Origin of the sequence: Polaromonas glacialis, from assembly GCF_000709345.1 — a bacterium.
Taxonomy (GTDB): Bacteria; Pseudomonadota; Gammaproteobacteria; order Burkholderiales; family Burkholderiaceae_C; genus Polaromonas; species Polaromonas glacialis.
This window is the reverse complement of sequence record NZ_KL448323.1, coordinates 2,362,346-2,471,087: the sequence shown is the minus strand read 5'-3', so window position 1 is coordinate 2,471,087 and position 108,742 is coordinate 2,362,346. Positions and strand designations below refer to the sequence as shown.

Below are 108,742 nucleotides of genomic sequence, written 5' to 3'. Positions count from 1 at the left end.
CCGCAGCAATCTGTTCTACTTTAATTTTTTCTCCAGCAGCAACTTTGTATTGTTTGCCGCCGGTTTTTATGACCGCGTACATGTAAACCCTCGTAAATTGAGTTCTGCGGACGGATTTCCACAGAGCCCAAGATTCTAGCATCATGCCTAAAAAATGTACAGCCAGGCATGTTTCGCCATGGTTTGGGCACTTATGACGACAGTCGGCCTTTCTATAATCTGCCCACACTTAACGTCGGGACTTCCCTTTGTCTGCCAATTCTTCCAGTACCGCTGCTGCCCTTGCCCTGATCGCCGACGACATGCGGGCCATGGATGCCATCATTGCCCGCCGGCTTGAATCCGACGTGCCCCTGGTCGGCCAGGTGTCGCAATACATCATTGCCGCCGGTGGCAAGCGCTTGCGGCCCGCCCTGGTGCTGCTGATGTCGGGTGCCCTGGGCTACCGCGGCCCCCAGCGCCTGAACCTGGCCGCCGTGGTGGAATTCATTCACACCGCCACCTTGCTGCATGACGATGTCGTCGATGAATCCACGCTGCGCCGGGGCCGCTCGACCGCGAACGAGGTGTTTGGCAACCCGGCCAGCGTTCTGGTGGGGGATTTCCTGTATTCGCGGGCTTTCCAGATGATGGTGGAAGTCGGAGAGATGCGCATCATGGAGACGCTGGCGGAAGCCACCAATGTGATTGCCGAGGGCGAGGTGCTGCAGCTCATGAACATGCATGATGCCGGCTTGACCGAAGAAGGCTATCTGCGCGTCATCCGCTCCAAGACCGCCAAGCTGTTCGAAGCCAGTGCCCGGCTGGCGGCCTTGTTGGCCGGGTCTTCGGCCGATGTTGAGCAGCATTGCGCCGAGTACGGACAGGCGTTGGGTACGGCTTTCCAGGTGATCGACGATGTGCTCGACTATGACGGCGACGTGCTGGAAATGGGCAAGAACCTGGGCGATGACTTGCGCGAAGGCAAGGTCACGCTGCCGCTGATCATCGCCATGCAGCGAGGCACTGAAGCCGAGCGCTTGACCATCCGGCAGGCGATTGAAACCGGAGGCACCGGGCAGATGGCGGAGATCATTGCCATTGTTCAACAGACCGGCGCCCTGCAGGCCACCCGGGATACTGCTGCGGCAGAAGCGCTGCGTGCGCTGAATGCCTTGCAAACCCTGCCCCAAAACCCTTACAGTCATGCTCTGGAGCAGCTTGCCTCGCAACTGCTGGTGCGGCGCTCCTGAGGATCAACGCCGCTCGGGGTGTAGCTTAGTCTGGTAAAGCGCTACGTTCGGGACGTAGAGACCGGAGGTTCGAATCCTCTCACCCCGACCAGATTTCTTCAATGGAATCAACGGTTAAATGTGATCGAATGGTGTCACCAACAGGAATCGAACCTGTATCTAGCGCTTAGGAGGCACTCGTTCTATCCGTTGAACTATGGCGACACGTCTTGGCAAGTTGCGAAGAAACGGAATTGTATTCGCTGAACAGGCAATGATGAAAAGTCGGCTCGTACGAATTCAGTCGTATGGAATGGTGAAAATCAGGTCCACCGCGCTTTGCTGGCCTGCCTGAGCGCGAATCGTGAAACGCTGAGACAGATCGTAGAAAACAAACAGCGTTCCGAGTGCGCCCGAAATGCTGCGTTCGTACGCTGCGTAAAAATTGCGTGAAAAGCGTTTGCCCAGTGTGACGGCGCCGCCGGAAGTCGTGCCGTCCGCATTGCTCGACGCGCCCCGGAACGACAATTCGTCCAGACCCAGCGACGCGGCCAGGCCGCCAGACATGCCGCCACTTTTGCTGCCCAGCAGCGCCAGCGCGGCTTGCTGCAGCAACGCCGCTTCGGCCCCGCCCGAGGCCGAGGCCCGGCCCACGACCAGCCACGACAGCTTTTCAGCGTCCGGTAGTTCGGGTTGTGCATACAGCCGAACGCTGGGCAGCAGGGCCGTTCCGGTGATTTGCACGCCGACACGCTGTGTCAGGTTGGGGCGCACGGCCAGGATGTCGAGCGTCGGATTGTCAATCGCCCCGGTGAAGCGAATCAGGCCCTGTTCGACATCCAGCCGCTGGCCATAGGCGCGGTATTGCCCGCCAGCGGTCCTGACGGTGCCCAGCAGGCGCGGACCGCTCAGCGAGTCGCCGCTGAGCGCGAGCGTGCCTCGAACACGCGTATCGATGCCCTTGCCCTGAATCTGGAAATCGCGTCCCAGGTCGATCTCCACGGCCAGCTTGAGCGGCCGTGCCGCCTTGTCGGCCGTCTGAGTACTGGTCTTCTCGGGTGCCTTCTGGCCTGCAGCCGCACCGCTGGCGGTACGCACCACCACGTCATCGCCCAATTGCGGCGTGCCTTCTTCGGGCAGGAGGATGCGTGCCTGGTCAATGAGCAACTTGCCCGTGAGTTCGGCCGCGTCGCCCTTGAGGCTGGCCTGAACATCGCCCGAAACCGTCAGTTGACGGTCGGTGCGGATGCTGGCGCGCAGCCGCTGCAACCTGGCGTCAAGCTGAACCTGCGGCTTTCCGTCGATCCAGCCTGCTTCACCCTGGGCGGTCAGGGTGCCGCCGGCGCCTTTTTCGCCTGCGCCCTGAAGGGTGAACTCGTCGATGCGCATGCGGTTGCCGTCAAGTCGGGCGCGCAAGCGGCCATTGCCGAATTCGATGCCATCGACGACCGAACGCAGCGCCAGGTCATTGGCCTGCAAATCGCCTGCCAGGCTGGGTGCCGCACGCGTTCCACTGATGGCTATATCAGCCCCTAGCGAACCGCGCAAGCGCCAGCCGGGCGGCGCCAGCAAGGACCAGACGCCGATGCGTGGCAGTTGCGCCCGAAACTGGCCGCTCAGGGACGCATCTTCCGGCCAGAGCCATCCGCCGACCCCTCCTTGCCCGTCGGCGGCGCGCACCAGCCGCGTCTTGAGTTGGCCGCTGGCCGAGCCGGCGCGTTCGCTGTCCCAGACTAGCGCAAGGCCCAAGGCATCGCCAGCGGTTTCCAGCGAAATGCGGGCTTGCTTGATGCCGGCGGCGACGCGCGCCGAATTGCCTTGCACGCCTTCGGCCTGCACGGTGATGTCGCCGCTGCTGCGCGCCAGGCTGGCCTTGAGTTGCAGGGTGTTGCCGAGCACGGCGTCCCATTGGCCGTCGAAAACCAGACTGCCACCCAGGCCAGCGCCCTTCATTTGCGGACCGGCGAGCAATTCAACCCAGGCAATCGGCAGGCCGGTGATTTTTCCAGCGGTCACGAGTTCGCCGGATCGCCAGCGCACGGGTTGCCAGGACAGCGTGGCCTGGGATGGCGCAGCGCTTGAGACGGTGGTGGAGGGCGCGGTCAACAGCGCTTCGCCAGCGCCGCTTTCAAAGGCGCCGCCATTGCGCGTTGGCGTCCACCTGAGCGGCAGCGGACCGCGCGTTGCCAGCCGCCAGGCACCGGCGCCCAGGGACGGGTCTTCAACGCTCAGGTTCAGTTGCCTGAGCACGGCTTGCCAGGGCAACTCGTTCATTCCGGCATTGGCGTTGCCCGCCGGTTGCATGCGTCCGCCATCGCCTGCCAGTTGCAGCGCGTAGCGGCGCTGGTCGATTTCAACACGGCCCTGCGCCTCCAGTTGCGCCTGGCTCAGTCGGCCTGACAGTGTGGCCCGCAGTTCACGGATTTTCAGCAGGCTTGCGCCGGTTGCCGCAGTCGCAACAGGCGCAGGCGTTGCTGGCGTGACTTTTTTCGCTGTCACCGCCTTGGATGGGGCCGCGATCCAGTCCAGCGAAGGCACTTCCAGCGTCGCCTGCACGGCCGGGTTCTGCCAGCCGCCTTGCCATCGCGACCGAAGCCCGGCGTTGCCGCTGGCCGAAGCGTTCAGCACCGTAGCCGGCATGCCGGGCAGTTTTTGCAGCCAGCGCAGCGCCTGCGCTGCATCGCCAGCCCGCAATTGCAATTCGCCGTCGCCGCTGGCGGGCCGCAAGGCGCCCTTGAAGCGGGCGTTCAGGCCAGGCGCCGTCAGGTCGAGCGCCCCCTGGCCGCCTTTTTCGGCGGGCTGGACTTCAAACTGGCCCTTCAATTCGGCATCGTCGGTGCGCACCCGCAGCGCCGACAGCGCCAGCGTGCCGCCCGCTTGTTGCGAGTTCCAGGTTCCGGTGGCTGCGGCGTCACGCAGGCGCAACTGCTGCAGAAAATTGTTCTGGCCGGAATGGGTTCTGGGGGCTGGTCTGTTGCCGGCCGCATTCGTGCCGGACACGGCCTGAACGCTGGCATCAAACTGCACATTGGCGCCCTGGCCGCTGGCTTCGGCCTTGCCGTCCAGTGGCAGGGGAGCCAGTTGGGTGTGCAACTGGGCCGGGTTGATACGCCTGAGCGTGGCATCGAGTTTCCACGACTGCGCGGGCATTGCCGGAGCTGCTGCTGCGGTTTCGCCTGCGGGCGGTGGCTGTGTCCATTCACCGCTGGCCAGCAGTTCGCCGCCAGCCAGTTGCACCTTGAGGTTGCGCACCATGGCCACGCCATTTCGCCATTCGCCCTGGGTATCCAGTTGCTCCAGCGGCAGGCGCTGCTGGTCCCAGGGGCCGGGCAGCGCGTTGGCGAGTTTCAGCTGCAGCGACCAGGCCTGCGCGGGGGAAGATGGCGCGGCAGGGGCGCCGGCTTCGAGCGGCCTGACGCTGGCACTGCCGGTCAGCAGGGTTTGCGGCATGTCCGGCAACAACGCTGCGATGTCGAGATCGCGGAAGGTCGCATCGGCTTGCGGCAGGGGCTGCGCCGCCCAGGGCATGACGCGTGCGGTCGCGTTGGCCTGGGGCTGCGGGGCTGGTTTTTTTTCACCGGCAGCAGGCGCGGCCGTCATTTGTAGTTCGGCCTTGACCAGCAACTCGGTCAGGGGTCCCCTGGCGGTCACTTGGAATGCCAGCGGCACCAGTGCTGCACTGTTGGGGATGGCCGCATCGAGCGTGCCTGACAGGCTGGCATCGAGCGTCAGCGGGCTGCTGGCCGTCAGTGCCGCCTGTGCGCTGTAGCGACCCTTGGCCACGTTGACGCTTTTCAAGTCAAGTTGATGCTGCAGCCCGGTGTAGAGATAGCTCCCGGCAATCCCGGAAGCGGTGACTGCGGTCTTGCCCGCAAACTGGAACTGGCCCACCGAGAATTCGTCCAGCGCAATCCGCAAGGGAAGACCGAGCGCGTTGGGCGGTGTCGTCGGCATGGGGGTGGGGGGGCGCACGTCAGTGACTTCAACGCTGGCAGCGGCAATGCGGTCGAGCTTGAGCGTTCCCTGGAGCAGGGACCAGGCCTGCCAGGCAAGGCTGACGTCGCGGGCATCGACGGTGATGCCGTCCTGCTGCCAGTGCAATTGGTCCACATGCCCGCCAGCCCGCAAGGAGCCTGTCGCGCCTTCAAAGGTGAGCGGCTGCGACTGGCCGGCCCAGCGCAACGCCTTGGCCAGAGAGCCTTCGGTGCCTGCCCACCACCACAGCGCGCCCGTGCTCCCAACGGTCAGCGCTACAAGGCCTGCGGCTGTCCATGCGGCGGTTTTCAGCCATCGCCTCGCAGGCTTGGCGGCGGCCGTTGTTGACTGGTCTTCCGGATTGCCCGATGCCGCCATCAAAAGACAAAGCCCACACTGATGTGCAGGCGCGCCTGCTTTACCTTCAGGCCATAAGCCAGGTCGATCTGCAGTGGTCCGATCGGGCTTCTCCAGCGCACGCCGGTACCGATGCCGAAGGAAGGACGCAAGTCCTGCGCCTTGTCGGCCACCGCGCCGGCGTCAACGAATAGCGTGTGCTCGAATTCGCTGGACCGGCCCCTGAGCGTGATGGGGCGCTGCCATTCGACGCTGCCGACGGCCAGGTAACGGCCGGGACCGATCACGCCATTGGCAAGCGCAATGCCGATGTCGCGGTAGCCATAGCCCCGCACCGTGTTGTCGCCGCCGGTTCGGAACAGCTGGGTGGCCGGAATATTCGCAGTGTCCTTGGCCAGTACCGCACCGGCTTCCGCCCGCATCGCAATCCGGCCGCTTTCCAGGGGCTTGATTCCCAGCCAGCGGCCCACCGTGCGGGTGAACGGCTGGCGGTCCTGGCCCAGGGTGGTGCCGGCACCCAGTTCAATGCCGAGTGCGTAACCCCGGCTGGGAAAAGGCAGGGTGTCAAAGTAGCGGCCGGTCCAGACGTAATTGGCCGTCAGCGCCGAGCCATCGCCGGTAGCGGACGCTGAATTGTCCGCAAGCCCCGCACCCTTCACGCTGGCCCGGTCGTATTGCAGGTAGATGTTGCGGTCGATCCGGTCGCCAATTTGCGAACGGCCAAACCGCAGGCGCTGCGCCTGGGTGATCAACTCCTCGTCATTGATGCGTTCGACGCGGCCCAGCACGCCCCAGCGCCAGTTCGCTTCGTCGGGGATGGACGTCCATTCGGTCTGGGCGAAGGGCGATTTTTTTTCCAGCTGGAGCTTGGTCGTGGCGCGCCAGCCAATGCCGGGCACCCGGAGATGCGTGTGCTCCACCGATGCGCGCGGCCCGCTGTCAGTGGTCACGCCGACGCCCAGAATGATTTTTTGCAGCCTGGCTTCGCGCACCTGCACCTGTACGGGAACTGCCAGTGGGTCGTTCTCGGGGTTGATGAAGACATAGGCCGAATCAAAGTAGCCGCTGGACGCCAGCCGCAACTGCGCCTCGACCAGCCGGTTCAGGTCGTACACCTCGCCCTGGTTCAGCCGCGCCAGACGCGGCACCAGCACCGGGTCGTAGCGCTCCACGCCGCTGACCTGCATCGGGCCGAGCCGGTACAGCGGACCGGAATCCAGATCCACCCGCAGGCTGGCGGTGTGGTTCGGTGCGTCCACGTCGGCCAGGCTTCCGGCCAGCCGGCCGGCCGGGTAACGCCGGGCCACCAGCTGGCGCAGGGCTTGCGTCTTGGCGCTGCTCCAGCCATCCTGGGTGAATGGCTGGCCGGTTGGAAGGCGCCAGTCGCGTTCGATGTTCCCGCGCTGCGCGGTGGCGTCGCTGTCGGCGGAGTCGGCAATGTCGCCGGCAAAGGACAGGGCCACCGGGCCGATAACCGTGGCTTGCCCCGGCTCGACCGCGACCACGATGACAGGCCGTTCGTTGACGCCGCCTTCACGGGTGATGCGGATGTCGGGGCTGAAAAACCCGAGCGTGCCGACCAGGTTGCGCACATTTCGCTCGGCGAGCACGATCAGTCGTTCGATTTCGGCTTCATCCAGATCGGTCACGGCGCGGTAGCGCTGCAGTTCCAGGTGCTTTTCCAGCATGTCGCGCACGGCCGTCGGCGCCCGGACCGTGATGTCAAACGCCGTGACTTCGGGCTCGGCGCTGGTCGGACCGACGGAGCCTTGCGGCGTGTCCACGGGCGCGATATTTTCCGGAGGCGGCGCAGGCGGCGGAGCGGTTTGCTGAACATTCGACGGCGGGGTTGAACCGGAAGACATGGACGCGTCGCCAGACCCTGAGGGCCTTGCTGTTTGCGCCCGTACGGAGGTCCCTGAAACCAGGGCCGCGAGGGCAAGCGAAACAATGACAAGACGGGAGGGTCCTGGCATCGCCCCGGCGGCCTTGCGCGCGCAGTGGGTGCTGAAATGGGTCACGGGCGCGAGTTTACTTCGACATTATTTCGATAGCAGCCGGATGGCTTCCTCAAGCCCTTTAAGGGTCAGGGGATACATGCGCTGGCCCATCAGTTGCTGGACCACGCTGATGCTCTGGCGGTATTGCCAGACACCCTGCGGCTCGGGGTTGATCCAGGCGAACTTCGGGAACGCGCTGGTCAGTCGCTGCAGCCATTCGGCGCCGGCTTCCTCGTTGTTGTATTCGACACTGCCGCCGGGCTGCAATATCTCGTAGGGGCTCATGGTCGCGTCGCCGACAAAGATCAGTTTGTAGTCCTTGTTGTACTTGCGGATGATGTCCCAGGTCGGGAATTTCTCGGCGAAGCGGCGGCGGTTGTTCTTCCACATGAAGTCATAGACGCAGTTGTGGAAGTAATAGAACTCCAGGTGCTTGAACTCGGCCTTGACGGCGGAGAACATTTCCTCGACCCGGTGAATGTGGTCGTCCATGGTGCCGCCCACGTCCATCAGCAGCAGCACCTTCACGTTGTTGTGGCGCTCAGGCACCATTTTGATGTCAAGCCAGCCAGCGTTGGCGGCGGTGGAGCGGATGGTGTCGTCCAGGTCGAGTTCTTCCTGGTTGCCCTGGCGCGCAAACTTGCGCAGGCGGCGCAGCGCGACCTTGATGTTGCGCGTGCCGAGTTCCTGCGTGTCGTCATAGTCCTTGTAGGCGCGCTGGTCCCAGACTTTCACCGCGCTGCGGTTGCGGCTTTTTTCCTGGCCGATGCGAATGCCCTGCGGATTGAAGCCGTTGGCGCCGAAAGGCGAGGTGCCGCCGGTGCCAATCCATTTGCTGCCGCCTTCGTGGCGCTCTTTCTGTTCTTCAAAACGTTTCTTGAGCGTTTCCATCAGCTCGTCCCAGCCCATTTTCTCGATCTTGGCCTTGTCCTCGGGGCTGAGTTCGAGTTCCAGGTTCTTGCGCAGCCACTCAAGGGGAATGTCCTTGGTGAAATCGGCCACCATTTCCACGCCCTTGAAGTAGCTTGCAAAGGCGCGGTCAAACTTGTCGTAGTGCTTTTCGTCCTTCACCAGCACGGTGCGGCTCAGGTAATAAAAGTCGTCAATCTTGTAGGCGCCCTCGCTGGTCTCGCCATCGGGACCAAGCTCCTTGCCGCTGTTGGGTCCGACGACGCCAGCCTGCAGCGCTTCAAGCAGCATCAGGAATTCCTTGACTGACACCGGCAGTCTGGCCGAGCGTAGCGTGTAGAAAAAATCAATCAGCATGGTGGGTGGGCTAGTTGCGGGGTTTGCTGAGTTCGTGTTTCAAGTGCGCCTTGACCGTCGGCCACTCGCTGGCAATGATGCTGAACACCACCGTGTCGCGCAGGGTGCCGTTGGGCGCCATCTGGTGGTTGCGAAGCACGCCATCCTGCTTGGCGCCCAGGCGGGCAATGGCGGCGCGGCTGTCGAAATTGAACCAGTGGGTGCGAAATTCCACCGCGATGCAGTCGAGCTTCTCGAAGGCGTGTTTTAGCAGCAGCAGCTTGGCTTCGGTGTTCAGGCCGGTTCTTTGCACGCTTTTGCTGTACCAGGTATGGCCTATTTCCAGCCGGCGATTTTTGGCATCGACATTGAAGTAGCGCGTCGAGCCGACGATTTTTCCGTCCGACTTGCGGCGCACGACAAAAGGCATGGCGCCCAATTCGTCGCGCATTTTCAAGGCTGCCTCCATGTAGCCCATCACGCCGTCCGGACCGGCAATGGCCGTGTACCAGAGGTTCCACAACTCGCCGTCTTTAGCCGCTTCCAGCAGTTCGGCCTCATGTTTTTGTTCCAGCGGCTCCAGGATGGCCCAGTCGCGGCCGGCCAAGGTCGGGGGTTCGATAAATCGCATGGGTTTTATCGCGTCAGCGGTTGTTGCGCTGCATGAACACCAGCTTTTCAAACAGCGTCACATCCTGCTCGTTCTTCAGCAGCGCGCCGATCAGCGGCGGCACCGATACTTTCTGGTCGCCGCTTTGCAGCGCTTCAAGGGGGATGTCCTCTGCGACCAGCAGCTTGAGCCAGTCGAGCAGTTCGCTGGTGGACGGTTTCTTTTTCAGGCCGGGCAGGTTGCGCACGTCGTAAAACGTTTTCATCGCGGCGGCCAGCAGTTCTTTTTTGAGCGTCGGGAAATGCACGTCCACGATACTTTTCATCGTGTCGGCGTCAGGAAACTTGATGTAGTGGAAAAAGCAGCGGCGCAAAAAAGCGTCGGGCAATTCTTTTTCATTGTTGGAGGTGATGAACACCAGGGGCCGGTGTTTTGCCTTGATCAGCTCGCGCGTCTCGTAGACGTAGAACTCCATGCGGTCGATTTCGCGCAGCAGGTCGTTCGGGAATTCGATGTCGGCCTTGTCGATTTCATCGATCAGCAGGGCCACCGGCTGGTCCGCCGTGAAAGCCTGCCACAGCACGCCCTTGACGATGTAGTTGTGGATGTCCTTGACCTTTTCATCGCCGAGCTGCGAGTCGCGCAGGCGCGAAACGGCATCGTATTCATACAGCCCCTGCTGTGCCTTGGTGGTGGACTTGATGTGCCATTGCAGCAGCGGAAGATTCAGGGCCTGGGCCACTTCCTCAGCCAGCATGGTCTTGCCGGTACCCGGCTCGCCCTTGACCAGCAGCGGGCGGGTCAGGGTCGATGCGGCATTCACCGCCAGCATCAGGTCCGGCGTGGCAACGTAGTTTTTGGAACCGTGAAATTTCATGATTTTTGGAGTCGGCGTATTGATGTGGATGGGGTATTTGGCCGGATTATCGGCAATGGTCCGCGTTTGGGCGGGCGCAGATATAATCCGACGTTGTTTAAACGATGATTTTTCACCGGATTGTGCGCGCAAAATGAATAAGCTGTTCACCTCGATATTCGCCCTGGCTGTCTCTTCCGTGACGATGGCAAGCCTTGCCCAGGACATCAAGGGCGATGCCAACGCCGGCCAGACCAAGAATGCGATGTGCATTGGCTGCCACGGTATCAAGGGCTACCAGTCCTCGTTTCCCGAGGTATACAAGGTGCCCATGATCTCGGGCCAGAGCGCGAACTACATTGCCGCTTCGCTGCATGCCTACAAAAAAGGCGACCGCAAGCATCCGACCATGCGCAGCATTGCCGCCACCCTGACGGACCAGGACATTGCCGACCTGTCGGCCTACTACAGCGCGCACGGCCTGGTAGCCGGCGCCCAGTTGCCTGACAAGCCCGCCAAAGAGCCTGGCACCGACGTTCAGGCGCTGCTGAACAAGGCCAATTGCGCATCCTGCCACGGCGCCAATTTCAGCAAGCCCATCGATCCTTCCTACCCCAAGATTGCCGGCCAGCATGCCGACTACCTGTTCGTGGCGCTTAAGGCCTACAAGAACGACAACGCCGGCAATGCCAACGCCAAGGTCGGCCGCGCGCACCCCATCATGGGCGGCATGGCCAAGCAGTACACCAATGCCGAACTCAAGGCGATGGCCAACTACCTGTCTTCCGTGCCGGGTGAGCTCAAGGTGGTTCCGGAAAGCCGCTTCCGCTGATCCTGCGAACACTGGCGCGAATGCAAGGAAAAAGCCGCTGGACCAGCGGCTTTTTTGTGCGTGACTATCGTCTTGTCAGGCCCAATGCCTGCTCCATCTCAGTCTTTGGTGGCCTGGCGCTGCACGCATTCGATGTATGCCGCGCCATCGGGCGGCCGGCCTGAGCGCTGGCTTTCCCAGACCATCCGGCCCAGGCACTCCATCGCTTCATGGTGCGCATCGTGCAGCGAACGGCGCCGCGCGGTCAGCAATTCAACGGCCTGGCGGATGCCGCGCGGCTGGTCAATCGAGCACTGCTCGCTGATGGACAGGTGCATCGACAGGTGCAGGAAAGGATTGGTATGGCCGCCTTCCACGCCATAAACCTTTTCAAGCGCCGTATCCATGTTCATGAAGTCGGCCTGGTATTCGGGATGTTCGTCGATCCACTGGCTTGCTATGGTTTCAATAGCTTCCAGCGGTTGACTGGTGCGGGACTTGGCATAAACAGAGCAAAAAAACCGGCGAACGTCGGCTTGTGAGGGCGTAAACATGGGCCAGAGCCTATCACGCAGGCTTTTTCCATTGCGTGCGTGATGATTTGACTGCGGTTTCCCGTCCAGCCTGACGGCCCGGGTGAAGGACAAGCCATGCAAAGGCCGTACATTACCCGCAGGGCGGTGCAATTCCGGTCAGTGCCGCCCATCGACCCACCCGCCCGGCAAGGAAATTTCGATGAACGCAGCGCGCATTGCAGGCATTATTTTGATCGTGGCCGGCCTGGCTGGATTTTTCACTGGCGGATTCAGTTTCACCCAGGACACGACCGCCGCCAAAATCGGCCCCATGGAACTGACCGTCACCGAAAAGAAGGCGGTGAACATTCCCCAGTGGCTGAGCCTGGGCGCCATTGTCCTGGGTGCCATCGTGCTGGTGATGGGATCGCGCAAGTCCTGAAGCCGATGGTGCCAGGCTGGTCGACTTGAATTGGATTCCCTCACACCCGCCAGGCCGGCAGTTCCCAGTTGCGCCACAGCGCCACGAGGCGCAATCCGGCCGTGGTGACCACGCAGGCCACCAGCGCCATCCAGCCCGGCGCGTCCAGCAGCCAGAGCCCTGCGTAAACCCAGCCGCCGGCAAAGGCGCAGACGGCATAGGGCCGGTGGTCACGGAAGGCCGTGGGCACTTCGTTGCAGACCATGTCGCGCAGCACGCCGCCGAACACGCCGGTGATCACGCCCAGCAGCACGGCCACCAGCAGCGGCATCCCGTCAACCAGCGCCAGGTGAACGCCGGTGGCCGCGAACAGCCCCAGCCCCAGCGCATCGGGCCACTGAATGGCCTTTTCGGTCACCTCGAAATGCTGCTGGCGCAAGAACAGCATGGCCAGCACGCACAGCGCCATCACGCCCCAGAGTAGTTCCACATGCTGGACCCAGAAAAAAGGCCGCCGGTCCAGCAGCAGGTCGCGCAGCGTGCCGCCGCCAAACGCCGTCAGGAAGGCGACCACGCAGACGCCGACGGCATCGAGCCGCTTGCGCGCCGCTTCCAGCAGGCCTGATACGGCAAAGGCGGTGGTGCCCGCCAGTTCGACCACCAGGCGCAGCGTTTCTCCCCAGGATTGAATGTCAACAAGCATGCGGCCATTGTCCCCGTGCCGGGCGCCGGCCATGGCCCAGGCCTTCATGGCGGTTAACATGGCGCAGTTTTTTTCTTCTTCTTCTACTTCCGCCTTGCCACACGGTTCGGACCAGAAAGACGTGCCGCCGTGGACTTTCCGCTGATCACCGACCCTTACTTCTACGCCGTCGCCGTGCCTGCGGTGCTGCTGCTGGGCATCAGCAAGAGCGGTTTTGGCGCCGGCTTTGGCTCGCTGGCCGTGCCGATGATGGCACTCGCCGTCACGGTGCCCGAGGCCGCCGCCATCCTGATGCCCTTGCTGCTGCTGATGGACCTGCTGGGCATCGCTGCGTTTCGCAAGGATTTCGACTTTGCGTTCCTGAAGTTCCTTGTGCCCTTCGGCCTGATGGGAACGGTGGCGGGCGCGCTGCTGTTCCGGGTGCTCGATGCGCACACGGTCGCGGCCATCGTCGGCGGTTTCACGCTGCTGTTCCTGGCGCAGCGCCTGCTGTTTCCGCCCCGGCCTGAGAGCCCGCCGCCGCCGAAATGGCTGGGCGCGCTGCTGACCGTGACCTCGGGCTTCACCAGCTTCGTCGCCCATGCCGGCGGTCCGCCGATCAGCGCGTATGTGATTCCGCTGCGCCTGAGCCCGGTCAGGTTCACCGCCACCATGGCGTTTTTCTTCTTTGTCATCAACCTGTCGAAATGGATTCCCTACGCCTGGCTTGGCTTGCTGGACTGGCGCAACATGGCGACCTCGCTGGTGCTGCTGCCGCTGGCACCCATCGGCGTGTGGGTGGGCGTTCGCATGGCCCGGACCATCAGCCCGCTCTGGTTTTACCGCATCCTGTACGGCGGCATGTTCCTGACGGGCGTCAAGCTGCTGTCGGACGGCTTGCTTTGATGCTATAAAATAAATAGCTGCTAATGCCCGTACTTACTGCGCAAGAGGGTTGTTTTATTCACATTTTCGGAGCAAATCGTCTTGCGCAGCCCGTCATCGTCCGCATTGTCCGGTTTGATAGATTCATGGGGCCAAGCGGGTCATGCATCGCGCAGCAGCCAGGTCCCAGCCTCCCCAGCCGCAGCTTTTGAAAAAGACCGGCCCGCTGGCACGGCGTGCGGCCTGGCCGGTCCAGGCAGCGGTGCCGCCGACCACATCGGCCAGCGTCGGCAGGGCTGCTACGTCGATGCCCGCTTGCAGCAGGTCGCCGGCTTCATGGTCGGCGTCGCGGGTATCGACCACGAGCGTGCCTTCTGCCGCCAGCCGGCGGCAAATCGCGGCATCCCACTCCACCATGGCCGGCGTGAAGGCGCCCACGGCAGCGACAAATGCGTCAAGCGCAGGCATGGCGCGCAAGGCCACCTGCTGCGCTGGCGTGGTGCTGACGACCAGCGGACAGTCGGCCAGCGCGGCGTCGGCGTCATCGACCCGGCGGGCGCGCAGGCCCAGTGCCTGGGCATGCCGCACCAAGGCATCGGCACTGGCCGGGTTGCGTGAAGCGACCCACACTTCCCGCAGGCCCAGCCCGGCGTGAAAGGCTTCCAGATGGGCGCGGCCCTGCACGCCCGCCCCGACGATCAGCAAGGGGCCGTCGGTACGCCTGGCCAGCTTTTGCGCAGCGAGCAGCGACACGGCCGCCGTGCGGCGCGCGGTCACCGTCGGCCCGTCCAGAATCGCCACCCGGCGGCCGGTGGCCACGTCGAACACCACGATGTCGCCCTGGATGCTGGGCAGGCCGCGCCCGGCGTTGTCCGGCGTGAAGGTGATGAGCTTGGTGATGGCGACGCGGGCATCGACCGCCGGCATGACAAACAGGCTGCCGCCGCCCGGCAGCGCCTGCACGATGCGCGCCGGAACGACCACCGCCGGGTCGCGCAACAAGGCTTCAATCTCCCGCGCCAGCGCCGGGTAGGGCAAGGCGCGTGCGGTGTCGGCGGCGCTCAGGACGCTAGGGGCAGGGTGGGTCATGGGCGAATCCTTCAGGTTTTGCATGACCGGCAGCGGCTGGCCGGAATGGTGTGAATGCTATATAAATAATAGCTGATTGCGCTGGCGTGTATTGCGCAAAACCCCTATTTGATCAATATTTCAGCCCTGCGCGTCTCTGGCCTGCTGCGCCAGCTGCTCGCGCTCCTGCTTCATCTGCGCTTCCAGCTGCATCCGTCCCTGTTTGGCAACGGCAATGAATTTTTCGCGGTTGTTGCGGTGCGGGTACATCTGCTCGAACAGCGCCAGGTTGTGCTGGCGGAACCGTTCGGCGGCCTGTTGCGCGGCCATCTGCGGCTGGCCCAGCAGTTCGAGCACGGTGCGGGCGCTGCGCAGGCTGGACTCGAACAGCTCGCGCTCGACGCGCATCACGCCCCGGTCGCGCAGCGCGTTCCAGTGCGGCACATCCCGCGCACGGGCAACGATTTGGAGCTGTGGAAAATTCTCCTTGACCATGTCGACGATCTTCAGCGACTGCTCCACGTCATCGACCGACAGCACCAGAATCTTTGCCTGCGCCGCGCCCGCCGTGCGCAGCAAATCGAGCCGGGTGGCGTCGCCGTAGAACACGCGGTAGCCGAAGGTGCGGATGGTCTCGATCATATCGGCGTCATGGTCAAGCACCGTGGCCGAAATGCCCTGCGCCAGCAGCATGCGGCCGACGATCTGGCCATAGCGGCCAAAGCCGGCAATGATGACCGGCGCCTCCTGCGGCTCCGAGATTTCCTCCAGCGTGGTTTTTTTTCCGTTGGCATAGCGCGGCAGCAGCAGCTTGTCGATGGCCACCAGCAGCAGCGGGCTGATGAGCATCGACAGCGCCACGGCGCCGATCAGCAGCGAGGCGGTTTCGGCTGAAAACACCCGGGCGCCGGCAGCGGCCTGGAACACCACGAAGGCAAATTCGCCGCCCTGCGCCAGCAGCAGCGCAAACACCGGCCGCTCCTGGTAGGGCAGTTTCATCGCATAAGCAAGTCCGTAGATGGCCAGCAGCTTCAGCCCCAGGAAGCCGGCCAGGATGGCGAGCATCTGCCCGGGGAATTTCCACAGCACGCCAAAGTCGATGCTCATGCCCACCGCAATGAAAAAAAGGCCGAGCAGCAAGGCCTTGAACGGCTCGATGTCGGTTTCCAGTTCGCGGCGGTATTCGCTTTCGGCCAGCAGCACGCCGGCCAGAAATGCGCCCAGCGCCATCGACAGGCCGACCAGTTGCATCAAGGCGGCAATGCCGACCACCAGCAGCAGCGACGCGGCGGTGAATATCTCGGGCGTGCCGCTGTTGGCGATCCAGCGCAGCACCGGGCGCAGCAGCAGCCGGCCGCCCAGAATGATGCCGCCGATGCTTGCTATGATTTTCAGAGCTTCAAATGCACGGCTGGTGTGCGTGATGGTTTCATTTCCTTCTCCAAGCGTGCCCAGGAGCGGCATCAGCGCCAGGATAGGGATGGCCGCCACGTCCTGGAACAGCAGGATCGAAAAGCCGGCCTGGCCGCTGGAGGTGCGCATCAGGTTGCGCTCGTTGATCGACTGCAGCGCAATCGCGGTCGAGGACAGCGCCAGCCCCAGGCCGGCGACCAGCGCGACCGGCCAGCCGATGCCAAATGCCATGGCGGTGCCGGTCAGCAGCGCGGCGCAGCTCAGCAACTGGGCGCTGCCCCAGCCAAAGATGGGCCGGCGCAGGTTCCACAGCCGCTGGGGCTCCAGCTCCAGGCCGATCAGGAAAAGCATCAGCACCACGCCGAACTCGGCGAAATGCAGGATGTCCTGCACATTGGTGACCAGCCCGAGCCCCCACGGGCCGATGGCGATGCCGGCGGCCAGGTAGCCGATGATCGAGCCCAGGCCGAGCTTTTTCGCCAGCGGCACGGCGACCACGGCGGCGGCGAGGTAGATAAAGCTGTTGATCAGCCAGTCGGGTGCGTGGTTCATTCAGGACTCGCGGGCGATGCCGTGCGGGCAAGCCGCCGGGGCTGGAGAAACGTCTCATGGGGTGCATGCATCCGGCAACGATAGCGGAAAAGCCGGGCGCCGCCCGCATCGGACGAGATTTTTACCGGCCGTGTTTTGGCGCCAGGGCTGTCGCCCAATCGACACCCGGCCTGTTTCCAATGCCGGCCATCCCGCTACAGTGCCATGATGAAAACCTTTCAAACCCTGCCAGATCTGGCGGCCTGCGTGGGCCAGGAAGTCGCCGTCAGCGACTGGATCACGATCACGCAGCAGCAGGTCAACCTGTTTGCCGAGGCCACAGGCGACCACCAGTGGATTCATGTCGATCCTGAAAAAGCCGCCGCCGGGCCGTTTGGCGCAACGATTGCCCACGGCTATCTGACGCTGTCGCTGCTGCCCCGGTTTTTCGAGTCGTCGATGGAAATTATCGAGTCCCGCATGGGCGTGAACTATGGCCTGAACAAGGTGCGTTTCATGGCGCCCGTGGTGGTTGGCAGCCGTCTGCGCGCACGCATGAAGCTGCTGAGCGCCCAGCCCATCGAGGCGGGCGGCCTGCAGATGGCGTGGGACGTGACGGTCGAGCGCGAAGGCGCGGCCAAGCCAGTGTGCGTGGCCGAAGCGCTGGTGCGGCGCTATCCGTGAAACCCGTGGGCTGAATCAGCCGGGCAGGGTGGTGCCGGCAAAGCCGTTTTGCCGCCAGGCCTCGAACACGGTGACGGCCACGGTGTTGGACAGGTTCAGGCTGCGCTGGCCGGGCAGCATCGGCACCTTCAGGCGCTGGCCCAGGCCAAACGACGCGCGCACTTCAGGCGCCAGCCCTTTGGTTTCAGAGCCGAACACCAGCCAGTCGCCCGGCAAGAAACGGGCGTTGTACATGTTGCCGGCGCCCTGCGTGGTCAGGGCGAACAGCCGCTCAAAGGGCGGCTGCTGGCTGGCCAGGAAAGCCGGCCAGCTGGCGTGGCGCAGCACCTGGGCGTACTCGTGGTAGTCAAGCCCGGCGCGGCGCATGTGCTTGTCGTCCATCGAAAAGCCCAGCGGCTCGACCAGGTGCAGCCGGCAGCCGGTGTTGGCCGCCAGGCGAATCACGTTGCCGGTGTTGGGCGGAATCTCGGGCTCGACCAGGACGATATTGAACATGAGGTGAAAAGGGGAATGGCCGCGCCTTGATGGCGAACCCATGGCGGTGCGGGACGCGGCGGTGAATGAAGCGGCGATTCTAGGCGGGCGCCGTGCGCGCCAGGACCAGCGCGGTGATGTGCGCCGCGCCGGCATCGCGCAGCGCCTGCGCCGCAGCAAAGAGCGATGCGCCGCTGGTCATCACATCGTCTACCAGCACCACGCGCCGGCCGGCCAGTTCGCCGGCGCGCAGCGGATCGACCTGGAAAGCGCCCCTGACGTTGGACAGCCGCGCTTCCCGCCCGAGCTGGCTTTGCGGACGCGTGTGCTTCAGCCGCAGCAGCAGCCGCGTATCGGCCCGGCCCCGGGTGCTGGACTGGCGGGCCAGGGCGCTGGCCAGTTCCCAGGCCTGGTTGAAGCCGCGCGTCTGCAGCCGCTCGGCCGACAGCGGCAGGGGAAGGAGCCAGTCCTGCGTGTCCAGCTCGCCCAGTGCCTGGGCCACGCCTGGCGTCTGCAGCAGCAGGCCGGCAAAAAAACCGGCCCAGCCGGGCTGCTCGCCAAACTTGTAGCGTGAAATCAGCGCCGACCAGGGATAGGCATAAGGCACGGCGGCCAGCGTGGTGTCCACGGGCGGGCGCTGGCGCATGCAGCTGGCGCAAAGACGCGGGGCCGCTGGCAGCTCGACCGGCAAGAGCGCGGGCAGGGGAAGTGCGCACACCGCGCAGCAGGGCTGGCCCGTCATGAATCGCGCCAGACAGGGCCGGCAGACCTGCGCTGCCGGCCAGCCGTGGCAGACGGCGCACTGGCTGACAAGACCCGGCAAGCGGGGCATGAATCGGCGAAGGGCGGACAGGGGTTGGCGCACCGTGTCAATATACTCGCCCGACCCCTTGTGCCACCATCGCCCCTCATGACCACCACCTCGCGCCCGCCCACGCTCGATCCCAACGCCGTCAGCCGCTGGCAGCGAACGGCACCCCTGACTTCTCCCTGGCTGCATGAGGAAGTCGCCAGCCGCATGCAGGGCCGGCTGGAGTGGATCAAGCTCAGGCCGCAGGCCTGGGCGCATTGGGGCGCCTTGCGCGGCGGACTGCAGGCGCATGCCGAACTGGCGAAAATCTATCCGGATTCAGCATGTTTTGTTGCTGAAGCGCAAGAAGGACGGGCGCAAGTAGCTATTAAAAATATAGCGAAACCCTGGTGGAGCCCGAGCCAGTGGCGCGCCGCGCCGGTGCATTTCGAGATGCCGCCGCCGGACAGCGTGGAGATGCTGTGGGCGAACATGGCGCTGCACGAATCGGCCGATCCGCAGGCGCTGCTCGCCCAGTGGCACCGCGCCTTGAAGGTCGATGGATTCCTGATGTTTTCATGCCTCGGACCCGATACCGCCAGGGAGTTGCGTTCGCTGTACGCCCGCCTGGGCTGGCCACCGGCCGGCCATGAACTGACCGACATGCACGACTGGGGCGACATGCTGGTGCAAACCGGCTTTGCCGAGCCGGTGATGGACATGGAGCGCATCACGCTGACGTATGAAACGCCCGAGCGATTGCTGCAGGAGCTTGGCGAGCTTGGCCGCAATTTCCATCCGGCCCGCTTTCCCGGCTTGCGGGGCAGGGCGTGGAAGGCAAAACTGGCGCAAGAACTGGCGACGCAGCTGACCGGCAGCGACGGCCGGCTGTCGCTGACGTTCGAGGTCATTTATGGGCATGCGCTGAAGGCCAGGCCAAAATTCAAGGTGAGCGCGCTCAGTTCCGTGTCGGTCGAGGACATGCGCAGGATGCTGCAGAGCGGTTCGGGCGCACCGGGTTGAGCGGCCTGTCCCCAGCGGGGCAACCCTCCTGTTGCATTATGTTTAAGGTCTTTGCGGTTTTCCCTAGGAAGGATTGCGAGAGTTTCTGTTTAAATTCGTGAACTTGCGGCCAGCCTGAACTGCTTTTGGCCATGTTTGGGTTTGTTTGCTTCCCCTGTTTTTTCCACGCTGCATGCTGTTTTCGTGAGGGTTGTCACATGTTGCAATCACCCCCGGCTTTTCAATTTGCCACCTTATCTGCCAACCATGTTCCTTCCCAAGGCTCGGTCGTGCTGTGGCGTCTGAAGCGGCACAGCCTGATCTCGCCGGCGCAGCTCGGATGGTTTTACCTGTCGCTTTGCCTTGCCTGCCTTGGCGTGGCGGCTTTTTTGTCGTCGCAGAATGCGTCGGTCGTCATGACGTTTGCCTTGCTGGCCATTGGCACTGCATTTGTTGTTTATTCGCGTCACGCGGGCGACACTGAAAAAATTGTTTTGCAGGACGGGCAACTGGTGATTGAACTTGAAACCGCTGGCCGGACCGAGCGCGCCGCGTTCAATCGGGAATGGGTTCGCATCGAGCCCAAGAATGAAGACGGTTCACTGATCGAGGTGTCGGGCCAGGGCCGGTCGGTGCGGGTAGGCCGCCATGTGCGGCCCGAGTTGCGGCCCCTGCTGGCCCGCGAAATACGCTTTGCCTTGCGTACCTGCTGACCCGCAGCCAGGATGTTCCTGCCTGATTTTCGATTTTGGAGTTTTGACCTGTCGCAAACTTTATAATGACCGGTTAATTCAATCAGTAATTGAAGCAGAAAAAAAGTGATCACGATGAACCTGAGCAACACCATGAGCAAATTGACACGGCTTGGCTTTGAGCATGCAGGCTCGGCAGGCGTCTTTGCAGCAGCCTGGCTGAGCACTGCTGCCCATGCCGTCAACGATCTGCCTGGCGGCCCGGCGGTCAATCAGCTCAATCTTCATCCTGCGGTCACCCGCATTGCTGCGGAGCAGCACTGGCTCCACTGGTTCATGATGATCATCTGCGTGCTGATCTTCGTGGCTGTTTTCGGGGTGATGTTCTATTCCATCCTGAAGCACCGCAAATCGGTCGGCCACAAGGCGGCCAATTTCCATGAGTCGACCGTTGTCGAGATTGCCTGGACCATCGTTCCTTTCGTCATCGTCATCGGCATGGCGCTGCCTGCCACCAAGGTGCTGGTTGCCCAGAAAGACACCACCAGCGCCGACCTGACCATCAAGGCGACCGGTATCCAGTGGAAATGGGGCTACGACTACATCAAGGGCGAGGGCGAAGGCATCGGCTTTGTCTCGACGCTCGATACCGCCCAGCGCCAGATGTCCAACAACGGCGGACCCAAGGCCGGTGAAACAGCGCCCGACAACTACCTGCTCAAGGTGGACAACCCGCTGGTCGTTCCCGTCAACAAGAAAATCCGCATCATCACCACGGCCAACGACGTGATTCATGCGTTTGCCGTGCCGGCCTTCGGCATCAAGCAGGATGCGATTCCTGGCTTTGTGCGCGACACCTGGTTCCGCGCCGAAAAGATTGGCGACTTCTATGGCCAATGCCAGGAACTCTGCGGCAAGGAACATGCCTACATGCCCATCCATGTCAAGGTGGTGTCCGCCCAGGATTACTCCGCATGGGTTGCCGTCAAGGCGAAAGAGGCTGCCGCCCTGGCCGATGACCCGTCCAAAGTCTGGACGCTGGTGGACCTCAAGGCCCGTGGTGAAAAGGTTTACGCCGCCAACTGCGCTGCATGCCACCAGGCCAACGGCAAGGGTGCCGGCCCCATCAAGCCGCTGGACGGATCGGCCATCGTGCTGGATGCCGACCACAACAAGCAAATCCAGATCCTTTTGAACGGTGCTGCCGGTGGCGCCATGCCTTCCTGGAAAGCGCTGAGCGATACCGACCTGGCTGCCGTGGCAAGCTACACCAAGAACAACTGGTCCAACCAGACCGGGCATATCGTCCAGCCCGCCGAGGTGCTGGCCGCACGCAAGTAAATCATCCGATTCTGATAAATGACGGGCTGCCGAGCGATTCGCTTTCAGCCTTAAAAGACAAAGCTACAGGCACAAGCCACCAAAGGAAGCCAAGATGAGTGCAGTTCTAGACCACCCCGATCACGCGCATGATGCCCACGATCACCATGCCCCGACGGGCTGGCGCCGCTGGGTGTTCGCCACCAACCACAAGGACATTGGCACGCTCTACCTGCTGTTCAGCTTCACGATGCTGATGCTCGGCGGCGTTCTGGCGCTCCTGATCCGCGCCGAACTGTTCCAGCCGGGCCTGCAACTGGTCAACCCCGAACTGTTCAACCAGCTCACGACCATGCACGGCCTGATCATGGTGTTTGGCGCCATCATGCCGGCGTTCGTCGGCTTTGCGAACTGGATGATCCCGCTGCAGATTGGCGCCTCGGACATGGCGTTTGCGCGCATGAACAACTTCAGCTTCTGGCTGATGATTCCGGCGGCATTGATGCTCAGCACGTCCTTCCTCCTTCCGGGCGGCGCGATGGCCGGCGGCTGGACGATGTATGCCCCGCTGTCGCTGCAGATGGGGCCAGCGATGGATGCCGGCATCTTCGCGATTCACCTGCTGGGCGCTTCGTCCATCATGGGTTCGATCAACATCATCGTGACCATCCTGAACATGCGCGCGCCCGGCATGACCCTGATGAAAATGCCGATGTTCTGCTGGACCTGGCTGATCACGGCTTACCTGCTCATCGCCGTGATGCCGGTCCTTGCTGGCGCCATCACCATGACGCTGACCGACCGCCACTTCGGCACCAGTTTCTTCAATCCGGGCGGCGGCGGCGACCCGGTGATGTTCCAGCACATCTTCTGGTTCTTCGGCCACCCCGAGGTCTACATCATGATCTTGCCGGCCTTTGGCATCATCAGCCAGATCATTCCGGCGTTTTCACGCAAGCGCCTGTTCGGCTACGCATCGATGGTGTATGCCACCGGCTCGATCGCCATCCTGAGCTTCGTCGTCTGGGCGCACCACATGTTCACCACCGGCATGCCGGTCACCGGCCAGCTGTTCTTCATGTACTCGACGATGCTGATCGCGGTGCCAACCGGCGTGAAGGTGTTCAACTGGATCGCCACGATGTGGAAGGGTTCAATGACGTTCGAGACGCCGATGCTGTTTGCGGTCGGCTTCATCTTCGTGTTCACCATTGGCGGCCTGACCGGCGTGATCCTGGCGGTGGCGCCGATTGACACCCAGCTGCAGGATACCTATTACGTGGTGGCCCACTTCCACTATGTGCTGGTGGCAGGATCGCTTTATGCCATGTTTGCCGGCTACTACTACTGGAGCCCGAAGTGGACCGGCGTGATGTACAGCGAAACCCGTGGCCAGATCCATTTCTGGTGGTCGCTGATCTCGTTCAACGTCACATTTTTCCCGATGCACTTCCTGGGCCTGGCCGGCATGCCGCGCCGTTATGCCGACTACCCGATGCAGTTCGCCGACTTCAACGCGATTGCCAGCGTCGGCGCCTTCTTCTTTGGTTTCGCACAGGTGTATTTCTTCTTTTTCGTCGTGCTGCCGGCCATGCGCGGCAAGGGCGTGCCAGCCAAGCAGAATCCCTGGCTGGACGAAGGCGGCAAGGGTGCCGAGGGCCTGGAATGGGAAGTTCCGTCGCCTGCGCCTTTCCATACCTTTGAAACACCGCCCAAGCTCGATGCCACCGCAACCCGCGTGATTGCCTGAACTTGATGACCCATCCTATGAAGCCTGACCAGAAAAAAAGCAACCTTCGCCTTGCCCTGATCCTGGCATCGGTCGTTGTCGTGTTCTTTTTTGGTTTCATGGCCAAGATGATTTTTCTGGGCCGTTGAGCCGGACAAGTTCCCCGTTCTGACAATTCCCGATGCTCAAGCGCGAAAACTTCAACATGTTAGGCAAGCTGGGCGTGATCGTGCTTGGCATGTTCTGCTTCGGCTATGCGCTGGTGCCGATCTACAAGGCCATTTGCGAGATGACCGGCATCAACGTGCTGGCCTTGGGCGATCGGCAGATTCCCGGTGCAACGGCCACGCTGCCGGCCAATACGCAGGTTGACCGAAGCCGGACCATCACGGTCGAGTTCGATGCCAACTCGCGCGGCCCCTGGCATTTCAAGCCAGCCCAAAGTTCGGTGCAGGTCCATCCCGGGGAATTGACGACTGTCATGTATGAGTTCCAGAACGTGCAGAACCGCACCATGTCGGCCCAGGCCATTCCCAGCTATGCGCCAGCGCAGGCGGGCTCGCACTTCAACAAGTTGGAATGCTTTTGCTTTAGCCAGTACACCTTGGCCCCTGGCGAGAAAAAGCAGTGGCCGGTTGCCTTTGTGATTGATCCGAAGCTGTCCAGGGATGTGAAAACCATCACGCTCTCCTACACCTTCTTCGAGGTAGGCGGCAAGACACCGGCCGTTCCGGATGACTCCAAAGCGGCAGGTGCCTGAAGGTGGCACAAAAGCCTCCGCGCAAGCCCTCGCTTTGGCGAACCGTCAAGGCCGTTGCCTGGTCGTTCGTTGGCTTGCGGGCCAGAGGCGACTATGAAGAAGATGTCAAAAACCTGAGCCCGCTTCACATCATTGCTGTCGGGCTGGTTGGTATTTTTGTATTTGTGGCAGTTTTGGTGCTGCTGGTGAACTGGGCGGTTGCGCGCTAGACACCACGGTTAGTTAAAAGATCAGTGAAAATTCGAGAGAAAAAACAGGAGTCGAGCGATGTCAGCAGCAACCCATGGGGCAACCCCTTACTATTTTGTGCCCGGACCTTCGCGGCACCCGGTCATGTCCGCCATCGGCCTGTTTTTTGTGATCCTCGGCGCCAGCCAGTGGATCAACGGCGCCGGCTGGGGGGCGTGGTGCCTAGCTTTTGGCATGCTGTTCTGGCTGGGTACCCTGTTCCAGTGGTTTCGTGACTCGATCGCCGAAAGCGAAGGCGGCCTTTACGGCCACAGGATCGATTTGTCTTACCGCTGGAGCATGAGCTGGTTCATTTTTTCCGAGGTAATGTTTTTTGGTGCTTTTTTCACCGCACTCTGGTGGGCCCGCGCGCATTCGGTTCCCGCCCTCGGAAGCCTGGACAACGCCTTGCTCTGGCCTGACTTCAAGGCGGTCTGGCCCAGCCTGGCTGCCGTTGGGGCCACCGCATCGCCTGCCGGCATCATCGAGCCCTTTTCCACCGTTGGGCCGTTCTGGCTGCCGACGATCAACACGGCATTGCTGCTGAGTTCCGGCGTGACCCTGACGATCGCCCACCACGCACTGCGTGAAAACCACCGGGGCCGCACGATTGCCTTCATGTGGCTGACGGTGCTGCTCGGAATCATCTTCCTGTGCGTTCAGGGCTACGAATACTTCCATGCCTATTCGGATCTCAACCTGAAGCTTACTTCCGGCATCTATGGCTCAACCTTTTACATGCTGACCGGCTTTCACGGCTTTCATGTGCTGGTCGGCATGCTGATGCTGCTGTTCATCACGCTGCGTTTGCAAAAAGGGCATTTCACCGCCGACAAGCACTTTGGCTTTGAAGGCGCTGCCTGGTACTGGCACTTTGTGGACGTGGTGTGGCTGGGTCTTTATATACTGGTGTACTGGCTGTAACGTGCCTGGCGGTTTAACCGGCCGCCATGTTTCCCTGAGTCCCATCAAAAAGGCCGCTTGACGCGGCCTTTTTTATTGACCTGTCTTATTATTTCCCCGCCGGGATGCCGGTTGGCTGGATATAGCCCATCTTCCATGAAATCAGAATGCAGACAAAGAGCAATATCGAAAAGCCGACGCGAAACGCCAGCGCCCGTGCCATGTTGCTGGTCTTGCGTTTGCCATCCGTGCCGTCTTTCATCATGAAGAAAAGGGCGGCGCCCAGGCTGGCGAGAATGGCGATGAATGCCAGTGCAACAAGATAATTCATGAACCCAATTATCAGCCCATGACTTCTGCCTTGCATTCCCGCCATTTCTGGATTCTCACGCTGGCGGCACTGCTGGTCGCGGGGGGCACCTTTTCGCTGGGACAGTGGCAATTGCGCCGTGCCGCCCAAAAGGAGGCCGTCCAGGCCGCGATTGTTGACAAAAATAGCCTTTCTACGCTTGATGCGCGGTCATTGTCTGCTACTAAAAACATAGCTGATGAAGTTTACCGGCAGGCTGTGTTCCAGGGTACCTGGCAAGCGACGCATACGGTGTACCTTGACAACCGCCCGATGAGCGGGCGCAGCGGCTTTTGGGTAGTGACGCCCTTGACGCTGCAAGGCACCGGCCAGGTGATTCTGGTGCAGCGCGGCTGGGCTCCGCGGGATTTTTCTGACCGTTCCCGCCTGCCACCCGTGCTCACACCCGCAGGCGTGGTCACGGTCCAGGGCCGGATTGCCCCGCCACCTTCCAAGCTTTATGAGTTCAAGGGCGTCGATGCGGGGCCGATACGGCAAAATCTTGACTTGGCCGCTTTCCGGCTTGAGACCGGTTTGCCGCTGATCGAACAGGTTTCCCTGCTGCAGACCGGTGCGCCCAGCGAGGGCCTGCTGCGTGAATGGGCAGCGCCCAACCTGGGGGTCGACAAGCACTATGGCTATGCCTTCCAATGGTTTGGCCTGTGCCTGCTGGTGGTCATCCTGTATGTCTGGTATCAGATCATTCTTCCTTTTCGTGCTTCCCTGCGCGCCCAGCGCTGCGATTAACTGGCCCCAAGTACCGTGACAAAAGATTCCTCTGACGCTTCCGCCCTGCAATCCGCTTTCACCGCCCAGGATCAGCCGCTGGGCCTGACCGTTCATGCCATGCCGGCGATCAACTCGTCCGGCGTGCGTTCGGCCGATACCCGCTCGGGCCGCTGGAAAATGATTCTTGTCCTGCTGGTCTGCGCCAGCCCGGTCGTGGCGTCCTATTTCATGTACTACGTGGTCAGGCCCGAGGGTCGCCGCAACTTTGGCGAGTTGATCAACCCGCAGCGTCCCTTGCCGGCCCTGGCCACGCGGACGCTGGACGGCAATGCCGGCACGCTGACGGCGCTGAAAGACCAGTGGCTGCTGCTGAGCGTTGCCGGCGGTGCCTGCGACACGCGATGCGAGCAGAACCTGTATTTCCAGCGTCAGCTGCGCGAATCGCTGGGCCGGGAAAAGGATCGGCTGGACCGCGTCTGGCTGGTGGATGACGACATCCCGGTACGTCCGGCTCTGCTGCCAGCCCTGGCGGCTGCCACCGTGCTGCGCGTGCAGCCCGGCGATCTGGCGCAGTGGCTGGCAGCAGAGCCGGGCAAACGCGTGCAGGACCATCTTTACCTGGTCGATCCGCTGGGCAACCTGATGATGCGTTTTCCCGCCGACATGGATGCCGAGGCCGCTGCCAAGGCCAAGCGCGACCTGGACCGCCTGCTGCGCGCATCCAGCAGTTGGGACAAGGAAGGCCGGTAGATGGCCCCCACGCTTGTCGCTTCGCGTACTGCGCTGCCCCCCGAGGGGGCTGCTGCGCCTGCGGCCCGGCTGAGCCGGTTCCGCGGCCCCTGCTGGTGTGGAACCCCATCACGCTTGGCGATGTGCGACGCTGGGGGTGCTGCTGCGTCCGTGGCTTGGCGAAGACAGTGGTACGGACCCTGCACTTCCAACACTTCATTAAGCGCGGCAACGTCCGCCTCTTTTTAGACATGGACACGCAAGACCTTTACAACCTCAGCCCGGCCCTGCGACTGATGATCATGGGCCTGGTGGTGGCGCTTGGGCCGCTGGCCTGGGTCTGGGCGCGCAACAAGCATGCGCCGGTGGCCCAGCGGCTGCGCGTGCTGACGCTGGTCACGCTGTTCCTGACCTTTGACCTGGTGATCTTTGGTGCCTTTACCCGGTTGACCGATTCCGGCTTGGGCTGCCCGGACTGGCCTGGCTGCTATGGCAGCGCCAGCCCGGTTGGCGCGCAACTGCATATTGAAGCCGCCCAGAGCGCGATGCCCACCGGCCCGGTCACGCATTCCAAGGCCTGGATCGAAATGATCCACCGCTACCTGGCCACCGGCGTCGGCGTGCTGATCCTGACGCTGACGCTGGTCACCTGGATGGCGCGCCGCGAGCAGCAGCGCAGCGCAGGAATTTCAAACCCGGCATCCATCCTTTCACCGTGGTGGCCCACCGCCACGCTGGTCTGGGTCTGCCTGCAAGGCGCTTTTGGCGCGCTCACGGTGACAATGAAGCTGTTTCCGGCCATCGTGACGATGCACCTGCTGGGCGGACTGGTGCTGCTGGCCTTGCTGCGCGCGCAGTCGGTGCGTTATGCCCAGGTGCATGAACAAGCCAAGCCAAGCCTTCTGAGCCCTGCCAACCGGCGCTTCGTGCTGGCCGCCTTTGCCCTGCTGTGGCTGCAGATCGCGCTGGGCGGCTGGGTCAGCACCAATTACGCCGTGCTGGCCTGCACCGATTTTCCGGCCTGCCAGGGGTCATTCTGGCCATCGATGGATTTCCGCCAGGGGTTCACGCTGTGGCGCGAACTGGGCGCAGGGCATGAGGGCGGCTACATCAGCTTTCAGGCGCTGACGGCCATCCACTATGTCCATCGACTGGCGGCCTACGCGGTGTTTGCCGTGCTGATGCTCCTCGCGCTGCACCTGCACAGGCTGCCGGCGTTTCGCCTTCAGGCGCGCTGGCTGGCCGGCCTGACCCTGTTGCAGGTGGCCACCGGATTGAGCAATGTAGTGCTAGGCTGGCCGCTGCTGGCGGCCGTCGGCCACACAGGTGGTGCCGCGGCGCTGGTGGTGGTCCTGACCGGCATTGTTTTTTCCAGCCAGAAATCGCCTGTGCCGGTGCGTGTCCCTTCCTTGAATGCTTCGAGAATGTCTGCATGAATTCCCCTCATCCTTCCGCCGCCACGTCGTCCGCCGTCCGTGCCCCATCCCGTTTCAGTCAGTTCTACGCGCTGACCAAGCCGCGCGTGGTGCAACTCATCGTGTTTTGCGCGCTGATCGGCATGGTGCTGGCGGTGCCTGGGCTTCCGACTTGGCCCGATGTCCAGCTGGCGCTGGTTGCCTGCGCCGGCATCTGGCTGGTCGCCGGCGCGGCAGCAGCTTTCAACTGCCTGGTAGAGCAGCAGATCGATGCCAAGATGCGGCGCACCGCCTGGCGTCCGACCGCCCGGGGCCAGCTGAGCAACCCGCTGACGCTGGCGTTTTCCGCCGGTCTGTGCGCGCTCGGCTCGTGGATTTTGTTTGTATGGGTCAATCCGCTCACCATGTGGCTGACCTTTGCGACCTTTGTCGGCTATGCCGTGGTGTACACCGTCATCCTCAAGCCGCTGACGCCGCAGAACATCGTCATTGGCGGCGCCTCGGGCGCCATGCCGCCGGTGCTGGGCTGGGCCGCCATGACCGGGTCAGTCGGCCCCGAAGCGTTGATCCTGTTCCTGATCATTTTCCTGTGGACGCCGCCGCATTTCTGGGCGCTGGCCCTTTACCGCGTCGAAGACTACCGCAAGGCCGGCCTGCCGATGCTGCCAGTCACGCATGGCAACGAATTCACCCGGCTGCAGATTTTTCTCTACACGCTGGTGCTGTTCGCCGCCTGCCTGATGCCTTTCATCTTCAAGATGAGCAGCTGGCTCTACCTGGTGGCCGCCGTGGTGCTGAGCATTGGCTTTAGCGGCTATGCCTGGATGCTCTGGCGCAACTATTCCGATGCGCTGGCACGCAGGACCTTCCGTTTTTCGCTGATCCACCTGTCCGCCCTGTTTGCAGCCTTGCTGCTGGACCACTACCTGTTATGAAAACCACCTTGCCCATGTCCTCTGGAAGAAGGCGGACGCTGACAACCCTCTCAAGCCTTGCGGCGCTGACGCTGACTTCCGCCTGGCTGACGGGTTGCACACCCGACAAGCCCCAGTTCAAGAGCATCGACCTGACCGGCGCCGACTATGCGCAGGATTTTTCCCTGCCGGACCACAACGGCCAGTTGCGCACCGTCAAGGATTTCGCCGGCAAGGTCGTGGTGGTGTTTTTCGGCTTTACCCAGTGTCCCGACGTGTGTCCGACCTCGATGGCCGAACTGGCCGAGGTCAAGCGGCTGCTGGGGCTTGACGGCGACAAGCTCCAGGCGATTTTCATCACGGTGGACCCGGAACGCGACACGCCCGAGCTGCTCAAGGCCTACATGGGCAATTTCGACCCCGGTTTCCTGGCGCTTCGGCCGACGCCCGAGCAACTTCCCCAAGTCGCCAAGGACTTCAAGATCTATTACAAGAAAGTCGGCGGCAAGACCAAGGGCAGCTACACCATGGACCATTCGGCAGGCAGCTATATTTATGACCCGAAAGGCCGCGTCCGGCTGTACAACCGCTACGGCTCGGGTGCCGAAGTCCTTGCATCCGATATCCGCCTGCTGATAAAGACCAGTTGAAAAAAAGCCTGCCACTTTTCAGTGCAGGCTTTCAATCAGTCAGACGCAAGGCCGGAATCCGCCGGCCTGCGCGCTCAGGCGTAGGTTGCGAGGACTTTTTTCATTTTCTTCATCGCCGCCACCTCGATCTGGCGGATGCGCTCGGCGCTGACCTTGTATTCTGCGGCCAGGTCGTGCAGCGTCATGCCGCCTGAACCGTCGTCGTTCACATTGAGCCAGCGCTCCTCGACAATGCGGCGAGCGCGCGGGTCGAGTTCTTCCAGCGCGGTGCTCAGGCCGCCGGTCATCAGGTCATCACGCTCGCGCGATTCGATGAGGGCCGTGGGCTCCTGCGCGCTGTCGGCCAGGTAGGCGATAGGACCGAAGGCGTCGTCGCCATCGTCGCTCGGACCCGGGTCCAGCAGGACATCGCCGCCCGACATGCGCTGCTCCATCTCGATGACTTCCTCGCGCTTGACATTGAGCGTCTGCGCCATGGAATCGATCTGGCCCTCGGTCAGCGTGTCGCGGTGCGTGGCGACATCGGCGTCGTCCTTGAAGCCCTGCTTCATCGAGCGCAGGTTGAAGAACAGCTTGCGCTGTGCCTTGGTGGTGGCCACCTTGACCATGCGCCAGTTCTTCAGGATGTACTCGTGGATCTCGGCCTTGATCCAGTGCATGGCGTAGCTCACCAGGCGCACGTTCTGCTCGGGGTCAAAGCGCTTGACCGCCTTCATCAGGCCAATATTGCCTTCCTGGATCAGGTCGCCGTGGGGCAGGCCATAGCCCAGGTACTTGCGCGAGATCGACACCACCAGCCGCAGGTGCGAAAGCACCAGCTTCCCGGCCGAATCCAGATCATTGTTTTCCTTGAGCTTTTTCGAAAACTCCTGCTCCTGCTCCAGCGTGAGCATGGGCAGGCGGTTCACCGCCGAAATATAGGCATCAAGATTGCCCAACGGAGGCACCATCGACCAAGGATTCAGCGCGGCCACGGCGTTGGCCGACTGGGCAGGCGCGGCCGCGGAAGACATCATCGACTTGGGGGAAAGGGCATAAGACATTGCAAACTCCTTTTCACTAACGCTAAATATTAGCACTCCACTACAGAGAGTGCTAGATAACCTGTTCAATGGGATCAATAGCCAAAGGCTAATCAGTGTTAACCCTGCCTATAAGACAAAGCTTGCATCAATAGGTTCAGAAGATTTGGTTTCGGGCTTGTAAAGGCGCGGGGCCTGCCATGACCCTGGTGGAAGGAATCCAGCCAATGACTTGTAGATTATTTTCGCAAAATTACAATGAAAAATACACTTTGCGCAATGGCCATATGCGTTTTCAGCTATCTAAACCATAGCGAGTATATGAACTTGGCGCCGCGAATGAGGCCGGTTTTCAGGGCTCGCGCCGCTCGTCCCGGAGTTCGCGCGCTTCGACATCGATCACCTGGCCGGATGCTGCCCTGGGTGAAGGCTGGCGGGAGGGACTGCCTGTCCACATGCCCTGCTGCGAGAATTTCCGGAAGCGGGCAAAAGCCATGAGCGGTGCGGATTTGCGGCCGGTGATCAGGGATTTGAGCAGGCTCAGGGCAAACACCGTCAGCGCGACCAAGAGCAGTCCGACGGCCAGCACGGCTGCCGACAAGGCGAAAACCAGTTTCAAAATAAAACGAAAAATCTGACTCAGAGGGCTGTTCACGCGGGCAATCCTTTAAAAACCGCAGATGGCGACGATTTTCCGGTTTTCAATGCCCGCACGGGGCGGTGGCCGGCATGACCCCGACACATCAGCCTAGCAGGGCCTGGGCAAATTCGCGGGCATTGAAGGTTTCGAGGTCTTCGAGCTTTTCTCCGACGCCAATGAAATATACCGCCACCGGCCGCAGGCCCGGCGACGCCTTGGCGCGTTCGCGCGCCCACAGCGCGATGGCCGCCAGCACGCCGCCCTTGGCTGTTCCGTCGAGCTTGGTCACGACCAGGCCGGTCAGCTGCAGCGTGTCGTCAAAAGCCTTGACCTGCGCCAGCGCATTCTGGCCGGTGTTGCCGTCGATCACCAGCAGCACTTCATGCGGCGCGGTGGCGTCGGCCTTTTGCACCACGCGCTTGATCTTGCGCAGCTCTTCCATCAGGTGCAGCTGCGTCGGCAGCCGGCCGGCGGTGTCGACCAGCACCACGTCCTTGCCGCGCGCCTTGCCGGCAGTGACTGCGTCAAAGCTGACGGCTGCCGGGTCGCCGTTTTCCTGGCTGACAATCTCGACCGTGTTGCGGTCGGCCCAGACGCTGAGCTGCTCGCGCGCCGCCGCGCGGAAGGTGTCGGCCGCCGCCAGCAGCACCGACGCGCCTTCATTGGCCAGGTGGCGCGTGAGCTTGCCGATCGAGGTGGTCTTGCCCGCGCCGTTGACGCCAGTCACCATGATCACGGTGGGCATGAATTCGCCAATCACCAGCGGCCGCTCCAGCGGCTTGAGCAGCACGGTGATGGATTCGATCAGCGCATTCCGGACCGCCACCGGATGCGTCATGCCGCCTTCCTTGACGCGGCGCCTGACATCGGCCAGCAGGTGTTCCGTCGCGCTGACGCCGGTGTCGGCCATCAGCAGCGCGGTTTCCAGGTCTTCGTAGAGCTGCTCGTCGATCTGGCTGCCGGTGAAGACGGTCGAGATGCTGGAGCCGGTCTTGCGCAGGCCTTGCTGCAGCTTGCTGAACCAGCGCTGGCGCTCGGGTGCCACGGCCAGCGCGAGCGCCTCTGGAATGTCGATCGGCGTGACCAGTGCGCTGCCGATCATCGAGCCGCCGTTGCCGGCAGGCCACTTCACCTGGGCTGGCGCGGATGCCGGTGCTGAGCGGGCAGTGGGCGTGCCTGGGGCGGCGGACGCGTCACCGGATTCGGGCTGGGTTACCTGCGCGGGCACCTCGGCAGGCGGGGGCGGCGGGGCGGGGCGTAATTTTTTTTTGAAGAAACTGAACATTGCTTGATCTTGTAGAGTCCACCATTCTATGAAACACCTCAAGCAGATGGGCGTCAAGCCCCCACTATTGTTTTTCCGGCGTCCGACGGGCGGTTTTTCAAGGCTGCTGCTGTCGGCCGCGCTGATCGCCGGCCCCGGCCAGGTGGCCCTTGCCCAGGCGCCCGCGCCGGTCGAGCAGTTCCAGCTGGCCAACGGCTTGACGGTCATCGTCAAGCCCGACCACCGGGCGCCGACGGTGGCGCACATGCTCTGGGTGCGGGTCGGCGCCATGGACGAGGTCGATGGCACGTCGGGCGTCGCCCATGTGCTCGAACACATGATGTTCAAGGGCACGCCGACCGTCAAGGCGGGCGAGTTCTCCCGGCGCGTGGCGGCGCTGGGCGGCCAGGAGAATGCCTTCACCAGCAGCGACAGCACCGGCTATTACCAGCAGATTCCGGCCGGTAAGCTCGAAGACGTGATGCGCCTGGAGGCTGACCGTTTTGGCCACAGCCAGTGGCTAGATGATGAGTTCAGGCGCGAGATCGAGGTGGTCAAGGAGGAGCGCCGGATGCGCACCGAGGAGTCGCCCCGCGCGATGCTGCATGAGCAGGCCAGCGCCATCACCTTTCTGGCGTCGCCGTACCGGCGCCCAATCGTCGGCTGGATGAGCGACCTGGACGCCATGACGCCGGGCGACGTGCGCAGCTTCTACCTACGCTGGTACGTTCCGGCCAACGCCGCCCTGGTGGTGGCCGGCGATGTCAACGTGGCGCAGGTCCGGAAGCTGGCCGAGAAATACTATGGCGCCATTGCCAAGCGCCCCGTGCCCGAGCGCAAGCCGCGCACCGAGCCCGAGCAGGCGGGCCTGCGCCGCATCGACCTCAAGGCGCCCGCCAGCCAGGCGTATGTGAGCATGGCGTTCAAGGTGCCCAAGGTGCAGCCGGCCGACCTGGCAGCGCTAGGTGCCGCATCGCCCACCGCCGCCGCCAGCCGCGAGGCGCTGGCGCTGACGGTGCTGTCGGCCGTGCTCGACGGCTACAGCGGCGCAAGGCTGGAGCGCGCGCTGGTGCAGGGGCAGGGCGAGAAGGGCGGACGCGTGGCCGACAGCGCCGGCGCTTCCAGCGGCCTGATGGGCCGGGGGCCGCAGCTGTTCACGCTCGACGGCGTGCCCGCCGATGGCAAAACCACGCAGCAGGTGGCCGACGCCTTGCGCCAGCAGGTCGCCGTGGTGGCGCGTGACGGCGTCAGCGAAGCCGAACTCCAGCGCGTCAAGACGCAGTGGGTGGCCAGCGAGACCTACAAGCTCGACTCGGTGTTCAGCCAGGCGCGCGAACTCGGCTCCAACTGGGTGCAGGGCCTGCCGCTCGATGCCAGCACGCGCCTGATTGCCCAGCTGCGCACGGTGACGGCGCCAGAGGTGCAGGCCGTGGCCGGCAAATACTTCGGCGACGACCAGATGACCGTGTCCACCCTGCTGCCGCAGCCCCTGGACCCGAACCGCAAGCCGCGCCCCGCCAGCACACCGGCCAGCGGTGGCCGGCATTGAGCGGCTTCCCGAACCGAAAGAATGTTTTCATCATGATTGCTACTAAAAAAATAGCTGCTCGCGCCATAGCAGTGTGCGTAACAGGCCTTTTTGTTCATATTTCGGCGCAGGCGGTGATTCCCGTCCAGCACTGGACGCAGGCCAGTGGCGCGAAGGTCTATCTGGTCGAAAGCCCGGCCATTGCCATGGTTGATGTGCAAATAGATTTTGACGCCGGCAGCCGGCGCGACCCGCCCGCACAGGCCGGGCTGGCAAGCATGACGGCAAACATGCTCGAAAAAGGAGTAAGGGCTTCCCCTATGCACCAGCAGGGGCCGCAGGACCGGCTCAGCCAGATTGCAGGCGCAGCGGCCCCCTCGGGGGGCAGCGCAGTACGCGAAGCGACAAGCGTGGGGGCACCAGCCTTGGACGAAAACGCGCTCGGCGAAGCCTGGGCCGACCTGGGCGGCCAGTTCGGGGCCAGCGCGTCATCCGACCGCATGAGCTTTTCGCTGCGCTCGCTGACCGACCCGGCGCTGCTCGACCAGGCCGTGGCGCTGGCGGCGCGCCAGATCGCCGAACCGTCCTATCCCGACGCGGTCTGGCAGCGCGAACGCCAGCGCCTGCAGGCCGCGCTCAAGGAGTCCTACACACGCCCGGCCAGCGTGGTGGGCAGGGCCTATTCAAAGGCCGTTTATGGCCAGCATCCTTATGGCTTTGAAATGACCGAAGCGACGCTGGCGGCCATCAGCGTCGCGGACCTGCAGGCCGCGCATGCCGCAGGCGTCGTCGCCTGCCGCGCGCGCATCAGCATGGTCGGTGCCGTCACGCGTGTACAGGCCGATGCGATGGCCGCGCGGCTGCTGTCGCGCCTGCCTTCGGTGCCCTGCGCCAGCCTGCCGCCGCTGCCGGCCGTGCCCGATGTGGCGCCGCTCGCGCAGGCGGAGGAAAAAGCCATTCCCTTTGATTCGGCGCAGGCGCATGTGCTGATCGGCCAGCCCGGCTTCAGGCGCGCCGACCCCGACTACTTCCCGCTGACGGTCGGCAACTACATCCTGGGCGGCGGCGGTTTTGTCTCGCGCCTGACGAATGAAGTGCGCGAAAAGCGCGGACTGACCTACGGCATTTCCAGCTCGTTCTCGCCGGGCCTGCATGCCGGCAGCTTCACCGTCGGCCTGCAGACCCGGCCCGACCAGGCGGCGCAGGCGTTGCAGATCGCGCGCCAGGTGGTGGGTGATTTTGTCGCCAGCGGCCCGAGCGAAGCGGAACTGAAGGCCGCCAAGGACAACCTGGTCGGCGGCTTTGCGCTGCGCATCGACAGCAACCGCAAGCTGCTGGGCAACCTGGCCGGCATCGCCTGGAACGATCTGCCGCTCGACTACCTCGACACCTGGACGCAGCAGGTGAATAAAGTCACCGTGGCCGACATCAAGGCGGCTTTTGCGCGCAAGCTGCAGCCCGACAAAATGGTGACTGTTATTCTCGGAGCCGCAAAATGAAATACACACCCAAACCCATCGCCCCCGAGACTGCGCCCAAGCCTTCGGCCAAGGCCAACACCGTCAAGCCCAAGGGCACCGCCCACCTCAAGCCGTCCGGCGAAATCCGCATCATCGGCGGACAGTACCGGCGCAGCAAGCTGACCGTGCCAAACCATTCCGGCCTGCGCCCCACGCCCGACCGCGTGCGCGAAACCCTGTTCAACTGGCTCGGCCAGGACCTGACCGGCTGGCGCTGCGCCGACGTGTTCGCCGGCACCGGCGTGCTCGGCTTCGAGGCCGCCTCGCGCGGCGCCGCCGATGTGCTGCTGTGCGAGCAGGACCCTGGGCTGGTCGTGCAGCTCAAGGCCGTGCAGGCCAGGCTCAAGGCCGACGCGGTGCGCATTGAGCGCGGCGACGGCCTGAGCGCGCTCAAGCGGCTGGACGCCGGCAGCATGCAGCTGGTGCTGATCGATCCGCCTTTCGACTCGAACGTGTTCGAGCCGGCGCTCAAGGCGGCTGCCCAGGCCATCAGCCCGACCGGCCTGGTGTACCTGGAAGCGCCACGCGCCTGGCAGGACGACGAATTGCAGGCGCTGGGGCTCAAGGTCCACCGCAGCGCCAAGGCCGGCGCGGTGCATTTTCATTTGCTGGCCAAAAACGATCTGCCGGCAGAGCCCCTGCCGGCCTGAGCCGGGTCGGGTGCAAGCGCCTCAAGCGGCCGCACGGCCCGCAGGGTTGCACCCGGTGCCGGGGAGGCCCAGGCGGGGGGCAAGGGCATAATTCGGCCCATGTCTACCCCCCGCATTGCTGTTTATTCCGGCACTTTTGATCCGTTCACCCTCGGCCATGGCGACGTGGTGCGCCGCGCCGCCGGGCTGTTTGACCAACTGGTCATCGCGGTGGCCGTTGCCCATCACAAAAAGACACTATTTTCACTGGATGCGCGCGTCCAGCAAGTGCGAGACGCTACTGAAAGCATAGCGGGCATCCGGGTGCTGCCGTTTGACGGCCTGATCATGGATTTCTGCGCCGCGCAAGACGCCTGCGCTGTGGTGCGCGGCATCCGCAACCTTACCGACTTCGACTACGAAGCCCAGATGGCCGCGATGAACCGCAAGCTGCGGCCGCAGGTCGAAACCGTGTTTCTGCTGCCCGAGGCAAAGCTGGCCTGCATCAGCAGCACGCTGGTGCGCGAGATCAGCAAGCTCGGCGGCGATGTCGGCCTGATGGTGAGTCCGTCCGTTGCGGCTGCGCTGGCATCTGTTCACGCGAAACAGGGAGATTGATTCCATGGCCCTCTTGATCACCGACGAATGCATCAACTGCGACGTGTGCGAGCCCGAATGCCCGAACGAGGCGATTTTCCTGGGCGCCGAGATCTACGAGATCGACCCGAACAAATGCACCGAATGCGTCGGCCACTTCGACGAGCCGCAGTGCGTGCAGGTCTGCCCGGTAGCCTGCATCCCGGTCGATCCGCAGCGCCGCGAAAGCCAGGAAACGCTGTGGGAGAAATACCACCGTCTGCAAGCCGTCATTCCGGTCGTTCCGGTGCGCTGATGCCGCCGGCGCTCATTTGAGCATCAAATAGGCGCTTTGCGCACGGCCAGAATGCGCAAGCAGCTATCAAAATAATAGTAAATTCTACGCAGGCTTTGACACGCTTGCGGTTGTGTCGGTTGCAGCATCCGGCATGGCCACCGGCCGGGGCGGTTTCGGGCGCGGCGGCAAGCTGGTGTGAATCAGCATCGTGGCCTTTTCCATCTCGCCCCTGAGCAGCTCGGGCACCGCTTTCAGGCTGCGCGCGATGCAGTCCTCGATGGCGACGCGGTGTTCCTGCGAAGGCTTTTTCAGCACCCAGTTGATGACTTCGGCCTTGACCCCCGGGTGGCCCACGCCGATGCGCAGGCGCCAGTAGTCGGCCGAGCCGAGCTGCGCATGGATGTCGCGCAGGCCGTTGTGGCCGGCATGGCTGCCGCCGAGCTTGAGCTTGACCTGGCCGGGAACGATGTCGAGTTCGTCATGCGCGACCAGCACCTCGCCGGGTGAAATCTTGAAAAAGCGCGCCAGCGCCGCCACCGACTTGCCCGACAGGTTCATGAAGGTCAGCGGCTTGAGCAGCCAGACGGTCTGGCCGTTGACCGTGGTGCGGGCGACCTGGCCGTGGTAGTTCTTGTCCAGGCTGAGCGGCGCCTTCAGCTCTTGCGAGAGCGCGTCAATCCACCAGAAGCCGGCATTGTGGCGCGTGGCTTCATACTCGGGGCCTGGGTTGCCCAGGCCGACAAACAGCTTGATCATGGGGTGTGCAAAAAAGAAAGGGGAGGGCGGCAAAGGGTAGCAGAAGCTTCCCTGCATGAAAAAAGCCCTTAACCTCGCGGGAGGATAAGGGCTTTCGGGATCACTGCCCGAGAACTTGGGAATAGGCCTTTTCAGGCCGATGCCGCAAGCCGGGAATTACTTCTTGGCAGCAGGCTTGGCCGCAGCGGCTGCCGGTTTGGCTGCAGGCTTGGCGCCTGGCTTGCCCTTGGCTGCCTTGGGATCGACCACCACGGGAGCGGCTTCGACTTCTTCGACAATCGGCGTCACCGAGACCATGACCGGATTGACCTGGCCCTTGAGCGCAGCCTTGACGCCCTTTGGCAGGACGACGTCCTTGACGTGCAGCGATTTGCCCTTGGTCAGGCCGCCGAGGTCGACAGCGATGAAGTCGGGAATGTCGGCCGGGAAGCAGGAAACCGTCATCTCGGTCAGCACGTGGGTGACCAGGCAGTTTTCCGTCTTGACGGCTGGGGATTCTTCTTCGCCGCTGAAGTGAACAGGCACTTTCACGGTCATGCGGGTGCGGGCTTCGACGCGCTGGAAGTCGATGTGCTGGACTTGCTGCTTGTAGGGGTGCATTTGCAGGTCACGCAGCAGAACCTTGTGTTCCTTGCCGGCCAGTTCCATCTCCAGGATGGAGCCGTGGAAAGCTTCCTTCTTGATGGCGTGCCACAAGGCGTTGTGATCGATTTCGATCAGGATAGGTTCGGCGGTACCGCCATAAACAATACCGGGCGTGCGGCCGGTGATGCGGAGACGGCGGCTCGCACCCGTGCCCTGCTTTGCGCGCTCAAAAGCGACGAATTTCATAATCTTCTCCAAAATGGGCGGACCGCGACCAGTCTCACCCTGACTTCAAAAGACTGCCCAGTGCTGGAACCTTGCAAGGTCCTGTCGCTGCGCAGCCGGCTTTTTTGCTTCAGATCAGATCAGGCTGGTCTTGATCCGAGAACAAACTCATGACCGACTCTCCCTTGGCGATGCGCTGCATGGTTTCAGCGATCAGCGGTGCCACGGAGAGCTGGCGAATTTTTTTGCACGCCAGCGCGTTGGCGTTCAGCGGAATGGTGTTGGTGACCACGACTTCGTCGAGCGCGTCGCCCTGCGTGATGCGCTCGATGGCCGGCCCCGAGAAAATCGGGTGGGTGCAATAGGCATAGACCTTCTTGGCGCCGCGCTCCTTCAGCACTTCGGCCGCCTTGACCAGCGTGCCGGCGGTGTCGATCATGTCGTCCATGATCACGCAGTTGCGGCCTTCGATGTCGCCGATCACATGCATAACTTCGGACACATTGGCCTTGGGGCGGCGCTTGTCGATGATCGCCATGTCGCAGCCCAGCTGCTTGGCCAGCGCACGGGCGCGCACCACGCCGCCAACGTCGGGCGACACCACCATAAGGTCGGTGTAGTTTTTCTGCCGCAGGTCGCCCAGCAGCACCGGCGAGGCATAGATGTTGTCCACGGGAATGTCGAAGAAACCCTGGATCTGGTCGGCATGCAGGTCCATGGTCAGGACGCGGGTCACGCCGACGGCCTGCAGCATGTTGGCGACCACCTTGGCGGTGATGGGAACGCGCGCCGAACGCGGGCGGCGGTCCTGGCGGGCATAACCGAAGTAGGGGATCACGGCGGCGATCTGGTCGGCCGACGAGCGCTTGAGCGCGTCCACCATGATCAGCAGTTCCATCAGGTTGTCGTTGGTCGGCGAGCAGGTGGACTGCACCACGAACACGTCGCGGGCGCGGACGTTCTGCTGGATTTCGACGGTGACTTCACCATCTGAAAAACGTCCCACATGGGCAGTGCCCAGTGAGATGCCAAGGTTCTGGGCAATTTCTGCGGCCAGGCCAGGATTGGCATTGCCGGTGAAAACCATGAAGTCGGGGTGGTGCATTTGCGTATGAAGCCCAGCTGCGGAAGGACTTGAAAGTGGTGTGAAATATTTGTCGAAAAAATACGCACTGAAAGTAAAGTGCAACGCGGACTTGGCAGTGAATTCCGTTGCAGTCTTTCAAAACACACAGACCCGCCACTTGCGGGTCTGGAAGCGCCGCAATCATGCGGCGCTTGGATCACTCAGACCTGCGACTGGCAGGTCTGGAAATTTGGCAGGGGTGGAAGGATTCGAACCTGCGAATGCTGGAATCAAAATCCAGTGCCTTAACCAACTTGGCGACACCCCTACACAGGACAATTGTTGTTGCCAACAACCGACCTATAACCGTTGCTTGCTAATTGCATTCCAGGAAGCCGGTAGTTTACCAACCTGCCAGGGGATGCATCTCCAGATTTCTGCATTTGCGAGTCAGCCAGTCGCCAGGAGCGTCTGCCAAGTCGGCATCTTCAAAAATCTGTGCAAATACAGCACTTCCCGAGCCGGTCATGCGTCCTGAAAGCTGCTGCGATTCTAACCACTCAAGTGACTGGCCAATCTGCGGGCAAAGCTTTTGCGCTACCGGCTGCAAGTCGTTATGGCCAAATTTAAAAACCTGTCCATCAGCATATGCAGCAAAGCCTAGCATTGTAGCAGTCCCGGTGTCACGTTTTAGCCCCGGTGCATTGAAAATTTCTGGTGTCGACACGCCGGCAGGTGTTTTGACCACCAGAAACCGCGCCGATGGCAAGGCAATCGGCGTGATTTCCTCGCCAATTCCCTCGACCCAGGCATGGCCTCCCGAAAGGAAGAAAGGAACGTCCGCCCCCAGTGAAAGCGCCAATGCACGCAGGTCTTTTTCCGGCAGGCGGACCCCCCACAGGCGCTGCAGCGCGAGCAGGCAACTCGCCGCATCGGATGAGCCGCCGCCCATGCCGGCCTGGGACGGAATATTTTTTTCCAGACCGATGTGAACACCCAGCGGCGTGCCGCAGGCCGCCTGCAAGGCGCGGGCGGCGCGCACCGCCAGGTCTTCGGCCGGGAGCGCTTCGGAATTGGTGCCGTCGGCGCTTTTCAGGTCAGTGCGGCTGATTTTTCCGTCGGTGCGCAGTTCGAAATGCAGCGTGTCGCACCAGTCGATCAGCATGAACACCGACTGCAGCAAATGGTAGCCGTCGGGCCGGCGGCCGGTGATGTGCAGGAACACGTTGAGCTTGGCCGGCGCCGGCACGTCATACAGGGCCTTGAGGGGCCGCGAGGAAACAGGAAAGCGGTTCACGCTGGAAACCTTCAAAAGAGGGAGGCTGTCGGGCGGGCAGGGCCTTACTGGTCGAGCACGACGCGAAGGTCGGCCTGGGGCATGGGCTGCATCCGCGTGGCGGCGATGCGCCCTTCGCCGTGCCGTGAAAGATCGGCTGACCAGCCACTGGCCGTCGCGTTGTCGCCCTGCAGCCAGGCGAACAGCGCAGACAGCGGAACGGCCGCGCCCGTGGCCTGCGCCATCAGGGCATCGACGGAGTCAAAGCGCTGGATGTTGCGGTTGCCCGAATCCAGTTCTGCTTCGCCGGGCGCCCAGCGCAGCACGCCGAGCACATTGCCCAACGGGCTGATCAGTGTCAGTTCACCGCGCTCCGACCGGCCCTTGAGTTCAAAGCCGGCCGAGAAAGACTGCTCGGGCTCGCTTTTGATATTCAAACTCATGCGCCCTGTCCACAACTCATTTTTTACGACTTTTATGCCGTTTCCGCTTACAGGACGGGCGCAGCCAGCTATTAAAAGAGTAGCAAAAAGAAATCCGTGAAGAAGCAGGGCGCGCAGCCGGTGGGTGAAGTGCAAGGCGGTTCCCGGTTTATGGCGTCACCTTGAGGCGTTTGAGCGTCTCAAGCAGGGTTTCGTTGTCAGCGTTGATGAGCTGGCCTTCTTTCCAGATGGCCAGGGCGCGGTCCCGCTGTCCCAGGCTCCAGAGCACTTCGCCGAAGTGGGCGGCAATTTCAGCGTCGGGCCTGGCCTTGTAGGCGGCCTCGAAAATTTGCACCGCTTCCAGCGTGTTTCCCATGCGGAATTCAACCCATCCCAGGCTGTCTCTGATGAAGGGGTCGCTTGGTGCGAACTCGATCGCCTTGCGGATCAGGTCGCGGGCTTCGGGAAGCCGGACATTGCGATCGGCCAGTGAATAACCGAGCGCGTTGTAGGCATGGTGGTAGTCGGGCTTGAGCTGGATCACCTGGCGCAGCAGCCGCTCCATTTCGTCGAGCAAACCGAGCTTTTCGGCGACCATCGACTGCTCGTACAGCAGGTCGGTGTCTTCGGGCGTTTTGGCCAGCGCCTGCGCCAGAAGCTCATGCGCCTGGCGGTACTGCTTGAACTCGCGCAGCAGGCCGACTTCGGCGTTGAGTTTGAGTCGCGCTTCCTCGGGCGTTCGTTCGGGCAGCGCGCGGATCAGGCGGCGGCCCTCATCGATCTTGCCCTGGCTGGCCAGGATCGAGGCGCGGCGGGTTTGCGCCTGCGTCAGGTCGGCGGAGTTTTCAATCTTGCCGAGCCAGCTTTCGGCCGCCGCATAGTCCTTGCGCTTTTCGGACAGCTGCGACAGCGACAGATAGGCCTGCGCCAGTCCGGGGTTGCGCTCGGCCTGCGGCGTCTGTCCGGCCAGCGCCACATAGCGTTCCAGCGAAGCCTGGGCGGCAGCCAGCTGGTTGTCCTGCAACTGCAGCGATCCCAGCACCAGCCAGCCTTCGGGGTAGTCGGGCTTCTCGCGCGTCAGGATCTGCAACTGCGCCGTGGCTTCGGCATAGCGCTGGGCATCGAGCAGCACGCGGGCATACGCCATGCGGATTTCAGGCTGCGCTGTGGACGGGTTTTGGCCATCGGCCAGGTAATTTGTGATCAGCATTTCTGCTTCGGGCTGCTTCGGATCGATCAGTTCGAGCGCCACCACCACCGGGCCTTCGGCGCGCGGATCGGCTGCCTGGCCGCGCTGGGCAGCCTCGAAGGCGCCTGGCCTGTCGTCCGCGGCCAGCCGCATCCGTCCGACTGTGGTCCAGGCTGCGCTGGCCGTGGCGGGATTGGCCAGGGAGTCGGCCAGAGCCGTTTCGACCACGCTGGCCGCCAGCTTGCGGTCGCTGGCGCGGGCATAAGCGCGCGGCATGGCCGCCAGCACGGCCAGGCGTTCGGCATCTGGCGCCATCCTGAGCTCGGTTTTCAGGGGCTCGACGGTGTCGGCAATTCGGTTCAGCGCGATCAGGATCTGCAGGACGTAGCGGTTGGCGTCGCGGGACGCGGGCAGTTGCTGCTTCCACGCCAGCGCGGCCTGCAAGGCCGCATCGCCGGATCGGGCCTGCAGGGCAATGTCGGTGGCCCGCTGGTAAAGCTGGGCATCGCCGGTTTTTCGGGCCGCGTCCAGCAGCAGGGCAAAGCCCGAGGCCGCTTCACCCTCCTGCGCCGTCATCTCTCCGACCAGCACCTGGTAAAACAACTCGCCGTCCAGCGGAGACACGGTCGCCGCTGCTTGCGCCGCCCTGGCCTCGGAAAGGCCAGAAACTGCGGCGGGTCTGACGGGCGCCGGGGTCTCGGGCATCGTGGCCTGCGCCAGCACCAGCGGAGCAGCAAGGCATAGGCAGGCAAAGGCAAGGCCGGGTTTTTTCTTCATCGGCCCATGATAATTGAAGGCTTGTGCCGGTGCTTTGCGCTGGTCATGCACGCAGGCATTGAAGTTGCCTCCTCTTGTGCCAGGCTTTGCAAGCCCCATGTTTTCCCCGAAGAGTTTTAAACCCATGCCTGAACTGCCCGAAGTTGAAGTCACCCGCCTGAGCTTTGCCGACCGCATTGCGGGCGCCCGCATCGAAGGCGTGGTGGTCGGCAAGCCCCTGCGCTGGCCGCTGGGCTGCGAGGCGGCGCAGTTGCACGGCCAGCAGGTGCTGGCGGTGCGCCGCCGTGGCAAGTATTTGCTGCTCGACCTGAGCGACGGCCTGCTGCTGATGCACCTGGGCATGTCGGGCAGCGTCAGCTTTGGCGCCAACCTGCCGCTAGCCGGCAAGCATGACCACTTTGACCTGGTGACCAGCCTGGGCACCTTGCGGCTGCACGATCCGAGGCGCTTCGGGGCCGTGGTCCATGCGGCGGGCGAAGCGCATCCTGCGGCGCAAAAGCTGCTGGGCCGGCTGGGCGTCGAGCCGCTGAGCGAGGCGTTTGACGCGCTGGTGTTTCATCAGTGGCTCCACGCGCGCCATACCGCCATCAAGCCGCTGTTGCTCGCGGGCCAGGCGGTGGTCGGCGTCGGCAACATCTATGCATCCGAGGCCTTGTTCCTGGCCGGCATCCGCCCCACCACCCGGGCATCGCAAATCAGCAAGCCGCGCGCTGCCCGGCTGCACCACGCGATCCAGACGGTGCTGACGGATGCGGTGGCCAAGGGCGGCAGCACGCTCAGGGATTTTTCCAATGCCGCTGGCGAGGCGGGCCATTTTCAGCTTGAAGCCATGGTCTACGACCGCGCCGGCTTGCCATGCAGGGTCTGCGCCGCGCCGATCAAGGGCATTCGGCAGGGCCAGCGCTCGACCTTTTATTGCGCCACCTGCCAGAAACCCTGAGGGTTTCAACGCGGCCGGCCGGGGGCCGGTGCTATATTGTCCTAACCACTTTTATGACCACAGCGCATGTCTTTCAACGAACAATTTGACCAGCATGGCGCTTGGCGGCGCGAATTCGCCTTGCGCCTCAAACTGCTGGCCCAGTGGATGAAAGAGCAGCGCCTGCTCAACGCGGCGGCTGAGGACCGCATGCTCAGGCTGCAGGCGCAGGTGCGCTCGGGCAAGGTCATGGTGGCGTTCGTGGCGGAGTTCTCGCGCGGAAAGTCCGAGCTGATCAATGCCATTTTCTTTGCCGGGTATGGCCGGCGCATCATGCCGGCAAGCGCCGGGCGGACCACCATGTGCCCGACCGAACTGGGCTATGACCCCGACATTGCGCCTTGCCTGCGCCTCTTGCCCATCGAAACGCGGCTGCAGCCGCAGGCCCTGGTCGAGTGGCGCCTCGTGCCCGAAAAATGGCTTCAGATCGATCTGGAGGTGGACAACCCCGCCCAGCTGGCGGATGCGCTCCAGAAGGTCGCCGAAGTGCAGCATGTGTCGTTGGAGCAGGCCCGCGCCCTTGGTTTCTGGAATGACGGCAGCCTTGATGAAGATCCGCCGGTGGCGGCCGATGGCCGGGTCGAGGTGCCGAAATGGCGCCATGCGCTGATCAATATCGCGCATCCGCTGCTCAGGCAGGGGCTTGTGATCCTCGACACGCCAGGGCTGAACGCCATCGGTGCGGAGCCTGAACTGACGGTCGGCCTGATTCCGCAGGCGCATGCCGTCGTCTTCATCCTGGCGGCCGACACGGGCGTGACCCGGTCCGACCTGTCCATCTGGCGGGAGCATCTGGTCAGCGGCGCAACAGGCAGCGAGAACCGGCTCGTTGTGCTCAACAAGATCGACACCTTGTGGGATGCGCTGAGCACGCCCGAACAGGTCCAGGCGCAGATTGACCGGCAAACCGCAAGCTCGGCCGAAATCCTGGGCTTGCAGCGCTCGCAGGTCTTTGCCGTATCGGCGCAAAAGGGGCTGGTGGCCAAGGTCACGCACGACGACGCGCTGTTGCAGGCCAGCCAGTTGCCGGCGCTTGAAGCGGCGCTGGCGAAGGGCTTGATGGGCCAGCGGCAGAAAATCCTCCGCGCGGCCGCCGCCGCCGGCATTCAGGAACTCAAAAGCGAGGCCGAACGCGTATTGAACATGCGCCGTCGCGACCAGACCGAACAGATGCTGGAACTGCGCGGCCTGCGGGGAAAAAACAGCACGGTCATCCAGCACATGCGCAAGCGGATCGAGCACGAGCAGGCCGAGTTTTCAGGCAGCAGTGCCAGGGTGCATGCGGTCCGTTCGGTGCATAACACCTTGCTGGGCGATGTCGTCCATTTGCTGGGCATGCCAACGCTCAGGGCCGAACTGGCCGGGTTGACCGCTGCGCTCAAGCAGCCCGGCATCAAGCTGCGCCTGAAAAGAACCTATGGAGAAACGTTTTCGAGCTTGCGCGACGTGTTGCACCAGGCGCAAACGATCACGGCCGAAATACAGGTGATGCTGGATTCGGCCTTTCGGCAGATCAACGCGGAATTCGGTTTTTCGCTGCAGGCGGGGCGGGCGCCGGAGATGGCGCAATATGCCCAGGACCTCGAACTGATCGAGCACAGCCACCTGCAATACCTGGGTCTGGGCAATGTGCTCCGGCTTGCGCAGGCCGGGTTTTCCGAGCGGCTGGTGCGTGCGTTGAGCAGCCGCCTGCGCATGGTTTTTGAGTCTGCCCTGGGTGAAGTGGAGCAGTGGAACCAGTCAGCGTCCGCGCAACTCGATGCGCAAATGCGCGAACGGCGCCAGGGTTTTTCCAGGCGGCTCGAAGCCATCGATCGCATCGAGCAGGCTGCGGCGACGCTGGATGAGCGAATTGCCGAACTGGAGGAGCAGGAACTCCGGCTTCGAGCGCTGGACGTCCGACTCGGCGACTTGACCTTGCCGCTGCTTCTTGATGTTGAGTCTTCGCCTTTTGCTTTCCAGGCCCTCCAGGGCCAGGCGATTGGTGCAGGTGGCGCCGCCCTGGCTGAATTGGCTTGATGCGCAGTAAATCAGATTCCGGCGGCTTGCCTCAAGCAGGCCATCTCCCGGAGACTGGCTCTTTTGTCCCATCTTCGTTCGCGAAAGAAATCGTGCATTGGCAGCAAAGCCATGGACGCAACAGCCTGCCATGGCAGAACACGCGCGATCCCTACCGGGTCTGGCTGTCGGAAATCATGCTGCAGCAGACCCAGGTGGCGACGGTCCTGGCGTATTACGAACGGTTTGTGCAGCGCTTTCCCAATGTGGGTGATCTGGCTGCTGCTTCCGAGGACGAGGTGATGTCCTTGTGGAGCGGGCTGGGTTATTACAGCCGCGCGCGCAACCTGCATCGCTGCGCGCAGGATGTGATGGCGCTGCACTGCGGGCAGTTTCCAGCCTCCGCCGAGCAGCTTCAAACCCTGCAGGGCATAGGCCGCTCGACCGCCGCCGCCATCGCTTCGTTCTGCTTCGGAGAACGGGTCGCCATTCTGGACGGCAACGTCAAGCGGGTGCTCACGCGGGTGCTTGGGTTTGCCGGTGACCTGGCGCAAGGCGCCCAGGAGCGCGCGCTCTGGAGCCTGGCCACCGACTTGCTGCCGCATGACGACCTGGCGCAGGCCATGCCGCGCTACACCCAGGGGCTGATGGACCTGGGCGCCACCATTTGCACCGGCCGGCAGCCGAAGTGCCTGTTGTGTCCGGTGAAGGCGCTGTGCCGTGGACGGGCGCAAGGCAATCCCGAGAAATACCCGGTCAAGACCCGCAAGCTCAAGCGCAGCGCCCAGTCGATCAGCCTGCTGTGGGCGCAACGGCCCGACGGTTCGGTGTGGCTGGAAAAACGTCCTGCCACCGGCATCTGGAGCGGGTTGTATTGCCTGCCGGTGTTTGAAAGCGATGACGCGTTCAGGTCGCTTCTGCCTCAAAGCCTTGAGGGCCGTATCGAGGCACTGCCGGCCTTTGTCCACGTCCTGACGCACAAGGATCTGTATTTGTCGCCGTGGATTGCAGGCTTCCAGGCCGACCAGCCCATGCCCGAGGCTATGGTGTCTGAAACCCGTCCGGCCGCCTGGTTCAGTCCCGAGGCATGGCCGGCGCTGGGTTTGCCCGCGCCCATCCGCAAGCTACTGGCGCAGGATGCCTCCGATCCATCGGATTCGTTTTAACCAAAAAGCAATTTTTTAGGCATCAAATAGGCCTATTACGCAAGACTGGTATGTGTAAACAGCTATGAATTAAGTAGCAAAAAACAGGCAGATTCCGTAAGGCAAGGGCAGGGCGTATTTCGTGCCCGTGTCGAGCCGGGCCAATCAGCCCGCTTCAAGCTCGCGGTGCCGTTTCAGCGTCGGCCAATCCTTGCCAAAGGCCGCTGCCAGCGCTTCCACCAGGTAAACCGAACGATGCTGGCCGCCCGTGCAGCCCACCGCTACCGTGACGTAGCTCCGGTGGTCGCGCACCAGGGCCTGCAGCCAGTGGCTGAGGAATTGCTCGATATGCCGGAACATGTCGTCCACCTCCGAATGCGTCTTCAAAAAGTCGGCCACTGGCTGGTCGAGCCCGGTCTGTTGCCGCAGCCCTGGCTCGTAATGGGGGTTGGGAAGCATGCGGACGTCAAACACGTAATCGGCATCGAGCGGCACACCGCGCTTGAAGGCGAACGACTCGAACACCAGCGTCAGCTGACGGCCCGGATGCTGAAGAAGCGATTTCACGTAGCCCTGCAACTGGGCCGACCGGATCATGCTGGTGTCGATCACATGTGCCTGCTCACGCATCTCACCCAGCAGATTGCGTTCCAGTTCGATGGCATCGACCAGCGCCCGGTGCTGGTCGGTGGCGTCGATTCTCGACAGCGGATGGAGTCGCCTGGTTTCTGAAAATCGCCGCACCAGCGTGTCGGTGTTGGCATCAAGGAAGAGCGACTGCACTTGCACGCCCTGGGCCTTCAATTCCCTCAGTTGCTGCGGCACCAGCGGCAGCGACGTGGCGCTCCTGACGTCCATGGCGATGGCGAGTTTCGGCGCGTTGTGCGGCCGCTTCAAGGCGACAAAAGGCGAAAGCAGTTCCGGCGGAAGGTTGTCCACGCAGTAATAACCGGCATCCTCCAGCGCATGCAGCGCGACCGACTTGCCGGAGCCCGACATGCCGGTGATAAGAATCATTTCCATCGCGTCAACCTTTCGGCTCGTGACAAGCGCCGTTCAGTCCTTGGGCGGTCAGGGCGGCAGGGTGAATTCGCGTAATTCAGAAGACAGGTATTCATACCTGCGATGGTATCAAGCAGGTTAGCCAAATCGCCTTTTCAGGGCGATTGCCCCAGCATTTCAGCGGCATGCGCAAGCGTGGTGTCCGAAAGGCGTTCCCCGCCCAGCATTCGCGCAATTTCGGTCACGCGCAACGTGCCGGTCACGTGCTCGACGGTGCTCAGCGTGGTGCCCTGTTCCGAACGTTTGGACACCACGAGGTGCTGGTGGGCAAAAGCGGCGACCTGCGGCAAATGCGTAACCGCCATCACCTGCCGGTCCTGGCCGAGTTGCCGCATCAGCCGGCCAACGGTTTCAGCGACCGCACCGCCCACCCCGGAATCGACTTCGTCGAAAACAAGGGTCTGGGCCTGCCCCAATTGGCTGGTGGTGACGGCAATGGCCAGCGCGATGCGCGACAACTCGCCGCCCGATGCCACCTTGGCCACCGGCCTGGGGGTGCTGCCGCTGTGGCCGGCGACCCGAAATTCGGCCTGCTCCAGCCCGTGCTGCGCTGGCTGTTCAGCCGGTGCAAGCACCACTTCAAACCTGCCGCCCTGCATGCCCAGGCCTTGCATGGCCTGGGTAATGGCCTTGGCCAGCAAGGGCGCCGCCTGGCTTCGCAGATGCGACACCTGGCTGGCCTCTTTCAGGTACTCGGCCTTGGCCTGGTTTTCTTTTCTTTCTAGCTGCGCCAGGTCAGCAGCCTCGTCGAGTGCGCGCAATTCAGACTTCCACGATGCCAGCATTTCGGGCAGTTCGGCAGGCGCCCGCTTGTAACGGCGCGCCAGGCTGATCCATTGGGCCAGGCGTTCGTCCAGTTCGGCCAGCCGTTGCGGCTCCAGTTCGGCATCCCGGGCATAGGCACGCAAGGAATGCACGGCGTCGTCCATTTGCGCCAGCGACGTGTTCAGGATGTCGGCAAGTTCCTTGAATTCCGGCTCGATATGGGCCTGGTTCTCCAATGCATGAATGGCACGGCTCAGCAGCGTCAGGGCATTGTCATCGGCCTCCCGCAAGGCATCGACCGCTGTTTGCACGGCATCGCGCAAGTCCTGGATGTTCGACAGCCGCCCATGCTGGGTGTTGAGTTCTTCCCATTCATGCTCGCCAGGCGCCAGTTTGCCCAGTTCCCCGATCTGCCATGCCAGCCGTTCGCGGTCACGCTCCAGGCTCTGCTGGGCATCTTTCGCCTGCGCGAGGATTTTTTGCGCCATACGCCATTCCTGCCAGCGCAACGAGAGCAGGTCGGTCGAAACCCCTGCATACGAGTCCAGCAGGCCGCGAACGGCGTCTGGGCGCGTGAGGCTTTGCCAGGCATGCTGGCCATGGATGTCCACCAGCTGGCTGCCGATGTCCTTGAGCTGCGTGACGGTGACCGCGCTGCCATTGATCCATGCCCGGCTCTTGCCCTGCGCGTCCACTGTTCGGCGCAGCAGCAGGGTGTCGCCGGACTCCAGGCCGGCTTGCTCCAGCCATGGCGCCAGCCGGGCAGGGCTGTCGAATTCGGCGCTGATCTCGCAGCGCGCGGCGCCCTCGCGCACCACGCCTGCGTCGGAACGTGCGCCCAGCACCAGTTGCAGGGCGCCCACCAGGATCGACTTGCCGGCGCCGGTTTCTCCCGTCAAGGCCGTGAATCCGTCCATCAGGTCAAGATTGAGTTCGCGCACGATCACGAAATCCCGCAGGGCAATGCTTTTAAGGCTCATGTCTCGGTGCAGATCAATGGAGGGGCAGCGCTCAGGCCACGACGCCTTCGTTCCAGTGAAGCTTCTTGCGCAGCGTGTCGAAGTAGCTCCAGCCCTTGGGATGCAAAAAGCGCATCTGGAACTCCGAACGCCTGACGATGATCCGGTCGCCATGCAGCAAGCTGGCCAGCGACTGCATGTCAAAGCTGGCACTTGCATCCCGGCCTGCTACCAGTTCAATAGCAACCTCTCCAGTGTCTGAAAGCACGATAGGCCGATTTGACAAGGTATGCGGGGCAATCGGCACCAGCACCCAGCCGCCAATCGAAGGGTGCAGCAACGGGCCGCCCGCTGAAAGCGCGTAGGCCGTGGAGCCGGTGGGCGACGCAATGATCAGGCCGTCGGCCCGCTGGTTGGCCACAAATCGGCCATCGACTTCAACGCGCAGCTCGACCATGCCGGAGGTCGCGCCACGGTTGACCACAACGTCGTTCATCGCCGTGGCGCTGAAAACGCAGCGGCCGTCTCGCATGACCTTGGCTTCCATCATCCAGCGCCGGTCTTCCTCGAATTCTCCGCGCAGCATCGGCGTCAGGGTGTTTTGATAGTCTTCAAAGGCAATGTCGGTGATGAAGCCCAGCCGTCCCTGGTTGATGCCGACCACGGGCACGCCAAACTGCGCCAGCAGGCGCCCGATGCCGAGCATGGTGCCGTCGCCACCCACCACCAGGGCCAGGTCGCACTGCGCGCCGATTCCGGCCGCGTCGAGTGTCGGGAACTGGTTCAGTCCGGTATTGCGCGCCGTGTCTTCCTCCAGCGCCACGTCGCAACCCTGCGAGCCCAGGAAATGCGCAATGTCCTCCAGCGCAGAGCGGGAGCCTTGGGCCTGGTATTTGCCGATCAGTGCGACATGGCGGAATTGCGACTTCATCGTCAAATTACATCACAACCCGCCGATCAAGCTTCGTAGAATGTCCTCATGCTTGATAGTCGCGCCCGTTTGTTGTTGAAAGCGCTGGTTGAGCGCTATATTGCCGACGGCCAGCCGGTCGGTTCGCGCACGCTTTCCAAGGCTTCCGGCCTGGAGTTGTCGCCCGCCACGATCCGCAACGTGATGAGCGACCTGGAGGATCTCGGCCTGATCGTCAGCCCGCATACGTCTGCCGGACGCATTCCGACGGCGCGAGGTTACCGCCTGTTTGTCGACACCATGCTGACCACCCAGCGCGACCCGCTGACGGTGGCCGGCCAGATGGCACGCATTGCGCCGGACCAGCCGCTCAAGGTCATCAGCAACGCGGCGCACATGTTGTCGAGTCTGTCGCAGTTTGTCGGCGTGGTGATGGCGCCGCGCCGGACGTCGGTGTTCCGGCATATCGAGTTCTTGCGCCTGTCTGAAAAGCGCTTTCTGGTGATCATCGTGTCGCCCGACGGCGATGTGCAGAACCGCGTCATCTTCACCGAAACCGACTACACCGCCTCGCAATTGATCGAAGCGTCGAATTTTCTCAATTCGCACTATGCCGGCATGGCGATTGAGGAAGTCCGTGAGCGGCTGAAAAATGAAGTGGAAGCGCTCAGGGGAGAAATTGCTTCCCTGATGCGGGAAGCGGTCGTGGTCAGTTCCGAAGCCATCGAGTCGCGCGACGAAGTGGTCGTTTCAGGCGAGCGCAACCTGCTGGCGGTGAGCGATTTTTCTGGCGACTTGGGCAACCTTCGAAAGCTGTTCGATCTGTTCGAGCAGAAGGCGCAACTGATGCGCCTGCTCGACGTTTCCAGCCGGGCCGAAGGTGTACGAATCTACATAGGCGGCGAAAGCCAGGTGATTCCGTACCAGGAACTGTCGGTGGTCACAGCACCTTACGAGGTCGATGGCCAGGTCGTCGGAACGCTGGGAGTGATTGGCCCGATGCGCATGCCCTACGAAAAGATGATCCAGATTGTCGACATCACGTCCAAGCTGGTCAGCACGGCGCTCAGCCACAGCAAATAGAGCCACTACAATCTGCTGGTGGAAGGGGCGTTAGCTCAGTTGGTTAGAGCAGAGGACTCATAATCCTTTGGTCCACGGTTCAAGTCCGTGACGCCCTACCATGCCAGATATGGAAAGCCTGCTATCAATAAGATAGTGGGCTTTTTTGTTTCTCATGCGATGTAAGGGCGGATGTAAGACGATTTCAGGAGTCGAGCCCGGCAGCAGGCGAAGGAAAACCCGAACGCGGCGGGCTTTGAATCGCTTGATTGTTTTTCAATGACGGCGGCAACGTGAGTTTTAAACCCTTGCACAAACCTTGCGGTTCGGCGCGGCCTTCGTGCGTACCTTGCGCCCGGCCCGGTTCGGCTTTATCAGCCAGGGTGCAGCGGTGAACGCGCTTTGATTGGTTGATTGTTTTTCAATGCCCGGCTGGGCACTTTTGGGCACTGTGCCTTATTTCGCCTTTTTTAAACCCGTCGCAACTTGAATTGCTTTGATTGTTTTCAAAATTCAAACCGCGCCAGACAGGCGGCCAATCTCTGGTTTTCTGAGGTTTGTTTAACCCTGATTTGAGTTCACAGCCTCAGTATTTTTCACTTGTTTACTGCGCGTTTCCGCGCTGCAACCCTAGTTTGCCCTAGCAGTCCAAGGTTAGGTTTTGTTAGGTTGCAACGTGAGTTTTCCCTAGCAGTCCAACATCGGGTTTTCTCAGGTCGTGGCCTTGCCATGCGGCCCGTGGTGCAGCGCCAGCGCCGAATTAATACCAGCGTACCGCGGCTGGCCCTTGCGCTGGCCGTGCGCTCTGTTTGCCCGCTGTTACCAGCAAAATCCAGACATAAAAAAGACCCGCACGCGGCGGGCTTAAGTTTTTTTGCTCAGGTGCGTCCCTCAATCGACCGGTACGCTGGGCATACTATTGCCCGGCAATTAGGTCATAGTACCGGCCAGCGTTATCTTGACACGCGCCCTGGGCACTCATGCCTTGCACTGCGAATTCGCAGCGCAGTACCTTGCCAGTTTCAGAGTTAAGCAGGCCCCGGCCCATCGTAGCGCTAGAGGTGCCTTGCATGGTAACGAATCTACGACCTGCAAAGCCCGATGAAAAAGTTGACCCGTTGTTTAACAGGTAAGTTCCGTTGTATTTGATGCCGTCAATCGAGACAGTCATAGATTTGGCAATCGCGTCATATGTCCCTTGATGCACCTTGCCCTCTTCAAGCAGCTTCAGCGAGCCACCACAGCCAGCAAGGGCTGTAACCGTCAATAGCATAAAAAGTGATTTCATCCATTCCCCTTTATTCAAACGTTGGTCAACATAGACGACATGAGCCTATAGAAGAACCCCGGTCCTGTCACTTTTTCGCTCGTTTGTATCAGCACCGTTTCCCCTTGCTCGAGGCCGAATAAATCAGGCATTGGCATCCCCCCGAAATCACCGAACCTTCTCCCCCCTATATGGGGGGAGGAGAATTTCGGTTACGGAATCCACCGAAAACGGTGAAAACGGTGAACTTCGGTTATTCAGTTCAGCCACAGCCACCCCTCGTTTAAACCCATCACGCCACGCGAAACCAGCCCGGTAATGGCCTCTCTGGTGCGGGTAGCTCTGCGGTCTGTCTGGCACGTCAGACGGCCAGCCCCAGCAATCACAGCGGCCTCAAGCTCGATACAGCGCACCAGCGGCGGGGCACCGGGCTTGCCGGTCAAGCCGTCCTTGAACATCGGGCGCAAGGCATCCAACACCAGCCGCTGATTACCACCCTGGGGCAGCTTCACGGCTCGCACGTCTTGGGCGGCGGTATCTCGCACCACCACGCATGAAGTGATGGCGTCCCCATAGTCATCCGTCCCCAGCGTCTCAATTTGCAGCTTGAACGGTTGCGCGTCCCCGTCTTGCCCGTCCTTGGACTTGGCAACCTTCCACTCCCGGCGCTCGCCATCGCGTGAGACTTCCACGGCAGCATCAAGCGCGGCGAATAGCGAACTGTGACCCCGTAGCCCTTTGGTTGCGTCTTTGCCCGTGTGATGCACCAGCACCACCAGCCCATTGATAAGGCTTTGCAGCAGCTTGGCGGCGCTCAGGATTTCGCCCATATCTTTTGAACTGTTTTCGTCAGCAGTCGGGGCGGCCCGGTTCAGCGTGTCGAGAAACACCACCGCGCCAGCAGGCACCACGGCGGCCAGGTCTGCCACGTCTTGCGGCTCTGTCAGCTTGAACGACTGCAACACCATCGCCAGGCCATCGGGCAGGGCGCGGCCCGTGTGCGCTTCCCATGCAGCCACGCGCAACTTGAAACCGCCTTCACCCTCAAGGGCGGCATACACCACGGGCGCGGCTTCCACGCGGCAATCAAACCAGCGGCGGCCCTCTGCAATCGCGGAGGCCATATCCAGCGCCAGGAACGATTTACCGCTGGCGCTTGGGCCATAGAGCCCGGCCAGCCCCACGGCAGGCAGCACGCCACGCACGCGCCAGGCAAGGGCGGGCAGGTTGCGCAGGTCATCAGCCCCCAGCAGCTTGTAACGCGGTTCCGGCCGGGGCGGCTCTGTTGCTGATTCCAGCAGCACGGCCAGGGCTTCACCCCCGTCACGCTGCATCAGGTCGTTCACGTCGCTGTTTTGCGGCCAGCCGGGCGGAAGGGTCACGACAAGGGCGTTTACCTCTTTGGCTATCGCTTGGGCCTGTTCCTCCTTACCTACATCGGGCACCAGCACCAGCCGGGCGGATGCGTCACGCGCTCGCAGTTCGGCGGCCACAGCACGCATACGGCCCGAACCGAAACACACCACACCAGCGGCACCGGTTGCTTGCCAGCAGCTCCAGGCCGCGCCGATACCTTCCACGAGGTAGGCCACGCTACCGGGCAGCAGTTCGCCCACGGTGAAAGAGCCTTGCACCGGGCAGCCCGGCAGGTTCAATTTACCGGGCTTGCCTTTTGCCTTCAGTCGGGCGGCCACGTCAGGCGGCGCGATAAGTTGCAGGCTCGATATGGAGCCATCGGCGCGGATGACTGGCACCACCAGCCCCCCGGCCATCGGCTCGCCACCGATACGCAGGCCATCGCCAGCAGGCAGCACGCGCAAGCCGTCTAAGGGCACGCCAGCGGCCTTTTTTGCCACGATGTAGGGATGCTGTGCTGTTGCGGCTTCGCAGCGGCCCCACACATCGGCGGCGCTCATGCCTGGGGCTGGCTGGCGCGGCGGCGCTACCGGGCGTGTTTGTGCTGGCGCTTGTCGCTGGGGCTTGCCTTCACCCATGCGCCAGCCGTTTTCAGCTGCCAGCTTGAACAGGGTTCCGGCCCCTACACCCTTGCCCGGCTTGAAACTTCGCCAAGTATCACGGGCGGCGGCAGCGTCGTAATTCCCGGCCCCGGCGCTCCAGTCGTTGAAGGCGTCGAAGTCAATCCCGGCAGCATGGGCGGCCATGCCAGCCTTCACCCAGTCATCACGCGGCAAGTCGGCAGGAATCGAGTAAAGCGCATCATGGGCGCGGTCAAGGTCGTTAAGCATGGGCAGCACTCCCACGCTTTTCCATCCATGCGTAAATCTTGCGGCGGTCGGCAATGGTCAGGTTGTAAACACCAGGGCGGCAGGCGCAGCCGTCCCGGTCAATAAAACGGATGCGCTCGCAGGGCACCTCAAGCCCACGGCGGCGCAGCTCTGCCACCAGCTCCGGCCCGTTGGAGCATCCCGCGATATGGTCAAGCTCCTCACGCGATACGGGGCGGCGCAGCAGCACGGCCAGGGCGCGCAACTGGCGCGGGTTGTCGGTTCCGGTAAACTTGCGCTTGCTTGGGGCGCTCGATTCTGCTTTTGTGGTTTCGGGCGTTTTCATTTGGCACTCCCGAAAAATTGCAGCAGTAGAAAACCCAGCGTTGCACCGGCAGGCAGGCAGCAGACGTAAGGCAGGACGCGCCACGCCAGCGCATAAAGACGGGCGGTCATTCTTCATCCCCCTCGAACGTGGGGATGTTGGCAATGCCGATTTGCAGCACGTCCACCACAGCACCAGCGAAGCCACCGGCAGCAGCATCAAACGGTTCCAACTGGGACAGGGCATAGAGCTTGTCGTGAATGGCGCGGAATGCTTCGCGCTGGGGCTCGCCACGCACGGCCAGCAGTTCATTAATCAGGTCGTTGCCCATCGCAGCACCGGCACGCTCTGAAGTGAATTTGTCCTCTTGTTCGGCGGCCAGCGCCAGCAAGGTATTGCCCAATTCCGCCAAGCCAATCGGGCCAATAGGCAGCAAAACGGCTTTGCCGTCATCGTCGGTTGCGGTCAGGGCGTCGTCATTGAAGGCCAGGGTGAAGCCGTCAGGATGGCTGTAAACGGTGCGGCTCATGCTGGCACCCCCAGCACGCGGCGCAGTTCAGAGACAGGCCAGGCAAGGCGGCCATTGATGCGAAGTGGCCGAATAGGCCCGTTCTCATGGCAGGCCCAGCCTCTCAAGGTCTGTTGCTGGCGGGTGAAGTAGTAGGCCGCGGCGGCGGTGTCTACGTTGGGTTTAGTGACAAGTTCCAACGGCGGGAACTGTTGTGGGGCTTGATGCGTTGCCATGTTTTCGCTTTCGCGTTTGTTGAACATGGTTGAATTGCGACGGCGGGGTAACTTGCGCCTGATTACCCCCGTCGAATTTCACTCTCAAACCCCGGCCAAAGTGGGGCGTTAACCCCGGCCAATATGCTGATTTGCCCCGGTCAATCGGCGTTCGGGTCTCCTATCGAATGTAGGTTGTAAACCTTCGGAAAATGGCTTTTCAGTAGTCGCCATGCTGTCGTGTCGTTTAAGGGCTTGCTCTTTTTTTGCCTGGGGTCTGCCAGCCACAGCATGACCTCATACGGACAAAATAACGGCTCTGCACTATGTCTACCACCTTGCCCGGTGTACTTGCGTGCGGCTTTCAATTTGGGGCTGTCGTTCAGATTGACAAACCATGTCATGCTCATGCCGGTGAAGCTACCAAAGGCATTAATCAACCCTTGTCGGGTTGCCATCATGTCGAAGGCGATTTCATCGGCCACCACTGGCGCGGGGCTGGGTGTCGTGGCTTGGGACTCTTGCGCGGGTTCGGCGTCAGGCAGCCGATAAGGAAACGGCGCACCAATCAAATCAAGCCAAGCGTTCATATCCCTGCTAAATACATGGTCCAACAGTTCGGACATATGGCTTCCTCGTTTCATGATGCCGCCTGCATACAGGTCACGCAGCACCAGCACGCCAGCGGTTGCATCCTTGACGGCTTGGGCCATGAGTCGGTCGCGCTGGGAACTGTGCCACTCCAAAACACGCGCTATTTCGTCGATTGCTTCCGATAGCCTCCAAACCCTTTGCCCGTGCATCACTCGCGGCCACGGGAAAGACTCGGAATCGCTGGCGGGACTTGAAGCCTCGTCCTTGGGCTCTGATAACCAGCGCCATGTAAACCGTCGTTCGGTTGCCCATTGGTTGACATCATCCGGCGTTGTCAGGGAGTCAAAACCGTAGGTCGTCTTTGGCGGGCTTGTGGGCGCGTATTGGTCGTGCCCGCCTGGGCTTCGCACCGTCAATGCACCATCAAACGCAGCTTGTCCCATGTCATCGCGTAGCTTTTCTGTGCGGTATTCATTGAGCCCCAATTGAAGGGCTATCGCTTGGGCGGCCTCATGTATGTCGAAGCAATTTGCAGCGCGTCTATTCGCTAATTGTTCAGCATAGGCTTGATTGAGTTCTTCATTGGTCATTGGCACCCCCTTCAAGGCGTCACTTCATTAAAAAGCCCCTGCCTGTCGGTGAAGGTTCCGACTTTTCGCCAGCGGTAATTAAGCGCAGGCTAGGCAGGGGCAAAAACTGTATTACGCGGCTTGCACCACGCGAAGCGCACCGGGCGCGGCCAGGGCGTCAAACTTCACCCCGGCCTGCTCCAGAATCCACGCTTCAATTTTTTCGTGATGCACGCGCAGCAGGTCAAGCGGGCGCACGGTGTAATGCTTTTCAGCCGTCGCGCTGGGCTTGTGTCCCATCACTTGCGCCACCACGCCAGCGGGCACCTCAAGCCACTCTGTCAGGCTCTTGAACGAACGGCGCAACCCATGAAGCGTCAGGCCGTCAATTCCGGCCACGGTGCAGGCGATTGAATGGGGTTTATGGGGCTTGCTCATGGCACCAGCAGCACCCGAAAAGACAAACTCATTACGGCGGGGCAGGGCGGCCAGCAGGTGCGAGACATAAGGCGTCAACGGAATCACCCGCTCGCCTTCCACCTTGTCGCGGATGGTCAAGCCCTTCCATTTGTTGTTTATGTCGTCCCAGCGCAGCCCCAGCACTTCGCCCGGCCTTGCGCCAGTCAGCAGCAGGGTTTGCAGGTAAGCGGCTGTTACCGGGTTGCCGATACGTTGCACGGCGTCAAACCAGACGGTCAACTGTTCCCGCATCAAGGCATCCTGTTTAACGCCAGCCTTGCCCAATGCTTCGCGGCTTCGCGTTGTCTTGGCTGGGTTCTTTGCGGGCAGCAGGTCAGCATAGGCGGGCTGTTCTGAGCACCAGCCTAGAAACACCTTCAGGCAGCGCCACGCCAGCCGGGCGGCACTTGCGCGTGTCTTGGCTTCATGGGCGGCCCATGCTTCGATTGTGGGGGCGACAAGGTCGCGCAAGGGCAGCGCCATCAAGGGGTAAAGCGGCCCGGCAATGGTCACGCCACGGCCACGGGTTCCACGGTTTGCAGGCAAGCCCCCGGCCTTTGCCAAACGGATATGGTCGGCATAGTGCAAAGCCCCCCAATGCGGGCGGCGTTCGGTCAGATACACGGCCCATACTTCGCCCGTGGTCAGGGCATGGGCGGCGGCTTGGACTTGCGCGGCAGCGGCGGCGCTCTGCTTTTCAGCTTGTGCGGCCAGGGCGTCACGCTTCAAACCTCTGGGGTCGTGGCCTTCATCTATCAGGCGTTGCAGTTCGCGGGCTTTGGCTTGCGCGTCGGGGATGCTCCAGGCGGCAGGGCTTCCAATGGTCAGACGAACGTCTTTACCCTGATACACGCTCTGGAACACATAAGCAGGTTTTCCGGCAGGGGTAGCACGCAAGCCCAGCCCCGGCGCGGTCACGTCCCACAGAAAAGCCTGTTTCTTGTCGGGAGGGCACTTGAACCCAGCAACCCGGCCAGCGGTGAATGCAATCTTTGCCATGTTTGATTCCCTTGCCCGTCTTACATCGCCAGGATGTAAGGGCGGATGTAAGACTATTTGCCGAATATTGACCTATTTCAATCAACACTCAAACCGGATAACTGTCCAGTAAAGCGGCGTAAGTTGTTGATTTGTATTGATTATATCTACATCTATCAACATAGACAAATATGGATTAGGTGGGACTCATAATCCTTTGGTCCACGGTTCAAGTCCGTGACGCCCTACCACGCTAGATATGGAAAATTCGAGCCTTCCGAACAGGCTTTTGGCACGTCAGCGCTTGCGGTGCATTGATCTGGCGATCTGCGCGGCCCTCACTTCCTGAAGCATGGCAAGTCAACGCGATTGAGGGATTATTGGGTTGTGCGACCACCGCCAATCAGGCCGCAATAATCGACCATGGATCCAAACACTGCCGCATTCAAAATTCCAGAGTCGGTCCTGGTCATCATTTACACGGCGCGGCTCGATGTGCTGCTGATCGAACGCGCTGACCATCCAGGTTTCTGGCAGAGCGTTACCGGTTCAAAAGACACGCCAGACGAGTCGTTGCTGGAAACGGCGCGGCGTGAGGTTGAAGAAGAAACCGGAATTGTTGCCACGCCGGCCCAAATGCGCGACTGGTGCATTTCGAACGTTTACGACATCTATCCGGCTTGGCGCCATCGCTATGCGCCCGGCGTGACACGCAATACCGAGCATGTCTTCGGCCTGTGCGTGCCTGAACGCTATGCAGTCAGGCTCAGTCCTCGGGAACATACGGCTTCGCAATGGCTGGCGCATCAGAAGGCTGCGGAAAAATGCTTTTCCCCCTCCAATGCCGAGGCGATCTTGTTGTTGCCAAGGTTCATGGATTCAGTCGATTGAATGGCTGTGGCCGCGTCGGTAAATTCCCAAACCGTTAACGTTGCTGGTAACCCCCGGGCTTCTGGGTTCCAATGGTCTGATGTCAATCGATTTGCTGCTCCCTCAGGGATTTGAAGATTTGTCCACAACTTCGTTCATCGACTGATGACCTATTCCACCAAACCCGAAACACTTCAACTGCTTCAAGGTGGTCAGGCATTGTTTCCCGCGCTTATCCAGGCCTTCGACGGTGCTGCCAAATGGATACAGCTTGAAACCTATATTTTTGATTTTCATGGGTCCGGGGCTGTTGTGGCCGATGCCCTGGTCCGGGCGGCCCAACGTGGTGTGACGGTTCAGGTGTTGGTGGATGCGGTCGGTACCGGGCCATTGCCCGCTGATTGGCAGCAAAAGTTTTCCAGTTCAGGTGTTCAGTGGTGTGCGTATTCGCCTGTGGGATCAAGCTTTGGATTTCTGGTGCCCGAGCGCTGGCGCAGGCTGCACCGCAAGCTGTGCGTGGTGGACGAGCGGATTGTTTTTTGCGGCGGCATCAACGTGCTGGACGATTTTTACGACCCAAACCATGGAAAACTGGAGGCGCCGCGCTTTGATTTTGCAGTGACCCTGACCGGACCCTTGGCGGCCGAGGCCACCGATGCCATGGCCCTGTTGTGGTGGCGGGTGCAGGCAGGCTACAGCGCACGGCAAAGGCATTTGAATGAAGCCTGGGAGAAATTCAAGGCGGCAGGTTACGGTGGCCGGACTGATGCAAAGTTGCTGGCACAGCCTGTGGATTCCGGCCTCTCCGGCCTGGCGGGCAGTTCACGCCCCAAGGCAGCGCTGGTGCTGCGCGACAACCTGCGAAACCGCCACAGCATCGAAAGAGCCTATCGCAAGGCCATTGGCAAGGCGCGCCAGGAGGTCATCATTGCCAATGCTTATTTTTTGCCCGGCGGCAAGTTGCGCCGCGCCCTGATGAAGACCGCCAGGCGCGGTGTGCATGTGACCTTGCTGCTACAGGGCAAGTATGAATACTTCATGCAATACCATGCCGCCCGGCCGGTGTATGGCGCCCTGTTGGCCGCAGGTGTCGAGATTCACGAATACTCCACCAGCTTTCTGCATGCCAAAGTGGCGGTGGTTGACGGACACTGGGCGACTGTCGGTTCGTCCAACCTTGACCCGCTGAGCCTTCTGCTGGCCCGCGAAGCCAACGTGGTGATCGAGGACCGTGCCTTTGCCGGCGAACTCAGCGCCTGCCTGCGTGATGCGGTCGCGCACCACGGAGTGCGCATAGACCCTGCCGTGTACAGCCGGCGTCCTCTGGGCCGGCGTATCCAGGGCTGGATGGCTTATGCCTTGATGCGGCTGGCCTTGATGCTGACGGGCCAGCGCTATTGAAATAAAAAAACCAGTGACCCGCCTGACCAGCGTTGCAAACGCTATTTGCTATTTAATTCATAGCTATTAACGCTTATCAGTAAAGCGCGGAGGCCTAAAAAGCTTATTGTTTTGCATTCAAGACATGTTTAAGGGGGGCTGGTAATATCTGCCATGCTTATGAAAACTACTACGACTCTCCAGGATGTGACAGACGAAGGAACGCCCGTTTCCGTCAAGATACGCGAACGCCTGGTTCAGGCACGCAAGCGCTTTCATGCCAATGACAACATCTCCAGTTTCATCGAGCCTGGCGAACTGGAGCGCCTGCTTGATGAGGTGGAGGTCAAGATGCAGGGCGTTCTGGACAGTCTGGTGATCGACACCGTCGGTGACCACAACACGGGGAACACCGCACGCCGGGTTGCCAAGATGTACCTGAACGAAGTCTTCAACGGGCGCTACGTGGCAGCGCCGAGCATCACCGAGTTTCCCAATGCCGAGCACCTGAACGAGTTGATGATCGTCGGGCCCATCACCGTGCGCAGTGCCTGTTCGCATCATTTTTGCCCGGTTATCGGCAAGATATGGATTGGTGTCATGCCCAATGAACATACCAACGTGATTGGCTTGTCTAAATACGCGCGCCTGGCCGAATGGGTCATGGGCCGTCCGCAAATTCAGGAAGAAGCCGTGGTGCAACTGGCTGACCTGATCATGGAAAAAACCCAGCCTGACGGCCTGGCCATCGTCATGGAGGCAAGCCATTACTGCATGGCGTGGCGTGGCGTCAAGGACATGGACAGCAAAATGATCAATTCGGTCATGCGCGGTGTCTTTCTTAAAGACCCGACCTTGCGCCGCGAATTTCTGGCGCTTATTCCAAGAAAAGGCTGATCCCATGCTGGTCCGTTTGCTTTATGCGAGTCGCGCTGTGGATATCGGCGACGAAACCATCTCCAGCATCCTGGCGCACTCCCGCCAGTACAACCCGACACTGGGGATTACCGGCATTCTTTGCTACGGTGGGGGCGTTTTTCTGCAAGCCATCGAAGGCGGGCGCATGGCCGTGAGTGAACTGTACGGACACATCCTGAAAGATCAGCGCCACAAGGATGTGGTGTTGCTGGACTTTGAGGAAATTTCAGCGCGCCGCTTTGGCGGATGGACCATGGGAACGGTCAATTTGCTCAAGCTGAACCATTCCATCTTGTTGAAATACTCCGAGAAAGCCGAGCTTGATCCCTATGCAGCTTCTGGCAAGGTATCCATGGCCCTGCTTGAAGAACTGATGGCGACCGCTTCCATCATCGGTCGTGCCTGAAAAATAGCCAGCGAACCCGTGGGTGTTCCCGGGTGAACTGCATCAGGAGCGCAAGGACACAATGGGCTTGATTCCTGAATTATTGGTCGGTTGCGATTTTTCCTGCAGCCCCAGCAGACGCAAACCCATCGTGATGGCTTCGGGAACTTCACTTAACGGACGTGTGCTTCTATCAGGCCTGGAACGCCTCGATTCGCTTCACGGATTCGAGCAATGGCTAATCCAGGACCGCCACTGGCTTGGGGCGTTTGATTTCCCTTTCGGACTGCCGCGCGAACTGGTGACGCACCTGGGCTGGCCCACACAATGGATTGCATTGATGAATCACTATGCCGGTCTGAGCCGGCTTGAGATTCGCAACACGTTTGCGGCTTTTTGCAATGCCCGTCCCATCGGACAAAAATTTGCCCATCGCGCCACTGATGGGCCATCTGGCGCCAGTCCCTCCATGAAGTGGGTCAATCCACCGGTTGCCTTCATGCTTCACGCCGGCATTCCCCGGCTAGTGGCAGCCGGTGTCCACATCCCCGGCCTTCACCTGGGGGACACCCGGCGTAATGCGCTGGAAGGGTATCCGGGGATGCTGGCCCGCGAGGTATTGGGAAATCGGTCTTATAAAAGCGATGACAGGGCCAGGCAGACGCCTGAGCGGCTTATTGCCCGAAAGGACCTGATCACTGCACTGGAGCATGGGCAAACGCGCCTGGGCCTGCGCCTGAAGGTCAGCCATGCACAGCGCGATGCCTTGGTCGATGATGCAAGCGGCGACAGCCTGGACGCTGCGCTCTGTCTGATGCAGGCTGCCTGGGCAGCGCAGCAGGGTGCGCCTGGATATGGCTTGCCTGCCAGCATGGATGCGCTGGAAGGGTGGATTGTGACGGCCTGAATGTTCTGTTGAACTGAGGCAGGATAATCTTGTTGCATCGATACTGATGATGATGGCGAGATCAATTCGCTGCACAGGCTCTTTAAAATTTTGAATCCACAAAAAAGGTTAGTTCGTGAGAAAAATACATCCGCACACCAAACAGCTTGCCGTTTTTAGTCTGAAAACCCGCATCCTCGCTGTCGCGTCGCTAGGCATTGCAATTGCGTTATTAAGTGGCTGCAACAAGCCCGACGATAGTCAGACACCCGGTCAAAAACTTGACTCCGCGATTGGCAAGACGGAGCAGGCTGCAGCCGAGGCAAAACGCCAGGGTGAGCAGTCGGGCGCCGATGTGAAGGCTAAAACCGAGGCAGGTTTTGCCAAGGCAGGTGAGGCACTGAAAAATGCCACCGAAAATGCCGAATCCTCAGCCAAGGTAGTTGCCAACAAAGCCATCAACAAAATCGATGACATGGCAATAACAACAGCCATTTCAGCGGAGTTGCTAAAGGACGCGGAAATCAGGCTGTTTAAAATCAATGTCGATACAAAAAACGGGGCAGTGGTGCTGAAAGGCAGCGTTCCGACAGAGGCCGTGCGCGAAAGGGCTGCTGCGATTGCTAAAACGTTTAGCGGCGTTCAGTCGGTAGACAACCAACTGGTTATTAAGGCCAACTGACTGCATCCAGTGCCGCGGAATGATCGCCTGGACCAATCACCTGCCTGGCGTTCTCAGAATCAGGGAATTTTTAACCGTTCGCCGCGCGTCTGAGGTGAAAAAAAAGCAGGTACGAAAATATTCCGTTGCCTGCTTTTTTCCGCCGCCTTGAAAAGGCGGCGTGATCGAATATGAAAATCGATTAAGGACGAACGACGATGTCGTTGCGAACGCTTCGTACATTTTTGACGCCACGGGCAATGTTTTCGGCTTGCATCTTTTCAGCGCCTGATTTGGCGAAACCCGACAGTTGTACGGTTCCATTGAGCGTTTCGACGCTGATGGATGTTGCTGAAACAGTCTTGTCTTCGGCCATCTTTGCCTTGACAGACGTCGTGATAGCTGCATCATCAACATAGGAACCGACGGTCTCCTGGCCGCGTCCCACAGCGCAGCCGCTTCCGATAATGGTGATGCCAGCCAAGGCTGCGAATGCAATTGCGCGTGCGTATTTCATAGGGTTTCCTCTTCGAGTTGATTTGTTTAGATTGGTGCAAAGTTTTAAAAAGCCTGTCGATTAACGGCACCACGCCTATCGACCAGCACCTGGAGATTTAAAGATCCAGCCAGTCTTTGAGTTCGTCAGCATGCTCTTCTTCGTCCGCCAGAATGTCTTCAAGCATTCTGCGTGTTGTAGGGTCTTTGTCGGCAAGCAGTGAGATCATCTGACGATAAGACTCCACGGCAATCCGCTCGGCGATCAAATTGACCCGGACCATGGTTTTCAAATCATTGGATTCATCATAGTCCGCGTGGCTGCGCTGCAAAAGGGTGGCAGGCGAAAAGTCAGGCTCGCCGCCCAATTGCACGATGCGCTGGGCAATGCGGTCAGCATGCGCAGATTCTTCATTGGCATGCACCATGAACTCGTCAGCAATCCGGGGCGACGAAAGGCCACTGGCCATGAAATGATGCCGCTTGTAGCGCAGCACGCATACCAGTTCAGTTGCCAAGGCATCGTTCAAAAGCTTGACAATGGCTTCGCGATGCGGTCCATAGGAAGGGGTGATCGCACCTTGGTCAAGGCTTGACCTGACAGCTTCGAGCGCCGATTGGTCAAGGCTCAGTTCGCTGGAGGGATTAGTAATATTGTTCATAGTGTTGTATCAGCATTTCCAGAAGGGCGGATGAAAGAAGAAAACATCGTGAACAGTGTGTTTGACAAGCCCGACGATTTGACTGCCGCCACCACCAATGCGCTCGCAGAGATCATGCGCCATGGCTTGATGACCACCACAGCCGCGCCTGCGGCAACGGAGATGCCCAGCAGATTGAAAGGGTGGGCTCTTGCGTAATCATTCAAAAGAGGACGGGCAAGTTCTACTGCCGCACTTGCAGGATGGCGGTGCCACCACATCCGAGCCGCATACCTGATTCTGCCCAGGACACTGTGCCCTGGGGAACCTATGCCTGAACCTGGTGTTCCATTGACCGCATCAATATCGCTGTCTGACCGCTCCTCAACGTCCCGATGATGCCGGTTCATGTGCCTGACAATGGCCTTGCGGCTGATAGCCAGGCGCTCTTGAGGAGTGAGTTCGATAGGAAAAGAGGCCATATCGGTTTCTTTTGATGACGTAATTCAGGAAACAGTACGCAATGCCTGTGCATCGCTGTCAATCTGGGCTTTCAACTCTGGGAAACGCTCACTTTTCAAAGGTTTCATGGCAATCACGGCGGCAATTACTGCAAGTAATAGGGCCAATCCCGGAACTGCCACCAGCATCCAGTGGAACTGGTTTTGTAAAAAACCCAGCATCAGGGCTATTCCTGCGAGTGCAAGAAAAACAGCAAGCGCCAAAATAGCCGTTATCCCTGCCACTGCACGCGCCAGCAGATCAGAACCCGCACTTGTTGCTTCCTTGTGAAACAGCGATCCGTACGCAGACAGATGGTCCATGACCAGATCGGGCCTTTGCACAATCGTTGAAATAAGAGGATGCAGCATAAGTAAAGAAGAGTGATGCGTCAGTGGTGAGTAGGTATAGCTGGCGAGAAAATTTTAATAGCGATTGTGATTGCGGTGGCGTGAACTCGAAACCAGCAGGGCAACCGCCGCGCCTACCGCTGCGGCGATCAGCACCGAGCGCATGGGTTGCTCGGAAACATAACGGGTGGTGGCATCTGCAGCATGCTTGAACGATTTTTCAGCGCGCTCTCTGGCTTCGGAAGCCATGTCAAGGCTCTGGCGTGCCATTTTTTGTGCCTTGGAGGCCAGCATTTCAACCATTGGATCGACGCTGCCACGTAACTCGCGAACCTTGCTTTCTGCCCTGTCGAGCGCCTGGTTGGCATGCTCACGTGTTGCCTCAATAGCCTTCCCCGCTGAATTCATCATGTCATCCGACGCTTTTTGCATTGCAGGAACTGCGTCACGCGCCATGTTCGAGGGGCTGTTTGTGTTCATGTCTTTTTCCTTGGTGAATAAATGATGAAAGAGTGGATACGAAAGCAAGCGCTTTGGAGCGGCTGTTCGCTTAGGCTAGTTTTTCCTGATCAAGCTTAGAACAAAACTGACGATTGCCATGATAGCGAACAGAAAGAAAAGAATTTTGGCAATTTCCACGGCACCCGCTGCGATTCCACCAAAGCCAAAAACTGCGGCGATCAGGGCGATCACCAAAAAGACAACGGAGTAGTGCAGCATTTGATTTCCCTGGTAGCAGCGTGGCACATGAAAAGTGCTTCTTGACTGTCAGGAAGTAGCTTCGCCCCAAGAGCAGGTTTTTCCCATCGGCTTTGGACTTAAACCCCTGTCAGGGTCTGGGTTAATGACCTGTAGGAAAAGGATGACATTTTGTAACGCGCAGCTTGGTTTTTCGGGAACTTGGCACTCAAGCGATTCTTCTCTTGGTCCTTCAGTGTAATTTGGGCAGCACAGCACCGACCTGAGTGCCTTTGTTCTCCGCGCTGGCTACGGTCAGTTTTCCACCGGCAGCTTCCACACGGTGACGCATGCCGGCGAGCCCGTGGCTCCCTGGGCTGATGCTCTCCAGTTTGAAACCCTTGCCGTTGTCCTTCACATCCACAGTGATGAAATTGTCAAAGTTGTGAACGCTGATTTCCACTTGGGTGGCGTTGGCATATTTGGCAATATTGGTCAAAGATTCCTGGACCAGCCGGTAAACGGTCAGTTGCGCTGATCCACCGAGTTCAACGGTTTCCAGGTCGGTGGTGATCGACAGCCCCGACTGTTCCTCAAATTCGCGCGCCAAAATCTCAAGTGATGCCACCAGGCCAAGATGGGAAAGTGAAGAAGGTCGAAGGTCTTCGACAATGCGCCTTTTCAAGGCAATGCCGGTGTTGAGCGTACTGGTCAGGTGCTCAAGCCGCTCTGAGGCTTCCGGAAGGTTGTCGGCAAGCCTCGATTTGAGCCGTGCCACATCGAGCTTGGCTGCCGTAAGAAGCGCGCCGAGTTCATCGTGGAGTTCTCGCGCCAAGTGGCCGCGTTCATCTTCACGCACATTTTGAAGGTGGGTGGCTAGTTCGGCCAGACTTGCCGTGCGCTCCCTGACCTGTTTTTCCAGCAGGTCCCGCTCACGCTCCAGCGTCTCCTGTTCGCGCTGCCCTGAGGCCAGCAGCGCCTTGTTTTGCATCAGGTACATGTAAAAAGCAAGTAATCCGACAAGCGCCGTCGTGGCGATGCCTATACGAGAAAGCTGCAGCGCTTTCCTGACTTGTGCCTGGCCTTGTTCCATCTGCTGGATGCTGCTTGCGGACAGTTTGTCCGATTGATTCCTGATGGCTTCCATCTCCTCTTTGCCTACGTCGGTGGTCAGCACGAACTTCCAGCCATCGTCATTGCCTTCCTTTCGCATGCGCACACTCAGGTCCATCTCGGCCATCTTGCGCGACACATGACGCGACAAGGTGTCAAACTCGCCGATTAGCGCAGGCTGTGAAACAAAAATCCGCTGCAAAACGTTGAGGTTCTCAGTAATATCGCCTACTGCGGCCCTGTAAGGCTCCAGATAGCGTGGATCGCCTGTCAGCAGGTAGCCGCGCTGTCCGGTTTCCGCGTCCAGTACCTGCCGGACCAGACGGGTGATGGCACTGCGTGTCTGCTGAGCCTTTTCCATGTTGCCGACCGCCTTGGTTGATTGCTGAAAACTCGCTTCGTTGATGAAAATCAGGAAGGCAGCCGCCAGAATGGCCAGAGGCAGGCTGATGGCGCTTTTCAACGCAGCAAATTTTTTCAAGACTAACTCCTGTTCGGTACTGGTATGGACAACTCATCAATAATGAGCAGTGATAATCAAGACAGCTGTTTTTGTCTCGGCGCTGCCTTTTGGCAGCTTGGCCAGGCGGCACAGGTTTTATAGAAAGATAGCGACATGATAAAAATTGGAATTGTGGATGACCATGCCATTGTGCGGTCGGGACTGAAGCAGTTTTTTTCGGATCAGGTGGATTTGCGCGTTGTCGGTGAAGCGGCAAGTGGGCGTGAGGCGATTGACCTGGTTCGCAATGTTGAGTTGGACATTCTCGTCATGGACCTGTCCATGCCAGGTCAGAGCGGAATTGACGCGCTGGCCATGATCCGTGCGAAGGCACCCGATGTGGGCATCCTGATCCTGAGCGGCTATCCGGAAGAACATTACGCGGTCAACCTGATTCGTCAGGGCGCTAGCGGCTACCTCAACAAGGAATGCGATCCTTCCGAGATTGTCGATGCCATTCGCGTGATTTCCCTGGGCAAGCGCTACATCACGGCTGCCGTGGCCGAGTTGCTTGCGCAGCAATTGAACCGTCCAAAAGACGTTGCCGCGCACGAACAACTGTCGGAGCGGGAATTTCAGGTTTTCCTCAAGCTGGCCAAAGGTGAAACGGCGGGCGATATTGCCAAGGCGCTTTCGCTTAGCGTTAAAACGGTTAGCACCTACCGTACCCGAGTGATGGAAAAAATGAGTCTGGCCTCCAACAGCGACCTGACTTATTACGCCCTGAAAAACAAGCTGATTGACTGAGTGCCGAGCACGTCGCCTCATTCCTCATCCGATGCCGGTCTGCCAGCGAGGCAACCGGCTTCGTACGAAGTTGAGGCTTTGAGAAATTCAGGAATTAAAAAATCTGACAATTCAGAAATTCATCTGGAAAGTTAGTTTTTTTTGGGGAAGCTGCTGTTTTGTTGCAGGCAGTAGTCCACGAGTGCATCAATTTCGTTGGATTTGTCAAATACTGCATCAACTCCGAGTTGAGCGCATCTTTGTCGAATATCGGCAGTGGCGTAATTACTCAGAACCACCACCTTTTGCCTCGACGGGCGGTCTTGGCAAGCTGCCAGCACGCCCAGGCCACTGCCTTGTTTCAAAAACAAGTCGACGATTGCCAGATCCCATTCCTGCCGGTTGGCGTTGAGCCAAGCCTTGCCATCGTTTTCAGTTTCAGCCGTTCCCACCGCAATCACACAGGCAAGCTCCTCCAGCGTACCGATCAGATTCTCTCGAATGGTAGGGTTGTCTTCAACGATGTATGTTTTCAATCTCACGGCTCATATCCAGTTAACGGAGGCAGGACTTCGATGTGAGTTGCGAAAAGCCCGCCAGTGCGGCCAGCAAGAGCCGGAATTGCCAGCTTGTCTTGTTTCCTAATGTATCTTCAGGTTGATGCACGATTGTGCCAGCGGCATTTGTTTGTATTTGTAGGGGTTTTCCGACGATTGCGCGTCAAGATCATGTAGGCACCTGCCCACAGCCTTTCATCGCATTTGCCGACTGCCCAAAAACCTGCATCAAGATGATAGTCGAGCTGTCTGCCCAAGTGTCTCTACGCCCATTGCTTACCAGATTTTGTGCATTGTCATCCATGCCGGCCGGGCTTCTTGAATGGCTGTTTTCCCTTATCAACGCATGAAAAATTCCCTCACCAAATCTCCAACTCTTCGCCATTGGATGGCTGGCATAGGCATCGTCCTAATTGTGCTGGTGCTGGTTATTTCCTTCTTTCCTTGGGATTCACTGCGTGGACCCATCAACCGCTATGTGTCGGATCAACTCGGAAGGCGCTTCGAAATTACGCGCCATCTTTCGGTCAACCTGGGTTTCACCACCACGGTGAGCGCCGACGGCATCGAAATTGCAAATCCCGAATGGGCGCACGATCCCTACCTGCTCAAGGCTACTGCTGCGCAGTTTGACATCAGCCTGCTGCCTCTGATGGTTGGAAAAGTCGTGCTGCCGAACATCAAGCTGACCGAGCCCCGGATTGGTCTGCAGATCGAACCCGATGGCCGAAGAACATGGGCGTTTTCGCGGGATACGTCCGAGAATGGAACGGCACCGCAAATCGGCTCTTTCGTCGTGGACCAAGGAAGTGTCAGTTACCTTGCCAAGGCCCAGGGCGCCGACCTTGATGTCCAGTTTTCACTGGCATCCGAGTCCGGCAACGACTTGCCTTTGAGCTTCAAGGCGTCCGGGCGATGGAATAATGGCGCCTTCACGGCCGATGGACGCACCGGCGGCGCCTTGGAGTTCAGCAGGGATTTCCAGGCTTCCTTTCCCATTGAGGTCAATGCTGTCGCCGGAAGAACCCGCCTCAAGGCAAAAGGCTCGGTTGCCGATCTTGCCAACCTGGCCGGCATCGATGCAACTTTTGACCTGCAAGGTGAAAATCTTGACGATCTGTTCGGCTTGCTCGGCGTCGTGTTGCCCTCCACGCCACCTTACAAGCTCCGTGGCAAGCTGGACAAGAAAGACAAAACCTGGGATGTCAGTCAGATTCAGGGCCTGCTGGGCAAGTCTGACCTAAGCGGCTCCCTGAGTTTTGACCAGTCTTCAGCGGTCCCGCTACTCACCGGCAAGGTGCAATCAAAAGTCATGGATTTCGCAGATCTGGCGCCTGTCATTGGCATTGCGCATTCTGGCCGCTCAACGCCAAAGGCAAATTCGGCGAATGCTTCAACAGGCAGCAAGGCAGCGCCGTCTTCTGCTGACAAAAAAGCTTTGCCAACCGGAACTGCGCCAGGCAAGGTGTTGCCGCGTACGCCACTGGATGTGCCCAGGCTTAACGCCATGAACGCCGATGTGACCTACTCTGCAGCCGATATCCGGCACGTCAAGGAATTGCCGCTCGACAAAGGTTCCGTTCACGTCAAGCTCAATGCCGGTGTTCTGCAACTGGAACCCATTTCGCTGGGCGTCGCCGGTGGATCGGTGGCAGGCACCATTCGCATTGACTCGACCGTTGCGCCAGCGGCCATCACCACCCGGCTGGATGTGCGCGCCTTGCAATTGAACCAGCTGTTTCCTGCGGTGGAAAACACCAAGACCGGCTTTGGAAAGTTCAGCGGTCAGTTCAACTTGGCAGGCCGTGGCAATTCGGTGGCGCAAATGCTGGGTTCTGCCTCGGGTGACGTGGCAATCCTCATGGGCAAGGGCGAGATCAGCAACATCCTGCTTGAGTTCATGGGCCTTGATGGCGGCGAGGTGATCAAGTTTCTGGTGCGTGGCGACAACACCGTTCAGTTGCGTTGCGCGGCAGCAGCGTTTGACGTAAAACAAGGTTTGATGACCAGCCGGGCCATCGTCCTCGACACCAGCGATACCGTCGTCACCGGGCAGGGGCAGATCAGCCTGGCCAATGAAACGCTCGATATCCTTTTCAAGCCACTACCCAAGGACGTGAGCATCCTGAGCCTGCGTTCGCCGCTTCGGATCGGCGGAACCTTTGCCAAAACGACAGCGGGACCGGAAACCTCGGCACTGGCCGGGCGCGTTGGCATTGCGCTGGTCCTGGCTGCCATCAACCCTTTGCTGGCGCTGGCGGCGACGATTGAAACCGGGCCGGGCGAGGATGCCGACTGTGCCGCTGTCCTGTCGAAGGCCGCACGGCCCGCAGCCGCAAACGGTAAAAAGTAAGTTTGCGTGGCTGCAGGATCAGCGTTTTGCTGCTGGGCCGTCAAATTTTGCTTTCAGCAGTTCTGCAGACGGTGCATGATTTGTTGCGAACCAGCGTCATCTGATGCCACTCCATGCCCCTGCCGTCAAGCATCAGGAGCCGTCCTGTCAAGGTCTGCCCGATGCCGCACAGCAGTTTCAAGGCTTCGGCGGCCTGCATGGCGCCCACGATGCCGACCAGCGGCGCAAACACGCCCATGGTGGCGCAGCGGGTTTCTTCCGGCAGGTCTGATTCGGGAAAAATGCAGGCGTAGCAGGGGGAGTCAGGGATTCGGGGATCAAAGACCGTGACCTGACCGTCGAACCGGATGGCCGCGCCTGAAACGAGCGGCTTGCAGTGCCTGACGCAGGCCCGGTTGATCGCGTGTCGGGTTGTGAAGTTATCGGTGCAGTCAAGCACCAGGTCCGCCTGAGGCACGAGTTGGTCGAGGAGTGCATCGCCCGCCCTTTGCGCCACCGGGACGACTTCGACATCCGGATTCAGGGCGGCGACTGCCTGGACTACCGACACCGCCTTGAGTTCGCCAATGCGCGCCACCGTGTGGGCAATCTGGCGCTGCAGGTTGGTGGCATCGACACGGTCATCGTCAACCACCGTGATGCGTCCAACGCCGGCGCTGCCCAGATAAAGCGCGACCGGCGAGCCGAGACCGCCCGCGCCAATGACCAGTACGTGGGAGGCGAGAAGCTTTTCCTGGCCTTCAATGCCTATCTCGTCAAGCAGGATATGCCGTGAGTAGCGAAGCAGCTGTTCGTCGTTCATGATGCGGGACAATTCAAAAAAAGCCACTGGAAGGCAGGGCATTCGAGGCGAGAAATCGCAGTCGATGAATTATGTGAAGGGCATATAAAGCAAAGCCCGTCCGGAAAAGGACGGGCTTTGCTTCGACCGGACGGACTGGCCGCCTAGTTTTCTTTTTTCTCGTTCTTGGGTTCGACCACTGCTGTCTTGCTGACAAGCACCGGACGCCCCTTGAGCTGGTTGATGGCCTGGGCCAGCTGGAAATCCTTGTCGCTGCCCAGTTCGGGCGGGCGACGCTGCTCAGGCGTTTTCTTGGCTTCTTCCTCCAGGCGCTTGAGTGCTTCTTCCCGGGCTTTTTCGCGGCCGGGGTCCTTGACTTCAGCACCCTGGCCACTGTTGAGGTGCTTTTCCAGGTCGGCCTCGCGGGTGCGCAGCGCGGCAAAAGGACTGCCTTCGGCCGTTTCGTCGATCATCACGTCCGGCACAATGCCGCGCGCCTGGATGGATTTGCCGCTTGGCGTGTAATAGCGCGCCGTGGTCAGCTTGATGCCGGTGTCAGGACCCAGCGGCCGGACCGTCTGCACCGAACCCTTGCCGAAGGTCTGGGTGCCCATGATGGTGGCGCGCTTGTAGTCCTGCAGGGCACCGGCCACGATCTCACTGGCCGAGGCCGAACCTTCATTCACCAGCACCACCAGCGGCACATTCTTGAGGGCCGCTGGCAGACGCTTGAGCGGGTCGGCCCCGTTGCGCCGCTGGTAGAACTCTGGCGAAGCCTTGTAGACCGACTTGCTTTCAGCCAACTGGCCGTTGGTGGAAACCACGGTCACGTTTTCAGGCAAAAAGGCCGCCGACACAGCCACGGCCGCGTCCAGAAGGCCGCCCGGGTCATTGCGCAAGTCCAGCACCAGGCCCTTGAGCTTGGGTTCCTGCTTGTAAATTTGTTCAATTTTGGTAACGAAGTCGTCTACCGTCCGTTCCTGGAACTGGCTCAGGCGAATCCAGGCATAGCCCGGCTCGATCACCTTGCTGCGAACCGACTGTGTACGGATTTCCTCACGCGTGATGCTGACCGGGAAGGTGCGGCTTTCATCCTTGCGGAAAATCGTCAGCAACACCTTGGTCTGCGGCTCGCCGCGCATTTTCTTGACCGCATCGTTCAGGCTCAGCCCCTTGACGGCGGTGTCGTCGATGCGGGTGATCAGGTCATTGGGCTTGAGTCCGGCGCGGTCGGCAGGCGAGCCTTCGATGGGCGACACCACCTTGACCAGCCCGTCCTCCTGGGAGATTTCGATGCCCACGCCCACGAACCGGCCAGAAGTTCCTTCGCGAAATTCCTTATAGGTCTTTTTGTCGAAATACACGGAATGCGGGTCAAGGCTGGCGACCATGCCCGAGATGGCGTCGGTGATCAGCTTCTTTTCGTCCACGGGCTCGACATAATCGGTCTTGACCATGCCGAAGACCGCCGCGAGCTGCTGCAGTTCTTCAAGCGGCAACGGCGCCATGCCCGCACGTGCGACCGCCTGCAGTTGCACCGTGGTGAGGGCGCCTGCCATCGCACCGATTGAGATCCATCCTGCAATTTTTAGCTTCTGACCCATGAGATTTTCCTAAGCCTGTTGAAGGAGCCTGCGCTCCTTTTTTGTGAGGAGCAATATACACCTTGGATACATGCACGTCCCTGCAGTTCCGTGAACGGCATGCCAATGACAACTAAATGTAGGGAAAGATCCGTCTTTTGCAAGGCGCTGAACGCATCATTGCAGACAACCGGCGCCATGGGCCGGGCAAAGGGTATTGCCAGACTTGTTTCTCCACCCGGCCAGGCCGTCATTCAGCCGGCCTGGCGGTGCCTCAAGCCAAAACGGCCTTGCCTTGCGCACCCACGGCAGCTGCAGCCCTGGCGGCGGCTTCGCTGTCGCCCAGGTAATAGCTGCGCAGCGGCTTGAGGTTTTCGTCCAGTTCGTAGACCAGCGGAATGCCGTTGGGAATGTTCAGTCCCACGATCTCGCTGTCGGAAATATTGTCGAGGTATTTCACCAGCGCGCGAATCGAGTTGCCATGCGCGGCCACCACCAGGCGCTTGCCGGCCTTGATGGCGGGCGCCATGGCTTCGTTCCAGAAAGGCAGGACGCGCTCGACCGTGTCCTTGAGGCATTCGGTCAGTGGCACCTGGCCGGGCAGCAGCCTGGCGTAACGCCGGTCGCCGCGTTCGCTGCGGGCGTCGTCGGCTGCCAGCGGCGGCGGCGGCGTGTCGTAGCTGCGGCGCCAGACCAGCACCTGCTCGTCGCCGAACTTCTTGGCGGTCTCGGCCTTGTTCAGGCCCTGAAGGTCGCCGTAATGCCGCTCGTTCAAGCGCCAGCTATGCACCACCGGCAGCCAGGTCTGGTCCATCTCGTCGAGGACATGCCAGAGCGTGCGCGTGGCGCGCTTGAGCACGCTGGTGTGGGCCACGTCGAAGTCGTAACCTTCGGCCTTGAGCAACTGGCCGGCATTCCTGGCCTGGGCAATCCCGGTTTCGGTCAGATCGACATCGGTCCAGCCGGTGAAGCGGTTGTCCAGGTTCCAGGTTGATTCGCCGTGGCGGATGAGCACGAGTTTGTACATGGTGATGAAGTTTTGGAGGAAATGAAAAGCGAAAAGGTGGAATTTAAAAGCCGGCCTTCGGGCGAACTTGTGCCCCCATTCTAAAATCACGCTTCGAGTGAAAAACATACAAAGGGTTTACGTGAAATTTCTGATCGACAACTGGATGCTGATTTCGATAGCCATTGCCTCGGGCGGCATGCTGGTCTGGCCCTTGATTGCCGGTGGCATGAATGCCGGCGCACTGAACGCCAGCGGGGCCGTGCAGCTCATCAACCGCGAAAAGGCCGTGGTGGTGGACGTTTGCGAGCCTGCCGAATTTGCCGCTGGCCATGTGACCGGCGCCAAAAACATACCGCTGGGCGACCTGGAAGCCAGGCTGCCAGGCGTGGTCAAGAACAAGGCCTTGCCCCTGATTCTTGTCTGCGCGAGCGGCGCGCGCTCCGGTAAGGCCGTGGCCATCGCCAAAAAACTTGGTTACGAGCAAGCCCAATCCCTGGGCGGCGGACTGAAGGCCTGGAAAGACGCTAACCTTCCCCTTGAGAAAGCCTGACAAGCCGGTTTTCTCTCGCCTGCCTGAACGCTGTCGATGCGCAGCGCTGGCATTGATCACTTCCATCGGACGCCGCGCACCTGCCGCGACGTCGAAAAAACAGGAAATCCATGCAAACCGTCAAGATTTACACCACCGGCTCCTGCCCGTACTGCATTCAGGCCAAACAGCTGCTCAAGGAACGCGGTGTCGCCGTGCTCGATGAAATCCGGGTTGACCTGACGCCGGGCGAACGCCAGAAAATGACGCAGATCACGGGCCGGCGCACCGTGCCGCAAATTTTCATTGGCACCACGCATGTCGGCGGGTGCGACGATTTGATGTCCCTGGACGAACGGGGCGGCTTGATGCCGCTGCTGGCAGGCGCCGCCTGATTCCATTTCCAGATCAAACCGATATGTCGTTGCTTCGCCTTGCCGTGCTTGCTTCCTGTTCTCCGGCTTCGCGCCTAATCTCGGATTGATCTGGAAACGGAATGAGCGCCGCACTGGCGTTTTTCCGGGTGAAGTCCCTGAGATAATCCGCCTCGAATTGCCTGTGCCCAGATGCCATCCGCTTTGGATGGCGCACGGGTTTGCGCATCTCAACCGATTTTTAAACACTTCACGAAAGACCACCATGGCCGAAGACAATCTTGACCCCGTATTCCAGATCCAGCGCGTTTACCTGAAGGACATGTCGCTGGAGCAGCCCAATTCGCCTGAAATCCTGCTGAACCAGGAGCAGCCCGCTGTCGAGATCCAATTGGGTGTCGATGCCAAGCCGGTGGCCGATGGCCTGTTTGAAATCACCGTGACCGCCACGGTGCATACCAGGATCGAAGACAAGACCGTGTTCATGGTCGAAGCCAAGCAGGCCGGCATTTTTGAAATCCGCAACGTGCCAAGCGAACAGATGGGCACGCTGCTGGGCATTGCCTGCCCGCAAATCGTCTACCCCTACCTGCGCGGCAACGTGGCCGACATCATCCAGCGCGGCGGCTTTCCGCCGGTGCATATGGCTGAAATCAACTTCCAGGCGATGTACGAGCAGCAGCAGGCCGAAGCCATGATGGCCACGCCCGAAGCACCGCAAATCATCGTCTGATGGCGCAGCGCGTGGACACGGGCAGCGCGCCCCGGCCGGCATGAAAATTGTGGTCTTGGGCGCGGGCGCCTGGGGCACCGCGCTGGCCGTCAATGCCGCAGGCGCAAGCGACGCCGGCGTGGTCCGGCACGAAGTCACGCTGTGGGCACGCAATCCGCTTCAGGTCCAGGCCCTGCAGGCCGAGCGGGCCAATACCCGTTACCTGCCCGGCATTGCCCTGCCGTCCAGCCTGCGCCTGCAGGGCGGTGACGGGATGTCTTTGGCCCAGGCGGTCAGCGGGCAGGATTTGATCGTTGTAGCCACGCCGGTGGCAGCTGCGCGCAGCATGCTGAGGCAGCTCAAGCATGCGCGGGCGCCTGTGGCCTGGCTGAGCAAGGGCTTTGAATCGCCGGTTGCGACAGAATCCGCTCCAGCTTCTGATTCAAAGCCTTTTGGCCTGATGGTGCATGAGGTGCGGGCACAGGTTGCTCCTGATTTAAGAGCTGGCGTGCTCAGCGGCCCCAGTTTTGCGCTGGAAGTGGCCCGCATGCAGCCGACGGCGCTGGTCGCCGCCAGCGAACATGCCGAAGTGCGCGCCGCGCTGGTGGCCGCGTTTCACAGCCCCAGCCTGCGCGTTTACGCCAGCGACGACCTGGTCGGCGTCGAAGTCGGCGGGGCTGTCAAGAACGTCATGGCGATTGCCGCCGGCTTGTGCGACGGCCTGCAACTGGGCCTGAACGCCAGGGCCGCCCTCATCACGCGTGGTCTGGCCGAAATGACGCGGCTGGGCGTGGCGCTGGGCGCGCGCGCCGAGACGTTTACCGGCCTGTCGGGCCTGGGCGACCTGGTGCTGACGGCCACCGGCGACCTGAGCCGCAACCGCAAGGTCGGCCTGTTGCTGGCGCAGGGCAAGAGCCTGGGCGAAGTACTGGCGTCGCTGGGCCATGTGGCCGAAGGCGTTTACTGCGCCCGCACCGTGGTGCAGCGCGCCGCCAGCCTGGGCGTGGACATGCCGATTGCGCAAAGCGTGGTGGCCTTGCTCGACGGCCGCCTTGAGGCATCAGAAGCCGTCGCGCTGCTGATGGAGCGCGAGCCGAAGACCGAACTCGATTGCTATTGAATCAGTAGCTGATCACGCCCGTGTCTATTGCGGAAAAGGCATATTTCGTCATTATTTTCGCAGCACGATGGTCAGCAGCAGCGATGAATCCTGCACCGCCGTCAGCGCATGGTCCACGCCGCCTTCGAGCCAGACGAGCTGGCCGGCCTTCATCTGCCGGATCTGCCCGCCTGCCGTCAGGCTGACCGCACCTTCCAGGCAGTGAATCGTGACTTCGCCCTTGACCCAGTGGGACGGCATGGTTTTGCCCGCCGGCATGACCAGGCGCATGACTTCCAGCTCATCGGTCTTGAACAGGGCGACATTGCGTGATTCGGACAGCTTGCTGCCCAGGGGCTGAACGTCAACGAGTTGTCCGGGGGCGGCATGTGCGATGGCCATAGTGAAACTCCATGAAAGCGGCAGGAATGCCTTGAGGCCGTTTTATACATCAGTGCCGGTTGCCGGTGCCCGGGACGGCGTTTACTGGCGTGGTCGGTGCGGTGATTGGAAGTGGCTTGGAAAAAAACCAGTTAAAAGTGCCTTTTGCGCATACAGGACGTGCGCAAGCAGCTATCAAAAAAAAGCAATCAAAGCGGCTTCAAGCCCGCCGCGCCGCCTCAAATCTCCAGGTTGTCGATCAGCCGGGTGTTGCCCAGCTTGGCCGCTCCCAGCACCACCAGCAGCTGGTCGGCCAGCAGGCCGTGCGGCGCCATCAGGTCGGCGCGCCGGCGCACCGTCAGGTAGTCGGGCTTCCAGCCGCGCCGCGCCAGCGCCTGCAGGGCCTGGGCTTCGAGTGCGGCCAGGTCGGGCAGGCCGGGCGCGGCGCGCGCGGCGTCGCCCAGCGCGCGCAAGGCCTGCGAAAGATGCACCGCTTCCTGGCGCTGCTCGGGCGTGAGGTAGCTGTTGCGCGACGACAGGGCCAGCCCGTCGTCGGCGCGCTGCGTCTCGCCGGCCAGGATCTCGATGGGCAGCGCAAACTGCTGCACCATGCGCCGCACCACCATCACCTGCTGGTAGTCCTTCTTGCCGAAGGCAGCTATGCCGCCCGGCATGCCGGCGAAGACGCAGGAAAACAGCTTCATCACCACGGTGCTCACGCCAATGAAAAAGCCGGGACGGAAATGGCCTTCGAGGATGTCGCTCAGGTCGGTGGCCGGATGCACCTTGAAGCTTTGCGGCTCGGGGTAGAGGTCTTTCTCGCGCGGGGCGAACACCACGTCGCAGCCGGCCGCTTCCAGCCGCTGAGCATCGGCGTCCAGCGTGCGCGGGTAGCTGTCGAAATCTTCGTGCGGCGCGAACTGCAGGCGGTTGACAAAAATGCTCGACACGGTGACGTCGCCCAGCGGCCTGGCCTGCCTGACGAGGGCGATATGGCCTTCGTGCAGGTTGCCCATGGTGGGAACAAAGGCCGGGCGCTTGTAGCCGCTCAGCTGCTGGCGCAACTCTGCAATGGTGTGGACGGTGTGCATGGTGTCTCCTTGAGTGACGGCCCGTTTCGGGCGTGTTTTTTTGAATCTTGCAGGGAACCCGCAGGGGGTTGCCGCTCTACCAGGCGTGGACGCTGTTGTCTGGAAAGCTGCCGTCCTTCACGGCGCGCACATAGGCTTCCATGGCGCCGCGCACGCTGGGCGCGCCGTCCATGAAGTTGTGGACAAATTTGGCCATCTTGCCCAGGTTCATGCCCAGCATGTCGTGCAGCACCAGCACCTGGCCCGACGTGCCCTTGCCCGCGCCAATGCCGATGGTCGGGCAGCGCGTAAGTAACTGGGTCACCTCTAGCGACAGCGCCGCCGGCACCATTTCCAGCACCAGCATGGACGCGCCCGCGTCCTGCAGCGCGCTGGCCTCGCGGCGCAGCAGGGCGGCCGATTCCTCGGTCTTGCCCTGCACCCGGTAGCCGCCCAGCGCATGCACGGTTTGCGGTGTCAGGCCCAGGTGGGCGCAGACCGGAATGCCGCGCTCGACCAGGAAACGCACGGTGTCGGTGGTCCAGCCGCCGCCCTCCAGCTTGACCATGTGCGCGCCGGCCTGCATCAAGGTGACCGCGCTGCGCAGCGCCTGCTCTTTCGATTCGTGGTAGCTGCCAAAGGGCAGGTCGCCAATCAGCCAGGCCGTGGCGTGCGACCGGCGCAGGCCGTTGGCCACGCATTCGGTGTGGTGGCGCATGGCTTCGAGCGTCACGCCGACGGTGCTCGACAGGCCCTGGCAGACCATGCCGAGCGAGTCGCCGACCAGGATGCATTCGACGCCGGCGGCGTCCGCCACGGCGGCAAAGGTGGCGTCGTAGGCGGTCAGCATGGTGATCTTGTCGCCGTGCGCGTGCATTTCACGCAGGCGCGGCAGGCTCATGGGCTTGCGCGCCGAAGGGCTGGACGCGGGCGGCAGCGTGCCATAAGGCGTGGCACCGGGCGATGCGGAAGCGGGGGCGGCTGCGTTGTCTGAAATCATGGGCATTCTCCTGAATGAGCGGGAGTTTAATGCGCTGGCAGGGTGATTCAGGGCGGGCCTCAAGAGACAAGGCCCGCCCGGTGCATCAGGCCGCCTGCGGCGCCGCGCGTGTCATGCCCAGACGTTCCAGCAGCTTGAGGTCGGCGTCGGTGTCGGGGTTGCCGGTGACCAGCAGCTTGTCGCCGTAAAAGATCGAGTTGGCGCCAGCCAGAAAGCACAGCGCCTGCACTGCGTCGCCCATTTGCTGGCGGCCGGCCGACAGGCGCACGCGCGCCGTCGGCATGGTGATGCGCGCCACCGCAATGGTGCGGACAAACTCGAACGGGTCCAGGTCGGCCAGGTCTTTGTTGTCGGCCAGCGGCGTGCCTTCGACCTTGACCAGGTTGTTGATCGGCACCGACTCGGGGTAGGGCGTGAGGTTGGCCAGCTCGGCCACCAGGCCGGCGCGCTGGCGGCGGGTTTCGCCCATGCCGACAATGCCGCCGCAGCAGACCTTGACGCCGGCGCTGCGCACGCGTGCCAGCGTGTCGAGCCGGTCCTGGTACTGGCGCGTGCTGATGATGTCGCTGTAAAAATCAGGCGCGCTGTCGAGGTTGTGGTTGTAGTAGTCCAGCCCGGCGCTTTGCAGCGTTTGCGCCTGGCCGTCTTCCAGCATGCCCAGCGTGGCGCAGGTTTCCAGCCCCAGCGCCTTGACGGTGCGGATCAGTTCGGCAACTTTTTCAATGTCGCGCTCTTTTGGCGAGCGCCAGGCCGCGCCCATGCAAAAGCGCGTTGCGCCGGCGGCTTGCGCCAGCTTGGCGGCGGCCAGCACCTCGGCCGGCTCCATCAGCTTGCTGGCCTCCACGCCGGTGTCGTAGCGGGCGGCCTGCGGGCAGTAGCCGCAGTCTTCGGCGCAGCCGCCGGTCTTGACCGACAGCAGCGTGGCAAATTCAACGCGCGTGGGGTCGAAATTCTCGCGATGTACGGTTTGCGCCTGGTGCATCAGCTCGGGGAAGGGCAGGTTGAACAGCGCCTCAATCGCGTCCACGCTCCAGCGTTCGGCGCCGGTTTTGGGCGCTGGCGTAGCGGTGGGGCGGTGCAGGGTAATGGTCTGTTCTACAGCGGTGAGCATGGGTGAATTCCTTGGTGAAAATTGGAGGGGAGTCTAGCTGAGCGGGTGCCGGGCGTTGGCTCAGCGCAAGGCCCTGGCCAGCGCGGTTAGGGCGTCAATCAACAGGTCGATGTCGGCGTCGGTATGGGCGGCCGAAAGCGCAACGCGCAGGCGGGCCGTGCCCTCGGGCACGGTGGGCGGACGAATCGCGGGCACCCAGATGCCGCGCAGGCGCAGGCCTTCCATCACCGCCAGCGCGTCGTCGTTGCGGCCAATCAGCAGCGGCTGAATGGCGGTTTTTGAGTCTGACAGCTGCCAGGCGCTGCCCTGCAGGCCGGCCCTCAAGCCGCTGCGCAGCCGCGCAATCAGGCGATGCAAATGCGTGCGCCGCCAGTCTTCCTGCTCGATCAGCTTGAGGCTGGCGCGCAGGGCGCTGGCCAGCATCGCCGGTGCAGCGGTGGCAAAAATATAGCTGCGGGTTTTTTGCAGCAGCCATTCCACCAGCGCGTCGTCGCCCGCCACAAAGGCGCCCGCCACGCCGGCGGCCTTGCCCAGCGTGGCCATGTAGAGCACGCGGCGGGACGCCTGGGGGCCGGTCAGCCCGGCGGCAGCCAGGCTGCCGCGCCCCTGCGGGCCGAGCACGCCAAAGCCGTGGGCATCGTCCAGCAGCAGCAGAGCGTCATGGCGTTCGCACAGCGCCAGCAGGCCGGCAATGTCGGCGCTGTCGCCGTCCATGCTGAACACCGCGTCCGTGATGACCAGCTTGCGCGGGGCGCTGCTCTGCGCCAGTTCGCGCTCCAGCGCGGCCAGGTCGGCGTGTGCGTAGCGGTGAACCTGGGCGCGCGACAGCCGCGCGCCGTCAATCAGGCAGGCATGGTTCAGCGCATCTGAAAAAATCGCGTCGCCTGCGCCCACCAGCGCCGGAATAATGCCGGTGTTGGTGGCGTAGCCGGCGTAAAAGTAGAGCGCGCGGCTCAAGCCGACGAAGGCGGCCAGTTCATGCTCCAGCGCCGCATTGGCGGCGCTGTGGCCGCTGACCAGCGGCGAGCCGCCCGATCCCACGCCATAGGCCTGCGCGCCGGCACACGCCGCCTGCACCAGCGCCGGGTGCGTGGCCAGGCCGAGGTAGTCGTTGCTGCAAAACGCCAGCATGTTTTGGCCGTTCACCGTCAGGCGGGCGCCGCTGTCGGGCGTGACCACGCGGCGCTGGCGGCGCAGGTGGGCCTGGTCCATTTCCGCCATGCGGGCCGGGAATTCGTCAAGCCAGGAAGTGGTCATTGCCATGCCGGTGGAAGGTGAAGGGGAAAAGCGCGCGGGTCAGGGGCGCACTGGTGGGGAATGCTGGCCAGCAGCGGCGCCTGGAGCCGTTGCTGCAAAAAATCGATGTTGTCTTGCTGCGCCAGCATGGCCGGATCAACGTGATTGGCGACCCAGCCGGCCAGCGTCAAGCCACGCGCGCGAATGGATTCGGCCGTCAGCAGCGCATGGTTCAGGCAGCCTAGGCGCAAACCAACCACCAGCACTACCGGCAGGCCCAGTGCCTGCGCCAGGTCGGCCCCGGTTTCAGTCGCTGACAGCGGCACCTGAAAACCGCCTGCGCCTTCAACCACCACGGCGTCCGCCAGCTGCGCCAGCGCGCGGTGGCAGGCGACCAGATGGGGGATAGCAATGCGCACGCCGGCGCGGGCGGCAGCGATGTGCGGCGATACCGGGTCGGGCAGCAGCACCGGGTTGTCGAGTTCGGGCGGCACGCGGCAGCTGGACGCGGCGCGCAGCGCCAGCACATCGTCGTTGGCGGCCACGCCGTCGATGAGTTCAGTGCCTGCCGCCACCGGCTTCATGCCGACCACACGCGAGTGGTAGCGCGCCAGCGCGTGCAGCAAGGCGGCGCTGACCAGCGTTTTGCCCACGCCGGTGTCGGTGCCGGTAATAAAAAGGGAAAGTGCCTGGGGTGCGAATGTCGTTGTGTGGGTCATATTTCGGCCAGTGTGGCCTCAAGCGCCGCCAATGCGCCGTGCGCCAGGTGCGCGGCGGTCTCGGCATCCATTGCGTAGGGCGGCATGGCATACAGCGTGTTGCCAATCGGGCGCAACACCACCCCGTGCGCCAGGGCGTGCCGGGCGTAGCGGTGCGCAAAGTGGGGCAGCGGCGCAGCACCCGAGGCTGTCTCGTCAATATCCCAGGCCCAGATCATGCCCAGCCGGCGGGCGTTGCGAACCGACGGGTGCCGTGTCAGCGGCGCAAACGCCTGGTCGAGCAGCTGCGCCAGTTCGGCGTTGCGGGCCAGCACGTTGGTTTGTACGAACAATTCGAGCGTGGCCAGTGCGGCGCGGCAGGCCAGCGGGTTGCCGGTGTAGGAGTGCGAATGCAAAAACCCCCGGGCCACGTCGTCGTCATAAAACGCGTCGTACACGGTGTCTGTGGTCAGCACCGCCGACAGCGGCAGGGTGCCGCCGGTCAGCCCCTTGGACAGGCAGATGAAGTCGGGCTTGATGCCTGCCTGCTGGTGCGCGAACATCGTTCCGGTGCGGCCAAAGCCGGTGGCAATTTCGTCGGCGATCAGGTGCACCTCGTAGCGGTCGCACAAGGCGCGCGCCTCGCGCAAATAGCTGGCGTCGTACATCGCCATGCCGGCGGCGCACTGCACCATCGGCTCCAGAATCAGCGCGGCGGTCTGCGCATGGTGCTGCGCCAGCCAGCTTTGCAGTCCAGCGGCGGCGCGCCGGGCCACGTCGGCGGCGCTTTCGCCGTCTAGCGCGCCGCGTACATCGGGGCTGGGCACGGTGGCGGCCAGCCGCACCAAGGGCGCATAGGCTTCGCGGAAGATAGCGATGTCGGTCACTGCCAGCGCACCCACGGTTTCGCCGTGGTAGCCGCCCGCCAGCCCGATGAAGCGGCATTTTTCGGGCCGGCCGGTGTTGCGCCAGTAATGCGCGCTCATCTTCAGGGCAATCTCGGTGGCGCTGGCGCCGTCGCTGCCGTAAAACGCATGGCCCAGGCCGGTCAGTGCGGCCAGCCGCTCGGACAGTTCCACCACCGGCTGATGCGTGAAGCCGGCCAGCATGACGTGGTCGAGCCTGTCCAGCTGGTCAAGCAGTGCGGCCTTGATGTGCGGATGGTTGTGACCAAACAGGTTGACCCACCAGGAGCTGATGCCGTCAAGGTAACGCTTGCCCTCGAAGTCGTACAGCCACACGCCTTCGGCCCGGGCAATCGGCACCGGGGGCTGCGACTCGTGCAGCTTCATTTGCGTACACGGGTGCCACACATGGCGCAGGCTGCGCTGGATCATGGTCAGGTTGTCCATCGGGGGCTTCAAGGTGAGCGGCTGAATCAAGCCATCTGCACCGGAATCGTCGAGCGCTCTTCCTTGATGCGGTTGTCCGGGTTGACAAACACCAGCTTGGGCGCAAAGCCGGCCACTTCCTGTTCTTCCACCTGCGCAAAAGCAGCAATGATGACCAGGTCGCCCACGGCCGCGCGCCGCGCCGCCGAGCCGTTGACCGAGATGATGCGGCTGCCGCGTTCGGCCCGGATGGCGTAGGTGATGAAGCGCTCGCCGTTGTTGATGTTCCAGATGTGGACCTGCTCGTTTTCGCCCAGGTTGGCGGCGTCGAGCAGGTCTTCGTCGATGGCGCACGAGCCTTCGTAGTTCAGCTCGCAGTGGGTCACGCTAGCGCGGTGGATTTTCGATTTGAGCAGGGTTCTGAACATGGGCTGGCAAAAAAAGTAGGTTCAAGAAAAAGGGCTTTGGCTGCGGGCCGGGCGGCGCGGCAGGCACGGGTTTGCCGGCGCGTTAACATTTGGGCCGGTCCGGCGCGACAGCCCCGGTAGTTTAAGGGCACTGCATGGTGCATTTTCAGGCTCGGTGGTTTATGAAAAAGTCGTTTGATTTCAATCCTGAGGCGCTGGCCTTGCTGGCCCGATCCGATGTGATGCGGGCGCTGGCCGAAGATGTGGGCGAGGGCGACCTGACCGCCGCGCTGATCGACCCGGCCGCCCAGGCACGCGCCCATGTGCTGGCGCGTGAAAGCGCGGTGCTGTGCGGCAGCGCCTGGTTCGACACGGCGCTCAGGCAACTGGACCCGGAGGTTTCGGTGCTCTGGCATGTGCGCGACGGCGAGCGCTGTGAGGCCGGCCAGGTGGTGGTCGAGATGCGCGGCCAGGCCAGGGCGCTGCTGTCAGCCGAGCGCACGGCGCTGAATTTTCTGCAACTGCTGAGCGCCGTGGCGACCAAGACCGCCACTTATGCCCTGCAAGTCGAAGGCACGAAAGCGCGCATCGTCGATACCCGCAAGACGCTGCCGGGTTTGCGCCTGGCGCAAAAATACGCCGTGCTGACCGGTGGCGGCACCAACCACCGCTTCGGCCTGTACGACGCGGTGCTGATCAAGGAAAACCACATTGCCGCTGCCGGCGGTATTGCACAGGTACTGCAGCAGGCCGCCAAAATTGCCGCACGGGCCGATTTTGTCGAGATCGAGGTGGAAACGCTGGCGCAACTGCACGAGGCGCTGGACGCTGGCGCCACGATGGTGCTGCTCGACAACATGGATTTGCCCACGCTGCGCGAAGCCGTGCGCATCAACGCCGGCCGGGCGGTGCTGGAGATTTCAGGCGGCGTCACGCTGGCCGGCCTGCGTGAACTGGCCGAGACCGGCGTGGACCGCATCTCCATCGGCACCTTGACGAAAGACGTTCAGGCCATAGATTTTTCGATGCGCTTTGCCGCGCCGCAAGGAGGAAATTCATGAGTGCCGTTTTGTCCCGCATTGACGTCGATTACGAGCAACCCTTGACGCCCGGCGCCGGCGCCTGCTCGACGCACCACGCCTGGGCGCGCGTGCCGGTCGAGCCTTCCCAGCCCGAGCGCGCCGCGCTGAAAGACCGCATCCGCAGCCTGCTCAAAGCCAAAAACGCCGTCATGGTGTCGCACTACTACGTGCATCCAGACCTGCAGGACCTGGCCGAGGAAACCGGCGGCATCGTCTCGGACTCGCTCGAAATGGCGCGCTTCGGCCGCGACCACGCCGCGCAGACGCTGGTGGTGTCGGGCGTGCGCTTCATGGGCGAGACCGCCAAGATTTTGTCGCCCGAAAAGCGCGTGCTGATGCCCGACCTGGACGCGACGTGTTCGCTCGACCTGGGCTGCCCGATTGATGAATTCAGCGCCTTTTGCGACGCGCATCCCGACCGCGCCGTGGTGGTTTATGCCAACACCAGTGCGGCCGTCAAGGCGCGGGCCGACTGGGTCGTCACGTCGAGCTGCGCGCTGGACATTGTTCGCGCATTGAAAGCGCAGGGCCAGAAAATCCTCTGGGCGCCCGACCGGCACCTGGGCGGCTATATCCAGCGCGAGACAGGAGCCGACATGGTGATGTGGAACGGCGCGTGCATCGTGCATGACGAGTTCAAGGCCTTTGAATTGCAGGCGCTGATGAAGGAACACCCGCTGGCCAAGGTGCTGGTACACCCGGAGTCGCCCGCCGATGTGGTGGCGCTGGCCGACGCGGTCGGCTCGACCTCGGCCATTTTGAAGGCCGCGCGAGATATGGACGCGCTCGAGTTCATCGTCGCCACCGACAACGGCATGATGCACAAGCTGCGCACGCTCAACCCCGGCAAGGTCTTCATCGAAGCGCCCACAGCCGGCAACAGCGCCACCTGCAAAAGCTGCGCGCATTGCCCGTGGATGGCGATGAACTCTCTAGCCGGGCTGGCGCAGGTGCTGGAAACCGGCGCGAACGAAGTCCACATCGACCCGGCCCTGGGCCTGCGCGCGCGCCTGCCGATTGACCGCATGCTGGCCTTCACGGCGGCGCTCAGGAACGGCCAGCCCACGGCCGGGCTGGTGCCCCATATCGGCGCGGCTTAAGGCTGAAACAACTGCTCGCCATCCGGTTTTACTCCCTCTCCCTCTGGGAGAGGGCAGGGGTGAGGGGCCAGCGGTGCTTGCAACTTGAAAAACTCCTTTTTTGATAGCTGCTTATGACCGCCTGACGTGCGGAAAAGGCTGATTTGACTAATATTTCCGCACGCATCGACTTTTCCGATCCGCAGGACAGCGCCGCGCCGCGCCTGCGCCATGCCTTCGGCATGCCGCGCGCCGTACTGGTGGCGCATGAACCGCACGAAGTGCGCGCCGTGCTCGATGCCGTTCAGGCCGCTGCGGAGCAGGGACGCTGGTGCGTCGGCTATGTGCGCTATGAAGCCGCCCCGGCTTTTGACGCCGCGCTGGCCGTGCATCCCGCCGACGGCCCGCTGGCCTGGTTTGCCGTGCATGACGCGCCCTTTCCCTTGCCCTGGCCTGAAGACGACAGCGCCGCAGCCGCCCGCGTCGAATGGCTTGACACTTGCCCGCGCCCGGCGTTTGACGCGGCTATGGCGCACATCCAGCAAGCCATTGCCGCCGGCGAGCTGTACCAGGTGAACCTGACCGCGCCGCTGTTGGGCGAGTGGCTTGGCGAGCCCGAGGCGGGTGCGGCGCCAGCCCTGTTCGCCGCCCTGCAGCGCGCCCAGCCGGGCGGCTACGCGGCCTTCATCGACACCGGCGATGAACAGCTGCTGTCGGTGTCGCCCGAACTGTTTTTCGACTGGCGGGACGGCAGCATCCTGGCCCGGCCCATGAAGGGCACGGCCGCGCGCGGCGCCACGCCGCAAGACGACACCGCGCAGGCAGACGCCCTGCGCGCCTCACCCAAGGAGCGCGCCGAAAACGTCATGATCGTGGACTTGCTGCGCAACGACATCTCGCGCATCGCCGAGCCCTTCAGCGTGCGGGTGCCGCGTCTGTTCCACACCGAGGCGCTGCCCAGCGTGTGGCAGATGACTTCAGACGTGCAGGCCAGAACCCGCGCCGGTACCACGCTGGCCGACGTGTTCGGCGCGCTGTTTCCATGCGGCTCGGTCACCGGCGCGCCCAAGGTGCGCGCCATGCAGATGATCCGCACGCTCGAAGCCGGGCCGCGCAGCGTGTACTGCGGCGCCATCGGCGTGGTGCGGCCGGGCCAGTCGGGGCAGGGCATCCACGCCACTTTCAATGTGCCTATCCGCACTGTCACCGTGCAAGGCGGCGCATTGCGCTGCGGCATTGGCAGCGGCATCACCTCGGGCGCCGAACCGGATGCCGAATGGCAGGAATGGCGCAACAAACGACAATTTCTGGAGCGGGCCAGCATGCCTTTCGACCTGCTGGAAACCCTGGCGCTGGAGGGCGGCCGGCTGCGCCATGCCGACGAGCACCTGCAGCGACTGGCCGGCGCCGCCGCGCATTTCGGCTACGCGTGGAATGTGGACCAAGTCGAAAACAGCCTGCACCAACTGGCGCAAGCGCATACGCAAGGCCTGTGGCGCGTGCGCCTGCTGCTCAATGCGCAGGGTCGGCCACGCGCTGAAGCCTTCGCCATGGACGCATCACCTGATCAGGTTCGCCTGCAAATGGCCGACCGTCCCTTGCTGGAAGCTCACGGCGAGTTCGTGCGCTTCAAGACCACGCACCGCGCGCATTACGACGCCTTCACGCCCATCGCGCCCGGCGTGTTCGACACCGTGCTCTGGAATGCGGAAGGCGAAATCACCGAATGCACGCGCGGCAACGTGGCGATGCAACTCGATGGCCGCTGGGTCACGCCGCCGCTGGCCTGCGGGCTGCTGCCCGGCATCGGTCGGGCGCTGGCGCTACGCGAGGGCAGGCTGGTCGAGGCAGTGGTTCGGGTGGACGATGTGCCGCGCGTTCGGGGCTGGGCGTTTTTGAACAGCCTGCGCGGGTGGATTGAGGCGGAGATGGTGTGAGCCCGGAGGAAGACAGTTCAGCAGGGTGCTCATTTTGAGGCCTGACGGCGTCATAAATTCCAGCCAGGAACGCGGCATTGAGCCGGTAGATCAATGCGCGCTGCGAAGCGTCAACTGTCAGACAGCGCCCATTGCGCTGCCTTGCGGGCGTGAATGCTCGTGGTGTCAAACAACGGAATCCTGGAGTCCTGCTGGCTGACGAGGAGCGATATTTCTGTACAACCCAGGATGATGGCTTGCGCACCTCGGGTCGCAAGCTCGGCGATCACTCTTTGATACACCGCGAGCGACTCCGGAATGATTTTTCCCAGACACAGCTCGTCGTAAATGATCCTGTGAACGTGTTCACGATCTTGTGGCATCGGTATCAGCACTTGCAGTCCATGCCGCTGTTGCAGTCGCTCGCGGTAAAAATCTTGTTCCATGGTAAACCGCGTGCCAATCAAACCCACGGTTTCAAATCCAGCTTGCCTGATAGCGTCGGCTGTTGGATCAGCGATGTGAAACAACGGAATTTGAACAGCAGCCTCAATGGCAGGCGCTACCTTGTGCATGGTGTTGGTGCAAAGAACCAAAAAGTCTGCGCCCGCTGATTGAAGTGAACGCGCTGCAGTGGAAAGTAATTCTCCTGCGGCCACCCAGTCTCCTGCATGCTGAAGACGTTCTACCTCATGGAAATCAACGCTGTAAAGGACCAGCTTGGCGGAGTGAAGGCCGCCCAGGTGCTCCTTAACCGATTCGTTGATCTGACGGTAATAAGTCACAGTCGATTCCCAACTCATGCCGCCGATAAGGCCGATCGTCTTCAAGAGCGCTCCTGGATGATTGATGTTGCAAAGAATAACCGACGACCCGGTTTTGCAGGCGTCTGTGTTACCTGCAGCCGCTTGCGCTCCACCGCTTGGCGCAGCACTCCATTCATCTGGGTTTTCCAGTGCCGTCCTGTTGCACGCTTAGCCGCCTCCCTACAAACTCGTTAAACGCCATCATCAAAGGCGCAAACCGCTCAACGCTGCCTTTGTAGCTGAATCAGCGCGGCGCAGCCCTTTTCCAGCGTGATGGATTCAGGCACTTTAAGCAGACAAATTTCTGGCTGATCCTATTCGTATGGAACACCAGTTGACAGTCATACATGTTGATGCATACCATGAGATGTACCGTCAACTAAAAGGAAACCCCTGAATGCACCAAACCGCCAAAATATTCGCCACCGGCCGTAGCCAGGCGGTGCGCTTGCCGCTGGAGTTCCGCTTTGATGTTTCCGAAGTCTTCATCCGCCGCGACCCCGCCACGGGCGATGTGGTGCTTTCGCGCAAGCCGGCCGATTGGCAAGGCTTGCTCGACGTGGTGGCTCAAAACAAGGACGATGACCTGCTGATCGAACGCCGCCAGGCCCATGCGCGGCGCGATCCGTTTGAAGGCTGGCAGGAGTGAGTCAACGCTACATGCTCGATACCAACGTGGTCAGCCACATCATGCAGGGGCGCGATGCCCAGTTGCTGGCGCGCTTGACGCAACTGTCCGTGGGGCAGGTCGTGATGTCGAGCGTGACCTTGGCGGAACTGGAATACGGCTTGCACCGCAAAGGGCAGCCCGTACGCCTGAAAAATGCCCTGGCCCAGGTGTTGCTGCGCATGGACGTGCTGCCATGGGATGAGCGGGTGGCCACTTGCTACGGCGAGTTTTGCAGCACGCTCGAAGCCCAAGGCATCAATCTGAGCGACTTTGACATGATGATCGCGGCCCATGCGGTCGCGGTCGATGCCACCCTGGTAAGTCGTGACAAGGCATTTGGCCAGGTGGGTGATCGCTTGAGGCTGGAGGTCTGGTAGCTTTCACCGGGATTGCGCGGCGCGCTTGGCCAGGTCGGCAGGGTGCAATATTTTCTTCCGACTCAAGTGCCACCAGCCTGTTCAAACTATTGAACAGGCTGGTTACCCACTATCAGGCGCTGGCCAGAAAAGTATCTGCTTTCAATAGTTCCAGAAAAAGCGGTCGTCGATCTGTCCCGTCGCGCTCAGGTACTTGAGCTGCTTGAGCCGGGTGAAGGGCCGCGCACTGAAGGTGGCTGCGTCGATTCCGATGCGTTCGTACACGTCGTGGAGTTGCTGCGCGCCCTTGCGTGCGTCCCAGGCGCAGTGAAAGCCGTGCAGCTTTTCATGGATCTTGGCAAAGCTGACGCGGTAGCTGCGGTTGTCGGCGCTGGAGTCGCCAAAACTCAGTTCGCAGCCCGGATAGACGTTGGCCACGATCTGCGCGATTTCGCGCACCTGGTAGTTGTCTTCGTCATGGCCGACGTTGAAGATCTCGTTGTGGATCGCATCCTGCGGCGCTTCCAGGGCGCTGGCCACGGCCTGGCAGATGTCGAGCACATGCACCAGCGGCCGCCACGGCGTGCCGTCGCTGGTCATGGCGATCTTGCCGGTGGTCGCGGCAATACCGCACAGGTTGTTCAGCACGATGTCAAAACGCATGCGCGGCGAGGCGCCATAAGCCGTCGCGTTGCGCAGGAAGGTCGGCGAAAAGTCGCTGGATGCCAGCGCCATCACGTCGCGCTCGACCAGCGTCTTGCACTTGGCATAGGCGGTTTGCGGATTGGTCGGCGACAGCTCGGTCATCGGCTCGTCGCCGTTGGCCACGCCATAGACGCTGCATGACGAGGTGTAGACAAAACGTTTGGCGCCGGCCGCCTTGGCGAGTTCGGCCAGCCGCACCGACGCCTGGTGGTTGATCTGGAAGGTCAGTTCCGGAACGTTCTCGCCCAGCGGATCGTTCGACAGCTCGGCCAGATGCACGACCGCGTCAATGCCCTGAAGATCTTCAGCCTGGATGTTGCGGATGTCGCGGTTGATGGTGCGCGGGAAGCCGGGCACCAGCTTGCTGTCGCTGAACAGCCAGCCGTCGCGGTAGTAGCCGGTGTCCAGTCCGACGATTTCATGGCCGCGTGCTTGAAGGAAAGGGGCGAGCAGGCAGCCGATATAGCCTTCGACGCCAGTGACGAGCAGTTTCATTTAGTTGACTCCTGAAGTGGTTTTTGAATGTTCGGGAAAAAAGCGCGCCATCTGTTCGCGCCAGAGCTGGTCGCACAAACGGTTTTGCGGCAGTTCGACATCGTCGAAGGTCAGCAGCGCGTCCTTGGGTACGTCGCGCTTCAGGGTGCAGCCTTCGGCCAGGCCGATGGGCAGCAGGTTCTCGGCCCGGGCGATATCGGCGTTTTCAGCCAGGCCGTAGGTCATGTAGCCGCCCAGGCCATCGATGGAATCGCCCGCCTTCAGGTCGATCTTGGCGGTGGCCAGCACCTCGACGCAGGGCGCGCCCAGCGGGGCCAGCGCCGCGTCCTGGAACAGCACGGCGCGCGCGACGGTGTTGGGCACCTCGAAATGGCACAGGTGGTAGGGCGTGTAGAAGCAGTAGAGCGGTCCGTTGCCGAGCTTGTAGAGCGACAAATAATGCTTTTGCTGCGGATGGTCGTGCGTGCCCAGCACGAACACGCCTGGGCCCGGCATGGCGCCGACGACGTAGTCCACGATGCCCGGGCCTTCCAGCATCGCTTCGAGCGGGTAGCGCTCGCCGACCTCCTGGATCGGTGTGCCGTTAGGGACGGTGGGGCCGAACATGCCGCGTTGGCCGACGCGCATGCCGGTGCCGTTGGCGACGATGGCGTTCTCGAACGAAATCTTGGTGCCGTCGGCGAAGGACGTGACCATGGCCGGGTTCTGTCCCCACTGCCGGGCAAAGCCTTCCTGCGTGGTCGGGTTGCGGTAGGGGTCGTGCAGGCCCTTGATGTTGCCGCACATCACCGGCTTGACGCCGATGCCGCGGACAAAGCGGTACAGATTCATCATCACGCCCGGCTGGTCGCCGTCGGCGGTGGTCAGCACCACGCCGGCGCGGTCGGCGTAGGTTTTCAGGATCGGGCCGATGGTGCCATCGATTTCGGCATTCATCAGCACCACATGCTTGCGGTGGGCAATGGCTTCGAGCGTCACCCGGGCGGCATGCTCGATGGTGCCGGTGACTTCGATGATTGCGTCGATGCCGGCGGCGCGGCACAGCAGCATCGCGTCCTCGGTGATGGCCGGCACGCCGGACTCGATGGCCCGCTCCAGCTGCGTGACGGTTTCGACGACGCGAACGCCCGAGACATCGGCCTCGCGGTAGGCGCGCCGGGCGCCTTCGAGCGTGCGGTTGGCAATGGCGGCCACGCGCATGCCCGGCACCGACAGGGCGATTTGCAGCGCCACGCCGCGCGCCATGAAGCCGGCGCCGATCAATCCGACGCGGATCGGCCGTCCTTCGCGTGCCCGCTGCTGCAGGGCGGTGTCAATGATGATCATGCTGCGACTCCTTCGGCCACAAAGGCGGGCCAGTTGCGGTCCTTGTCCGACATGTCGATCACCGGCACCGGCCAGTTGATTCCGAATGCCGGGTCGTCATGGCGGGCGCCACGTTCAGACTGTGGTGTGTAGAAAGCCGACACCTGGTAGGTCACGGCCGCGTCGTCGCTCAAGGTGACAAAGCCATGGGCAAAGCCCTTGGGCACCAGCAGCATGCGGCCATTGGCTTCGCTCAGCTCCACGCCGATCCACTGGCAGAAGGTGGGCGACTCGGGGCGGATGTCGACAATCGCGTCCCAGATCGCGCCCTGCACGCAGCGCACCAGCTTGTCCTCGGCATGCGGCGCCATCTGGTAATGCATGCCGCGCAGGGTGCCCGCCCGGCGTGTCAGCGACATGTTGGTCTGCACCATGCGGGTCGGCAGGCCGTTGGCCTCGAACTCGCGCTCGCAGTAGGTGCGGCCAAAATAGCCGCGTGCGTCCTCGCGCCGCTCCATATCGACGATGGTCGCTCCAGGCAGCGCAGTCTTGGTAAAAATCATGGGGTTACCTTGAAAAAACAGATGTGAAAAAAATTCAGGCGCCTGCGCTCACCAGGTTTTCCAGGGCGCCTTGTCCGAAGCCCAGAGCGATTCCAGCGTCTGCTTGTCGCGCAGCGTGTCCATCGGCTGCCAGAAGCCTTCGTGGCGAAAGGCGGCCATCTGGTGGTTGGCGGCCAGGTGCTCCATGGGGCCGCGCTCCCAGATGGTGTCGTCGCCTTCAATCATCTCGACCACCGTGCGGTCGAGCACGAAAAAGCCGCCGTTGATCCAGGCGCCGTCGCCGCCCGGCTTTTCCTTAAAGCTCGGCACCAGCGCGTTGTCGGCATGCAGGTTGAAGGCGCCGAAGCGGCCGGGCGGCTGCACCGCCGTGACGGTGGCCAGCACGCCCTGCTCACGGTGGAAGGCGATCAGCCTGGTGATGTCCACGTCGCTGACGCCGTCGCCGTAGGTGCAGCAAAACGGCCCGTCCTCAAGATAGCGCGCCGCGCGCCTGATGCGCCCGCCGGTCATCGTGTCCAGCCCGGTATCGACCAGCGTGACCTTCCACGGCTCGGTCGAGGTGCGCAGCATGGTCGTGGTGCTGTCGCGCATGTCAAAGGTGATGTCCGCGCCGTCCATGGCGTAGTCGCGGAAAAACTGCTTGATCAGGTGGCCCTTGTAGCCGCAGCAGATCACGAAGTCGCTCACGCCGTGGGCCATATACATCTTCATGATGTGCCAGATGATCGGCCTGCCGCCAATCTCGACCATCGGTTTGGGGCGGACGGCGCTTTCCTCGCTGATGCGCGTTCCCAGTCCGCCGGCCAGAATCATTGCCTGCATGTTGATTTCCCTTTTATTGATGTTGTTCCATGCGCACGGAGTAGCTTTCTCCTACTGCGCAACCTTGCCCTGCCCAAAAAATCCGGCCAGATAATTGCCGTCTGCCGGCTGGCCTGCGTTAGCCAACGCCGTGGCGCCGGGCGCTAAAGCGTTGCTGTCCCGCGGCTTTCCGCTTGCCGTTCCAGGGCTCTGCGCAAGCGGGCCGCTGCCTGCCAGTTCGGCCAGCACCCGAATGCGAATCTGCGCCGCCGGATCATCGGGAAACTTGCGGGCAAAGAAGGCGGGAACGGTCTTGAGCTGCTCCATGTCCTCATCCTCGATCCTTCCGGGGTGCGCTTGGTCGAATCGCTGGATGAAATGGTTCATCGGGCCCTTGGCGGGCGCGACATGCATCAAGAGCGTCGGAATCAGGAACTCGTCGGCAATGCAAAGCTGGCTGAAATAGTCGCGCACGCCGGGGTGCATGAATTTTTCCAGCATGGCGGCCACGACGTGGCGACTGGCGCCGAACCAGGTCGAGCCGTAATAAGGCTTGAATTTCTCGTCGAAAATATGCTGCCCGATCGATGGCCGGCTGAGCGCCTTGAACGTACCCAGCGCAATCAGCGCCAGAATGCTTTTTTTGCCGCCGCTGTGCAGCCAGATGCCGGCCACGTCGCGCCGGCCGCTCGACGCGCCAAAATAGGCATCGCCCAGGCGCCGGACGACCCGGTGGCGCAACGATTTTTCAGGCGTCAGGGCCCTGAAGCCGACCGACATCAGCGCGTCCTGGTCGGCAAACAGGTCGATGCAGTCGAAATGGGCCTCCTCGCGCCCCGAGATGTGTGCCTCGAAAGCTTCCATGGGCTTGATCGGCAGGCAGCTCGGGCTGAGCAGTTGCAGGTAGTCAAACTCCAGGTTGGCCAGCGCGTATTTCATCGAATGGAAAATCCCGTCGACAAAGCCAAAGAACGCCCAGCCGGTGCGCTTGGGGTTCGGGACGAACCGGGCGTTTGGCGCGGTCAGCACAAAGTCCGGTGTCTGGGAAAAATCGTGATGCACCAGCACCGTGTGCGGCGCCAGGGAACGCGCCAACTGATCGACCGTTTCTGGCTTGCCCACCGCCGACATCACCAGGAAGACAATATTTGGTTTCATTTTTTCAGTGTTCATTGACGGCTCCCGAGAGGGCGCGGAGCGGTCCGGGTTGCTGCCAGGCAGGTCGTTGCCATATCCATTGCGTTCATCGTGTTGCCTGGAGTTGCGGGTCGGTGCATTACGTTTTTGGTCAATTCGTGAAGATTTGTTGATTGGCTTAAGTGTTTGCGATAACAGCAAAATTCGTCAATCTCATGAACGGACTAATAAACTCTCACAAATGGACTATTGACAAACGGAAAAATAACGTTTTTAAGCAAGAATTCCCACCTGCTGCCTGAATCCGCGACGGCAAAGCAATTTTCGGCTCGGGCGCTGCGCGGCCGGTTTTACGCTCTGGCTGCCAGACGCAGATCACCACGGGCTGGCTTGGTTTGCTATTGAAAAAATAGCAAACTACGCTTTACAGTAAAGCGCAAAAGCCTTATTTCTTCAATATTCTGGCGTACACCGGCCGCCGGTGCCGCGCAGGGTCCGGTAGCGCATCTGCCGGGCGACAAAGCCATCGAAGGCGGCGAGCAATGGCTGGAGTGGTTCAGCGCCGCCATGCAGCTGGGCCAGCGCGGCGCAGGTCGCCTCCAGGGTGGAAAGCTGGTCGGGACGGTGCGCCTTGCGGATCAGGTAGTGCGAAGCGCCCACCTCCTGCAACGCCAGGCGCGGCAGCTGCTGCAGCAGCGGGTTGGCGTACAGCATCTTGCGGCTCTTGCGCCAGGTGCCGTCCAGAACGACCAGCCGCAGCCGGGCGGGGTCGTCCAGCGCGCCCGGCGCAAGCTGTCGGGGCTTGATGCCCGGCGGCTGGTTTTGCGGCGTCTCCGGATACAGCAGGAGGTTGTGCTTCGCGCCGCCCGCCTCGGCCAGCAGGGCGGGCAGGTCGAACACTTCGCCCGTCACCAGCCGGCTGCCCGGCAGGCTCAGGTGCAGCAGGCGCGCGCTGCCCTTGGGGTTGCTCACTTCCAGCGGATGCTGCAGGATCAGCACCTCGACCGCATGCATGACCGGGGTAACCCATTGGCAGATGCAGGCGCTTTGCGGGCGCAGGCAGGCGGTGCAGGCCAGGCGTCTGGTGAGTGCGGGCGTCATGGGCAGGTTCTCCGTGGCGCAGGTATCTACTATCAAAAAGAGAGCTATTGGTGCAGGCTGGACGTGCGCTGGAACATGTTTTTGTTCATGAACAGGTTGGCTTGAAACATCTGGCGAGGTAAAGGGCGGTTTGCGGCGGCCGGCATTGGGATGCCGGCCGCATCCTACCGCAGTCTAGTGTCGCGTCAGGCGCAAACTGCCGGTTCTCGCTGGCCATCGCCGCGCATCGCCGCGTTGCAGCCCTTGCCAGGGCTTCAGCCCTGGCTGCGGTCTGCGCCTTGCGCTGCACGCCGCTGGCGACGCGATCTCCCGACACTTTGCGCCTGACGCGACACTAGGCGCGCACTGGCAGCACGGTTCCCAGGCATTGGCCAAAGCCGATGCGCGCGGCGCCGGCCTTTTCGCACCAGCCGCGAATCACGACGGCGTCGCCGTCTTGCAGGTAGGTGCGGTTTTCGCCATTGGGGAGCAGCAGCGGGTGCTTGCCGCCAGTGGTCAGCTCGATCAGCGCGCCCGCCTGGTCCAGCGTCGGGCCCGACAGCGTTCCGCTGCCCAGCAGGTCGCCGGGCTGCAGGTTGCAGCCGTTGACGGTGTGGTGCGTCACCATCTGCGCCACGGTCCAGTAGGCGTGGCGGTAGCTGGTGCGGCAGATGGTGGCGTCGCCCTGGCCGGCGTCCCGCATTTGGGGCGTGAGCAGGCCGACCTGCAACTCGATGTCAAGCGAGCCTTGCTGGCGGTTGGTTTCGGAGTCCAGGTAGGGCAGGGGCTGCGGGTCGCCTTCGGGCCGCGTGAACGGCACGCGGTACGGAGCCAAGGCCTCCAGCGTCACGATCCACGGCGAGATCGTGGTGGCGAAGTTTTTCGACAGGAACGGCCCCAGCGGCTGGTATTCCCAGGCCTGGATGTCGCGCGCCGACCAGTCGTTGAGCAGGCACAGGCCGAACACATGGTTTTCGGCCTGCGCCATCGGCACCGATTCGCCCAGCGCATTGCCGGAGCCCACGAAGATGCCGAGTTCGAGCTCGATGTCCAGCCGCTTGCTCGGGCCGAAGACCGGCTGCGTGGCGCCGGGCGGCAGCGTCTGGCCCATGGGGCGGTGAAAGCGCTGCCCCGAAACGCCGATGCTCGACGCCCGGCCGTGGTAGCCGATCGGCACCCATTTGTAGTTGGGCAGCAGCGGGTTGTCGGGGCGGAACTGCCGGCCGATGTTGGTGGCGTGGTGTACCGAGGTATAAAAATCGGTGTAGTCGCCGATGCGCGCCGGCACGCCGTATTCGGCCTCTGACTGCGGCACCAGGCAGGCGGCCAGCGCGGCCTGTTCAGCCGCGCCTTCGCGCAGGGCGCGCGACAGCGCCCGGCGCAAGGCGCGCCACGAGGGCGGGCCCAGCGCCATCAGGTCATTGAGCTTGTCGTGCGCGCCGGCATGCACCGCAGGCGCGGCTTCGCCGCTGAACACGTCGGTTGCCGCCGCCGCAGCCAGGTCCAGGATCTGGTCGCCAATGGCGACGCCGCCGCGAAAAGCCTCCAGCGTGCCCTTGCGGCGAAAGACCGCGAACGGCAGGTTCTGGATCGGAAAGTCATTGCCCGCCGCATTGGCGTAGGCGACCCAGCTGCGCAGCGCCGGCTCGTGCGTTTCGTTCAGGGTTTCGTTGATTAGCGTCATGGGCATCATTCTCCGGCGTAGCTGCCGTCATGCATCCAGCGCGCATGCTGGGGGGCTTTCTTGGTCACGGCCCACTCGTTGAGCATGTCCCACTTGGCCTCGTCGAGCATCCTGGCCATCTTCGGCGTGCCGGTGTTGGCGCACAGTTCCAGGCGGTGGCCGCTCGGGTCAAAGAAATAGATGGATTTGAAGATGGTGTGGTCCGTCGGCCCCAGCACCGAGATGCCGCCGGCTTCGAGCCTGGCCTTGGCGTCCATCAGCGCGTCGAGCGATTCGACCTGCAGCGCCAGATGCTGGGTCCATTCGGGGGTGTTGGGGTCGCGGCCCATGGGCGGCTGGGTCGGCAGCTCGAAAAAGGCCAGCACGTTGCCGTTGCCGGCATCAAGAAAGACATGCATGTACGGGTCGGGCGCCTTGGTCGAGGGCACCTCGTTCTCGGCAATCGCCAGAATGAATTTCATGTCCAGGTACTTGCCGTACCACTCGACGGTTTGCTTGGCGTCCTTGCAGCGGTAGGCGACGTGATGGATTTTCTGGATGTTCATGGGTGACCTCAAACGTTGGGTTGTCAGGCGGGGACAGGCTTGCACAGGCGTCACAGGTCGCGAAGCGCGGCCTGGACATGGGTTTCAAACAGCCGGGCATCGGCCAGTGCGTTGGCATTGAGCAATGCCAGTTTTACCAAAAACAGTTCGGCCTTGCCAGGGCCGGCCTGGTCAATGGCACTCGCCAGGGCGTCGTACACGGTTTCCAGGCCGGCAAGGGGCAGGGCATTTTTGTTGGCTGTCATGAAATTTTCCGGTTCACTGGGGCAGGGCGATGTTGAAGGCGGCTTGCAGGCGCGTGGCGTCCAGCGTCAGCCAGCGCGCGCAGACATGCTGGTCAGGCCGCAGCAGGTAGGCGGCGCCGCTGGCCTGCACGCCGTAGCGCTGGCGGAAGTGGCCGTCGGCGTCCGCCAGGGTCAGGTCGGCGCCGGCCACGGGCTGGGCGGCACCGACGGCCGTCAACCGGAGCGGCACGCCCCGGGCGCGGGTGGCCGCAATCACCTGCTGCAGAGGCTCGGGAATTGCCGCCGCCTGCGTGAAGTACAGCAGGTCAAAGCCGCCGCCCAGGTGGTCGAGCAAAAAGTCGTCAGGCGCCAGGCGAATGTTTTGCGGCGGCGCGCCGTGGGCCGGGCCGAAACGGAACAGCGCGTTGTCGTCGCCCGGGCTGTTGAGCATCGAGGCGCTGTACTCGTGCGGACGCGAGGTGCGCCAGTGGTAGAGCGGCCGCACGAATTCCTCGGTCAGCGACAGCGACAGCACGGCATCGCGCAGCAGGCGAAAACCCGGGCTGGGCGGTGCCATGAAGCGCGTGCTCTTGCCGGCCTCGTCGATGATCTCGCGCGCCGCGCCGACACGCTCGGTGCTGTGGTTGGCCAGCAGCTTTTCGCTGGCCAGCCCCTTGACCACGAAGGCCAGGTGCCAGGCCAGCGACTGCGCGTCCTGAAAAGCCGTGTTGGCGCCGCGCACGCCGAAGATCGGCAGCAGGTGCGCCGCGTCGCCGGTGAAGACCACGCGGCCTTGCACATAATCTAGCAGCGTCAGCGTACGCGCCGAATAGACCGAGTTCCAGTCCATTTCCCACGGCGCGCCGGCATGGCCGATCATGGCCAGCTGCGCGTCGATGCGCGCCTTGAGCGACTCGGGCCTGAGCGCTTCCTCGGGCGTCTCGCCGGGCAGCAGCTGGTAGTCCACGCGCCAGATGCCGTGCGGCTCGCGGTGCATCAGGATGGTGTTGCCGGGGTTCCATTCGGGGTCGAAAAAGGCCAGGCGCTCGGTCGGCAGCGGCAGATCGACCCGGATGTCTGCGATCACGAACAGGCCTTCATACGACGCGCCTTCCATCTGCAGCTTCATGGCGGCGCGGATTTCGGAGCGGCCTCCGTCGGCGGCCACCAGCCAGTCGGTTTCCAGCGTGTACGGGCCTTCGGGCGTGTCGATGGTCACGCGGGCCAGGCCGGGCGCCTGCTCGACCCCGACCACCTTGTTGCCCCAGCGCAGGTCGATCAGCGGGCTGGCCTGGCAGGCGTCAATTAGGTATTCCTCCAGGTACTGCTGCTGGATGTTGAGCATCGGAAAGAAGCGGTCGTCCGCGTCGTGCGGGGCTTCCATGCGGAACACGCGCTGGCCACGGTAGTAGGAGTTGCCGAAACGCCAGGGCAGGCCGTTTTCGCTCATGCGGCCGGCCACGCCGACTTGCTGCAGGATTTCCATCGAGCGGCGGGTGAACACGATGGCGCGGCTGCCTTGCGACACCTGCAGCTCGGGCGTCAGCACCACGCTGGGCACGCCCAGGCGCGCCAGTTCCAGCGCCGCCACCAGGCCCGCCGGGCCGGAGCCGGCGATCACCACCTGTTTGCGGTCCCGCGCCGCATGCGCCGAAGGCAGCCAGGGCTTGAACACCTGGTAGTTGTAGTAAATGGAAGGACGGGCTTCGGCGGTGGGTTGGTGCATGCTGGGGCTTCGATAGGCTGATCGCGTAAATTGGTTGCGTTCACAACTATTATTGAAGGTTTCAGGCAAAAATTCGTCAGTATTTACCCTGATCAAAATACAACCCCGCCTGGTGGTGGCGTGGTTTCAAACGGCTGCCAGACGGTTGCATGCGCTGGCGAAGCACGATGGCGATGGCCTCCTCACGTATAGTGATTCGGTAACAACTTTTTTGAACGCCTGGCGCTGTGATGTCCTCCCCCACTGATTCGGTCCCTCTCGAACGCACGATCACCCATCGGCTGCACACGCTGTCCAAACTCACCGACCGGGCCACCCAGACCGCTTACGTCGTCGATGCCGGCATACCCTTCAGCGAGGGGCGCTGCCTGGCGGCCATCGGCGCGTTCAGCCCGCTGTCGGTCAAGGACCTGGCCTACCGCGCCAACCTGGACAAGGGCCAGGCCAGCCGCGCCGCCCAGTCGCTGGTCGATCAGGGCCTGGTGCTCAAGCAGGCCAGTGCCACGGATGGGCGCGGCGTCGTGCTGACCCTGGCGCCAGCGGGCGAGGCGGTGTGCGAGCGCCTGATGCGCGTGATCGGGCGCCGCAACGACGAGATCGTTTCCTGCCTGAACGCCTCGGAGCGCGAGCAGCTGGACCATCTGCTCGACCGGCTGGTCGCCCACGCGCGGGTGGCGGTCGAGGGCGCCGCAGACGCTGAGGAATGAGGCCTGCGCGATGCGGCCATCGCCCGGCTGAAGGTCGTTCATGGGTGAGTAAATACCCTAGTTGCGCGCGCAACCATGTGTCTCTATGATCGGCCTGCTTTGTCTGCCCGGTGACGCATTTCCTTCGCTGAACCGGTGCGGATTTTCTTGATCCGACATCACTGGAGTTTCCATGCGCTACCCCCAAACCCTGCGTCGCTGCATGAGTGCCGCCCTGCTTGCCTTGCCGCTGGCGGCGGCTGCGGCCTATCCCGACAAGTCCATCGAATGGGTCGTTCCCTACCCGGCAGGCGGCGGCTCGGACGTGGTCGCCCGCATCCTGTCCTTGCCCATGAGCCAGACGCTGGGCCAGCCCATCGTCATCAACAACAAGCCCGGCGCCGCCACCAACATTGGCGCCGACTATGCCGCCAAGGCCAGGCCCGACGGCTATGTCATGCTGACCGGCGACACGGCCACTATGGCGGCCAACCCGGCGCTGTATTCCAGGCTCAGCTACAACGTCGAGAAAGACTTTGCGCCGGTCGGCCTGATGGCGCGCTTCCCGATGATCCTGGTGGTCCATCCCAGCGTGCCGGCGAAGAACCTGTCCGAGTTCCTGGCCTGGGCGAAAAAACAGCCCAATGGCGTGAACTACGCCACGCCGGGCGCCGGCAGCCCGCACCACCTGGCCACCGAATTGTTCCGCGAAATCAGCGGGCTCAAGATGGTGCATGTCGGCTACCGGGGCGCCGCACCGGCGGTGCAGGACGTGATCGGCGGCCAGGTGCCGATGATGTTCGTGGACACCGCCAGCGGCTACCAGCACATCCAGTCCGGCCGGCTGATTCCGATCGGCGTGGCCAGCCCGAAGCGAATCGCCACCTTCAACACCCTGCCCACGCTGGCCGAACAAGGCATGAAGGGTTTTGAAGCCTATGCCTGGCAAGGGCTGGTGGTGCCTGCCGCCACGCCGCCCGAAGCAGTGAACGCGCTGAGCAAGGCCTTGCTGGCGGCGCTGGACTCCACCGAAGTCAAGGCGCGCTTCCAGACGCTGGGCCTGGAAGCGATTCCCAGCACGCCGGCGCAGATGGCCGCCTATGCCAAGAGCGAGCGCGAGAAATGGGCCAAGGTGATTCGCGCCAGCAATATCCGCCTGGACTGAAGCGGCAGGCAGGATTTGCTATAAAAAGCAGAGCTGTAGATGCAAGTCAGGCAAGCGTAAAAAGCCTGTTTGGCTTGTAAAACAGCTTTGGCCCGACGGCCAGCGGCGCGACAGGCCCTCTCCATGGGATGCAAAGCCCATGGAGAGGTGCCAGCTGCCTACCAGCGCAGCACGCGCGGCCCCAGCAGCGCGCCGGCCAGCGTCGGAATCGCAATGCCCAGAACGTACCAGACCGCCAGAAAGGGCGCGGCCGATTCCGGGCAGTGCAGCGAATACACCAGCGCGCCCAGCGCTCCGGACAGCAGGCCGGCACTGGCCCCGGCCAGCGCCAGGCGTGTCGGCGCCAGGCCCTTGAGCGCCCACAGGGTGGACGCGAACAGCGGCAGCGAAAGCAGCGCGATGTTGAAGGGGCAGCTTTTCCAGGTCTCGCCCAGAATCAGCGCGGCGCGCTGTGCCGGCGCTGCATTCGCCAGCACCAGCGCCGCGATCAGCCACAGCAGCAGCACCGGCAGGGCCAGCGCGGCATTTACCCGTCCCAGCCGCATGCCGGGGCGGGCCAGCCGCTCGGCGGCGACCAGCCCGGCCAGCGCCAGCGCGGCCGCAAAGCCCGGCTTGAGCCAGAACATCAGCGTGCCGGCCTCTTCGGCCAGGCCAGGGCGTATGCCCAGGACCATGACCAGCAGCAGCATCGCGCCTGGCAGGCCCCAGCCCATGGCCAGCGCAAAGCGCCGGCCGACGGTGTTGGCCGGCACCGGCGCGACGCCTGCCGACAGCAGGCTGACAAGTTCATCGGTCTTCATGCAATTCCCCTGATTTTGGCGGCCAGCGCCTTCAGGCCCCGGTGTACGCCGATCTTGATGGCCGATTCCGACATGCCGGTTAGCTGCGCCGCCTCGACCACGGACAGGCCTTCGAGCTTGACGTGCACGATGGGCAGGCGCTGCCGGTCGGGCAGGCCGGCCAGCAGCGTGTCCAGGTCTTTTTTTGCCTCCCTGGCCTCGGTGTCGGACGCGGCGAACAGCTCCAGCTCGTCGTCCAGCGGAACGTTCAGCGACTCGCCAGATGCGCGGGCGCGCAGCAGGTCGATCAGCTTGTAGCGCGCCACCGCATGCACCCAGGCGGTCAGGGGCTGGTCGGCGCGGTAGGTGTGCCGCTGGTTGTGTACCGCGAGCAGGGTGTCTTGCACAAGGTCTTCCACTTCATCGGGTCGCTCGAAAAGCCGCTTCCTGAAATAGGCCCGCAGATGCGCGCTCAATGCTTTCAGGAACTGGTGGTAGGCCGCCGCATCGCCGTCCAGGCCCTGCAGAATCAGGCCGCGCAACCGGTTTTCGGTGTCGGTGAACCGGCGGTCTCTTTCTTGTATTCGGTCCATGAAGGCTTTGGGTTACAGCGTGGGTCAAAAAAATATTTTAAAAAATTATCTGCCGGCGTGTAACCGGCGGCCGGGTTGCGCCGAACTACTGGGCAGACTGTAGCGGAGTCCTTCCGCCAGGTCCGCAGGCCAGTGCCCTTTGCACTGCCTGCCTGTGCAACCCTTTGTTTTCAACTGGAGCCACTTTCATGATCACCCGTTCAATCGCACTGACCACACTCGCCCTTGCCGCACTCGCCTCTGGCGCCGCCATGGCCCAGGACAAGCCCATGGAGGGTAAGCCAGCCATGGAAAAATGCTTCGGCGTTGCCCTGGCCGGCAAGAACGACTGCGCCGCCGGACCCGGCACCACCTGCGCCGGCACGTCCAAGACCGACTACCAGGGCAATGCCTGGAAACAGGTGCCCGCTGGCACCTGCACCACCATCAAGACGCCCAAGGGCATGGGCTCGCTGAGCGCGATCAAGGCCTGAGCGCAGCCAGGAAGCACGCTATGAACCCCGTCCGTCTCACTGCCGGCCTGGGCCTCAAGCCCGCGCATTTCGACGAGGCCCTGGCCTGCCTTGATGCCGGGCTGTGGTTCGAGGTGCATCCGGAAAACTATGCCGTGGCCGGTGGCCCGAGGCTGGCCTGGCTTGACGCCATCCGGTCCCGGCATCCGTTGTCGCTGCACGGCGTGTCGCTCTCGCTGGCGGCCGATGCCCCACCCGATGCGGCACACCTGGCGCGGCTGGCCGCGCTGGCTGACCGCATCGAGCCGGTGCTGGTGTCCGAGCACCTGGCCTGGTCGGCCTGGCGCGGCAGCTACCTGCCCGACCTGCTGCCCTTTGCCCGAACGCAGGCGGCCTTGGGGCGCGTGGCCGGCAACATCGCCCGCACCCAGGATGCCCTTGGGCGGCGCATCGCCATCGAAAACCCGTCCCACTACCTGCGCCTGCAAGGCCATGCCTGGGACGAGATTGATTTTTTGCAGGAACTCACGCGCCGCACCGGCTGCGGCCTGCTGCTGGACGTGAACAATGTGCATGTCAGCGCCCGCAACCTCGGGTTTAGCGCCCAAGCCTATATCGACGCCTTTCCCGGCGACGCAGTGATGGAGATCCACCTGGCAGGCCACACGCCCGACCCCGTGCTGGGCCAGGCGCTGCTGGTGGATTCGCACGATGCGCCAGTTGCGCCCGAGGTCTGGGCGCTGTATGAAAGCCTGATCGCGCGCATCGGACCGCGCCCGACGCTGATCGAGCGCGACGACCAGCTGCCGCCTTTTGCCGAACTGCTGGCCGAACGCCGGCAGGCGCATGCGCTGCTGCAGGGCAGGCAACCCGAAATAGAGGCGCTGGCGTCATGAGCACCGAACTCTCCCGCTTCCAGGACGGTTTTGTCCAGGCGTTGTGGGCGCTGCCCGACGCCGTGCCCGGACATCTGCGCGACCTGGCGGACCAGCCCGGCTTCGCGGTGCACCGCAACACGGTCGTTAAGGGCTGCATCGATGCCCTGCAGGCCAACTATCCGGCGGTGTTGCGGCTGGTCGGCGAGGACTGGTTTCGCGCCGCAGCCGCCCTGCATGTGCGCGCCCGGCCGCCTGGCGATGCCCAACTGCTGATGTATGGCGCGGATTTTCCCGGCTTTTTGGCCGGTTTCGCGCCGGCTGCGGACTTGCCCTACCTGAGCGGCGTGGCCCGGCTCGACCGTTTCTGGACCGAGGCGCATGTGGCGGCCGATGCCCTGGTGCTTGAGCCCTCGGCGCTGGCCGGCCTGCCGCCCGAGCTTCTGGGCGATCTGGTGCTGCAGCCGCACCCCGCCGCGCGCTGGGCCTGGTTTGACGGCCAGCCGGTCTACACCCTGTGGCAGCGCAACCGGCATGGCGACCCGGAAGGCATGGACTGTGGCGATGCGCTGGACTGGACCGGCGAGGGCGCGCTGCTGACCCGGCCGGGTGGTGCTGTCGTCTGGACCGCGCTGGAGGCGGGCGGCTGCGCATTTCTCGATGCCTGTGCCGCCGGCCAGCCGCTTGCGCTGGCGGCTGATGAAGCGCTGGCCCGGCAGGCCGACTGCGACCTGGCGCGGCTGATGGCCGCGCTGCTGCAAGCCGGCGCTTTCTGCAGCGCGCGCACGTTTGTGACCCCGATCAACAAGGAGCTGACATGAACCCCGCTTTTTCCACGACAGCCAACGCTGCCAGCACAGAATCTTCCGGGCTGCGCGGCCTCTGGCACGGCCTGGCCGGCTGGCTCACTCGCCTGGTGCCGCATGACGCGCTGGCGCTGGTGAACCGGGTGGCCATTGCCGCCATCTTTTTCATGTCCGGCCGCACCAAGGTCGAGGGCTGGCTGACGGTCACCGACAGCGCCTATTCGCTGTTCCGGGACGAATACCGGCTGCCGCTGGTGCCGGTCGAGATCGCCGCGCATGCGGCCGCTTACGCCGAGCACCTGTTTCCCGTGCTGCTGGTGCTGGGCCTCTTTACCCGGCTGTCGGCCCTGGCGTTGCTGGGCATGACGCTGGTGATTCAGGTGTTTGTCTATCCCGATGCGTGGGCGACGCACCTGTCCTGGGCTGGGCTGCTGCTTTACCTGGTAGGGCGCGGTGCCGGAATACTGTCGCTGGACCGGTGGCTGCGGATTCGGTAGGCCGGCTCGTTTGCTATTGAAAAAGTAGCTGAAAGTGTAATGGGGTCGTGCGGAGGATCCACATTTGATTGATAAAAATAACTGTCAACATTTTCTGTTTTCAGTCTTGGGGCTTTGGGTGGTTTCTTCTGTGGATTGAGGGGTGAGCGCCTTCCCGGCGGGGGGTAACTTTCTTTTCTGGCAAAAAAGAAAGTCACGGCGGATTCAAATCGCAAGTGCAACACTACGAATCCGGAGGAGTTGCATGACAAGAACCTATCAACAATTGAATGCTGAAGAGCGCGGCGTGGTGATGGCCATGAAGCTGCAGTTCTGCAGCATGCGCTCGATTGCCAGTGCACTGGGCAGAGCGCCGAGCACGATCTCGCGCGAGCTGCGCCGCAATGAGTGGCAAAGCGAAGCCGGGCAATGCGTCATGGGTCGCCCCCGCATCGCTGGCGGCTATGACGCAAAGCGCGCCGGCAAGCGGGCCAGACGGGTGCGCCGCGAAGCCTGGCCGTCGCGCAAACTCCACCACACTGGTCTCCTGTGGGCCGAGGTCAGGGCGCTGCTGGAACTGAAGTGCTCGCCCGAGCAGATCGCTGCCAAACTCAGGCAGCGCCATCCCGGGCAACGTCAGTTGCAGGCCTGTCATGAA

Annotated in this window: 115 protein-coding genes and 5 tRNA genes (1 of these 120 only partly in view); 54 read left to right on the top strand and 66 right to left on the bottom strand. The window is 62.1% G+C overall.

Annotation, left to right across the window (positions count from 1 at the left end; genetic code table 11):
- On the bottom strand, window positions 1–82 hold the start of the coding sequence (rplU, locus tag EC86_RS0112185) for a 50S ribosomal protein L21 (RefSeq protein WP_011800165.1). It extends 230 nt beyond the left edge of the window; the window shows 82 of its 312 coding nt (coding positions 1–82); it begins with the start codon at window positions 80–82; its stop codon lies off the left edge, out of view.
- A gap of 166 nt (window positions 83–248) precedes the next feature.
- On the opposite strand from rplU, the gene EC86_RS0112180 reads away from it, so the two are divergent.
- Together EC86_RS0112180 and EC86_RS0112175 are read left to right on the top strand one after the other, a co-directional pair.
- Window positions 249–1,232, top strand: a complete 984-nt coding sequence (locus EC86_RS0112180; RefSeq protein ID WP_029525902.1) for a polyprenyl synthetase family protein — start codon at window positions 249–251, stop codon at window positions 1,230–1,232.
- Between the two features lie 14 nt (window positions 1,233–1,246).
- Window positions 1,247–1,323, top strand: a tRNA-Pro gene (locus EC86_RS0112175).
- A gap of 38 nt (window positions 1,324–1,361) precedes the next feature.
- Here EC86_RS0112175 and EC86_RS0112170 read toward each other — a convergent pair.
- The 6 genes from EC86_RS0112170 to EC86_RS0112145 all read right to left on the bottom strand — a co-directional run bounded on the left by EC86_RS0112170 (window position 1,362) and on the right by EC86_RS0112145 (window position 10,275).
- Window positions 1,362–1,436 (bottom strand) — tRNA-Arg (locus tag EC86_RS0112170).
- 75 nt (window positions 1,437–1,511) lie between these two features.
- Window positions 1,512–5,564 carry a translocation/assembly module TamB domain-containing protein gene (locus EC86_RS0112165; RefSeq protein WP_029525900.1) on the bottom strand — a complete coding sequence of 1,351 codons (4,053 nt, stop codon included), beginning with the start codon at window positions 5,562–5,564 and terminating at the stop codon, window positions 1,512–1,514.
- On the bottom strand, window positions 5,564–7,408 hold the full coding sequence (locus tag EC86_RS0112160; protein WP_232229876.1) for an autotransporter assembly complex protein TamA: 1,845 nt from the start codon (window positions 7,406–7,408) through the stop codon (window positions 5,564–5,566). The genes EC86_RS0112165 and EC86_RS0112160 overlap by 1 nt, the downstream gene beginning before the upstream one ends.
- A 177-nt stretch (window positions 7,409–7,585) precedes the next feature.
- Entirely contained in the window at window positions 7,586–8,809 is a 1,224-nt protein-coding gene (locus EC86_RS0112155; protein WP_029525897.1) for a vWA domain-containing protein, read from the bottom strand.
- 10 nt (window positions 8,810–8,819) lie between these two features.
- Window positions 8,820–9,419 (bottom strand): GNAT family N-acetyltransferase, encoded by a 600-nt coding sequence (locus EC86_RS0112150; protein WP_029525895.1) that lies wholly within the window; start codon window positions 9,417–9,419, stop codon window positions 8,820–8,822.
- A gap of 13 nt (window positions 9,420–9,432) precedes the next feature.
- Entirely contained in the window at window positions 9,433–10,275 is an 843-nt protein-coding gene (locus tag EC86_RS0112145) for an AAA family ATPase (RefSeq protein ID WP_029525894.1), read from the bottom strand.
- Between the two features lie 133 nt (window positions 10,276–10,408).
- On the opposite strand from EC86_RS0112145, the gene EC86_RS0112140 reads away from it, so the two are divergent.
- The gene (locus EC86_RS0112140) at window positions 10,409–11,086 is read left to right on the top strand and encodes a c-type cytochrome (RefSeq protein WP_029525893.1); all 678 of its coding nucleotides are present in this window, start codon (window positions 10,409–10,411) and stop codon (window positions 11,084–11,086) included.
- 98 nt (window positions 11,087–11,184) lie between these two features.
- Here the strand turns inward: EC86_RS0112140 and EC86_RS0112135 are convergent, their stop codons facing one another.
- Window positions 11,185–11,619 carry a DUF1841 family protein gene (locus tag EC86_RS0112135; RefSeq protein ID WP_029525892.1) on the bottom strand — a complete coding sequence of 145 codons (435 nt, stop codon included), beginning with the start codon at window positions 11,617–11,619 and terminating at the stop codon, window positions 11,185–11,187.
- Window positions 11,620–11,800: 181 nt separating this feature from the next.
- Between EC86_RS0112135 and EC86_RS0112130 the strand changes: the two genes are divergently transcribed.
- Window positions 11,801–12,022: a hypothetical protein gene (locus EC86_RS0112130; protein ID WP_029525891.1), complete on the top strand. Its 222-nt coding sequence runs from the start codon at window positions 11,801–11,803 to the stop codon at window positions 12,020–12,022.
- A gap of 40 nt (window positions 12,023–12,062) precedes the next feature.
- On the opposite strand, the gene EC86_RS0112125 is transcribed toward EC86_RS0112130, so the two are convergent.
- Window positions 12,063–12,704 (bottom strand): trimeric intracellular cation channel family protein, encoded by a 642-nt coding sequence (locus EC86_RS0112125; RefSeq protein WP_029525890.1) that lies wholly within the window; start codon window positions 12,702–12,704, stop codon window positions 12,063–12,065.
- A 129-nt stretch (window positions 12,705–12,833) separates the two neighbouring features.
- Here EC86_RS0112125 and EC86_RS0112120 point away from each other — a divergent pair, with 129 nt between their 5' ends.
- The gene (locus EC86_RS0112120; RefSeq protein ID WP_029525889.1) at window positions 12,834–13,589 is read left to right on the top strand and encodes a sulfite exporter TauE/SafE family protein; all 756 of its coding nucleotides are present in this window, start codon (window positions 12,834–12,836) and stop codon (window positions 13,587–13,589) included.
- Window positions 13,590–13,712: 123 nt separating this feature from the next.
- Here EC86_RS0112120 and EC86_RS0112115 read toward each other — a convergent pair whose 3' ends face one another.
- Together EC86_RS0112115 and kefC are read right to left on the bottom strand one after the other, a co-directional pair.
- Window positions 13,713–14,657 carry a delta(1)-pyrroline-2-carboxylate reductase family protein gene (locus tag EC86_RS0112115; RefSeq protein ID WP_029525888.1) on the bottom strand — a complete coding sequence of 315 codons (945 nt, stop codon included), beginning with the start codon at window positions 14,655–14,657 and terminating at the stop codon, window positions 13,713–13,715.
- A 120-nt stretch (window positions 14,658–14,777) separates the two neighbouring features.
- Window positions 14,778–16,601: a glutathione-regulated potassium-efflux system protein KefC gene (gene kefC, locus EC86_RS0112110; protein ID WP_029525887.1), complete on the bottom strand. Its 1,824-nt coding sequence runs from the start codon at window positions 16,599–16,601 to the stop codon at window positions 14,778–14,780.
- 207 nt (window positions 16,602–16,808) lie between these two features.
- Here kefC and EC86_RS0112105 point away from each other — a divergent pair, with 207 nt between their 5' ends.
- Entirely contained in the window at window positions 16,809–17,264 is a 456-nt protein-coding gene (locus EC86_RS0112105; protein WP_029525886.1) for a MaoC family dehydratase, read from the top strand.
- Window positions 17,265–17,279: 15 nt separating this feature from the next.
- Here EC86_RS0112105 and EC86_RS0112100 read toward each other — a convergent pair whose 3' ends face one another.
- Both EC86_RS0112100 and EC86_RS0112095 read right to left on the bottom strand, forming a co-directional pair.
- A complete protein-coding gene (locus EC86_RS0112100; protein ID WP_029525885.1) occupies window positions 17,280–17,759 on the bottom strand; it encodes a tRNA (cytidine(34)-2'-O)-methyltransferase in 480 nt (159 codons plus the stop codon).
- A gap of 79 nt (window positions 17,760–17,838) precedes the next feature.
- Entirely contained in the window at window positions 17,839–18,570 is a 732-nt protein-coding gene (locus EC86_RS0112095) for a ComF family protein (RefSeq protein ID WP_051675871.1), read from the bottom strand.
- A gap of 78 nt (window positions 18,571–18,648) precedes the next feature.
- On the opposite strand from EC86_RS0112095, the gene EC86_RS0112090 reads away from it, so the two are divergent.
- The 8 genes from EC86_RS0112090 to EC86_RS0112055 all read left to right on the top strand — a co-directional run bounded on the left by EC86_RS0112090 (window position 18,649) and on the right by EC86_RS0112055 (window position 25,183).
- Window positions 18,649–19,551, top strand: coding sequence for a methyltransferase domain-containing protein (locus EC86_RS0112090; RefSeq protein WP_029525883.1), 903 nt, complete (start codon window positions 18,649–18,651; stop codon window positions 19,549–19,551).
- 197 nt (window positions 19,552–19,748) lie between these two features.
- Window positions 19,749–20,243: a DUF2244 domain-containing protein gene (locus tag EC86_RS0112085; protein ID WP_029525882.1), complete on the top strand. Its 495-nt coding sequence runs from the start codon at window positions 19,749–19,751 to the stop codon at window positions 20,241–20,243.
- Between the two features lie 132 nt (window positions 20,244–20,375).
- Window positions 20,376–21,563, top strand: coding sequence for a cytochrome c oxidase subunit II (coxB, locus tag EC86_RS0112080; protein WP_051676158.1), 1,188 nt, complete (start codon window positions 20,376–20,378; stop codon window positions 21,561–21,563).
- Window positions 21,564–21,657: 94 nt separating this feature from the next.
- Window positions 21,658–23,292 (top strand): cytochrome c oxidase subunit I, encoded by a 1,635-nt coding sequence (gene ctaD / locus EC86_RS0112075; RefSeq protein WP_029525880.1) that lies wholly within the window; start codon window positions 21,658–21,660, stop codon window positions 23,290–23,292.
- A 17-nt stretch (window positions 23,293–23,309) separates the two neighbouring features.
- Window positions 23,310–23,420, top strand: a complete 111-nt coding sequence (locus tag EC86_RS29905; RefSeq protein ID WP_232229875.1) for a cytochrome oxidase small assembly protein — start codon at window positions 23,310–23,312, stop codon at window positions 23,418–23,420.
- A gap of 32 nt (window positions 23,421–23,452) precedes the next feature.
- Window positions 23,453–24,031: a cytochrome c oxidase assembly protein gene (locus EC86_RS0112065; protein WP_029525879.1), complete on the top strand. Its 579-nt coding sequence runs from the start codon at window positions 23,453–23,455 to the stop codon at window positions 24,029–24,031.
- Window positions 24,028–24,240 (top strand): DUF2970 domain-containing protein, encoded by a 213-nt coding sequence (locus EC86_RS0112060; protein ID WP_029525878.1) that lies wholly within the window; start codon window positions 24,028–24,030, stop codon window positions 24,238–24,240. The genes EC86_RS0112065 and EC86_RS0112060 overlap by 4 nt, the downstream gene beginning before the upstream one ends.
- Window positions 24,241–24,298: 58 nt before the next feature.
- Window positions 24,299–25,183: a cytochrome c oxidase subunit 3 gene (locus tag EC86_RS0112055; RefSeq protein WP_029525877.1), complete on the top strand. Its 885-nt coding sequence runs from the start codon at window positions 24,299–24,301 to the stop codon at window positions 25,181–25,183.
- 88 nt (window positions 25,184–25,271) lie between these two features.
- Here the strand turns inward: EC86_RS0112055 and EC86_RS0112050 are convergent, their stop codons facing one another.
- Entirely contained in the window at window positions 25,272–25,493 is a 222-nt protein-coding gene (locus tag EC86_RS0112050) for a twin transmembrane helix small protein (RefSeq protein WP_029525876.1), read from the bottom strand.
- An 18-nt stretch (window positions 25,494–25,511) separates the two neighbouring features.
- Here EC86_RS0112050 and EC86_RS0112045 point away from each other — a divergent pair, with 18 nt between their 5' ends.
- The 5 genes from EC86_RS0112045 (at window position 25,512) to EC86_RS0112025 (ending at window position 29,948) form a co-directional block, all read left to right on the top strand.
- Window positions 25,512–26,258 carry an SURF1 family protein gene (locus tag EC86_RS0112045; protein WP_029525875.1) on the top strand — a complete coding sequence of 249 codons (747 nt, stop codon included), beginning with the start codon at window positions 25,512–25,514 and terminating at the stop codon, window positions 26,256–26,258.
- 99 nt (window positions 26,259–26,357) lie between these two features.
- Window positions 26,358–26,990 carry a hypothetical protein gene (locus EC86_RS0112040; RefSeq protein ID WP_051676157.1) on the top strand — a complete coding sequence of 211 codons (633 nt, stop codon included), beginning with the start codon at window positions 26,358–26,360 and terminating at the stop codon, window positions 26,988–26,990.
- A gap of 230 nt (window positions 26,991–27,220) precedes the next feature.
- Window positions 27,221–28,405: a COX15/CtaA family protein gene (locus EC86_RS0112035; protein ID WP_029525873.1), complete on the top strand. Its 1,185-nt coding sequence runs from the start codon at window positions 27,221–27,223 to the stop codon at window positions 28,403–28,405.
- Window positions 28,402–29,319, top strand: a complete 918-nt coding sequence (cyoE, locus tag EC86_RS0112030; protein ID WP_029525872.1) for a heme o synthase — start codon at window positions 28,402–28,404, stop codon at window positions 29,317–29,319. The genes EC86_RS0112035 and cyoE overlap by 4 nt, the downstream gene beginning before the upstream one ends.
- Window positions 29,320–29,333: 14 nt before the next feature.
- Window positions 29,334–29,948, top strand: a complete 615-nt coding sequence (locus tag EC86_RS0112025; protein WP_036773147.1) for an SCO family protein — start codon at window positions 29,334–29,336, stop codon at window positions 29,946–29,948.
- A 74-nt stretch (window positions 29,949–30,022) separates the two neighbouring features.
- Here the strand turns inward: EC86_RS0112025 and rpoH are convergent, their stop codons facing one another.
- The 3 genes from rpoH to ftsY form a co-directional block, all read right to left on the bottom strand.
- Entirely contained in the window at window positions 30,023–30,961 is a 939-nt protein-coding gene (gene rpoH, locus EC86_RS0112020; RefSeq protein WP_029525870.1) for an RNA polymerase sigma factor RpoH, read from the bottom strand.
- A gap of 361 nt (window positions 30,962–31,322) precedes the next feature.
- Window positions 31,323–31,625 carry a hypothetical protein gene (locus EC86_RS0112015; protein ID WP_232229874.1) on the bottom strand — a complete coding sequence of 101 codons (303 nt, stop codon included), beginning with the start codon at window positions 31,623–31,625 and terminating at the stop codon, window positions 31,323–31,325.
- Between the two features lie 88 nt (window positions 31,626–31,713).
- Window positions 31,714–32,895 (bottom strand): signal recognition particle-docking protein FtsY, encoded by a 1,182-nt coding sequence (gene ftsY / locus EC86_RS0112010; protein ID WP_029525868.1) that lies wholly within the window; start codon window positions 32,893–32,895, stop codon window positions 31,714–31,716.
- A gap of 28 nt (window positions 32,896–32,923) precedes the next feature.
- Between ftsY and EC86_RS0112005 the strand changes: the two genes are divergently transcribed.
- The 5 genes from EC86_RS0112005 (at window position 32,924) to EC86_RS0111985 (ending at window position 37,443) form a co-directional block, all read left to right on the top strand.
- On the top strand, window positions 32,924–34,423 hold the full coding sequence (locus EC86_RS0112005) for a M16 family metallopeptidase (protein ID WP_036772151.1): 1,500 nt from the start codon (window positions 32,924–32,926) through the stop codon (window positions 34,421–34,423).
- A gap of 32 nt (window positions 34,424–34,455) precedes the next feature.
- Window positions 34,456–35,901, top strand: coding sequence for a M16 family metallopeptidase (locus EC86_RS0112000; RefSeq protein ID WP_029525866.1), 1,446 nt, complete (start codon window positions 34,456–34,458; stop codon window positions 35,899–35,901).
- Entirely contained in the window at window positions 35,898–36,572 is a 675-nt protein-coding gene (gene rsmD / locus EC86_RS0111995; protein ID WP_029525865.1) for a 16S rRNA (guanine(966)-N(2))-methyltransferase RsmD, read from the top strand. Before EC86_RS0112000 ends, rsmD begins: the two co-directional genes overlap by 4 nt.
- A gap of 99 nt (window positions 36,573–36,671) precedes the next feature.
- A complete protein-coding gene (gene coaD / locus EC86_RS0111990; protein WP_029525864.1) occupies window positions 36,672–37,169 on the top strand; it encodes a pantetheine-phosphate adenylyltransferase in 498 nt (165 codons plus the stop codon).
- 4 nt (window positions 37,170–37,173) lie between these two features.
- Window positions 37,174–37,443: a YfhL family 4Fe-4S dicluster ferredoxin gene (locus EC86_RS0111985; protein ID WP_029525863.1), complete on the top strand. Its 270-nt coding sequence runs from the start codon at window positions 37,174–37,176 to the stop codon at window positions 37,441–37,443.
- 84 nt (window positions 37,444–37,527) lie between these two features.
- On the opposite strand, the gene pth is transcribed toward EC86_RS0111985, so the two are convergent.
- From pth to EC86_RS0111950, 7 genes are all read right to left on the bottom strand, one after another.
- The gene (gene pth / locus EC86_RS0111980; RefSeq protein ID WP_036772150.1) at window positions 37,528–38,181 is read right to left on the bottom strand and encodes an aminoacyl-tRNA hydrolase; all 654 of its coding nucleotides are present in this window, start codon (window positions 38,179–38,181) and stop codon (window positions 37,528–37,530) included.
- A 156-nt stretch (window positions 38,182–38,337) separates the two neighbouring features.
- Window positions 38,338–39,012, bottom strand: a complete 675-nt coding sequence (locus EC86_RS0111975) for a 50S ribosomal protein L25/general stress protein Ctc (protein WP_029525861.1) — start codon at window positions 39,010–39,012, stop codon at window positions 38,338–38,340.
- 109 nt (window positions 39,013–39,121) lie between these two features.
- Window positions 39,122–40,096, bottom strand: a complete 975-nt coding sequence (locus EC86_RS0111970; RefSeq protein ID WP_029525860.1) for a ribose-phosphate pyrophosphokinase — start codon at window positions 40,094–40,096, stop codon at window positions 39,122–39,124.
- 212 nt (window positions 40,097–40,308) lie between these two features.
- Window positions 40,309–40,385, bottom strand: a tRNA-Gln gene (locus EC86_RS0111965).
- A 75-nt stretch (window positions 40,386–40,460) separates the two neighbouring features.
- On the bottom strand, window positions 40,461–41,354 hold the full coding sequence (ispE, locus tag EC86_RS0111960; RefSeq protein ID WP_029525859.1) for a 4-(cytidine 5'-diphospho)-2-C-methyl-D-erythritol kinase: 894 nt from the start codon (window positions 41,352–41,354) through the stop codon (window positions 40,461–40,463).
- Between the two features lie 44 nt (window positions 41,355–41,398).
- The gene (locus tag EC86_RS0111955) at window positions 41,399–41,776 is read right to left on the bottom strand and encodes an outer membrane lipoprotein LolB (RefSeq protein WP_232229873.1); all 378 of its coding nucleotides are present in this window, start codon (window positions 41,774–41,776) and stop codon (window positions 41,399–41,401) included.
- Between the two features lie 148 nt (window positions 41,777–41,924).
- Window positions 41,925–43,721: a tetratricopeptide repeat protein gene (locus EC86_RS0111950; RefSeq protein WP_029525857.1), complete on the bottom strand. Its 1,797-nt coding sequence runs from the start codon at window positions 43,719–43,721 to the stop codon at window positions 41,925–41,927.
- 124 nt (window positions 43,722–43,845) lie between these two features.
- Between EC86_RS0111950 and mutM the strand changes: the two genes are divergently transcribed.
- From mutM to mutY, 3 genes are all read left to right on the top strand, one after another.
- Window positions 43,846–44,661, top strand: a complete 816-nt coding sequence (mutM, locus tag EC86_RS0111945) for a bifunctional DNA-formamidopyrimidine glycosylase/DNA-(apurinic or apyrimidinic site) lyase (protein ID WP_029525856.1) — start codon at window positions 43,846–43,848, stop codon at window positions 44,659–44,661.
- A 66-nt stretch (window positions 44,662–44,727) separates the two neighbouring features.
- Entirely contained in the window at window positions 44,728–46,719 is a 1,992-nt protein-coding gene (locus EC86_RS0111940) for a dynamin family protein (RefSeq protein WP_029525855.1), read from the top strand.
- Window positions 46,719–47,864 (top strand): A/G-specific adenine glycosylase, encoded by a 1,146-nt coding sequence (gene mutY / locus EC86_RS0111935; protein ID WP_084181299.1) that lies wholly within the window; start codon window positions 46,719–46,721, stop codon window positions 47,862–47,864. The genes EC86_RS0111940 and mutY overlap by 1 nt, the downstream gene beginning before the upstream one ends.
- Before the next feature lie 144 nt (window positions 47,865–48,008).
- On the opposite strand, the gene rapZ is transcribed toward mutY, so the two are convergent.
- The 3 genes from rapZ to EC86_RS0111920 form a co-directional block, all read right to left on the bottom strand.
- Window positions 48,009–48,866, bottom strand: coding sequence for an RNase adapter RapZ (gene rapZ, locus EC86_RS0111930; protein WP_029525853.1), 858 nt, complete (start codon window positions 48,864–48,866; stop codon window positions 48,009–48,011).
- A gap of 134 nt (window positions 48,867–49,000) precedes the next feature.
- Window positions 49,001–50,650, bottom strand: a complete 1,650-nt coding sequence (gene recN, locus EC86_RS0111925) for a DNA repair protein RecN (RefSeq protein ID WP_029525852.1) — start codon at window positions 50,648–50,650, stop codon at window positions 49,001–49,003.
- A gap of 31 nt (window positions 50,651–50,681) precedes the next feature.
- Window positions 50,682–51,560 carry an NAD kinase gene (locus EC86_RS0111920; RefSeq protein ID WP_029525851.1) on the bottom strand — a complete coding sequence of 293 codons (879 nt, stop codon included), beginning with the start codon at window positions 51,558–51,560 and terminating at the stop codon, window positions 50,682–50,684.
- 48 nt (window positions 51,561–51,608) lie between these two features.
- Here EC86_RS0111920 and hrcA point away from each other — a divergent pair, with 48 nt between their 5' ends.
- Window positions 51,609–52,622, top strand: a complete 1,014-nt coding sequence (hrcA, locus tag EC86_RS0111915) for a heat-inducible transcriptional repressor HrcA (protein WP_029525850.1) — start codon at window positions 51,609–51,611, stop codon at window positions 52,620–52,622.
- A gap of 24 nt (window positions 52,623–52,646) precedes the next feature.
- A tRNA-Ile gene (locus tag EC86_RS0111910) sits at window positions 52,647–52,723 on the top strand.
- Between the two features lie 794 nt (window positions 52,724–53,517).
- On the opposite strand, the gene EC86_RS0111905 is transcribed toward EC86_RS0111910, so the two are convergent.
- From EC86_RS0111905 to EC86_RS0111870, 7 genes are all read right to left on the bottom strand, one after another.
- Window positions 53,518–53,889: a hypothetical protein gene (locus EC86_RS0111905; RefSeq protein WP_156955306.1), complete on the bottom strand. Its 372-nt coding sequence runs from the start codon at window positions 53,887–53,889 to the stop codon at window positions 53,518–53,520.
- A gap of 236 nt (window positions 53,890–54,125) precedes the next feature.
- Window positions 54,126–56,114, bottom strand: a complete 1,989-nt coding sequence (locus EC86_RS0111895) for an AAA family ATPase (RefSeq protein WP_029525848.1) — start codon at window positions 56,112–56,114, stop codon at window positions 54,126–54,128.
- Window positions 56,107–56,439, bottom strand: a complete 333-nt coding sequence (locus EC86_RS0111890; RefSeq protein ID WP_029525847.1) for a hypothetical protein — start codon at window positions 56,437–56,439, stop codon at window positions 56,107–56,109. Before EC86_RS0111890 ends, EC86_RS0111895 begins: the two co-directional genes overlap by 8 nt.
- 106 nt (window positions 56,440–56,545) lie before the next feature.
- A complete protein-coding gene (locus EC86_RS0111880) occupies window positions 56,546–56,947 on the bottom strand; it encodes a hypothetical protein (protein WP_029525846.1) in 402 nt (133 codons plus the stop codon).
- Window positions 56,944–57,189, bottom strand: coding sequence for a hypothetical protein (locus EC86_RS27770; protein WP_084181297.1), 246 nt, complete (start codon window positions 57,187–57,189; stop codon window positions 56,944–56,946). The genes EC86_RS0111880 and EC86_RS27770 overlap by 4 nt, the downstream gene beginning before the upstream one ends.
- A gap of 113 nt (window positions 57,190–57,302) precedes the next feature.
- Window positions 57,303–58,325 (bottom strand): hypothetical protein, encoded by a 1,023-nt coding sequence (locus tag EC86_RS0111875; RefSeq protein ID WP_029525845.1) that lies wholly within the window; start codon window positions 58,323–58,325, stop codon window positions 57,303–57,305.
- 111 nt (window positions 58,326–58,436) lie between these two features.
- Entirely contained in the window at window positions 58,437–59,762 is a 1,326-nt protein-coding gene (locus tag EC86_RS0111870) for a tyrosine-type recombinase/integrase (RefSeq protein ID WP_029525844.1), read from the bottom strand.
- A gap of 112 nt (window positions 59,763–59,874) precedes the next feature.
- On the opposite strand from EC86_RS0111870, the gene EC86_RS28810 reads away from it, so the two are divergent.
- From EC86_RS28810 to EC86_RS0111840, 7 genes are all read left to right on the top strand, one after another.
- A tRNA-OTHER gene (locus EC86_RS28810) sits at window positions 59,875–59,992 on the top strand.
- A 172-nt stretch (window positions 59,993–60,164) separates the two neighbouring features.
- Window positions 60,165–60,632 carry a dihydroneopterin triphosphate diphosphatase gene (gene nudB, locus EC86_RS0111865; protein ID WP_029525843.1) on the top strand — a complete coding sequence of 156 codons (468 nt, stop codon included), beginning with the start codon at window positions 60,165–60,167 and terminating at the stop codon, window positions 60,630–60,632.
- 144 nt (window positions 60,633–60,776) lie between these two features.
- Window positions 60,777–62,012: a cardiolipin synthase ClsB gene (gene clsB, locus EC86_RS0111860; protein WP_029525842.1), complete on the top strand. Its 1,236-nt coding sequence runs from the start codon at window positions 60,777–60,779 to the stop codon at window positions 62,010–62,012.
- A 153-nt stretch (window positions 62,013–62,165) separates the two neighbouring features.
- Window positions 62,166–62,888: a GTP cyclohydrolase I gene (gene folE / locus EC86_RS0111855; RefSeq protein WP_029525841.1), complete on the top strand. Its 723-nt coding sequence runs from the start codon at window positions 62,166–62,168 to the stop codon at window positions 62,886–62,888.
- Window positions 62,889–62,892: 4 nt separating this feature from the next.
- Window positions 62,893–63,315 carry a BLUF domain-containing protein gene (locus EC86_RS0111850; protein WP_029525840.1) on the top strand — a complete coding sequence of 141 codons (423 nt, stop codon included), beginning with the start codon at window positions 62,893–62,895 and terminating at the stop codon, window positions 63,313–63,315.
- 61 nt (window positions 63,316–63,376) lie between these two features.
- Window positions 63,377–64,201: a hypothetical protein gene (locus EC86_RS0111845; RefSeq protein ID WP_029525839.1), complete on the top strand. Its 825-nt coding sequence runs from the start codon at window positions 63,377–63,379 to the stop codon at window positions 64,199–64,201.
- Between the two features lie 115 nt (window positions 64,202–64,316).
- The gene (locus tag EC86_RS0111840; RefSeq protein ID WP_232229872.1) at window positions 64,317–64,862 is read left to right on the top strand and encodes a BON domain-containing protein; all 546 of its coding nucleotides are present in this window, start codon (window positions 64,317–64,319) and stop codon (window positions 64,860–64,862) included.
- Window positions 64,863–65,043: 181 nt separating this feature from the next.
- Here EC86_RS0111840 and EC86_RS0111835 read toward each other — a convergent pair whose 3' ends face one another.
- From EC86_RS0111835 to EC86_RS0111805, 7 genes are all read right to left on the bottom strand, one after another.
- Complete coding sequence (locus tag EC86_RS0111835) at window positions 65,044–65,358, bottom strand: BON domain-containing protein (RefSeq protein ID WP_029525837.1); 315 nt, start codon at window positions 65,356–65,358, stop codon at window positions 65,044–65,046.
- Between the two features lie 97 nt (window positions 65,359–65,455).
- Window positions 65,456–65,998 (bottom strand): ferritin-like domain-containing protein, encoded by a 543-nt coding sequence (locus EC86_RS0111830; RefSeq protein WP_029525836.1) that lies wholly within the window; start codon window positions 65,996–65,998, stop codon window positions 65,456–65,458.
- Complete coding sequence (locus EC86_RS28805) at window positions 65,995–66,459, bottom strand: hypothetical protein (protein ID WP_156955305.1); 465 nt, start codon at window positions 66,457–66,459, stop codon at window positions 65,995–65,997. The genes EC86_RS0111830 and EC86_RS28805 overlap by 4 nt, the downstream gene beginning before the upstream one ends.
- A 24-nt stretch (window positions 66,460–66,483) precedes the next feature.
- Window positions 66,484–66,801, bottom strand: a complete 318-nt coding sequence (locus EC86_RS0111820; protein WP_232229871.1) for a hypothetical protein — start codon at window positions 66,799–66,801, stop codon at window positions 66,484–66,486.
- A gap of 102 nt (window positions 66,802–66,903) precedes the next feature.
- Window positions 66,904–67,308, bottom strand: coding sequence for a DUF883 family protein (locus EC86_RS0111815; protein ID WP_029525834.1), 405 nt, complete (start codon window positions 67,306–67,308; stop codon window positions 66,904–66,906).
- A 75-nt stretch (window positions 67,309–67,383) separates the two neighbouring features.
- Window positions 67,384–67,548, bottom strand: coding sequence for a DUF1328 domain-containing protein (locus EC86_RS27765; protein ID WP_029525833.1), 165 nt, complete (start codon window positions 67,546–67,548; stop codon window positions 67,384–67,386).
- Between the two features lie 211 nt (window positions 67,549–67,759).
- Window positions 67,760–69,100, bottom strand: a complete 1,341-nt coding sequence (locus tag EC86_RS0111805; protein ID WP_029525832.1) for a sensor histidine kinase — start codon at window positions 69,098–69,100, stop codon at window positions 67,760–67,762.
- A gap of 135 nt (window positions 69,101–69,235) precedes the next feature.
- Here EC86_RS0111805 and EC86_RS0111800 point away from each other — a divergent pair, with 135 nt between their 5' ends.
- Window positions 69,236–69,868, top strand: a complete 633-nt coding sequence (locus EC86_RS0111800; RefSeq protein ID WP_011800333.1) for a response regulator — start codon at window positions 69,236–69,238, stop codon at window positions 69,866–69,868.
- Between the two features lie 131 nt (window positions 69,869–69,999).
- On the opposite strand, the gene EC86_RS0111795 is transcribed toward EC86_RS0111800, so the two are convergent.
- Window positions 70,000–70,389: a response regulator gene (locus EC86_RS0111795; RefSeq protein WP_029525831.1), complete on the bottom strand. Its 390-nt coding sequence runs from the start codon at window positions 70,387–70,389 to the stop codon at window positions 70,000–70,002.
- A 361-nt stretch (window positions 70,390–70,750) separates the two neighbouring features.
- Between EC86_RS0111795 and EC86_RS0111790 the strand changes: the two genes are divergently transcribed.
- Window positions 70,751–72,757: an AsmA family protein gene (locus tag EC86_RS0111790; protein ID WP_029525830.1), complete on the top strand. Its 2,007-nt coding sequence runs from the start codon at window positions 70,751–70,753 to the stop codon at window positions 72,755–72,757.
- A 40-nt stretch (window positions 72,758–72,797) separates the two neighbouring features.
- On the opposite strand, the gene EC86_RS0111785 is transcribed toward EC86_RS0111790, so the two are convergent.
- From EC86_RS0111785 to gpmA, 3 genes are all read right to left on the bottom strand, one after another.
- A complete protein-coding gene (locus EC86_RS0111785) occupies window positions 72,798–73,559 on the bottom strand; it encodes a HesA/MoeB/ThiF family protein (RefSeq protein WP_029525829.1) in 762 nt (253 codons plus the stop codon).
- 143 nt (window positions 73,560–73,702) lie between these two features.
- Window positions 73,703–75,142, bottom strand: a complete 1,440-nt coding sequence (locus EC86_RS0111780) for a S41 family peptidase (protein WP_029525828.1) — start codon at window positions 75,140–75,142, stop codon at window positions 73,703–73,705.
- 253 nt (window positions 75,143–75,395) lie between these two features.
- Window positions 75,396–76,148 carry a 2,3-diphosphoglycerate-dependent phosphoglycerate mutase gene (gene gpmA, locus EC86_RS0111775; protein WP_029525827.1) on the bottom strand — a complete coding sequence of 251 codons (753 nt, stop codon included), beginning with the start codon at window positions 76,146–76,148 and terminating at the stop codon, window positions 75,396–75,398.
- Between the two features lie 121 nt (window positions 76,149–76,269).
- Between gpmA and EC86_RS0111770 the strand changes: the two genes are divergently transcribed.
- The 4 genes from EC86_RS0111770 to EC86_RS0111755 all read left to right on the top strand — a co-directional run bounded on the left by EC86_RS0111770 (window position 76,270) and on the right by EC86_RS0111755 (window position 78,865).
- Entirely contained in the window at window positions 76,270–76,680 is a 411-nt protein-coding gene (locus EC86_RS0111770) for a rhodanese-like domain-containing protein (protein WP_029525826.1), read from the top strand.
- Between the two features lie 110 nt (window positions 76,681–76,790).
- Window positions 76,791–77,054 (top strand): glutaredoxin 3, encoded by a 264-nt coding sequence (grxC, locus tag EC86_RS0111765; RefSeq protein ID WP_029525825.1) that lies wholly within the window; start codon window positions 76,791–76,793, stop codon window positions 77,052–77,054.
- Between the two features lie 244 nt (window positions 77,055–77,298).
- The gene (secB, locus tag EC86_RS0111760) at window positions 77,299–77,766 is read left to right on the top strand and encodes a protein-export chaperone SecB (RefSeq protein WP_029525824.1); all 468 of its coding nucleotides are present in this window, start codon (window positions 77,299–77,301) and stop codon (window positions 77,764–77,766) included.
- Window positions 77,767–77,806: 40 nt separating this feature from the next.
- The gene (locus EC86_RS0111755) at window positions 77,807–78,865 is read left to right on the top strand and encodes an NAD(P)H-dependent glycerol-3-phosphate dehydrogenase (RefSeq protein ID WP_029525823.1); all 1,059 of its coding nucleotides are present in this window, start codon (window positions 77,807–77,809) and stop codon (window positions 78,863–78,865) included.
- Window positions 78,866–78,916: 51 nt separating this feature from the next.
- Here EC86_RS0111755 and EC86_RS0111750 read toward each other — a convergent pair whose 3' ends face one another.
- The 8 genes from EC86_RS0111750 to panD form a co-directional block, all read right to left on the bottom strand.
- Window positions 78,917–79,246, bottom strand: a complete 330-nt coding sequence (locus tag EC86_RS0111750; RefSeq protein WP_029525822.1) for a cupin domain-containing protein — start codon at window positions 79,244–79,246, stop codon at window positions 78,917–78,919.
- A 218-nt stretch (window positions 79,247–79,464) separates the two neighbouring features.
- Window positions 79,465–80,316 carry a pantoate--beta-alanine ligase gene (gene panC / locus EC86_RS0111745; RefSeq protein WP_029525821.1) on the bottom strand — a complete coding sequence of 284 codons (852 nt, stop codon included), beginning with the start codon at window positions 80,314–80,316 and terminating at the stop codon, window positions 79,465–79,467.
- Window positions 80,317–80,392: 76 nt separating this feature from the next.
- Window positions 80,393–81,295 (bottom strand): 3-methyl-2-oxobutanoate hydroxymethyltransferase, encoded by a 903-nt coding sequence (gene panB / locus EC86_RS0111740; protein ID WP_029525820.1) that lies wholly within the window; start codon window positions 81,293–81,295, stop codon window positions 80,393–80,395.
- Window positions 81,296–81,380: 85 nt separating this feature from the next.
- On the bottom strand, window positions 81,381–82,406 hold the full coding sequence (gene bioB, locus EC86_RS0111735; RefSeq protein WP_029525819.1) for a biotin synthase BioB: 1,026 nt from the start codon (window positions 82,404–82,406) through the stop codon (window positions 81,381–81,383).
- A gap of 60 nt (window positions 82,407–82,466) precedes the next feature.
- Complete coding sequence (bioF, locus tag EC86_RS0111730) at window positions 82,467–83,663, bottom strand: 8-amino-7-oxononanoate synthase (RefSeq protein ID WP_029525818.1); 1,197 nt, start codon at window positions 83,661–83,663, stop codon at window positions 82,467–82,469.
- The gene (bioD, locus tag EC86_RS0111725) at window positions 83,660–84,361 is read right to left on the bottom strand and encodes a dethiobiotin synthase (RefSeq protein WP_051675869.1); all 702 of its coding nucleotides are present in this window, start codon (window positions 84,359–84,361) and stop codon (window positions 83,660–83,662) included. Before bioD ends, bioF begins: the two co-directional genes overlap by 4 nt.
- On the bottom strand, window positions 84,358–85,692 hold the full coding sequence (gene bioA / locus EC86_RS0111720; protein WP_029525816.1) for an adenosylmethionine--8-amino-7-oxononanoate transaminase: 1,335 nt from the start codon (window positions 85,690–85,692) through the stop codon (window positions 84,358–84,360). Before bioA ends, bioD begins: the two co-directional genes overlap by 4 nt.
- A gap of 26 nt (window positions 85,693–85,718) precedes the next feature.
- Window positions 85,719–86,099 (bottom strand): aspartate 1-decarboxylase, encoded by a 381-nt coding sequence (gene panD / locus EC86_RS0111715; RefSeq protein WP_029525815.1) that lies wholly within the window; start codon window positions 86,097–86,099, stop codon window positions 85,719–85,721.
- 161 nt (window positions 86,100–86,260) lie between these two features.
- On the opposite strand from panD, the gene nadC reads away from it, so the two are divergent.
- From nadC to pabB, 3 genes are all read left to right on the top strand, one after another.
- Window positions 86,261–87,139, top strand: a complete 879-nt coding sequence (nadC, locus tag EC86_RS0111710; RefSeq protein WP_029525814.1) for a carboxylating nicotinate-nucleotide diphosphorylase — start codon at window positions 86,261–86,263, stop codon at window positions 87,137–87,139.
- A complete protein-coding gene (gene nadA, locus EC86_RS0111705; RefSeq protein WP_029525813.1) occupies window positions 87,136–88,260 on the top strand; it encodes a quinolinate synthase NadA in 1,125 nt (374 codons plus the stop codon). The genes nadC and nadA overlap by 4 nt, the downstream gene beginning before the upstream one ends.
- Window positions 88,261–88,403: 143 nt before the next feature.
- Complete coding sequence (gene pabB, locus EC86_RS0111700; RefSeq protein ID WP_029525812.1) at window positions 88,404–90,176, top strand: aminodeoxychorismate synthase component I; 1,773 nt, start codon at window positions 88,404–88,406, stop codon at window positions 90,174–90,176.
- A 110-nt stretch (window positions 90,177–90,286) separates the two neighbouring features.
- Here pabB and EC86_RS0111695 read toward each other — a convergent pair whose 3' ends face one another.
- Window positions 90,287–90,985, bottom strand: a complete 699-nt coding sequence (locus EC86_RS0111695) for an aspartate/glutamate racemase family protein (protein WP_029525811.1) — start codon at window positions 90,983–90,985, stop codon at window positions 90,287–90,289.
- A 373-nt stretch (window positions 90,986–91,358) separates the two neighbouring features.
- On the opposite strand from EC86_RS0111695, the gene EC86_RS0111690 reads away from it, so the two are divergent.
- Together EC86_RS0111690 and EC86_RS0111685 are read left to right on the top strand one after the other, a co-directional pair.
- Window positions 91,359–91,610: an antitoxin gene (locus EC86_RS0111690; RefSeq protein WP_029525810.1), complete on the top strand. Its 252-nt coding sequence runs from the start codon at window positions 91,359–91,361 to the stop codon at window positions 91,608–91,610.
- A complete protein-coding gene (locus EC86_RS0111685; RefSeq protein ID WP_232229869.1) occupies window positions 91,607–92,008 on the top strand; it encodes a type II toxin-antitoxin system VapC family toxin in 402 nt (133 codons plus the stop codon). Before EC86_RS0111690 ends, EC86_RS0111685 begins: the two co-directional genes overlap by 4 nt.
- 141 nt (window positions 92,009–92,149) lie before the next feature.
- Here the strand turns inward: EC86_RS0111685 and EC86_RS0111680 are convergent, their stop codons facing one another.
- The 10 genes from EC86_RS0111680 to EC86_RS0111630 form a co-directional block, all read right to left on the bottom strand.
- Window positions 92,150–93,187, bottom strand: a complete 1,038-nt coding sequence (locus EC86_RS0111680) for an NAD-dependent epimerase/dehydratase family protein (protein ID WP_029525808.1) — start codon at window positions 93,185–93,187, stop codon at window positions 92,150–92,152.
- Entirely contained in the window at window positions 93,188–94,513 is a 1,326-nt protein-coding gene (locus EC86_RS0111675; protein ID WP_029525807.1) for an NAD(P)H-dependent oxidoreductase, read from the bottom strand.
- The gene (gene rfbC, locus EC86_RS0111670; RefSeq protein ID WP_029525806.1) at window positions 94,510–95,055 is read right to left on the bottom strand and encodes a dTDP-4-dehydrorhamnose 3,5-epimerase; all 546 of its coding nucleotides are present in this window, start codon (window positions 95,053–95,055) and stop codon (window positions 94,510–94,512) included. The genes EC86_RS0111675 and rfbC overlap by 4 nt, the downstream gene beginning before the upstream one ends.
- A gap of 48 nt (window positions 95,056–95,103) precedes the next feature.
- Window positions 95,104–95,877 (bottom strand): glucose-1-phosphate cytidylyltransferase, encoded by a 774-nt coding sequence (rfbF, locus tag EC86_RS0111665; protein WP_029525805.1) that lies wholly within the window; start codon window positions 95,875–95,877, stop codon window positions 95,104–95,106.
- Between the two features lie 51 nt (window positions 95,878–95,928).
- Window positions 95,929–97,014 (bottom strand): hypothetical protein, encoded by a 1,086-nt coding sequence (locus tag EC86_RS0111660; protein WP_156955304.1) that lies wholly within the window; start codon window positions 97,012–97,014, stop codon window positions 95,929–95,931.
- Window positions 97,015–97,446: 432 nt separating this feature from the next.
- Entirely contained in the window at window positions 97,447–98,094 is a 648-nt protein-coding gene (locus tag EC86_RS0111655; protein ID WP_036772143.1) for a tRNA-uridine aminocarboxypropyltransferase, read from the bottom strand.
- A gap of 334 nt (window positions 98,095–98,428) precedes the next feature.
- Window positions 98,429–99,757 carry a fumarylacetoacetase gene (gene fahA, locus EC86_RS0111645; protein WP_029525802.1) on the bottom strand — a complete coding sequence of 443 codons (1,329 nt, stop codon included), beginning with the start codon at window positions 99,755–99,757 and terminating at the stop codon, window positions 98,429–98,431.
- A gap of 5 nt (window positions 99,758–99,762) precedes the next feature.
- Window positions 99,763–100,302 carry a VOC family protein gene (locus EC86_RS0111640; protein ID WP_029525801.1) on the bottom strand — a complete coding sequence of 180 codons (540 nt, stop codon included), beginning with the start codon at window positions 100,300–100,302 and terminating at the stop codon, window positions 99,763–99,765.
- Window positions 100,303–100,352: 50 nt separating this feature from the next.
- Window positions 100,353–100,547 (bottom strand): hypothetical protein, encoded by a 195-nt coding sequence (locus EC86_RS0111635; protein ID WP_029525800.1) that lies wholly within the window; start codon window positions 100,545–100,547, stop codon window positions 100,353–100,355.
- 13 nt (window positions 100,548–100,560) lie between these two features.
- Window positions 100,561–102,252, bottom strand: coding sequence for an FAD-dependent monooxygenase (locus EC86_RS0111630; protein ID WP_029525799.1), 1,692 nt, complete (start codon window positions 102,250–102,252; stop codon window positions 100,561–100,563).
- Window positions 102,253–102,482: 230 nt separating this feature from the next.
- Between EC86_RS0111630 and EC86_RS0111625 the strand changes: the two genes are divergently transcribed.
- Entirely contained in the window at window positions 102,483–102,959 is a 477-nt protein-coding gene (locus EC86_RS0111625; RefSeq protein ID WP_029525798.1) for a MarR family winged helix-turn-helix transcriptional regulator, read from the top strand.
- 172 nt (window positions 102,960–103,131) lie between these two features.
- Window positions 103,132–104,103 (top strand): Bug family tripartite tricarboxylate transporter substrate binding protein, encoded by a 972-nt coding sequence (locus EC86_RS0111620; RefSeq protein ID WP_029525797.1) that lies wholly within the window; start codon window positions 103,132–103,134, stop codon window positions 104,101–104,103.
- Between the two features lie 158 nt (window positions 104,104–104,261).
- Here the strand turns inward: EC86_RS0111620 and EC86_RS0111615 are convergent, their stop codons facing one another.
- Together EC86_RS0111615 and EC86_RS0111610 are read right to left on the bottom strand one after the other, a co-directional pair.
- On the bottom strand, window positions 104,262–104,903 hold the full coding sequence (locus EC86_RS0111615; RefSeq protein WP_029525796.1) for a DUF1109 domain-containing protein: 642 nt from the start codon (window positions 104,901–104,903) through the stop codon (window positions 104,262–104,264).
- Entirely contained in the window at window positions 104,900–105,475 is a 576-nt protein-coding gene (locus EC86_RS0111610) for a sigma-70 family RNA polymerase sigma factor (protein WP_029525795.1), read from the bottom strand. Before EC86_RS0111610 ends, EC86_RS0111615 begins: the two co-directional genes overlap by 4 nt.
- A gap of 188 nt (window positions 105,476–105,663) precedes the next feature.
- Between EC86_RS0111610 and EC86_RS0111605 the strand changes: the two genes are divergently transcribed.
- The 5 genes from EC86_RS0111605 to EC86_RS26115 form a co-directional block, all read left to right on the top strand.
- On the top strand, window positions 105,664–105,948 hold the full coding sequence (locus tag EC86_RS0111605) for a BufA1 family periplasmic bufferin-type metallophore (protein ID WP_029525794.1): 285 nt from the start codon (window positions 105,664–105,666) through the stop codon (window positions 105,946–105,948).
- A 20-nt stretch (window positions 105,949–105,968) separates the two neighbouring features.
- Window positions 105,969–106,823 carry an MNIO family bufferin maturase gene (gene bufB / locus EC86_RS0111600; protein ID WP_029525793.1) on the top strand — a complete coding sequence of 285 codons (855 nt, stop codon included), beginning with the start codon at window positions 105,969–105,971 and terminating at the stop codon, window positions 106,821–106,823.
- Complete coding sequence (locus EC86_RS0111595) at window positions 106,820–107,623, top strand: HvfC/BufC family peptide modification chaperone (RefSeq protein ID WP_029525792.1); 804 nt, start codon at window positions 106,820–106,822, stop codon at window positions 107,621–107,623. The genes bufB and EC86_RS0111595 overlap by 4 nt, the downstream gene beginning before the upstream one ends.
- Entirely contained in the window at window positions 107,620–108,105 is a 486-nt protein-coding gene (locus EC86_RS0111590) for a DoxX family protein (protein WP_029525791.1), read from the top strand. The genes EC86_RS0111595 and EC86_RS0111590 overlap by 4 nt, the downstream gene beginning before the upstream one ends.
- Window positions 108,106–108,349: 244 nt before the next feature.
- Window positions 108,350–108,742, top strand: a 393-nt coding sequence (locus EC86_RS26115; RefSeq protein ID WP_198026783.1) for a helix-turn-helix domain-containing protein, incomplete at its 3' end; no start/stop codon positions are given.

What these genes read in the sequence shown, in the direction of transcription:
- EC86_RS0112165 (WP_029525900.1), bottom strand. Translation starts at nt 5,564, where the DNA reads ATGGCGGCATCGGGCAATCCGGAAGACCAGTCAACAACGGCCGCCGCC.
- EC86_RS0112160 (WP_232229876.1), bottom strand. Translation starts at nt 7,408, where the DNA reads ATGTCTTCCGGTTCAACCCCGCCGTCGAATGTTCAGCAAACCGCTCCG.
- EC86_RS0112155 (WP_029525897.1), bottom strand. Translation starts at nt 8,809, where the DNA reads ATGCTGATTGATTTTTTCTACACGCTACGCTCGGCCAGACTGCCGGTG.
- EC86_RS0112150 (WP_029525895.1), bottom strand. Translation starts at nt 9,419, where the DNA reads ATGCGATTTATCGAACCCCCGACCTTGGCCGGCCGCGACTGGGCCATC.
- EC86_RS0112145 (WP_029525894.1), bottom strand. Translation starts at nt 10,275, where the DNA reads ATGAAATTTCACGGTTCCAAAAACTACGTTGCCACGCCGGACCTGATG.
- EC86_RS0112140 (WP_029525893.1), top strand. Translation starts at nt 10,409, where the DNA reads ATGAATAAGCTGTTCACCTCGATATTCGCCCTGGCTGTCTCTTCCGTG.
- EC86_RS0112135 (WP_029525892.1), bottom strand. Translation starts at nt 11,619, where the DNA reads ATGTTTACGCCCTCACAAGCCGACGTTCGCCGGTTTTTTTGCTCTGTT.
- EC86_RS0112130 (WP_029525891.1), top strand. Translation starts at nt 11,801, where the DNA reads ATGAACGCAGCGCGCATTGCAGGCATTATTTTGATCGTGGCCGGCCTG.
- EC86_RS0112125 (WP_029525890.1), bottom strand. Translation starts at nt 12,704, where the DNA reads ATGCTTGTTGACATTCAATCCTGGGGAGAAACGCTGCGCCTGGTGGTC.
- EC86_RS0112115 (WP_029525888.1), bottom strand. Translation starts at nt 14,657, where the DNA reads ATGACCCACCCTGCCCCTAGCGTCCTGAGCGCCGCCGACACCGCACGC.
- kefC (WP_029525887.1), bottom strand. Translation starts at nt 16,601, where the DNA reads ATGAACCACGCACCCGACTGGCTGATCAACAGCTTTATCTACCTCGCC.
- EC86_RS0112105 (WP_029525886.1), top strand. Translation starts at nt 16,809, where the DNA reads ATGAAAACCTTTCAAACCCTGCCAGATCTGGCGGCCTGCGTGGGCCAG.
- EC86_RS0112100 (WP_029525885.1), bottom strand. Translation starts at nt 17,759, where the DNA reads ATGTTCAATATCGTCCTGGTCGAGCCCGAGATTCCGCCCAACACCGGC.
- EC86_RS0112095 (WP_051675871.1), bottom strand. Translation starts at nt 18,570, where the DNA reads ATGCCCCGCTTGCCGGGTCTTGTCAGCCAGTGCGCCGTCTGCCACGGC.
- EC86_RS0112090 (WP_029525883.1), top strand. Translation starts at nt 18,649, where the DNA reads ATGACCACCACCTCGCGCCCGCCCACGCTCGATCCCAACGCCGTCAGC.
- EC86_RS0112085 (WP_029525882.1), top strand. Translation starts at nt 19,749, where the DNA reads ATGTTGCAATCACCCCCGGCTTTTCAATTTGCCACCTTATCTGCCAAC.
- coxB (WP_051676158.1), top strand. Translation starts at nt 20,376, where the DNA reads ATGAGCAAATTGACACGGCTTGGCTTTGAGCATGCAGGCTCGGCAGGC.
- ctaD (WP_029525880.1), top strand. Translation starts at nt 21,658, where the DNA reads ATGAGTGCAGTTCTAGACCACCCCGATCACGCGCATGATGCCCACGAT.
- EC86_RS29905 (WP_232229875.1), top strand. Translation starts at nt 23,310, where the DNA reads ATGAAGCCTGACCAGAAAAAAAGCAACCTTCGCCTTGCCCTGATCCTG.
- EC86_RS0112065 (WP_029525879.1), top strand. Translation starts at nt 23,453, where the DNA reads ATGCTCAAGCGCGAAAACTTCAACATGTTAGGCAAGCTGGGCGTGATC.
- EC86_RS0112055 (WP_029525877.1), top strand. Translation starts at nt 24,299, where the DNA reads ATGTCAGCAGCAACCCATGGGGCAACCCCTTACTATTTTGTGCCCGGA.
- EC86_RS0112050 (WP_029525876.1), bottom strand. Translation starts at nt 25,493, where the DNA reads ATGAATTATCTTGTTGCACTGGCATTCATCGCCATTCTCGCCAGCCTG.
- EC86_RS0112045 (WP_029525875.1), top strand. Translation starts at nt 25,512, where the DNA reads ATGACTTCTGCCTTGCATTCCCGCCATTTCTGGATTCTCACGCTGGCG.
- EC86_RS0112040 (WP_051676157.1), top strand. Translation starts at nt 26,358, where the DNA reads ATGCCGGCGATCAACTCGTCCGGCGTGCGTTCGGCCGATACCCGCTCG.
- EC86_RS0112035 (WP_029525873.1), top strand. Translation starts at nt 27,221, where the DNA reads ATGGACACGCAAGACCTTTACAACCTCAGCCCGGCCCTGCGACTGATG.
- cyoE (WP_029525872.1), top strand. Translation starts at nt 28,402, where the DNA reads ATGAATTCCCCTCATCCTTCCGCCGCCACGTCGTCCGCCGTCCGTGCC.
- EC86_RS0112025 (WP_036773147.1), top strand. Translation starts at nt 29,334, where the DNA reads ATGTCCTCTGGAAGAAGGCGGACGCTGACAACCCTCTCAAGCCTTGCG.
- rpoH (WP_029525870.1), bottom strand. Translation starts at nt 30,961, where the DNA reads ATGTCTTCCGCGGCCGCGCCTGCCCAGTCGGCCAACGCCGTGGCCGCG.
- ftsY (WP_029525868.1), bottom strand. Translation starts at nt 32,895, where the DNA reads ATGTTCAGTTTCTTCAAAAAAAAATTACGCCCCGCCCCGCCGCCCCCG.
- EC86_RS0112005 (WP_036772151.1), top strand. Translation starts at nt 32,924, where the DNA reads ATGAAACACCTCAAGCAGATGGGCGTCAAGCCCCCACTATTGTTTTTC.
- EC86_RS0112000 (WP_029525866.1), top strand. Translation starts at nt 34,456, where the DNA reads ATGATTGCTACTAAAAAAATAGCTGCTCGCGCCATAGCAGTGTGCGTA.
- rsmD (WP_029525865.1), top strand. Translation starts at nt 35,898, where the DNA reads ATGAAATACACACCCAAACCCATCGCCCCCGAGACTGCGCCCAAGCCT.
- coaD (WP_029525864.1), top strand. Translation starts at nt 36,672, where the DNA reads ATGTCTACCCCCCGCATTGCTGTTTATTCCGGCACTTTTGATCCGTTC.
- EC86_RS0111985 (WP_029525863.1), top strand. Translation starts at nt 37,174, where the DNA reads ATGGCCCTCTTGATCACCGACGAATGCATCAACTGCGACGTGTGCGAG.
- pth (WP_036772150.1), bottom strand. Translation starts at nt 38,181, where the DNA reads ATGATCAAGCTGTTTGTCGGCCTGGGCAACCCAGGCCCCGAGTATGAA.
- EC86_RS0111975 (WP_029525861.1), bottom strand. Translation starts at nt 39,012, where the DNA reads ATGAAATTCGTCGCTTTTGAGCGCGCAAAGCAGGGCACGGGTGCGAGC.
- EC86_RS0111970 (WP_029525860.1), bottom strand. Translation starts at nt 40,096, where the DNA reads ATGCACCACCCCGACTTCATGGTTTTCACCGGCAATGCCAATCCTGGC.
- EC86_RS0111955 (WP_232229873.1), bottom strand. Translation starts at nt 41,776, where the DNA reads ATGAGTTTGAATATCAAAAGCGAGCCCGAGCAGTCTTTCTCGGCCGGC.
- EC86_RS0111950 (WP_029525857.1), bottom strand. Translation starts at nt 43,721, where the DNA reads ATGAAGAAAAAACCCGGCCTTGCCTTTGCCTGCCTATGCCTTGCTGCT.
- mutM (WP_029525856.1), top strand. Translation starts at nt 43,846, where the DNA reads ATGCCTGAACTGCCCGAAGTTGAAGTCACCCGCCTGAGCTTTGCCGAC.
- EC86_RS0111940 (WP_029525855.1), top strand. Translation starts at nt 44,728, where the DNA reads ATGTCTTTCAACGAACAATTTGACCAGCATGGCGCTTGGCGGCGCGAA.
- mutY (WP_084181299.1), top strand. Translation starts at nt 46,719, where the DNA reads ATGCGCAGTAAATCAGATTCCGGCGGCTTGCCTCAAGCAGGCCATCTC.
- rapZ (WP_029525853.1), bottom strand. Translation starts at nt 48,866, where the DNA reads ATGGAAATGATTCTTATCACCGGCATGTCGGGCTCCGGCAAGTCGGTC.
- recN (WP_029525852.1), bottom strand. Translation starts at nt 50,650, where the DNA reads ATGAGCCTTAAAAGCATTGCCCTGCGGGATTTCGTGATCGTGCGCGAA.
- EC86_RS0111920 (WP_029525851.1), bottom strand. Translation starts at nt 51,560, where the DNA reads ATGAAGTCGCAATTCCGCCATGTCGCACTGATCGGCAAATACCAGGCC.
- hrcA (WP_029525850.1), top strand. Translation starts at nt 51,609, where the DNA reads ATGCTTGATAGTCGCGCCCGTTTGTTGTTGAAAGCGCTGGTTGAGCGC.
- EC86_RS0111905 (WP_156955306.1), bottom strand. Translation starts at nt 53,889, where the DNA reads ATGAAATCACTTTTTATGCTATTGACGGTTACAGCCCTTGCTGGCTGT.
- EC86_RS0111895 (WP_029525848.1), bottom strand. Translation starts at nt 56,114, where the DNA reads ATGCTTAACGACCTTGACCGCGCCCATGATGCGCTTTACTCGATTCCT.
- EC86_RS0111890 (WP_029525847.1), bottom strand. Translation starts at nt 56,439, where the DNA reads ATGAAAACGCCCGAAACCACAAAAGCAGAATCGAGCGCCCCAAGCAAG.
- EC86_RS0111880 (WP_029525846.1), bottom strand. Translation starts at nt 56,947, where the DNA reads ATGAGCCGCACCGTTTACAGCCATCCTGACGGCTTCACCCTGGCCTTC.
- EC86_RS27770 (WP_084181297.1), bottom strand. Translation starts at nt 57,189, where the DNA reads ATGTTCAACAAACGCGAAAGCGAAAACATGGCAACGCATCAAGCCCCA.
- EC86_RS0111875 (WP_029525845.1), bottom strand. Translation starts at nt 58,325, where the DNA reads ATGACCAATGAAGAACTCAATCAAGCCTATGCTGAACAATTAGCGAAT.
- EC86_RS0111870 (WP_029525844.1), bottom strand. Translation starts at nt 59,762, where the DNA reads ATGGCAAAGATTGCATTCACCGCTGGCCGGGTTGCTGGGTTCAAGTGC.
- nudB (WP_029525843.1), top strand. Translation starts at nt 60,165, where the DNA reads ATGGATCCAAACACTGCCGCATTCAAAATTCCAGAGTCGGTCCTGGTC.
- clsB (WP_029525842.1), top strand. Translation starts at nt 60,777, where the DNA reads ATGACCTATTCCACCAAACCCGAAACACTTCAACTGCTTCAAGGTGGT.
- folE (WP_029525841.1), top strand. Translation starts at nt 62,166, where the DNA reads ATGCTTATGAAAACTACTACGACTCTCCAGGATGTGACAGACGAAGGA.
- EC86_RS0111850 (WP_029525840.1), top strand. Translation starts at nt 62,893, where the DNA reads ATGCTGGTCCGTTTGCTTTATGCGAGTCGCGCTGTGGATATCGGCGAC.
- EC86_RS0111845 (WP_029525839.1), top strand. Translation starts at nt 63,377, where the DNA reads ATGGGCTTGATTCCTGAATTATTGGTCGGTTGCGATTTTTCCTGCAGC.
- EC86_RS0111835 (WP_029525837.1), bottom strand. Translation starts at nt 65,358, where the DNA reads ATGAAATACGCACGCGCAATTGCATTCGCAGCCTTGGCTGGCATCACC.
- EC86_RS0111830 (WP_029525836.1), bottom strand. Translation starts at nt 65,998, where the DNA reads ATGAACAATATTACTAATCCCTCCAGCGAACTGAGCCTTGACCAATCG.
- EC86_RS28805 (WP_156955305.1), bottom strand. Translation starts at nt 66,459, where the DNA reads ATGGCCTCTTTTCCTATCGAACTCACTCCTCAAGAGCGCCTGGCTATC.
- EC86_RS0111820 (WP_232229871.1), bottom strand. Translation starts at nt 66,801, where the DNA reads ATGGACCATCTGTCTGCGTACGGATCGCTGTTTCACAAGGAAGCAACA.
- EC86_RS0111815 (WP_029525834.1), bottom strand. Translation starts at nt 67,308, where the DNA reads ATGAACACAAACAGCCCCTCGAACATGGCGCGTGACGCAGTTCCTGCA.
- EC86_RS27765 (WP_029525833.1), bottom strand. Translation starts at nt 67,548, where the DNA reads ATGCTGCACTACTCCGTTGTCTTTTTGGTGATCGCCCTGATCGCCGCA.
- EC86_RS0111800 (WP_011800333.1), top strand. Translation starts at nt 69,236, where the DNA reads ATGATAAAAATTGGAATTGTGGATGACCATGCCATTGTGCGGTCGGGA.
- EC86_RS0111790 (WP_029525830.1), top strand. Translation starts at nt 70,751, where the DNA reads ATGAAAAATTCCCTCACCAAATCTCCAACTCTTCGCCATTGGATGGCT.
- EC86_RS0111785 (WP_029525829.1), bottom strand. Translation starts at nt 73,559, where the DNA reads ATGAACGACGAACAGCTGCTTCGCTACTCACGGCATATCCTGCTTGAC.
- EC86_RS0111780 (WP_029525828.1), bottom strand. Translation starts at nt 75,142, where the DNA reads ATGGGTCAGAAGCTAAAAATTGCAGGATGGATCTCAATCGGTGCGATG.
- gpmA (WP_029525827.1), bottom strand. Translation starts at nt 76,148, where the DNA reads ATGTACAAACTCGTGCTCATCCGCCACGGCGAATCAACCTGGAACCTG.
- grxC (WP_029525825.1), top strand. Translation starts at nt 76,791, where the DNA reads ATGCAAACCGTCAAGATTTACACCACCGGCTCCTGCCCGTACTGCATT.
- secB (WP_029525824.1), top strand. Translation starts at nt 77,299, where the DNA reads ATGGCCGAAGACAATCTTGACCCCGTATTCCAGATCCAGCGCGTTTAC.
- EC86_RS0111755 (WP_029525823.1), top strand. Translation starts at nt 77,807, where the DNA reads ATGAAAATTGTGGTCTTGGGCGCGGGCGCCTGGGGCACCGCGCTGGCC.
- EC86_RS0111750 (WP_029525822.1), bottom strand. Translation starts at nt 79,246, where the DNA reads ATGGCCATCGCACATGCCGCCCCCGGACAACTCGTTGACGTTCAGCCC.
- panC (WP_029525821.1), bottom strand. Translation starts at nt 80,316, where the DNA reads ATGCACACCGTCCACACCATTGCAGAGTTGCGCCAGCAGCTGAGCGGC.
- panB (WP_029525820.1), bottom strand. Translation starts at nt 81,295, where the DNA reads ATGATTTCAGACAACGCAGCCGCCCCCGCTTCCGCATCGCCCGGTGCC.
- bioB (WP_029525819.1), bottom strand. Translation starts at nt 82,406, where the DNA reads ATGCTCACCGCTGTAGAACAGACCATTACCCTGCACCGCCCCACCGCT.
- bioF (WP_029525818.1), bottom strand. Translation starts at nt 83,663, where the DNA reads ATGACCACTTCCTGGCTTGACGAATTCCCGGCCCGCATGGCGGAAATG.
- bioD (WP_051675869.1), bottom strand. Translation starts at nt 84,361, where the DNA reads ATGACCCACACAACGACATTCGCACCCCAGGCACTTTCCCTTTTTATT.
- bioA (WP_029525816.1), bottom strand. Translation starts at nt 85,692, where the DNA reads ATGGACAACCTGACCATGATCCAGCGCAGCCTGCGCCATGTGTGGCAC.
- panD (WP_029525815.1), bottom strand. Translation starts at nt 86,099, where the DNA reads ATGTTCAGAACCCTGCTCAAATCGAAAATCCACCGCGCTAGCGTGACC.
- nadC (WP_029525814.1), top strand. Translation starts at nt 86,261, where the DNA reads ATGAAAAAGTCGTTTGATTTCAATCCTGAGGCGCTGGCCTTGCTGGCC.
- nadA (WP_029525813.1), top strand. Translation starts at nt 87,136, where the DNA reads ATGAGTGCCGTTTTGTCCCGCATTGACGTCGATTACGAGCAACCCTTG.
- EC86_RS0111690 (WP_029525810.1), top strand. Translation starts at nt 91,359, where the DNA reads ATGCACCAAACCGCCAAAATATTCGCCACCGGCCGTAGCCAGGCGGTG.
- EC86_RS0111680 (WP_029525808.1), bottom strand. Translation starts at nt 93,187, where the DNA reads ATGAAACTGCTCGTCACTGGCGTCGAAGGCTATATCGGCTGCCTGCTC.
- EC86_RS0111675 (WP_029525807.1), bottom strand. Translation starts at nt 94,513, where the DNA reads ATGATCATCATTGACACCGCCCTGCAGCAGCGGGCACGCGAAGGACGG.
- rfbC (WP_029525806.1), bottom strand. Translation starts at nt 95,055, where the DNA reads ATGATTTTTACCAAGACTGCGCTGCCTGGAGCGACCATCGTCGATATG.
- rfbF (WP_029525805.1), bottom strand. Translation starts at nt 95,877, where the DNA reads ATGCAGGCAATGATTCTGGCCGGCGGACTGGGAACGCGCATCAGCGAG.
- EC86_RS0111660 (WP_156955304.1), bottom strand. Translation starts at nt 97,014, where the DNA reads ATGAAACCAAATATTGTCTTCCTGGTGATGTCGGCGGTGGGCAAGCCA.
- EC86_RS0111655 (WP_036772143.1), bottom strand. Translation starts at nt 98,094, where the DNA reads ATGACGCCCGCACTCACCAGACGCCTGGCCTGCACCGCCTGCCTGCGC.
- fahA (WP_029525802.1), bottom strand. Translation starts at nt 99,757, where the DNA reads ATGACGCTAATCAACGAAACCCTGAACGAAACGCACGAGCCGGCGCTG.
- EC86_RS0111640 (WP_029525801.1), bottom strand. Translation starts at nt 100,302, where the DNA reads ATGAACATCCAGAAAATCCATCACGTCGCCTACCGCTGCAAGGACGCC.
- EC86_RS0111635 (WP_029525800.1), bottom strand. Translation starts at nt 100,547, where the DNA reads ATGACAGCCAACAAAAATGCCCTGCCCCTTGCCGGCCTGGAAACCGTG.
- EC86_RS0111630 (WP_029525799.1), bottom strand. Translation starts at nt 102,252, where the DNA reads ATGCACCAACCCACCGCCGAAGCCCGTCCTTCCATTTACTACAACTAC.
- EC86_RS0111625 (WP_029525798.1), top strand. Translation starts at nt 102,483, where the DNA reads ATGTCCTCCCCCACTGATTCGGTCCCTCTCGAACGCACGATCACCCAT.
- EC86_RS0111620 (WP_029525797.1), top strand. Translation starts at nt 103,132, where the DNA reads ATGCGCTACCCCCAAACCCTGCGTCGCTGCATGAGTGCCGCCCTGCTT.
- EC86_RS0111615 (WP_029525796.1), bottom strand. Translation starts at nt 104,903, where the DNA reads ATGAAGACCGATGAACTTGTCAGCCTGCTGTCGGCAGGCGTCGCGCCG.
- EC86_RS0111610 (WP_029525795.1), bottom strand. Translation starts at nt 105,475, where the DNA reads ATGGACCGAATACAAGAAAGAGACCGCCGGTTCACCGACACCGAAAAC.
- EC86_RS0111605 (WP_029525794.1), top strand. Translation starts at nt 105,664, where the DNA reads ATGATCACCCGTTCAATCGCACTGACCACACTCGCCCTTGCCGCACTC.
- bufB (WP_029525793.1), top strand. Translation starts at nt 105,969, where the DNA reads ATGAACCCCGTCCGTCTCACTGCCGGCCTGGGCCTCAAGCCCGCGCAT.
- EC86_RS0111595 (WP_029525792.1), top strand. Translation starts at nt 106,820, where the DNA reads ATGAGCACCGAACTCTCCCGCTTCCAGGACGGTTTTGTCCAGGCGTTG.
- EC86_RS0111590 (WP_029525791.1), top strand. Translation starts at nt 107,620, where the DNA reads ATGAACCCCGCTTTTTCCACGACAGCCAACGCTGCCAGCACAGAATCT.